The sequence below is a fragment of the Corynebacterium urinipleomorphum genome, assembly GCF_900155535.1.
GTDB classification, from domain to species: Bacteria; Actinomycetota; Actinomycetes; order Mycobacteriales; family Mycobacteriaceae; genus Corynebacterium; species Corynebacterium urinipleomorphum.
The window spans coordinates 170,012-275,668 of the sequence record NZ_LT706964.1 but is presented as its reverse complement, the minus strand read 5'-3'; the positions used below and the strand labels follow the sequence as shown (position 1 = coordinate 275,668).

Below are 105,657 nucleotides of genomic sequence, written 5' to 3'. Positions count from 1 at the left end.
GCCGACCCCGCCGAACTTATCCACAACCCCCGGTTCCATCAAAAACGAAAACCGCCCCTTGACGTGCGAAAAGGGGCGGTTCCGTGGAACCCCAAGAAAGTTTGGGGTTAGCTGACTCCGGCTAGATCGGGTTGGATCCGGCCAGACCAGCCAAACCGCGTAGGCCGGGCAGGCCGGGCAGGCCGAGCCCCGGGTGCTCCGATAAACCCGGTTAGAGGAGGTCGCGGAGGACGGGGTCGGCGATCCGGAGGGCGGAGTCGCGGGCTTCTTTGGCGCTCCAGGCGTCGACGGCGTAGTTGGCCATCTGCTTGCAGGTCTCAAAGTCGTGAAGCCGGAGGGCTGCGCGGACAGCGGCGACCTTGGACGGCGCCATGGACAGGGAGGACACGCCGAGGCCGACGAGGACGAGGGCCATGAGCGGGTCGCCGCCGGCCTCGCCGCAGACACCGATGTGCTTGCCGGTGGCGTCGCCGCCGCGGCAGGTCTCGCGGATCATGGACAGAACGGCGGGCTGCCACGGGGACAGCAGCGGCGCGAGCTCGCCCTGGAGGCGGTCGGCGGCCATGGTGTACTGCGACAGGTCGTTGGTGCCGATGGACGCGAAGTCCGCGATGGACAGCACGTTCGCGGAGCGGATCGCGGCGGCGGGGGTTTCCACCATGATGCCGGCCTTGGGCAGACCGACGGCGCGGCACTTATCGACGAACCAGCGCGCCTCTTCCGTCGTCGCCACCATCGGGGCCATGACCCACAGGTCGGACGACGGGACGGCCTCGCGTGCGGCGGCGAGGGCGGCGAGCTGGTTGTCCATGAGTTCTTCGCGCACTTGGGTCAGGCGCACGCCGCGCTGACCGAGTGCGGGGTTCTCCTCGGGGCCCAGGTCGGCGAAGGCGAGCGGCTTGTCGGCACCGGCGTCGAGAGTGCGCACCACAACGCGGCGCTCGCCGAAGGACTTCAGCACGGAGGTGTAGGTCTCGGTCTGCTCCTCCACCGTCGGGGCCTGCTCGCGGTCGAGGAAGAGGAACTCGGTGCGGAACAGGCCGGAGCCCTCCAGGTCCATGGCGGCGGCGCTGGCGGCGTCGGCGGCGGTGCCGATGTTGGCCAGCAGCTTCACCTTGCGGCCGTCCTTCGTGGCGCCTTCACCGGAGGAGCCTGCGAGAGCACGCGCGCGGCGGCGGGAGCGCTCTTCCAGCTCGTCCACGTCGGAGGCGGACGGGTTCACGATGACTTCGCCGACGCCGCCGTCGAGGGCGATTGGGGTGGCGTCGATAAGCGTCTCGGTGATTCCGGTGACCTTGACGGCGGCTGGAATGCCGAGCTGCGCGGCGAGGATCGCGGTGTGGGACGTCGCACCGCCTGCTTCGGTGACGATGCCGAGGACGAGCTCGCGGTCCAGCGTCGCCGTCTCTGCGGGGGCGAGATCGTGCGCGACCAGCACCGACGGTTCCGTCAGGTCGGGAACACCCGGCTCCGGCAGCCCGCGGAGGCGCGCGGTGGCGCGGTCGCGGATGTCGTAAAGGTCCGTGACGCGCTCGGCCATGTAGCCGCCGATCTTGCGCAGTTTCTTCGCGTAGACCTCCACCGCANATCGGTCGGTGAAGTCGAGATCGCCACCCTTCGCTGGGTGCACTGGTGGAACAACCAGCGACTTCATCAATCCCTGGGATATATCACTCCACAGGAGATGGAGGACGCCTACTATCAACGATCAGACGCTCAAACGTTGGGCGTTAAATAAGCGGAACAAAAACCAGGACGCTTCAAGTCCCGTGTAGTGGTGTAGCCGTTCGTGCTTTCGGCTCGGTATGAAGTTCGGGGTTTGGTTAGGCGGTTAGCTGGTGCTGCTCACCATGATCGTCTCCTGTGCGGTGCATGAGGTGTTTGGTCTGTTCGAGTGCGGATAGTGACATGTAGCGTTTCTGCTGGATCCAATCGTCGTGTTGCTCTGCAAGTACCGCACCAACAAGCCGGATGATGGATTCACGATTCGGGAAGATACCCACAACATCGGTGCGCCGGCGGATCTCCCGGTTTAACCGTTCTGTGGGATTGTTCGACCACACCTTCGTCCAAACTGGTTTCGGGGCGGCGGTAAACGCCAACACCTCATCGAGTGATTCCTCTAAGTACGTTGCTACCTGGGGGAACTTCGGTTCCAACAGATCAACGACCTCATGGGCTTGCCCCCAGGTGGATGCCGCGTCAGGTTGCTGGAAGATCGTCTGGAACATCGCTGAGACCATCGGCCACTGTGTTTTCGGGACCTGCTCGTAGAGGTTCTTAGCGAAATGGGTGCGGCACCGCTGCCACGACGCATCAGGCAGCACCTCAGCAATGGCGTGCTGGATGCCTTCGTGAGCGTCACTGGTGATCAGGAAGACACCGCGAAGTCCGCGGGCTTTTAAGTCTTGGAAGAAGCCTTTCCACGATGCGTTGGATTCCGCGGTGGCGACGTGCATGCCGAGCATTTCGCGGTAGCCGTCGGCGTTGACCCCGGTGGCCAACAGCACGCAGCATTTGACCACCCGGCCGCCTTCACGCACCTTGATCGTCAGCGCATCGCACGACAGGTAGGCGTACCCACCGGGATCGAGTGGACGGTTTTTGAAATCGGCGACCATCTCGTCGAGTTCTTCCGACATCCGTGAGACTTGCGATTTCGACATGTTGGAAATGCCAAGTGTTGCCACCAGATCGTTCATTCTGCGGGTGGAGACCCCTTTGAGATAGCACGTCGCGATCACGGTCGATAAGGCCCGTTCGGCCCGTGAGCGTCGCTCGAGCAGCCAGTCTGGGAAGAAAGCGCCGTGGCGTAGCTTCGGCACTGCCACATCGATCGTGCCGACGCGGGTGTCCAGATCGCGGTGGCGGTACCCGTTGCGGTGGTTGACCCGCTCGGTGGAAGCAACACCGTACTCGGCGCCGCAGACGGTGTCGGCCTGGGCGGAGAGGATCTGGTTGATAAACCCTTGCAGCATCTGCCGCATTAGATCTGGCGACGCTTGGGCGAGCAGATCGTCCAGATAGGTTGTCGGGTCGATAGAATGCGGAGCAGCGGTCATCGTCATGTGCCTTTCGGTGAGATGTGGTAGTTGAGTCGAAAGGTTACTGACGGTGGCCGCCCCACTATTTTCAAGGGCCCACCATCAGCAAGCGTTACACCACACTAAGGGACGCAACCGTCAAAACCAGCCAGGACATCCAAAGGGCTCGCAACAGAAGCGAGAAAAGCGTCAAACGTGTTCATGCCCCACACGCTAAAACCACAAAGCGAAACGCAAAAGGGCACGGCCCGGAACCTGTGGATAACTGCCGACCCCGCCGAACTTATCCACAACCCCCGGTTCCATCAAAAACGAAAACCGCCCCTTGACGTGCGAAAAGGGGCGGTTCCGTGGAACCCCAAGAAAGTTTGGGGTTAGCTGACTCCGGCTAGATCGGGTTGGATCCGGCCAGACCAGCCAAACCGCGTAGGCCGGGCAGGCCGGGCAGGCCGAGCCCCGGGTGCTCCGATAAACCCGGTTAGAGGAGGTCGCGGAGGACGGGGTCGGCGATCCGGAGGGCGGAGTCGCGGGCTTCTTTGGCGCTCCAGGCGTCGACGGCGTAGTTGGCCATCTGCTTGCAGGTCTCAAAGTCGTGAAGCCGGAGGGCTGCGCGGACAGCGGCGACCTTGGACGGCGCCATGGACAGGGAGGACACGCCGAGGCCGACGAGGACGAGGGCCATGAGCGGGTCGCCGCCGGCCTCGCCGCAGACACCGATGTGCTTGCCGGTGGCGTCGCCGCCGCGGCAGGTCTCGCGGATCATGGACAGAACGGCGGGCTGCCACGGGGACAGCAGCGGCGCGAGCTCGCCCTGGAGGCGGTCGGCGGCCATGGTGTACTGCGACAGGTCGTTGGTGCCGATGGACGCGAAGTCCGCGATGGACAGCACGTTCGCGGAGCGGATCGCGGCGGCGGGGGTTTCCACCATGATGCCGGCCTTGGGCAGACCGACGGCGCGGCACTTATCGACGAACCAGCGCGCCTCTTCCGTCGTCGCCACCATCGGGGCCATGACCCACAGGTCGGACGACGGGACGGCCTCGCGTGCGGCGGCGAGGGCGGCGAGCTGGTTGTCCATGAGTTCTTCGCGCACTTGGGTCAGGCGCACGCCGCGCTGACCGAGTGCGGGGTTCTCCTCGGGGCCCAGGTCGGCGAAGGCGAGCGGCTTGTCGGCACCGGCGTCGAGAGTGCGCACCACAACGCGGCGCTCGCCGAAGGACTTCAGCACGGAGGTGTAGGTCTCGGTCTGCTCCTCCACCGTCGGGGCCTGCTCGCGGTCGAGGAAGAGGAACTCGGTGCGGAACAGGCCGGAGCCCTCCAGGTCCATGGCGGCGGCGCTGGCGGCGTCGGCGGCGGTGCCGATGTTGGCCAGCAGCTTCACCTTGCGGCCGTCCTTCGTGGCGCCTTCACCGGAGGAGCCTGCGAGAGCACGCGCGCGGCGGCGGGAGCGCTCTTCCAGCTCGTCCACGTCGGAGGCGGACGGGTTCACGATGACTTCGCCGACGCCGCCGTCGAGGGCGATTGGGGTGGCGTCGATAAGCGTCTCGGTGATTCCGGTGACCTTGACGGCGGCTGGAATGCCGAGCTGCGCGGCGAGGATCGCGGTGTGGGACGTCGCACCGCCTGCTTCGGTGACGATGCCGAGGACGAGCTCGCGGTCCAGCGTCGCCGTCTCTGCGGGGGCGAGATCGTGCGCGACCAGCACCGACGGTTCCGTCAGGTCGGGAACACCCGGCTCCGGCAGCCCGCGGAGGCGCGCGGTGGCGCGGTCGCGGATGTCGTAAAGGTCCGTGACGCGCTCGGCCATGTAGCCGCCGATCTTGCGCAGTTTCTTCGCGTAGACCTCCACCGCATCGTGCACGGCGGCCGTGACACCCTTGCCGTTCTTGAGCTCCTTGTCGATGCCCTTGATCAGCCCGCGGTCCTTCGCCAGCGCGGCGGTGGCCTCGAGGATCTGCTTCGAGGAGTCCGTCGCGTGCGCCGCGCGCTCCGTCAAGCCGGCCGCGACCTGGTCGAGCGCGTCGCGCACCCGCTGGCCGTCGACCTCCACGTCGGCGGAAGCGGGCTCATCGTGGTCGATGCCCACCGCCGGCGTGACAAACGCCGCTGGGCCGGACGCGGTTCCCGCCGAAACGCCGATGCCGTAAAGAACTTTCCTGTCAGTCATGCTCATTCCTTTCCGTGTCCGCCAACCTGGCGATGTGCAAGGTCAGGTAAGCGATCTCATCTTCAGTCAAAGTCTGGTCGAACCGCAGCTCGGCAACACGCGCCACCTTACGTGCGAGTCTGTCGTGCTGTGGGAACGCCTGGGCGATCTGGGCGCTCACAGCGTCGCTGGCGTGGTCGAGTTGCTCGCCGCGCGCCATGCGCACGAACAGGTAGCGGACATGAGTGATGAAGCGCGCCACGCTTATCGACGCCTGCCTCAACCCCACCTTCCACTCCGCCCCGATGACGTCCAGCATCTGCTGAATCACGCCCGTCATCTGGTACGTGTAGCTCAGGTCGCCGGTGGCGAACCCCGCGTTCACGAGGTGCAGGGCGAGCGCCGTGGCTTCTTCCGCGGGCAGTCGCTTATCGACGCCGTCGCGCTCCCCTCCCTGCTCACCGCCCCTATCGCCGGTGCTTTGGCCCCCAGCTGCGAGCCGGTTGTTGATCTCGCGGAGCAGCTCGCGGCCGAGAGCGTGCTCGTCGGGGTAGAGGCTGGCTACCTCCGCTTCGAGCGGGTACTGGATGGTCTCCCGCCGCTCCGCGCGAACCTGTGCTTGGGTGACGTGGTCCGCGAGCGCCGTGACGAGCGTGAGCTTTTCCGGCAGCTTCGCCGTCGCCCCTGTGGTTGTGACTGCCGCGGTGAGAGCGTCCGTGACCAACCGCATAGTGTCATAGGGCACAAACGCCATCATTTCGCCGGCGTGGTCCGGATCGCGTCCGTCCGCGGGAACGAAAATCTGGGCGATCTTGGACTCGTCGACCTCGTCACCCTGGTGTGCCCCGAAGCCGACCCCGCGTCCAGTGACCACGACCTGCTCGACAGCGGGATTCACCGTCCCCGCAGAGCCCGAGTCATCAGACTTCCCCGCCAGCCCCGCCACGGCGGCTGCTCCTGCAGTGTTTCCCGGCGTGTAGCTCGCCCTAACCGGGCGCACGCGGCTCGCAAGAACCACGTTGTTATTGAACACGCGCAGGATCTTCATGCTTTCCGTTCTACCGCTTAACCTAGTTTTGTGTCTGCGGCGGCCTACCGAAGCAGCGCTCGGCCGCAGAGTGTTCGGCCGCGTCGCAGAGCATTCGGCGGCAGAGTATTCAGCCGCAGAGCATTCGGCAGTCGGACAACAAGGAAGCGGACCGGAACGCACGGTGCCCCCGCCAGCCGGTTGGGGAACCGGCTGGCGGGGGCACGCGGTACTGGAGTGGGTGTTACTTAGTCACCCGGAGCAGGGACTGGCCGGGGGTGACGTGGCCGGGCGCGATGTCGTCGATACGCGCCATCTTCTTGGAGTTGACCACGCTGGTGATCACGGTCGGGTCGAAACCAGCCGCGCCCACTGCCGCGAAGTCGACGTCCGCGAGAGGCTGACCGACCTCGACGCGCTGCTTCTTCTCCACACGCGGGGTGAAGCCGTTTCCGTCCATCTGCACGGTGTCAATGCCGATGTGGACGAGGATCTCCACACCATCATCGGTCTTGATGCCGTACGCGTGACCGGTCTTGGCCACCGAGATCACCTTGCCGGCAACCGGCGCGACAATCGTGCCGTCAGACGGGATCACACCGACTGCCTGACCGAGAGCACCGGCGGCGAAAGCCGGGTCCTTGATCGCTTCCTGCGCGACGACCTCACCGGCGACAGGCGCAGCGACATCCACAATCACCGCCTCAGCACCGGCCGTATCAGCGGAATCGGCAGCGGCGGCCGGAGCTGCGGTGGCCGGAGCCGCGGTGGCCACACCTGCAGCGGCGGCACCAGCGGCGGCGGGAGCTGCAACGGGTTCCGGAGCGGAGTCAGCGGTTTCGGGGGAGGTGGAGGGGGCCAAGGTGGCGTCGATAAGCTCTTCCTCTTTCCCTTCGCGGGCGAGACGTGCGCGCTCAAGCGCTTCTTCCTTCTCCTCCGGCGTGCGGTAATCGGTGAGGAAGATGATGAAGAAAGAGGTGAGGAACGCGACGGTGATGGCGATCAGGTACACCCACATCGGGTCGAAGACGAAGACGGTGGGGATGGAGGTGAACACGAAGGCGTTCGTCTTCACGCCGCCAAACGGGGTGCCCAGGATGGCGATGGTCAGGCCACCGGCGAAGCAACCGACCAGCATGCGCGGGTAGATCTTCTTGTAGCGCAGGTGAATGCCGTAGAGGGACGGCTCGGAGATGCCGCCAAGGAGGCCGGCGGCAAGCGCAGAGCCGGAGGTCTGGCGCATGATCGGGTCACGGTCGCGCAGCGAGATGGCCAGGACGGCGGCGGTGGCACCGAAGCAGGCGAAGTTCCACGCGCCCATGGGGCCCTGGATGAAGTCGTAGCCGAGGGTGTTGATGTTCACCAGCATCAGTGCGTTCAGCGGCCAGTGCAGGCCGAGCGGCACGAGGAACGGGTAGAGCATCGGGATCAGGATGGCGAAGAGGAACGGTGCGTTGCCGTTGAGCCATGCCAGGCCGGAGCCGATCCATGCGCCGAGGAGGTAGCCAAACGGGCCAATGATCAGGGCGGTGACCGGGATCATGATCAGCAGCGTCAGGAACGGCACGAAGACCATGTGCACGGACGACGGGATGATCTTCTGCAGACCCTTGTACACAAGCGCGGCGATGGCGGCCATGATGAGCGGGACGAAGACGTTCCCGCCGTAGTCGTTGAGCACGAGCGGAAGGCCGAAGATGTCGATCATGTTCGTCTGGGTGCCTAGCACGGCGTTGTCGATGACGCGCACATCCGGGTGGTCGGCCAGACCGATGAATTCAGGGGTGAACAGCGCCAGCATGATGGCGGCTGGCACCCACGGGTCGATCCGGAGCTTCTTGCCCGCGTTGTATGCCACGGCGACGGGCAGGAAGTAGAACACGGAACGCCACATGGCGTCGACAAACTGCCAGCCCGGGCTCTTCACGTCGGCACGGAAGTCGACGATGTTGAACGCGTCGAGGACCGCGGTGAACGCGATGATCAGCGACGCACCCAGCAGCACGCCGAGGATCGGGCGGAAGGAGTCCGACAGGTACTCGAAGAACGTGTCCAGCCACGGGAAGCGGCCCTGCGCCTTCGCGCGCTGCTCTGCCTTGACATCGTCATTGGACTTCGCCGTACGGTTCTTCATGGCGGGCAGCGACTTGATGTCGTTGTACACATCCGCGACGTCGCCGCCGATGATCACCTGGTAGCGGTTACCCGCCTGCGGGACAGCGCCCATCACCTTCGGGATCGCCTCAAGCTTTTGCTTATCGACGACTCCCCCGTCCCCCAATTCAAACCTCAACCGCGTCGCGCAGTGTGTCAGGGAGACGACGTTGTCCGCGCCGCCGATCCCGTCAAGGATCTCCTGCGCCACCGACGTGGTCGGTGCAGCTCCGCCCGCGGCGGCCCCCGCACCGTTGCCGTGTGCCGTGGTCATGTTCAGCTCCTTTCGCTGTGTCCCGGTTGCTACCCGCCGCTGCGCGACGCTTTCGTGCCGTGCAGCTCAGCGCACCTGCGGTTTTCCGTTGCTCTGACACCGGCTCACACGGTGCTGACGGCACGAAAAAAGACCCGGGCGCGTTAAACGCCCAGGTCTTGCCCCGCATCAGCGTGCGGGTAACAACCCTGTAGGTATGTTCCGTTCTCAGTCTACCCCCGTGGGGCGCGAACCCCGGAAAAACGGGGCCGGCGCGCTTCCACTTTCGGGGGTAACCCGGATGGAGGATTCAGGACTTAAGCGGCCGCGCGGCTAGGCCGCGGCCAGGCGGGTTACTCAGGTGGGTTACTGCAGCGGCACACCGTTAGAGTCACGGTCGTAACCGCCGGCACCGGTGAGGACCATGACCATCTCAACCAGCGACCAGAGCCACAGCGCACCGAGGATGAAAAAGCCGAGGAAAATAATCATCGTCAACATACCGATGAAGAACAGAACCAGCTTCGCGATACCGAGGTTGGTCTGACCCATGTAGAAGTTACCGATACCCAGCTCACCGAGGAAGAAGAACAGCAACGCCGCGACGATCTTGTTCTTCGGGGCACCCATCGGCTGCTGCTGGAACTGGTTGTAGGGCTGAACCTGGCCGTACTGGGGCTGCGGCTGGCCGTAGTTCGGCTGTGCCTGCGGCTGCTGATGCGGCTGAGCGTACTGCTGGTTCTGCGGCTGGGCGAATGCAGCATAGTAGTTGTTGGAGCCTGCACCGGGATTGTTCACGGGCAGACCGTCTTTGTCGTATTGCTGGCCGTGGGAGTTGCCCTGCCAAGAGGTGCTCATGGGGTGGGTCCTTTCAATGGATCAGCGGTCAAGTAGAGACTGTATCGTGCAGTTCAGTTTGGCGCGAGATGTTCAAATCCCAGCGCGGTTTAGCAGGGGTCGAGGGCCATACGGGCGTCGTCGACGTCTTGGGAGGAGGCGTCGTCGAAGGAGCCGTTGATAAGCGGGCGCACGTTGCCGCCGTACGTTGATTTGGCGCGGCACGCTGCTGCTTTGTCGGAGCCGAAGTCAACGTAGATCGGGTAGATGTCGTTGCCGTGGACGCTCTTGCGCAGTGAGTCGCACTGGCCGGGGACCGTGAATTCCTTACCGGACGGGCTTCCGGTGAGCACGCCTTGGGCGAGTCTGTTGAAGGTGTCTTGGTCGCCGCCGGTTGCGATGATCGAATCCACGATCAGGATGTACCGACCGTCGCAGGCCGGGTACGATGCCTCTTGCCCTGCTTCTCCGAGGCCCACGTTGGTGATGTAGCCGTCGTCGTCCTTCACCCGGTCGTAGGAGTACCCGCCATCATCGGAGGACTCTTTCTTCTTGGAACCCGAACCGTCACCGAAATGCTTGTGCGTCTCGCAGCTGTACAGCTGTGACTTGATCTTCGGGCCAACGCCGAGTCGGTTGACCGTCGACTCATTGAAGCATCCAAAGGCCTTGCCGTCCTTCGGCTCCACCACTTCGTCGGATTTGATCTTATTCCACTTCGAGCCATCCCACTGAGCGAGCCAGTACACGTCAGAGCTACCTGGCCCGACCACAACGAAGTCCCCTTCACACCCTTCGTGGTACCACCCAAATGCGGATTCATCGAAGCTCTTGTCGAATGCCTCATCAGAGCAATCAGCTTTCGCCTTCTTGGGCTCGGATTTCTCGTCGGAATCATCTTTGTCTTTGTCGTCTGCGTTAGCATCGGCATCCGCGGTGGCAGAAACGGACGACATGTTGGGCTCATCGAGATTGCCGCGGGAGCAGGCAGTGGCACCTCCGGCGAGAGTGAGCACGGCGAGAATGCTGGCAACGGTTCGGGAAAATGCGCGCATGCATTGACCATATCGTGCAGCACCCGCGGCGGGGCTGTTACGGACGCGCCGCGAGGAAAAGGCAGCCCGAAGTGGGGCGAACACCCCACTGACCGCCGGCTGAGGGAGGTAGGACCGGACCTGAGAAGCTACGCTTCGGGGCGCACCATCGGGAAGAGGACGGTCTCGCGGATGCCCAGGCCCGTCAGGGCCATGAGCAGGCGGTCGATGCCCATGCCGGTACCGGCGGTGGGGGGCATGCCCTGTTCCATGGCGGCGAGGAAGTCCTCGTCGAGGACCATGGCTTCGTCGTCGCCGTTGGCGGCGAGACGGGCTTGGTCTTCGAAGCGCTCACGCTGAATGACGGGGTCGACGAGCTCGGAGTAGCCGGTGGCGAGCTCGAAGCCGCGGACGTAGAGGTCCCACTTCTCGGTGACGCGGGGCTTGGAGCGGTGGTCGCGGGTGAGCGGGGAGGTCTCGACCGGGAAGTTGATCACAAAGGTCGGCTCATAGAGCTGGTCGGAGCAGAGTTCTTCCCAAATCTCCTCGACGAGCTTACCGTGGCCCCAGCCGGCGTTCTCCGGAACCTTGAGGCCGATGACAGCGGCGATGTCCTTGAGCTCCTCGACCGTGGAGTCGATGGTCACCTCGGGCTGGCCGGGGAATTTGCGCGCCAGCGCTTCATTGAGGGACGGGTACATTTCCAGGACTTGCCATTCGCCGCCGAGGTCGTAGGAGGTGCCGTCGGCAAGCGTGACGGTGGTGGACCCGAAGACTTCCTGCGCGCAGAATTGCACGGCTCCCTTGATGGTTTCGGCGCCTTCCTTGTAGGTGCCCCACGCCTGGTAGGTCTCCATCATGGTGAATTCCGGGCTGTGGGAGCTGTCCACGCCCTCGTTGCGGAAGTTGCGGTTGATCTCAAAGACGCGCTCGATGCCGCCGACGACGCAGCGCTTGAGGTAGAGCTCCGGCGCGATGCGCAGGTACAGGTCGATGTCGAGGGCGTTGGAGTGGGTCTCGAAGGGGCGCGCGGCGGCACCGCCGTGGAGGGTCTGCAGCATCGGCGTCTCCACCTCGACGAAGTCCAGGCCCGTGAGGTACTTGCGCAGAGCGGCAATGACTTTGATGCGGGTGAGGGCGTTCTTCCGCGCGTCCTCGCGCATGATCAGGTCGGTGTAGCGGTAGCGGACGCGCTGCTCCTCGTTCATGTCGGCGAAGGCGACGGGCAGCGGACGCAGGGCCTTGGACGCCATGTGCCAGGACTTCGCCATGACGGACAGCTCGCCGCGTTTGGAGGCGATGACACGGCCGCGCACGGAGACGATGTCGCCTAAGTCGGTGTCGGCCTTCCAGTCCGCGAGGGCCTCTTCCCCGACCTCAGCGAGGGACAGCATGACCTGCAGCTGGGTGCCGTCGCCCTCCTGCAGGGTGGCAAAGCAGAGCTTGCCGGTATTGCGCTGGAACATGATGCGGCCGGCGACCGCGACCTCATCCTGCGTCTCCTGGCCAGCTTCGAGGGTGGTCACCCCGTCAGCGCCCGATTCCACAACGGAGTACTTTTTGCGCAGATCGCTTAACGACGTCGTCCGGTCCACCTCAACCGGATACGCCTCCTTGCCCTGTTCGAGGAGTTTTTCGCGCTTTGCGCGGCGAATCTGTTGCTGCTCTGAAAGGTCCTGGGTAGTCACGGTGTTCTACCGTAGTCGCTTCCGGTCACCAATAGTCCGGAAGGGTCCACACAGGCGGGTCGTCGACACGGCCGTGCGGGGTGATGGTGCCGTCGCGCCCCGAGATGGTGTAGCTCATGGAATCTCCGGAGGAGCACCGCAGCGTCTCATCATCCGGGTAGGAGCAGAAATTCTCGTTCACACGGATCGATTGTCCGGGCTTCAGGTCACCCTGGCTCGGGCCGACACCCTCGAACACGGTGAAGTGCATGCCGTCGGTCCCCGCGTAGATGGCGTCAGCCTTGCGCGGGGGAAGGGGGACGGCGGTGACCATCGGGGCGTCGCTAGGCGTGGCGCCCTGGCATGTCACCCCGTGCGGGCTGATCGCGCAGGTGCCGGTGTGCGAGCCGATGTCGTAGGTGAAAATGCTCATCCCGGCGCGCTCGTAATCAGCCGGATTCACGGGGCGGTCCGCCGCACGCGTTGTTGAGGTCACAGATGTCACGGTCTCCGTTGCTTGCGAGCTTTCGCTTACCCGCGACAACGTCTCCAGCACCGGCTCCTGGGTCTCCTCCAGGTTGCCGGAGCACCCGGTGAGTGTCAGGGCCGCCACCGCCGCGGTGGCGGAGACAGCGGCAACCCTAGAAGCGCGCCTGGTCCGCAGCCACCCTTTAATCACGGGACTTCTCGCAGAGATTCAAGTACATGCGCTTGCTCTCCGCCTCTCCGCCGTTGACGACAAGGAGGTACTGGGCATCCGATCCTTTCGGCGCGATGCGGTACGCCGGCGGAGTCACGCCCTCCATCTTGTAGGAGTCCGCGGAGCAGACGTTGTTGCCGATGACTTCCGCATCCCCCTCCGGCAGCTGTGCGTCGCGATTGGCTACGGAGCCGTAGTCGATGATGCTCACTCCGAGCTCCTTGTCGGAGCAACGGATGCGGGCCTCTTCGCTGTCGTGGATCGGCATGGAGGTGCACTTCATGCCCAGCCAGCCGCGCTGGCCGTCCTTCTCAGAGATGATTTGCGGGAACGTGTCCGCCATCTCCTGCTCCGCCGCGTCCCACTCGGTGCCGCGGTTGTCCCACAGCCACCAGCCGCCGATGCCGATGCCTGCCAGCACCAGTGCGATCGCCGCGATGAGCCACGGTGAAGCTCCCTTTTTCTCCGCCGCTGCGTCAGTGCTGGTCTCCGTTGGCTGCGGTGCTTCAGCTGGTGTCTGCTGGGGTGCCGGGGCAGCCTGCTGCGCCGGGTAGCTGTAGTGCGGCTGGCCGGGATTGTGGCTCTGGAAACCGTACTGGCTCGGGTTCTGCCCCTGCCCGATTCCCGGGCCCTGGCTGGTGTAAGCGCCGCTCGGAGGTCCCTGATAGACGGGGATATTCGTTGTGGTGGGGAAGCTACCCGGCGCCCACCCCGGCGCGGCACCCTGAGTAGGGCTCACTGCTTCCGCATTCGGGTCGGTGTCCGGGAAGTACTGCTTCGGCTTCTTGCGCTTCGGCGCCGCCGAGGGGGCAGAGGACGGCGCCGCAGAGTTTCCCGGAGCGGACACGGGCGTCGATGCAGGGCCAGGCTCAGCAGACGCCATCTGACGCAGCGCGCGGACATCGATAGTGGGCGCCGACGGATCATCCAGACGCGTGTCGTAGACCTTCCGGCGGCCGGGATCGCCCAGGATACGGCGGGCGACTTGGAGTTCGTCGCGAGCGGCGTCGCTAAGCTCCTGCGATTGGAGACGCTGATCGATCTCCCTGCCCAGCGCCTCCGCGTCCTTGCCGCGGTCCAGTCCGAGCGAGTCGTAGAAATTGTGGTGTGCCAAAGCGGTGGTCCTTATTGGTCCTTCTGCGTCGGCCGGGGCGCGGCCGGGCGTGACGAACAATCTGCTGCATTAAACATAGCGTGCAGACAATTTTAAGGCTCGGGCTGTTCACCCATGTTCTTGAAGCCGATGCCGACGGGGACCCCCACGTTGTCGGTGAGCCGCACGGTGCCGAACGTCGCGGCGGCCAGCAGACGCGCGTCACCGACGGCGGGTGCCTCGCCGAAGCCGAGTGACCGCAGGGCCAGGTAGTCCGGCTCAATGCCCGCGGCGCGAAGGACCCCGCGCGCGGTGTCCAGGACTATCTCGGGGCCGTGCTCCGCGGCGTGCGCGCCGGCGGTCAGCGCAGCGGACAAAGCGAGCGCGGCATCGCGGTGCTCCTCGGGCACATCGGCGTTGCGCAGCGACATGGCCACTCCGTTGCCCGCGCGGACAGTGGGCAGGCTGTGCAGCTGCACCTCCATGCGCAGCCCCGTCACCGCCTGCTGGAGGGCGACCAGCTCCTCGAAGTCCTTCTCCCCCACCACGACATCGGTCGCGTGCGTGGCGTTGATCGCGGCGATCGTGCGCGTGACGGCTTCAGCAATCGCGGCGGGATCCTCCAAGTGGTCGAGCTCCGGCACGACGCGGACGGGTGTGTGCAGGTCGCCGTGGAAGACGACATCGACACCCTCGCGCGCGAAGTCCTCCGGGACCTCGTCGCCGCTGAACGTCACCATGACCACACCGCCGAGCAGCGATTTCGCCGCTCGGATCAGCGAGATGTGCCCCGCATGCAGCCCGCGCCCCAGCGGCACGAGCACAACACGCTTGCCGGTCTTGCGGAACGCGCGGCCGTACGTGGCCAGCTGCGCGGCGTCCGTGACCACCACTGCCTTCCCAGGTTCGAAACTCATGGGCTCCAGCGTACGGCGCACGGGCACTGCGCTTATCGACGCCTCCCCGCTCGCCTCTCCAACCCCTCATACAGCTCCCGCGCTTCGGGGTCTGCGATTGCGGAGCGCATTGTTTCAATCGCTTCCGGGCTTTGCGGGTAGAGGTAGGGCCGCTCTGCCCCGTAGAGGAATTCGTCGGCCTTCACCTCGATGCCGGGAATCTCGCCGCGGAGCAGCTTGTAGGCGTCGAGCCGCACTTCGTACTCCAGTGCCCGGAGGCGCTGCGCCGCCATGAGCACCGGGCGCTGAGCGTCGTGCACGGGGATGGGACTACCGCCGATCTCGCTGATGAGCAGGCTCACCGTCGCGTCCCCCAGCTCGTCCGCGGCCGCCGTCACCCAGATGTCGTCGAAGATGTGGTGCGCGGCCATCACCACCGCACCGTGAACCTCCAGCGGGTCGAGGAGCTGCACACCCTCGCCGAGCAGCGTGTGCAGCACCATCTGGCCGTGCCGGACGTGCGGTTCCAACGCTGTGATGAGGGCGGGGGTGTGGGAGGGGTCGTTGCCGTCGATAAGCAACAGATCATTATTCGCCGCCTCTGCGACGGGCGCGTCGACGGTGACCGCATGCCCCACGCGCGCGAGCTCGTCGGCGAGTGTGCTGCCGTGAGAGGCCCACACCTGCAGGCGCGGTGCGTGCACTACTGGCCCTTCTTGCTGCGTGCCAGCAACTCAGCGACGCTCAATGCACCGTCGCGGTTCTCGTCCGCGCGGCGGCGGCCGCGGCTCTCTTGCTCCTGTGCTTCCTCCGCGCGGCGGGCCTCTTCCTCGCGTGCGCGCTGAGCCTGCTCCTCACGCTGGCGGCGTTCATGCTCCGCACGCTCGCGCTCCTCACGCTGGCGGCGTTCTTGAGCCTCCCGCTGCTGGCGCTCANGGCGCTGCTCAAGCGGGTTCTTCTGCGCGGCCGGCTCGGGGCGAGGGTGCGCGACGGGCTGCGGCGGCTGGGGCTTCGGTGCCTGCTGCTGCGGGGCGCGGGCCGGCTGGGCCTGAGGTTGCCGCACAGAAGGTGCGGCAGGCTGCGGCGCTTCGGATTCAGCGGCCGGGGCGACACGGCTTGCGCGGGCCTCGATCTCCTTCACGCGGCGGGCTTCAGCCTGGAGTGCGGCGGGCTCGTAGCCGAACTCGCGGCCGGAGAGATCCTCGAGCTGCGCACGGAGGGTGGCCAGCTCGGCGCGAATCTCGCGGAGCACCTCCACATCCACGGCCGGGGGCAGGCCTTCGCCGGCGCGGGCGGCTTCAAGGGCGTACCGGTCTGCGTCGCTACGCGCGCGGAGTGCTTCAAGCTCAGCCTGGTACTCGCGCTCGCGGGACTCGGCCTCGGCGCGCAGACGGTCACGGTCGTTACGGGTACGGCTGACCAGCAAGAACCCGCAGATCGCGGCCCACAGGGCGGCGAGGAGGGCGACTTGCAGCCACACTGCGGAGTCGCTGAACAGCATGATCACCGTGGCAATGAGAGCCAATGCGATCAGGACGATCATCCACACGTTGCCGCCGTCGCGCGACCGATTTTCCGCAGTCATGCCCAATACTCTAACCCGCAGATTCACCTTCAGCTGGTGGCGACACCTCGCAGGAGCGTTCAAGCACCACTCCAGCCACGGCCAAGGCGGCCCCGCCGAGCGCCCCGGCTATGACCCCGGGCACGTCCGCTTCGGCCGCGGCGAGCATGCTGATCCGCGGCAGCACCCACACCGCCAGGCCGAGGAACCAGCCGCCCAGGATCGCGCCCGACCAGGCGCTGGCTTTGCCGATGACCATGAAATTAGCCATCATCATCGGGTTGATCTGCGAGCGGTCCAGCCCCACGCGCCCTTCCTCGCGCCGGCGCCGCACCATCACTGCCAGAAACACACACAGCGCCGCGACGGCCCACAGCGGCAACGACCACAGCGGGGAGATCGTCTGCCACGCGCCATAGAACCGGCGCACCAGAATAAGAGCAGCCGCGGCAAAGAATCCGGCCGCCCCCACCAGGGCAGTCACGTTCGTGCGGTTCATGCGGGCGTCACCTCATCATCAAGAGCGGAAGCCAGCTTATCGACGCCCCCTCCCCCCAACCGTGCCGCCCCATCCACCTCGAGCCACGGCACGAGCACAAAGGCCCGCTCGTGCGCCCGGGGATGCGGGACGGTGAGATCCGGAGTGTCCACGGTGATCTCCTCCCCGTTGTCGGAGTAAAGCGCCACAATGTCCACGTCCAGCGTCCGCGGCCCCCACCGAATGTCCCGAACGCGGTGTGCCTCCTGCTCCAACCGCTGGCACCGCGCGAGCAGTTCGTGCGGGGACTCGGTCACGTCCACAATGAGGATCTGGTTGAAAAAGTCGTCCTGGTCCACCCCGCCCCACGGGGCGGTGCGGTACACCGTGGACGTTGCGATGAGCTCGTCCGCGAACTCCTCCTCCACCGCTGCGAGGTGCGCGCGGGAGTCCTCCATATTCGACCCGGTGGACAGTACAGCACGCATGAGTTGCTCCTAGTTAGTCGGGTTAGCAGCCACTCGTGCCGGGCCGGCAGCTGTCTTGTGGGAGCGGCGGGCGGTGACCGCGACATCGTCGAGCACGAGCCCCACTGGCGCGTGCGGCTTGTGGACGGTGACCTCCACGGCATGGAGCTGCCCGAACGTGGCCATGGCCTGTTCAGCGATGTCGGTGGCCACGGTCTCCACCAGCTGTCGGCGCGTGCCCGCGACGGTGTCGGCGGCGAGCTGGGCCAGCTCGGCGTAGTTGACGGTCTTAGTCAGGTCGTCGTCGCGCGCGGCATCGGCGAAGTCCAGCCACGCGGTGATGTCCACGATGAACGGCTGACCGTACTCCGCCTCGTGCGGCAGGACGCCGTGGCCCGCGTGGACGCGGATGCCGGTGAGCTGGATGCGGTCGGCCATTTACGCCTCCCCGTACTCGGCGCCGAGACGCCATGCCGCGGCGACATCGACAGCGTCGCGCGAGACATCCACCTCGTGCACGCGCACACCCCACGCACCGAGGTGCGCGCTGACAGCAGTGACGGCGGCGGTGGCGGGGTCCGCCAGCGACGGGTTCGCCTCTAGTCCCCGGTTCGCGCGGATCTCGGTGAGGAAGCGCTTGCGGGAAGCTCCGACGAGAACCGGCAGATCACCAGCAATGAATTCCGGAAGCGCCTGAAGCAGCGCCCAGTTATCGGCGGCGGTCTTGGCAAAACCGAGGCCCGGGTCCAGCACGATCTGCGAGTGCTCCACCCCAGCTTTCACAGCGTTGTCCGTCAATCTGGCGAGGGTCTCACGCACATCGCGCACGACATCGCCGCCGTGGTCCGCGGAACCGGCTGCGTCGCCGAACTCCGCGTTCTGCACGGTGCGCCAGTGCATGAGGCACACCGGCAGGCCGGTCTCCGCCATCACGGCGTACATGTCCGGGTCGGCGAGACCACCGGAGACATCATTGATCATGTCCACACCGGCCTCGGCCGCAACGCGCGCCGTCGACGCGCGCATCGTGTCCACCGATGTGCGGATTCCTTCCGCGTGCAGCGCCTCGATCACGGGGCGCACGCGCTCGGCCTCCACAGCGGTGTCCACACGCGTTGCGCCCGGCCGCGTGGATTCCGCCCCGACGTCGATCATGTCCGCGCCCTGCGCCACGAGCTCTTTCGCGTGCGCAATGGCAGTATCGCGGTCGAGCCACTTCCCGCCGTCGGAGAAACTGTCCTCCGTGACGTTGAGAATGCCCATGACCATCGTGCGCCCGGGCGGCGTCAAATCTGCGACGGTGACCATTTTTACCCCCTGATCAGGCTCAATACCTCCGCGCGGGAGGCAGCGTTGCGTTTGAATCCGCCGCGCACAGCCGACGTCGTTGTCGTCGCGCCTGGCTTCCGGATGCCCCGCATGGCCATGCACAGGTGCTCGCATTCGATCACCACGATCACCGATTGGGCATGCAGCTTATCGACGAGCGCGTCCGCAATCTGACTGGTCAACCTCTCCTGCACCTGCGGCCGTTTGGCGTACATGTCCGCCAGGCGCGCCAGCTTGGACAGGCCGGTGACGTGGCCGTCCTCGCCCGGGATGTACCCGATGTGTGCCACTCCGTAGAACGGCACGAGGTGGTGCTCGCACGTGGAGTAGATGGGCACATCGCGCACGAGCACGAGCTCCTCGTGGTTCTCCGCGAAGGTCTTCTCCAGCACCGTCGTCGGGTCCGTGTGCAGGCCCGCGAAGACCTCCTCGTACGCCCGCGCCACGCGTGCCGGGGTCTCGCGCAGACCTTCCCGGTCCGGGTCCTCCCCCACAGCGAGCAGCAGCTCACGCACGGCGGCCTCGGCGCGCTCACGGTCAAACGAGGGGCGCACTGTCTCCAGCTTGTCCAGCTTCTCCAGATCACTCATTGTCGGGCCTCCTGTGGCGCGGTTCGGACGGGTTCTGCTGGGTCTCCGGGCGGGGCAACTGCTCGGTCAGTGCGTCGCCCTCACGCGGGCTCGGCTCCGCGACACCCGAAGCATCAGCGCTCGGCGCTTGCTCCGCGTCCTTATCGCCGGCGCGGTCGTCCCACACGTGGTCCGGCTGCTCATTCTCCGGCAGGCGGAAGCCGATGATCTCAGTCTCCGGAGTCGGAGCCGGTGCCACCGGCTGATTCGGCTGTCCCGGCTGCACCGGATACTGTGCCTGGCCCGGGTGCTGCCATTGATTCTGGTTCGGCTGGCCTGTGGAGGGTTGGACTGGCTGCTGCGGTGCGGGCTGGTGCTGTGCCCGGCCGTCGCCGGAGAAGGACCAGTCGACGGGCGGCTGCGGGCCGTCGTACCGCGGCTGGGACTGCTGCGATGGCTTGGCGGGACCCGGCTGACCTTGCGGCACCCATTGCTGGTTCATCGTGGCTTCGCGCTGGGCTTGGCGGCGGGCGCGTGCCTGCTGGGAGGCTTCCAGCAGGGAGAACTTCTTCGGCGGTTCTTCACCGCGCTCCTCGGCCAGCTCCACCGGGGTCTTCACTGGCTCGCGGCCGGGCTGGCGGGGGAAGCGGGCGTCCACGAGGTCCAGACCCGAACCCTGCGGGTCAATGCCGCCGAAGATGGCCTCGAGGTCGCCGCGGCGCAGCGTCTCCTTCTCCAGCAGCTTGGAGGCGAGAGTATCCAGGTAGTCGCGGTTCTCGGCGAGGATGGAGTAGGCGCGCTGATGGGCGGCGTCGATAAGCTCGTGCACCTCGCGGTCGATGGTCTCGGCGACGGCCGGCGAGTAATCGAGGCTGCCGCCGCCCATGGCGCGGGCGAAGGGGTCGCCGTCCTCGTCGCCGTACTTGACGGTGCCGAGCGCCGAGCTCATGCCGTACTCCATGACCATGCCGCGCGCGATCTTGGTGGCTTGCTCGATGTCCGCGGAGGCACCCGTAGTCGGCTCGCCAAAGACGAGCTCCTCCGCCGCGCGACCGCCCATGGCGAAGACGAGGCGGGCGAAGAGCTCGTCGCGGTTGTACATGCCCTTGTCGTCCTCGGCCGCCGTCATGGCGTGGCCGCCGGTGCGCCCGCGGGCGAGGATAGTGACCTTGTACACGCGCTCAATATCCTTGAGCGCCCACGCCGCGAGTGTGTGGCCACCCTCGTGGTACGCGGTGACCTTCTTTTCCTTCTCGGAGATGACTTTCGACGAGCGGCGCGGACCACCGATCACGCGATCCGACGCTTCCTCGAGCGCGTCCGCGGTGATCACGTTGCCGCCGATACGGGCGGTGAGCAGAGCAGCCTCATTGAGCACATTGGCCAGGTCCGCGCCGGACATGCCTGCGGTGCGCTTGGCCAGGGACTTCAAATCCACGTCTGGCCCCAACGGCTTGCCTTTCGCGTGCACGGCGAGGATCTTCTCACGGCCGGCCAGGTCCGGGTTGGTCACCGGGATCTGGCGGTCGAAGCGGCCCGGGCGCAGCAACGCAGGGTCAAGAATGTCCGGGCGGTTCGTGGCCGCGATGAGGATGACGCCCTCGCGGTCACCGAAGCCGTCCATCTCCACCAGCAGCTGGTTCAAGGTCTGCTCGCGCTCGTCGTGGCCGCCGCCGGTGCCGGAGCCGCGCTGGCGGCCCACAGCATCGATCTCGTCGACGAAGATGATGCACGGGCTGTTCTCGCGCGCCTGCTTGAACAGGTCGCGGACACGAGAGGCACCGACACCCACGAACATCTCCACAAAGTCCGAACCGGAGATGGAGTAGAACGGCACGCCCGCTTCACCGGCGACAGCGCGGGCGAGCAGCGTCTTACCGGTGCCGGGCGGACCGTACAGCAGCACGCCACGCGGGATCTTCGCGCCCAGCTGCTCGTAGATCTCCGGGTCCTGCAGGAAGTCCTTGATCTCCTGCAGCTCATCCACCGCTTCATCCGCGCCGGCCACGTCCGCGAACGTGTTCGTGGGCATGTCTTTGGTCAGCTTCTTCGCGCGGGATCCGCCGATGCCGAACATGCCCCCGCCGGACTGCATGCGGTACATGAAGAAGGAGATGAGGCCGAAGATCAGCAGCATCGGCAGCATGAACCCGAGCATGGACATCAGGAAGGACTCCTGCGTCACGTTCGTGGTGTAGGAATCCGCTTCCGCACCCTTCACCGCGTTGAAGATGTCCGGGGTGGTGCGTGCCGGGTACTGCGCTTGGATCTCCTCGATCCCCTCGCGTTCCTCAACGGTGATCGGCTCGCGCAGCGTCAGGCGGACGCGCTGTTCACGGTCGTCGATCTGTGCTTCCTCGACGTTCTTGTCGGCCAGCTGTTGCAGGGCCACCGAGGTATCCACCTCGGCGTAATTGCGCGAATCGTCCCCGATCAAAGTGACCAGGTACAGCAGAATCAAAAGGACGGCACCGATGATGCCGTAGCGCGCGACAGTCTTGTTATTCATCTAGTCCTGTTATGGGTGATTAGCCGGAAGTTGTAGTCCCTACAGCCTACCCACTGTGGCAAATTGGCCCCGCGGCAGTGGATACGAGTACGCGCGGGATACGAGTACGCGCGAGGACCAGCTGCCCGCCGTGCTAGATTTCGACGCTCTCCGGTCCCTCATTCCGCGACGGCACCGGCTTCTCGCCAGCTTCGGAGTACACGCGCGGGTGCAGGGTGCCCACGTACGGCAGGTCGCGGTAACGCTCGGCGTAATCGAGCCCGTAGCCGATGACGAACTCGTTGGGGATGTCGAAGCCGACGTCCAGCAGGTCGATCTTCGCCGTCTGCACCTCAGGTTTGCGCAGCAGCGTGATCACGTTGAGGCTCTTCGGCTGGCGCCCGGACAGGTTCTTCATCAGCCAAGACAGCGTCAGGCCAGAGTCGATGATGTCCTCCACCACGAGCACGTCGCGGCCGGAAATCTCCTTGTCCAGGTCCTTCATGATGCGAACGACACCCGAGCTCGTCGTCGAGTTGCCGTAGCTGGACACGGCCATGAACTCCACCTGGGATGGGATGGACAGTGCACGCGCGAAGTCGGTGAGGAAGTACACCGCGCCCTTGAGCACGCACACCAGAATGAGGTCATTTTCCGCGTCGCGGTACAGCTCGGAGACCTTGTCCGCCATCTCCTGGATGCGCTCTTTCAGCTCATCTTCCGAGATGAGAATCGCTTCCACGTCGTCGCCGTAGCGGTGCGCGGGGACATCGAAATCTTTACTTTCGCTCAGCCTCGTTCCTTCAGCCATACGGCCATCTTGCCAGAAGTTCGCTCATGCGCGGCTCCCCTGCCCCCTCTTGTCTCACTCCAACGCGAAGTGCAGCTCACCACGCCTCGTCCCCAGAGATCCCGTCAGCGCTAAACTGATCCCAGAATTTCTGGTCATCGCTGCCGTCCCCCTCGATGAAGGCCTGCTCATATTGTCGGGCCAACTGGCCACGAAGCATCCCTGAATCAGCGGAGCCACTAGATGCGTATGAATTCACTCTGCAAACCCCCATTTCAAATGTTTTCGGTGTGGCCAGAGTAACTCGGAACTCGAATGGATCTACTCAGGTCTCGGGGTAACCGTCTGAACTAGCCCAAAAAACGCCCGTCTCCTGACAGCCGCATCAGCCGGCCATCGACTCGGGCCACGCTGCACCCACCGCCAATAGCCACCGGCCCCTGACCGTGCCAGTCGGTACAGAGGCGCTCGACATCGGCGAGTTGACTACCACTAACCGACAGCGGCGAACCGAATGAGCGCTTCCCCTCTTCGCGCAACCAAACAAGTATGCGACGCTGGCGGACCGGCGCCGGGTCAGCGGCCAATGAAGCGCAATCATTGCTGGGGCTCAGGTCGACAAGGTTGGCCAGGAGCTCGTGATCTGCGGCAATACGGTCCGCTGCACGAGCGAGCGCAGGGACAGCATCGCCGCCGATGAGGTCGCTCAGCTGGGGTATGACACCCTTACGGACTGCGACGCGACGGTAAGCGGGGTCATCGTTCATCGGGTCGTGCCAGGGATCGAGGCCCAGCTCAGCGCATGCACCGACGGTGTCCGAGCGACGGACGGACAGGAAAGGACGGACTAGACGCGGCCCCGCCTCCAAAGGGGAAACCGGGGCCATGCCGGCAGGATTTCCGCGCAAGGCACCAAGGATGAGAGTCTCCGCCTGGTCGTCGAGGGTGTGGGCGACCCAGATGTCCCGCGGTGCGCCGCACGAGTCAGCGAAAGCGGCACGACCAAGAGCAGCGTAACGGGCAGTCCGGGCGGCGGCTTCGAGGCTCTCACCCGGCGCGGCGTCAACATCCACGCGGACAACGTCAGCGGGAACACCGAAGGCGCGCGCCTGCACAGCGGCCCGCTTTGCGACGTCCCCTGAGCCACTCTGCAGCCCATGATCCACAACCAGAGCCCGCACGTCTTTGCCTTCAGCGGCCGCAGCAGCGACGAGTGCGAGAGAGTCGGGGCCCCCGGAGAGCCCGATGAGGGCAGGGGCGATGAGGGGGCGAAGGGGGTGCCGACAAGCGAGAAAATGCGGTGAGTGGCGCGGCCAGAACGGTGTCTGCGGCATGGCGGCTAGTACTGGCGGAGCGTGGACGTGAATTCGTCCATGAGGCGGCGTGCGGTGAGAATGTCGCTGCCGTTGCTGATCATGGCGAATGTGTACACATTGCCCACCTCGGACGTGACCGTGCCGACGAGCGCCGAGGTGCCCGTCAACGTGCCCGTTTTCGCGCGGACCCAGCCCTTGCCGGGGAGGTCGGTGTAGCGCTCGTACAGCGTGCCGTCGCCGCCCGCGATAGCCAGTGCGGGGAGGAGTTCACGGATTTCGTCGGTGGAGGTGGCGCGGAGCATGACATCGTCAAGCAGCCTGGGCGGGATGAGGTCGAAGCGCGACAACCCGCTGCTGTCAGCCAAGGTCACTCCCGTGATGTCAAAGCCGTGCTCCGTGAGCGTATCCAGCGTGGCCTGGGNCGCCCACCCGGTCCGCGAGCGCCCGCGCCACGTCCAGCGCCGGCGTATGCGTGCGCGGCACGTCGCCGCTGGTTTCCCCTCCGAGACGGCCGCCGTGAATCATTGCGGGCTCCATCGGCGCGACGAATCCCCCGTCAATATCCATCGGGTCCCACCCCGGCATCTGGGTTTCCTCAGGCCACGCCGACGTGTCGATGTACACAGCGGACGCGGTACCGACTTTCTCTGCGAGCTCGTCGATCTTCTCCGGTGTGAGCCACACATCCCCCGCCGCCTTAATGGTGACGGCGTCGCCCGCGCGCACCACATCTGTCGCGATCGTCGCGTCGGGCTCGAGCGTGTACAGCGCCGCGGCTGCAGTGAGCACCTTCGTGGAACTCGCCGGCTGCAGCGGGTCGTTCGACGCCTGCTCGAACACCGTCGCTCCCGTCGCTCCGTTGCTCACCCGCACGTGGAGCTTGCCGAACTGCGGGTTCGACGCCTGCGCCCGCAACGCCTCACGCAATGCCCCCTCGTCGACCGGCTCCGCCGACGCCGGCTCAATCGGCAACGGTTCGGGCTCCGCCATCGAATACGCCGGCGCATGGTTGAGGCCACTCAGTTCCTGCTGCACCCACACCCCGGTACCCGCTGCCCCACCGACAGCCAGCACCGCCACGGCGCCCACGGCCCACGGCCACACTCGTCTAGTCATCGGGGTCAAGGGTAGCGCGGATAGTCGGTGCCACCCGCATGGACCACGAGTCCACTATCAACACGGACCGAACAGAAGATCATCCAGGAGCTAGCCGTTGAAGGAGTCAGCGGTGATCATAGAGGCACCGAAAGGAGGGCTGCCGATGACTACGAAGATGACTAAGGAAGAGCGGCGACGCGAGTGGGCAAAGCTCGCTGTCAAAGCGAGTGAGCAAACCGGTGAGCCACTTCCACAAGACTTTTACGGATTCACGGGGATGCGACCCCCAAAAAGTCACCGTTTTCGCACACACGTCAATCGGCAGACCTCTAGAACCCGTAGGGATAACAGCAGGTAAGCCTCGAACGCGCTGTTCCAAGGAACGTAGCGCAGCCTAACCAGGCGGGCAAGGCGAACCGAATTGGAACCGCCTCGGTTAGTCGCGAAGCCGCCCCGGTTAGTCGCGTTTGAAACCGTTCCCAAAACCGCAGGTGAAATGTTACTCATGTTGCTAATGGGATCTGAAACTTGAAGTGTCCTGGGTTTAGTTCCGATCATTTCTAGAGAAGGATTGGAATCATGCCAAGGAAGTACAGTGACGAGTTCAAGGCCAAGGCAGTGCGTTTGGCTGAGGATCTCGTTGAGCTCGAAGGGTGTTCGAAATGGGGTGCAGCCGTAGAGATCGGTGAAAAGCTCGGCATTCCAGCGCACACGCTCAACGATTGGTTGAAGCCGAATATGGCCTCGTCCGATGTTGAGATTGGCGCCGGCGAGTCAGCGGCTGACGAGCTGAAGCGGCTCCGGAAAGAGATTAAGGAGCTACGCAGGGCTAACGAGATCTTGAAAACCGCGTCAGCTTTTTTCGCGGCGGAACTCGACCGTCCCACCAGAAGATGATCGAATACATCGATGCGTATCGCGATCGCTTCGGGGTCGAGGCTATCTGTCGCACCTTGAAAGAGACAGAATGTGGGTTCATCACCTCTCGCGGTTACCGAGCAGCGAAAGCACGAGCGCCGTCGGCGAGGAGTTTGTCAGATGCGCTGCTTATTCCTGAATTGGTGAGGGTCTACGAGGACAACTTCAGCGTCTACGGGGTCCGCAAGATGTGGAAGGCTATGCAGCGCGCCGGCTGGAACATCGGTCGTGATCAGACCGCGCGTTTGATGAAGCAAGCTGGTATTCAAGGCCGCAGGCGTGGCCGCACACCGATGACAACGCTTCGGGCCAACGTGCCGGATTGCCGCCCTGACCTGGTCAACCGTGACTTCACTGCACCCGCGCCGCACCGGTTGTGGGTCGCTGACATCACCTATGTGCGCACCTTGTCTGGTTTTGCCTACACCGCGTTTATCACTGATGTGTACTCCAGGAAGATCGTCGGTGTGGCGACTCGGGCGAGCATGCGTACCGATGAACTGCCGTTGGAGGCCTTTGAGCACGCCCTGTATCACGCTGGTGATCTTCGCTCAGAAGGGCTTGTCCACCACAGTGACCGCGGCTCGCAGTATGTCTCGATCCGTTACGGTGAAGCGCTCACCCAGGCAGGTATCGATCCGTCTGTCGGCACCGTCGGCGACTCCTATGACAACGCGTTGGCTGAAACGGTCAACGGGCTCTACAAAACAGAGCTGATTTATCCCCACCGGCCGTGGGCATCGGTCGGTGAAGTCGAGATCGCCACCCTTCGCTGGGTGCACTGGTGGAACAACCAGCGACTTCATCAATCCCTGGGATATATCACTCCACAGGAGATGGAGGACGCCTACTATCAACGATCAGACGCTCAAACGTTGGGCGTTAAATAAGCGGAACAAAAACCAGGACGCTTCACTCATGTTGCTAATGGGATCTGAAACTCAAACGGGACTAACCTGAGCCAGCGCCGCGCCCAAAAGCGCCCAAAAGCACCCAAAAGCACCCGAAACCACAACAAAACGACCGCACAACCACCCCGAAACCCCGCAGAAACCCCGGCCCGCGCCAGCCCACACCCCCACGACTCCGCGCACCCCACCCAGGCCGCAGGCTACGATGGTCCCCAGACAGACACCGCCAAAGACTTAAGGAGCGTTCAATGGCTATTGAGGTCATCATTGAGATCCCGAAGGGTTCCCGCAACAAGTACGAGGTCGACCACGAGACCGGCCGCGTCTTCCTGGACCGTTACCTGTTCACCCCGATGGCGTACCCGGCGGATTACGGCTACATCGACAACACGCTCGCGGACGACGGCGACCCGCTGGACGCGCTGGTGATCACCCCGGAGCCGGTGTTCCCGGGCGTGACGGTCATTGCCCGCCCGATCGGCGTGTTCAAGATGACGGATGAGGCCGGCGGCGACGACAAGCTCCTCTGCGTCATCGACGATGTGCGTTATGAGTCCTACCAGGACATCGACGACGTCTCCGACTTTGTCAAGGACGAGATCGAGCACTTCTTCGTCCACTACAAGGACCTCGAGCCCAATAAGGAGGTCTCCGGTTCCGGCTGGGGCGACAAGGCCGAGGCCGAGAAGATCCTCGAGGAGTCCCTGCAGAACTTCAAGGCCCAGGGCGAGTAGAACTCCCGCGAGAACCTCGAAGAGACCAAGGACGCCAAGACTAAGAACTAAAGCATTCCCGCTTATCGACGAACGCCCCGCCGCACCCCGCACTGAACTGGCCCCCGAAAGTTGGACTGGTTTAAGTCTAGGCGGTTAGGGGTTCAAGGGCCTGATTCCGATATTGCATCGGGGGCAGGCCCTTGAGTCGTTGTTGGATACGTTCAGTGTTGTACCACCCGATGTACTGATCGATCGCCTGGTTGAACTCTGCGACAGTGTCGAAGACTTCGCCGTAGTACATCTCGGTTTTCAAGTGCCCGAAAAAGTTCTCCATGACCGCGTTGTCGTAGCAGTTGGCTTTACGCGACATTGACTGCATACCACCGTTGTCACTAATCAGGTCGCGCCAGGACGAGTGCTGATACTGGAATCCTTGGTCGGTGTGCATCATCCACCCGGGTTCAGGCGCACAAACCGCGATCGCCTTGGTCAAGGAATCAGCGGTAAACGCTGTCGACGGCGATGTATCCACAGTGTGGGAAACAATTGAACGATCGAACAGATCCATCACTGGTGACAGGTAGACCTTGCGGCCTGCGACCCTGAACTCGGTGACGTCGCTGACGAAAACGGTATTCGGCTTATCAGGGGTGAACTTGCGGTCAAGTTTGTTGTCGGCAATGTGGCTGATCGTCCCAGCGTAGGAAACATAAGGCCTGCGTTGGCGGACCTTGGCTCGAAGACCCATCTCGCACATGAGTTTGTAGACGAGCTTGTGGTTGACCACCCAGCCCTGGCTACGCAGGTCGAGTAGTACTCGCCGGTAGCCGTAGCGATGCTTGTTACGTTCGAAGCTTTCCCGGATCGCATCTTTGAGCGCGGCGTGCTTATCCGGTTGGCTGAGTCGTTTCTGGTGGTAGAAGAACGTCGACCGCGGGATACCAGCTGCTTCTAGGAGGTATTCCAAGCGGTGGTGCGACTTGAGGATGACAATCGCCTGCACTTTCAAGCGCGTCCCTGATTCCTCAAGTCCCGCAATTTTTTTAGATAAGCGTTTTCCGCTTCCAACCGCGCGATCTGGCGCCGCAGCTGCTCTTCTTCGCTAAGCCGCTTCGGGGCAGCCGAACCTTTGGACCTGCCCTTCGGCTTCGGTTTTAGTGCCTCATCGCCACCTTTGCGCCATTTCCGCGCCCAATCTCTGACGAGAATGTCTGACGACAGGGTTGCGTCCCTTAGTGTGGTGTAACGCTTGCTGATGGTGGGCCCTTGAAAATAGTGGGGCGGCCACCGTCAGTAACCTTTCGACTCAACTACCACATCTCACCGAAAGGCACATGACGATGACCGCTGCTCCGCATTCTATCGACCCGACAACCTATCTGGACGATCTGCTCGCCCAAGCGTCGCCAGATCTAATGCGGCAGATGCTGCAAGGGTTTATCAACCAGATCCTCTCCGCCCAGGCCGACACCGTCTGCGGCGCCGAGTACGGTGTTGCTTCCACCGAGCGGGTCAACCACCGCAACGGGTACCGCCACCGCGATCTGGACACCCGCGTCGGCACGATCGATGTGGCAGTGCCGAAGCTACGCCACGGCGCTTTCTTCCCAGACTGGCTGCTCGAGCGACGCTCACGGGCCGAACGGGCCTTATCGACCGTGATCGCGACGTGCTATCTCAAAGGGGTCTCCACCCGCAGAATGAACGATCTGGTGGCAACACTTGGCATTTCCAACATGTCGAAATCGCAAGTCTCACGGATGTCGGAAGAACTCGACGAGATGGTCGCCGATTTCAAAAACCGTCCACTCGATCCCGGTGGGTACGCCTACCTGTCGTGCGATGCGCTGACGATCAAGGTGCGTGAAGGCGGCCGGGTGGTCAAATGCTGCGTGCTGTTGGCCACCGGGGTCAACGCCGACGGCTACCGCGAAATGCTCGGCATGCACGTCGCCACCGCGGAATCCAACGCATCGTGGAAAGGCTTCTTCCAAGACTTAAAAGCCCGCGGACTTCGCGGTGTCTTCCTGATCACCAGTGACGCTCACGAAGGCATCCAGCACGCCATTGCTGAGGTGCTGCCTGATGCGTCGTGGCAGCGGTGCCGCACCCATTTCGCTAAGAACCTCTACGAGCAGGTCCCGAAAACACAGTGGCCGATGGTCTCAGCGATGTTCCAGACGATCTTCCAGCAACCTGACGCGGCATCCACCTGGGGGCAAGCCCATGAGGTCGTTGATCTGTTGGAACCGAAGTTCCCCCAGGTAGCAACGTACTTAGAGGAATCACTCGATGAGGTGTTGGCGTTTACCGCCGCCCCGAAACCAGTTTGGACGAAGGTGTGGTCGAACAATCCCACAGAACGGTTAAACCGGGAGATCCGCCGGCGCACCGATGTTGTGGGTATCTTCCCGAATCGTGAATCCATCATCCGGCTTGTTGGTGCGGTACTTGCAGAGCAACACGACGATTGGATCCAGCAGAAACGCTACATGTCACTATCCGCACTCGAACAGACCAAACACCTCATGCACCGCACAGGAGACGATCATGGTGAGCAGCACCAGCTAACCGCCTAACCAAACCCCGAACTTCATACCGAGCCGAAAGCACGAACGGCTACACCACTACACGGGACTTGACCGACGACAGGCCAAACTCACGGGCAAGATCCATTCTTGTCTCGCCAGCAAGGTGACGCTCGACAACTTCCTTCTTGATTTCGAACGAGTACTGCTGCTTTGTCGGTTTCTCCACAAGACATAGCCTGCCATGCAGTTGAAACCGACGACGGAGCGTACGGACGGCGTATTTAGAGACACCAAGAGCATTGGCAGCGGCTATAGAGCCCATGCCTTGCTCGAAACACTCCACCAACTGCTCGCGCTGCCGCTCACTTAGCGAACTTCGTGCTCTCAATGAAAACTACTCCCCACTAGTCGGTAACTGATTTCTCAGTCCAACTAATGGGGAGCAGTTCACACAACGGTGCCGCGGGGCGCGTTGCGTTGTGCGAGGCCAGAAGATCAGTCCAGATTCCCTACTCCGTCTCCGAAGCAGAAGCGGCTGCAGCCTCCGCTTCCTTGCGCTTCTTTCTCTGGCGCCGCAACCACCAGATGAGGAGCAGAATCACCAGCACCGCTACGGCGAGGATTGCTCCCATCCACCACTGGATCGGCGGCCCGGCGTCGTCGAGTGCGGAGTCGTCTGGGTCCATCGGCACACGGTGCGCATGCACGAGAAGACGGTGAGTATTGATTCCGTAGGGCGTGCAGGTGATCAATGTGAGAAGGTCCTCGCCTTCTTTCACCCTGAGACTGTCTGTCTCCTCAGGCAGAACCACCTCGATGTCGTGGACTTCGTACTTGAGCTTTTCGCCGAATACAGCGAGATAGATCGCGTCGCCCTCTTTGACTTCGGTGAGATTGTCAAAGAGCGTCGCATTTGTCAGGCCCGTGTGTCCTGTCAACACCGCGTGCGTATCGGGACCACCGACAGGCAACGAAGTCCCGAACAAGTGTCCCACAGCTTTGGTCAGCGTTTCATCGCTTGTGCCGTGTTGAACTGGCAGATTCACATTGATCGATGGAATGACCAGCTGTGCCATGGCTGGCAAACCCGACAGCTGCTTCAGATACGCCTGGTACTCCTGATTGCTCTCGGCATCACGGGAAGACCACGCATCCAGGATCGGACCCCCACGTCCCTCTCGGTTGTACTCGCGGGCGGATTCAAGAGCCCGTGCCATGGCATCCGGATCCTTTTGGACGGCATCCTCCATGATGGACCGGTAGTCCTCAGCGACCTTTGTCTGCTGATAGTTGTTCCATTGGGTGGCCACTACCGGGTAGAGCAAGACTGCAAGACCGAGCAAAATCAACAGCACTGGAAGCAGCATGCCTCGGGGCGAAGCTTGCTTGCGGTGCTGCGCTGTCCTAGTAGAGGCCATTTTTCAACTTTCCAAGTGGGGCAATCGAATGCGTAGGTCCAAAGAGCAATCTCACGTGAGAGCCAGCTTCGCTGTTGGCTCCCACCTAGCGTCTTAGGCTCGTTGTCGGCGAAGCATCGCGAAACCAGCGCCGAGAATAAGAATCGCGATTCCTGCAGGTAGGCCGATGCCGTGGCCACCTGTTCGCGGAAGCGTGCCCGGAGTCTTAGTACTGGGGTAGTTGATGAAGGCATCACTCAGTACAACCCCGTTCATGGAATTATCTGCGGTCAAGACGAATTCCGCGCTCTTGCGCTTGTCATTCACCCCGTATCCCTCCGGAGCCCGCACCTCTTCAATGAAGTAGGTCCCGAGTGGAAGCTGATCCACCTTGAACGAGCCGGGAGCCGGATCGATATCCTTCTTTTCCTGAAGCCCGGAGTTGGGGTAGGTGCAGGTGGCTCCTTGAGCGTTGTCATTCACTACCCACTTCTCGGGAGTGACAGCTTTGCCTTGGGCGTCCTTTGTCCGGGTCAGCTGCCACTGCGAACACGCAAGAGGGTTCTTCTCGTTGTCGATTTTCTTCCAGGAAATAGAAGAAGCCGCAACTGGTGTATTGGTGAAGGTGCAGTTGATGTTTGCGCTCATATTTGACGCAGTCTGAACTTGCCAGACTCGTCCCGTTCCGCCTCGCATCGTCTCAGGCACAGGTTGGGCATTCGCACCCGTGCACTTCAACGTTGTGTCGTAATCGCTCAACTTCGCGTTGTTGGAGCCGTTTTCGCGCAAGAGGTAGGTGGTGTTCGGCTCCAATTTGAATGGGCCCGCCTGAACCGGCTTTCCATCCCTTGTTTTCTGAAGTCCTTTTTCCATTCCCTGAGTCACGGCCGGATTTCCCAAAGGCGATTCCACGAATGCTCCGTTCTGTGCACCCGTCACCTTAGAAATTTCAAGGCTGAACTGATCCGAATCGATCTTTCGTCCATTGGGAAGATCCTTTTGGAGCGTGATCTCGGGGATGAAGCGATTCGCCATGTGAACGATCACTTTTCTTCCCTGGGGCTGGTCACCAATATCGACTTTCGGGTCGGTCAAGGCCCCTGTTTTCAGAGTGTTACCCGATACAATGTCTTTCACTTCATACCAAGAGCCCCGGTAATTGCCCGCCGATCCTTGGCCAGCGACAAACTCGTAGCCTTGCTTGCTGGCTGTGTTCTCAGAGATCGAGACACTTGCCGAGTTCGGAATTCTCTTGCCGGAGGAGTCAACACCGTTGTCACCGTAGAAAGTGACCATCCAGCTAGAGTCGGGTGTTCCCCTAGTGTCATCTATACGGCCGTTGACAGGCACCTTCACACCGTTCTGCCCCGAAAGTTTAGCTGGGTACACCGGGTCGCTAGATTCCAGCCCACCAGCGAGCGTTCCGTCCAAATTGGATTTGATATTTGAGACATTGATACTCATGTCCCAGCCATTCGCTGCGCTTTGATCGGCAACTCGATTGCCTTGTGAGTCGACGATGGTCTTATCCACGGTGACCTCAAGTTGGCAGAGAACTTGGCTGGCTGCCGCTCGAAGTGTGGCTGCGAGATGGTTCCAGTCAGTACCGAAGTAGTCTTCACCGTAAGTCGGTCCGGATACTGCTTTCAGCTGTCCGGCGCCTTTCCAATGCGCAGCGGTTTCTGCTTGGCCGACACCGATCGAGACGATTCGGGTGCCCATCTCTTTAATTTCATTAGCGCGGAAGATTGCAGCTTCGACACCGCGAACTGAGCCATCGACATTCACACCGGTGTTGCCTGAACCCCAGTGGTTAGCGTCACCATCGGTGACGAAAATGACTTCGTCGTATTTGACTCCGGCATTTTTAGCCGCATTGAGTCCGCGTTCCCAGTTGGTCACACCCCCCATCCCCCTCAGGGCGCTCTTGGCCGCCGCCTTAGCCCCCTGCAGGTCAGCATCTACCGAGATCGGCTGGGGATAGTTGGGGGAATTTGACGGAGAATCTGCAGCGAAACTGAAGAAGGCAACGCTAGCACCAGTTCCTTGGAGGCTGTCGAGAAAGCTGCCTGCCTTCTCATAAACCGCATCCCGATAAAGCTGGGTCCCGTTGGCCGCACTAATTGAAGCGGTCGTATCCATAACGAGCGCGATCCTGGGGCCGGTGGAGGCTTGACACCGGCGAGCTTTCTCGATCGGCGGATTATTAAGAGATTGAACGCTGGAACCAAACGAGTTGAGTGGCGCACCGGATGTGTTATCGGGCGTAGTGTTCGCGTAGCTCATCGGAATCACGGATCCGAAGAGATCGCTCCTCTGCCGCAAATTCACAAAACCGGGCAGCTGCGCACCAGTTCGGTTGTTGAAGTTGCCATACTCACCCCAGTTGATTTCCGGGACGTGGTAAGAACCGGGATATTCGGTCTCTTGGACAATGATGAAGTAACCCGTGTCTAGCACTGAAGCCGGTGGATAAATGGTGCAGGTGCCTTTGTCATTGGTCACACAGGTCGCCCATGGTTCATTGATTGGGGTCGAAGGCCCCATATCTGATGCCTCGAATGGAGTTTTTCCAGCAGACCGGTATAGACGGAACCGGAGACCCTTGCTGTAACGGGTGTCATTGCCACGCGGAGAAATCTGCGACTGAATGTTGGACGGTGCCCCCTCCCAGGGTTGATCAAAGGCTCGCGCGTGAATCTGGATTCCGATCCAATTCCCGCCCGGCTTCGTCGCGTCAGCAGGGCGTTCGCCTGTACCCGCGTTTGGGTCCACCGTCGGGGAAGCGGGTGTCGTGCTCGTCGGTTGCGCGGTGCTGGTCGATGGGTCAGAACCAGGCGTCGTAGGTTTCGTGGTTGTGCTTGTCGGAGTCGTGCTGGTCGGCTGCGCGCCAGAGGTAGAAGGGGCGGCTGAAGTCGGAGTCGATGGGGCAGTCGTCGGCTTTGTTGTAGGCGTTGGTGTGGCGGACGGTTCCTTCGAAGTCGTCGGCGGTGGAGGAGTCGTGCACTCTTGGCGCGTGACTGTTGCCTTTACCGTGAAATTGGACGCCGTGTTGTCGCTAATAGGAACTACAACGTCGAATCCACCGTCGGAAGTACCGACCGGGCTCTCCGAAAAAACATAAGTGATGGTTTTCGTGCCGAGACCAGAGCTTTGCGGAGTTTTAGCACCGTTGTAGCTTTCGTGCGTCAGTTGACCACTACTATCTTGAAAAATCGCGACGTAGCTTGTAGATTTGCCGAAACTCTTACTCGAGTTCGAGATTTCGAGTCTTGAAACTCGGTCACCAGTTTTCAATCCTGACAGTTTGAGCAGACGCGCCGCGGGGCTGGCATACTGCGTCGAGGAATCGACCTTGAGGGTTTCAACGGTAGCAACGTCCTTGCACGTCTGCGCCTCCGCCTTCGGCGCGGTGCCAGCCGAGAATGCGAGTCCGGCGACAAGTGCGATAGCGGCGCCCAGCGCAAAGAGGACTGTAGCGAAGCGCGTGAAACCGGAACGCAAGGAAACGACGTCGGCACCGGACTGAGCAGCACCTGCGGCCTCTGCGGGGCGGCGATCTGTGTTGTTCAACATGATTGTGACCTTCGAATTCGTTTCTCGGCTATGCGGATTATTCGTCTTTGCGATTACGTACGAGCAAGGTTCCCCCAGCGATTAGGGCGCCGGCAGCGACTAAAGCCCAGAGGACGTTCGCACCGGTGTAAGCCAGGGGATTTGTCGGTTCGCTGGGCGGTTCACCTGGCTCGTCAACCGGCGGGACAGAAGTGTCCTCGGTCGGCGGCTCAGACTCCGGCGGAGTGTCCGGCGGGAAGCCGGGTGTATCCGGCGCGTCCGGAGTCGTCGGTGGCGTCAGCGTGGTTGGAGGTACTGGGGGCTCTACGCGGGACTTGACCACTGTGACTGTGTCGCCGTTGCGGGTCTGGCAGTCAGCGTCGATAGTCGGCAGGAGCACCAGGAACGGATCCGAAGTGCGGTAGTCATGCGTCGTGTCAATTGGGGCGATTTCTTCAACGAGGTACATGGCTGGCTTGAGGCCGGTGAACGTCGTCACGCCTTCAGCGTCGGTGCGCTGGGCCGCAACCAAGTCGGTGCCGTTCCTCCGCGCTTGCTCAAGGGTAAGCTTTTGCGCTGCGGCGAGGCCCGCATCACTGGTCAAATCGAGCCCGCGGACGGTGTAAAGCTTGAACTCGATCCCCTCGATCGATCCAAGGGGCAGCTGGCCGTCTTTAACGTCGCTGAATTGGTTGCCCTGGGTCTTCTTCACCGTCAGGTTGAGCGGCTCACCGCTGTCCTGCATGAGCGACGTCGACGTGATGTCACGGCACGCGCCGATCACCGGACGGGAATCGGCAAGTGCAACCGGGCCCGACAGCACAGGACCAGCGGACAACCCCGCAACAGCAGCCGCGGCCAATGCCGCCTTAATCATCCGAGTAGTCACTGTGCTCCTTCCAGAGCCTTTTCCTTGCGAGCCCGGTCAATCAGCCACCAGGCCAGCAGAATAAGAATGATCAACACTGCAAGGAGGATGGCCCACATCCACCACTGCACGGGAGTCGCACTTTTGTCGAATACGCTCTCATCGGGGTCCATGGGGACGCGGTGCGAGTGCACGAGCAGGCGGTGGGAGTTGATTCCGTACGGCGTGCAGGTGATCAGGGTGATCCGGTCCTCGCCCTCGCGTGCGCGAAGGCTGTCTGTTTCGTCGGGAAGCACGACCTCGGTGCTGTCCACTTCGTACTTGAGTTTCTCGCCGGCAACCTGGACGTAGATGGCATCGCCCTCTTTGACCTCGTTGAGGTGGTCGAAGAGCGTCGCGCTGGTCAGTCCTGTGTGGCCAGTAAGCACAGCATGTGTGCCTTCGCCACCGACGGGAAGATCAGTTCCGAATAGGTGACCAACGCCTTTTTTCAGTACCTCGTCAGAGGTGCCGTGGTAGATGGGGAGGTCGATCTTGCCGGTCGGCACGATCAGGCGTGCCATGACTGGGTAGTCGTCGAGCTCCTGCGCGTAGCGCTGGTATTCAGGATTGTCGGTGCCGATGCGCGCCAGCCAGGGATCGAGGATCGGCCCCTTTGTGTGAGTCTGGTTGTACACCAGCGCGGATTCGAACTGCTTGCGCAGCAGATCCTCCGGCTCACTCTGTTGCAGTTGCGCGTAGTCGTTGGCTACGTGGTGTTGGCGCACATTGTTCCAGTGAGTTGCCACAACCGGGTACAGCAGAACCAGAACACCAACAAGAATGATGACAACGGGCAGCAGCACGGACTTCTTCTTGGCGTCATTCGTCTTGTCCGGCATCGCGGTATCGACTGCCTGAGTCATTGCCACCACCCGTCATCCTTTAGAAACTTGGGGGAGATACCGCCGTATCAGGCGGCGTTCACAGCGAGAGGTTCTCCCCGATCCGTCTCGCCGCATGTGGCCCGGTTGCCCGGGCCGCGAGGCGTCGACGCGCGCTGCGCAACAACAGCTTTTTCCCGCTTATCGACGCCCCAGCCGCACCCTTCGGTGCTCCCCGACCCCGACCGAGGACCTAGTCACCTAGGCCACGGTGCGGGAAGTCGTTGCGTGGGGTTGTGTACCGCTTAGGCGCTACGACGCTTTGCGGCGAATGCACCAGCTGCGATGATCAGGCCACCGAGCAGCGCGAGCAGACCGATACCCATACCACCGGTGAGCGGGAGCTTCGGGGTGGTGTCCTTAAGGTTGACGACCTCGCCAGCGTTGTTACCAACCTTGATCTCGGAAGCAGTAACGGTGTTGGTGTCGGTGCTTGCGGTCAGAGTGAACTCAAGCGGCTCGGCGAGCAGCTCGAACCCGCTCGGGGACTTGGTCTCGAAGAGGCAGTACTTGGTGTACTTATTCGGCGTGGTATTGCCCTTGCTGTCCATGTTGGCGATGTTGTTCGCGTGCAGGCCTTCGATGGTGACCGTGCCGTCCTGACCAGAAGTCCAAGTGTCCTTTCCGTTAGCCGTTTGGCGAGCATCCTTGTTCGCGTCGGCGTTGGAGCAGGTGGCCTCGTTGGTTCCGTAGACCTGGAACTCTGCACCCTGCAGTGCCTTACGGTCCCCATCAACCTTCTTGAAGTTGATCTTGCCGTAGTAGGTCTTGACCTCAGGAGTATCGTTCGGAGTCTCGTTCTCCTTGGTCTTTTGGTTGGAGTTCGGGTTGTTCTGGATCTGACGTGCCTTGTTCTTGAGCGCACCGTCGGTGAGAACGTTTTCCTTGACCTTGGCCTCAATCGTTGCGGAGATCTGCTGACCGTTCTGGATCTTCGCGACACCAGCGTCCGTGAACTCGACAACGATATTCTGGCCGTTCTTGGTCACGGTGTAGTCGGTGCCCTGGGTGAAGGTGTTCGGGGTGACCGTGACTTTTGCGTTCTCGGCATCGAGGGCTTTGTCGAGGGTATCCTCGATGCGGTAAATCGTGCGGTACTGGCCCTCACGGACCGTCTGCGCCCACGTATCGATGGTGTACTTGACGGTGTCGCCGACGTTCTTGCCGGAGTCCTCGACCTTCTTCTCAGGCTGCTGCTGAGAAGTGTTCTTCGGGTATGCGGTGATGTCGTACAGCCACTGGGTACCACCATTGGTGGCGTTCTCGCGAGTCATCGGGATGAAGACCAGAGAATCAGCTGCCGGGGAGTAGCCGGCCGGAGTGGTGGTCTCCTTCAGGAGGTAGACACCGACGGGGAGGTTATCCCAGTTCGCCTTGCCCTGTGCATCAGTGATCTTCTCGCCAGCGACAGGGGTGCCCTGCTTCGCAGTGGTGACGGTGAGGTTGGACGCAGCAGCGATACCCGCGTTCGTGCTCAGGTCGGCGTTGGTCACCTTGTACAGGGTGAAGCCGGCACCGGCGAGGGCATCGCCCGGCGCCTGGGCCACAACTTCGCCAGTAGGAGCCTGGGTGCTTGCCGGGTTGGCGCGCTTGAAAATGGTCAGCGTACCGGTAGCGGAGGTGTCAATGGTGGAGTCGGAAACGTGAACGCCGCCATCCTCACGGACCACACCGACCTGAGCATCGGCCGGCGCAAAAGGCGCAATACCCAAGGTCAAAGCTGCAGCAGCGGCGACCGTCACGGAACGCACTGCGAGAGAGTGATTCTTCACGTGGAAACCCTTCAGTTTAGTGGCGGGCTTATTACCCGCTGGAGATAGAAACGGGAGCCGCGCGCCACTTTCCGCGGAAAATGCGTCACAGTGAAACACGGCGCAAACCAGGGGAACCCCTGATCACCGCCCAGACCCTCAGGAAACTCGACCGAAAAGCTCCCGGCGGATGACCTTATATTAGGCGATAAACAACCTGTGTGGGAGTTGGCAAACGCCCAGAATCCCCTGCCTGAGAAATACTCGGCCAACCATCCCGGAATTAGCCGACGCGACAGATTAGAAAGTTTTTATAAGAGCTGTTCCCACCGTTTACGTAAACATCAACTTAACTCAACCTTAAATTTTATGATTTACGTCACGTCAGATACTCAATGCCCCTACTCCAGCTGATCCACAACCCCCTGCAGCTGCCACCCCACGACGGCAAAGCTCACATCGCCCCCGGAACTGCCAGTGCCCCCGGTGCGCGCAATAGTGAGCAACCGCCCCGGCATGGGCACGTTGCCCCAGATATCGGCGGTGTCGGGGAGAGCACCCTCGTAGGGGTCGTGCAGATCGGTGACCTGGTACTTGAGCCAGCGGTCGCCTGATTCGCGGGTTTTCAGGTACATAGAGGTGCCGGGAGTCAGCGAACGCTCGTCGCTGAGCGAACGGAATGCCCCGGCGCCACCGCCGTCACCGGCCAGCACCACAATGTCGCTGGAGGATGTGCCGGGCAATACGTACGGCCGGTCGTCAACAGTGAACGCACAGGCGCGATCGGCGCTGGAAGGTACGACGGCGCCACCTTCCACGCGGCAGTCGGCGTCGTCGAATTCCGCCGTCATATCCAGGCTGGGCACACGCATCTCCACGGGGCGCGACGGGGCGATCTCCTCTCCCACGTCCAGGGGTTGCTCGAGCGCCTGGTTTGCTTGTTCCTTCCACGCTCTCATTTCACGGTCGTGTTCGCTGGGCACGCATGCGCGGATGAAGAGAAGGACGAACAGCACCAATAGCAGCACAGCGACCCGGCGGCGTCTCTTGTACACATGCGGGGGCTGCGGCGCGAATCGTCGCGGAGGCGGGGTGGGTCGCACGCCAGCTGGCGGGGTTCTCCGCGGAGGGTATCCGCGCACGTCGTCGCCAGCCATACCCATGACATTAGTTCATCTACACTGGCGCCATGCAGTCAGTACAGGTCACCGAAGTTCCCGAAAACGCCCAGCTTATCGACGTCCGCGAGCCCGACGAATTCTCCGACATCCACGCCGAAGGCGCCGTCAACCTTCCCCTGTCCAATTTCGTGGCACTGGCGGGCCAGATTGATCTGGACCAGCCGGTCTACGTCATCTGCAAGTCCGGCGGCCGTTCAGTGGAAGCGTCGCAGTACATCGAGGAAGTCCTCGGAACTGAGGCGATCAATGTCCTTGGCGGCACCCAGGCGTGGGTCAACGCGGGGCTGCCAACCGCGGAGTAACAACTCACAAACGGCAGTTAGACTGAGCAGCTACGAGCACGGCACCGGTGCCAGGAAGCTCCGTTGGGGCTAGCCGTTCAGCTGCGCTTCCTCACCGCTCACCACACCCTGAAGCTGCCAGCCGATTACCGCGTTCTTCACCGACGGCGCGAACGGGTTGGCGGGCTGGATGCACGTGAGCGTCAGCAACCTGCCCGGCATGGGACCGCTCCCCCAGATCTCCTGCGACTGGGCCAAAGCGGTTTTCTCCGGCTCGTGAAGGTCCGTTGCCTCGTACTTCAACCAGCGGTCACCGGATTGCTCAGTGCGGATGTACAACTCATCGCCGACGGCGACGGTGTGGTGTTCGTTAGACGGGTCGTACAACTTGTCAAAGATCGCGGGTACGCCCGCTGCCGCGTGACCAGCCACAACGACAATGTCGGAGGCATCCGTCCCGGGGAGCGAGTACGGGCGATCGTCCGCCGTGTACACACACGCCTCGGACAACGTGGACGGGTCGATTGAACCGTCTTTGAACAGGCAGTTGTTCTTCTCAAACTTGGCGTGCAGCCCCACCTTCGGGATGGTCATTTCGATCGGACGGGACACCGCGACCTGATCCGCCGCCTGCGAACTCGAGGGGGGCGAAGCGACCTCTTGCTCTTCTCCCTTGCCACCGATGATGCCGCAGGCGCGCAGACCTGCGAAGCCAATGAGCAGCACAACGAGAACAGCGGCAGCACGGCGCAATGGGTACATCCACGACTTCGCGGGCTGTTTCCGGCGTTTCCCGCTCTGGGTACGACGCGTTTCCTGTTGCAATCCCTCCGCGTGCTCATGCGAACGTCGCGGTTCGGCGGTGGCGGGCACTGCCTCCTGCACAAGAGTCTGGTCGGCGCGTGGCGAAGTCTGGCTCTCGCCGTGTAGCTCTCGCGGCTGTCCCTGCGGCACGCGCACCGCAGGCCACTGTTCACGCGCCATCCCCGGGACATGCCCTGCACGGGCACTCTGGCGATCCGGCTGGGGTCGCGGGGTGGGTGAGGGGGAACGGCGATAAGCCGTTGTGCTGCCTGCTGGATCCTCGGCGCCCGGCGCGTACCTGCGGCCTTGTGATCCCTCCGAGCGGCGGCGCCGCGGCGTGGTAGCGGAACGACGCTGCTCGAACCAATGATCCGGCCACTCCTGGGGAGTATCGGTCGCGTGGCGGCCGCGTGTCCGCTGCTCCGGCTCTCTGCGAGCCCCTCCGTGCGCGCCACTCACCGGTCGGCCTTCACGCCGCCGCTGCCCGCTTTCGCCACCGTCATGCATAGCGGCAAGAATAGTCGATAAAGCACGAATTCCCACTATTCATTCCACTGTTTACCCGGCACAATGTCCTTTCAAATTCAGATCGCGGAGTGTTGCGAATGCCGGACTGAACAATGAAGCCATACCAACCATAGGTAGATCCAACGGATGCTAGATTGAGCCCATGGCTGAATCTCTCGCGCACCCGGAATTGTTGATCCAATCCCCCTCATTTCAGATCGAACGGATCCGTCGCGCCACGCGCGAAGAGGTGGAGAGAGCCCTGTCGGAGTTCAACACGACTATGCGCGAGTTCTGGGTACTCACCTGCACGCTGGAGCACGCTGCCAGCCAAACTCAGCTCTCGGAGCTTCTCGCCGTGGATGCCTCCGACATGGTCCGCCTCATTGATTCCCTGGAGACCCACGGGTGGGTCGCCCGTGAGCGCGACGCCAAGGACCGCCGTCGCCAGATCGTCGTGCCAACCAAGAAGGGCGCAAAGGCACACACTCAGCTCGCCCAGGTGGTCTCCGCCGCGGAGGACCGCGCCCTCGACGCGACCACCACCAAGCAGCTGAAGCAACTGCGCAAGCTGTCCAAAGCAATCATGGCACCACCCGCACCCCAGGAGTAGCCGCCCAGGCACGCGAGAAGGGCCCGCCGTAAGCATGATGCTTATCGACGAGCCCTTGTTTCATCCCCACCCCGCCCTAAAACGGGGCTACGTAGGGATGTGTCGTGGTTAAACCAGCTGTGGTTTAGACCAGACGACGACGGCCGAATGCGAAGGCAGCTGCACCCATGATGGAGGCGATCAGCAGACCAACGAGGCCCTTAGCGATGGAGTTGTTACCGGTTGCAGCGCCGACACCACGGTCAGCGTTGTCTGGGGTGCGTGCGTCAGCGCCACCGTTCTGAGCAGCAGCCTGAGCGGCGAGCTCCTCTGCGTTGTTCTCGACGAGCTCCTTGGTCTTAGCCTCGTCCTCGGCGGTCGGGGTCTGGTCAGCGCGCTCAGCCGGAACCAGAACCGGCTCACCCTTGGAGTTCTTCACAACGTTGTAAAGAACCCCACCGAGAGTCACAGCCGCGAGGGTACCCAGGACGCCAGCAGCGATACGACCGGCCGGGACGACCTTGTCGCCGTCCTGCAGCACGGCGTTCTCACCGTTAGCCTTAGCGGACCAGACGATACGGCCGTCCCTGTCCACGATGACGTCGCCCCACTTGAGGGTCACCGGGCGAGGAGCGTTATCGTCCTTGGAACCGAGAACCTCGTTCGTAACCTCTTTACCGTTGCGGATGACGCGGTCACCCGGCTCGAGGGTTGCATACTCGCCGTCGGCCTGTGCGGTGTGCTGCACATTGCCAGCAAAGTCCACAATCTGGTCACCCTTGTTGAGAGTGACCGGGATGGGCTGGAAGGCATCCTGGCTTTCTTCGATCGGCTCATCGTCGCCAAGCTTCACCGGGCGCGGCGGCAGGGTCGGGTCTGCCACAGGCGTGCCATTCACGATGGTATCAGCCTCGTCGCCCGCACTCGCCTCGTCGATAGACGGGTTACCGGGGTTCTCGAAACCGCCCGGGCCGAAAGACGGAGCTCCCGGGACCGGAGCCTGATTGGTGTCGGTAACCACTCCGTCCTCCGCAACTGCGTTCGGAACGATAGCCAGGGTCATTGCACCAGCGGTCGCGAGAGCGACGGCGGTCTTGTTGAAGCGCTTCATGAATCAATCTCTCCTATTGAAGTTGGGAAAAGAAGCAGATCCCAAAGCAGGGTGCCGGACCGACGGTCAGACGACAGGCCTAGACCCGTACTTACTGGGTTAAGGCACAGCGTATACCACGAACTTTACGATCACAACAATCACACCGGTAACATCCGCGAATTCGGAGCTAAGAACGCCCTGGGGACTGTCAATGGGTGAATGCGCCATCTCGATCGAGAGGTGGTTGCGTTGTGACTGGTTGGGTGCCGGAGGAAATTCGTCAGGCGGCGGTTGCCCGTGTTGCTGCTGGCGAGTCCCCTTATTTGGTTGCTGAGGATTTTGGGGTGGTGCCAAAAACTGTCTACAGCTGGATGCACAAAGCGGGTGTAGCCGGTCCATCGACAGTCAGAAGACAGAGCCGACAGGACCGATTTGAGCAAGCATCTGGCTTGGTGCGACAAGGCGCGTCGGTGTCACACGCTGCTCGTAGGGTGGGCTTGCCCGTATCGTCTGTGCGGTCTTGGCTCATCGAACAAGGCGTGGTCGTGCCTGGAAAAGCACCCGCGCGCACAGTCATTTCTGATGAGGATAAACAAGCTGCCGTTGCCTGCGTGCTAGATGGTCAGTCCGCATACCGGATTGCGGAAAGTCTCGGTGTAGCACCTAAGACTGTGTACAGCTGGATGCGTAAAGCAGGGATAACGAGTGACCGCGGTACTGCAAAGCAGTGGAAACACAACCGCCGAGTCGCCGAGGAGATGTTCGCTGACGGTGTGCCGGTGGCTGCGGTTGCCGACTGGTTGGGGGTCAGCAGATCGACGGTGTACCAGTGGCGCAAAGATAGTGTCATGCCAGCACCTTTATCCACCGCCGCGGTGTCTACGGCGGCTACACCAACTGACATCGACGGTATGCGTGTGGGGGTGGGCAAACGGTTGACCGTCTCTGACCGGGCCCAGATCCATGCCGGGTGCGCCCAAGGCTTATCGGCTAGGGCGATCGCTTCATCTATCGGCCGGCACCATAGCGTGGTTGCCAGAGAAATCCGCCGTAACGGGTGGGAGGTCATCAACCCGGCCGGGACGGTGGTGCACACCTATAACGCCGAAGTCGCCGGTGAACGCACAACACGACGGATGGCCAGGCCGAAACCACGCCGCATCGACACGAACTACCGGTTGCGGAAAGTCGTTGTCGCAGGTGTTGCACGCAAATGGTCACCAAAGCGCATCAGCTGCCATCTGGAGCGGGTTTTCGCCGATGATGAAACCATGCAGCTATCCCACGAAGCGATCTACTCCGCGCTCTACATCCAAGGCAAAGGCAGCCTTCGCGCGGAGCTGGAATCGATCATGAAGACCCAGCAAGTACTGATCAAAGGCGGCACGAAACGCACCCCACGGTCGCGTACAGCAGGTCTTGCCACCAACAGCCGGTCGTGGATCACAGGTGCAGAAATCACCACCCGGCCACCAGAAGTCGACGACCGGGCTATCCCCGGGCACTGGGAGGGAGACCTCGTCATCGGCAAAGGAGGTAAAAGTGCGTTGATCACCCTGATTGAACGCTCCAGCCGGTATACCCTGCTGGGGCATTTGCCTGACGAGCACTCATCGGCCACCGTGGTCGGAACGCTGCAACGCATGGTCAAAGACCTCAACGCCGAACAGTTAAAGACCATCACGTGGGACCAAGGATCAGAAATGGCGCTGACTGCCACGGTGTCGATCGCTGATGGGTGCAAGGTCTATTTCTGCGACCCGCACTCACCGTGGCAGCGGCCCACCAACGAGAACACCAACGGGGAAATCCGGCGCCGGTTCTTCCCGAAAGGAACCGACTTCGCCCTTGTCAGCGCCGAGGAAGTCGCCTGGGTCCAAAACGAACTCAACGACACCCCCATCGTCAAGTTTCACGGAGCCACACCCCGTGAAAAACTAGAAGAACTATTCAACGGTGGCGCAATCACCGCATGATCCCGCCCTGCGAAAATGTTACGTTTAAATTCGAATGCGGAACTCAAGCTGCTTCTTCGCTGTTCAGCGCCTGTCAGATCGGTCATTTAAACGATGATTCTCGAATCTTCATTGGCATGAAGAAATTCTGGAAATTTTTTCATCAGTGGAGTTTTCACGGGGTTTTCACCCCACATCGGGCGCAGCACGGCTCTCAGACAGAGCGGCTTTGCGCTTCGCGTTCACGCTGACGGCGTAGCTTGCGATCGCGGTAACGCTTCCACAAAATCAGCAGGAGAACGAGAAGGACGATCAGCACGACGGCGATCATCCACCACGACCAACCGATGCCGGCATCCGGGATCTCCTCATTCGGGTCCAAAGGGACGCGGACAGCATGGACGAGCAACCGATCGGTGTTCAGGCCGTACGACGTGCACGTGATCAACGTGACCTGGTCTAGTTCGGGCTCATACGTCACCGCGTCGTAGCGGTCGGGTTTGACCACCTCGCGGGACGTCATCTTGTACCGGGGCACCTCACCCATGACCTCTATATAGATGTCATCGCCCTCTTTGAGCATGGGCAGTTGGTCGAACATCGCGGCGTTGACCATTCCGGTATGGGAAGAAATAACGGAATTAGTGCCCAGCCCGCCAACGGGCAGGGTGGAGCCGTACATGTGGCCGGCGCCGTCGTAAAGCACCTTCGGCTGTGTGGTGTGATAAACGGGCAAGTCGACGTTGATCGCCGGCACACGGATGCGCGCCATGATGCGGTACTGCTCCGGGAGCGTGAGCTGACTCATGTAATCGTCAAAGCCCGGATCCCCCTCCACAGGAGGGCGTGCGTGTGGGCCTTTCGCCAACAACCTGTCGTTGTACTCGTGGGCGCGGCGGAGTTGCTCAGCTTTGGCCTCACTATCCAGCGCGGCCACTGCGTCTGCCCTGTGATGCCATCTCACGCTACCCACACTGGTTCTATTCGTCCTACCCGTTGTCGTCCTCATCATCCCGCCGACGCCTTAACAGGAACCCGAGAAGAATGAACAGGGCTCCAAGGATTGTCACGCCGATCACGGCCGCACCCGTCGAAGCGAGGTCACGGCTACGTTTGCCGCCGCCGGTGTCCGGTGCACCGTTGTCAGAGCCCCCACCCGGTGTCCTTCCGTTGGTGCTACCACCCGCATCTGGTGCACCCCGTCCATCACGGTCTTTCCGCTCGCATCTTTGCGGGGAGCAAGTCGCAGTTGCTTCTCCACGTCGAATTGCGTCGGTTGCGTCCCTTAGTGTGGTGTAACGCTTGCTGATGGTGGGCCCTTGAAAATAGTGGGGCGGCCACCGTCAGTAACCTTTCGACTCAACTACCACATCTCACCGAAAGGCACATGACGATGACCGCTGCTCCGCATTCTATCGACCCGACAACCTATCTGGACGATCTGCTCGCCCAAGCGTCGCCAGATCTAATGCGGCAGATGCTGCAAGGGTTTATCAACCAGATCCTCTCCGCCCAGGCCGACACCGTCTGCGGCGCCGAGTACGGTGTTGCTTCCACCGAGCGGGTCAACCACCGCAACGGGTACCGCCACCGCGATCTGGACACCCGCGTCGGCACGATCGATGTGGCAGTGCCGAAGCTACGCCACGGCGCTTTCTTCCCAGACTGGCTGCTCGAGCGACGCTCACGGGCCGAACGGGCCTTATCGACCGTGATCGCGACGTGCTATCTCAAAGGGGTCTCCACCCGCAGAATGAACGATCTGGTGGCAACACTTGGCATTTCCAACATGTCGAAATCGCAAGTCTCACGGATGTCGGAAGAACTCGACGAGATGGTCGCCGATTTCAAAAACCGTCCACTCGATCCCGGTGGGTACGCCTACCTGTCGTGCGATGCGCTGACGATCAAGGTGCGTGAAGGCGGCCGGGTGGTCAAATGCTGCGTGCTGTTGGCCACCGGGGTCAACGCCGACGGCTACCGCGAAATGCTCGGCATGCACGTCGCCACCGCGGAATCCAACGCATCGTGGAAAGGCTTCTTCCAAGACTTAAAAGCCCGCGGACTTCGCGGTGTCTTCCTGATCACCAGTGACGCTCACGAAGGCATCCAGCACGCCATTGCTGAGGTGCTGCCTGATGCGTCGTGGCAGCGGTGCCGCACCCATTTCGCTAAGAACCTCTACGAGCAGGTCCCGAAAACACAGTGGCCGATGGTCTCAGCGATGTTCCAGACGATCTTCCAGCAACCTGACGCGGCATCCACCTGGGGGCAAGCCCATGAGGTCGTTGATCTGTTGGAACCGAAGTTCCCCCAGGTAGCAACGTACTTAGAGGAATCACTCGATGAGGTGTTGGCGTTTACCGCCGCCCCGAAACCAGTTTGGACGAAGGTGTGGTCGAACAATCCCACAGAACGGTTAAACCGGGAGATCCGCCGGCGCACCGATGTTGTGGGTATCTTCCCGAATCGTGAATCCATCATCCGGCTTGTTGGTGCGGTACTTGCAGAGCAACACGACGATTGGATCCAGCAGAAACGCTACATGTCACTATCCGCACTCGAACAGACCAAACACCTCATGCACCGCACAGGAGACGATCATGGTGAGCAGCACCAGCTAACCGCCTAACCAAACCCCGAACTTCATACCGAGCCGAAAGCACGAACGGCTACACCACTACACGGGACTTGACCATTGCGTCGTGTCGTACTTGACCCTGAACCGGTACGTCGGGTTGAGCAACGTGCTTGTCCCCCGCCGTTTGCTCCCTGCGTATACGCCGTTGCTGTGGCAGCACCATTGCTCCCCCACCCCAGCATCAGTGTCTTGCCGGGCAGGACGGGCTTATCGCCATCCTGGAATGACTCCCACACAGTGCAGTTCGCTCCCACCGGCAAACCCGTGATCGACGCGGACTGGCCGCGGGTGAACGTGCGGGATCCGCTCAAGTGCCCCGGGTACGCCTTGTTGCACCCCTGATAGTCCTCGCACCTGTGGTTGATGATGAATTTGTGGTCGTTCATCTCGGAAAGGTTCTGTGCCGTGCCGTCAAGCTGCTTACTCAGCTCTAACGTGGCCGGCTGATACTTCGACTCCCAGCTGACGGTGCAGTTCAACTCGCGGTTCTCCGCGTTCGCTGTAGCGATCTCAGTCGTACCCGCCGCGACGTTATTCGTCACCGTGAAACCACCAGCGGATCCGCTGCGCAGCTTCGTCACAACCGGTGCGCCGTCCGTTTTTGCTGTGCAGGGCGCGGATTCAGGTTCATTTATTCACTGAAATAAGCACCCTTGATCGACGCGATTGTCGCCGGGTCTCCCGCCACACAAAGCCTGGCTACTTCGACAGCATCGTCGTACGTGCCGCGGAGCGCGGCGAAACCGCACTCGACCGACGTGACTGCATTGATGGGCAAACCAGTCATGAGCATCGTCCGGGCTCGCGCCCCACCCACCAAATCCGCAAGCTCAACGGCGAGACTAGGTGGCACGGTCACCCCCATCTTGGCCACCGGAATAGCGAACCGCGCAGACGGTGCCACCACGCGGATATCGCACGCCCCCGCCAGCATCGCGCCGGCGCCGATCGCGGGGCCGTTCACGTACGCCACCACGGCTTTCTCCGCGCCGCGGATCACGTCCACCACGCGCTTGAGCGACGGGTAGATCCCGGTGGGATCGCCAGCCGTCAGGTCGGCCCCAGCGGAGAAGGCTGTGCCGGCGCCGGTGAGGAGGACAGCGGAGCCGTCGATAAGCGCGCGCTCCAGCTCCTGCTCAAGCGCAACGAGCAGTTCTTCGCTCAGCGCGTTGCGTTTTTCATCGCGGTTGAGGGTCAGCTCGACGATGCCGTCGGCAGGGCGGGTGACGTTGATAAGCACAGTGTTGACACTAGGCCCCCGGGGTAGGGCGCACAACGGCAACGCGAGATTTCGCATGGCGGGTCCGGGACTTAAACCGTTAGTTACTCACTGCTAGATGCTTGGGTATGTGCAGCAGAGTGAAAACGCCTAGGAACAAATAAGTGCTCCTAGGCGCATTCTCAGACTGCGGCGACTAGTCCCCGATCTGGTCGCGGCCGCGTTTGACGATCAACGGGTCCGGCTCGCCCACCACGTCGTGATCCTTATTCGTGTACTCAAACTTGGACAGGATGTAGCGCATGGCGTTGATGCGGGCGCGCTTCTTGTCGTTGGACTTGATGGTGACCCACGGGGACTCATCCGTGTCCGTGTAACGGAACTGCTCTTCCTTGGCGCGGGTGTAGTCATCCCACTTATCCAAGGACGCGAGGTCCATCGGCGACAGCTTCCACTGGCGCACCGGGTCGACCTGGCGGATGGCAAAGCGCGTGCGCTGCTCCTTCCGCGTCACGGAGAACCAGAATTTGGTCAGCGAGATGCCGGAGCCGAGGATCATGTTCTCCAGCATCGGCACCTCACGAAGGAACTCCGCGTGCTGCGATTCGGTGCAGAATCCCATCACGCGCTCCACGCCGGAGCGGTTGTACCAAGAGCGGTCGAAGAAGACGATCTCGCCGCCCGCTGGGAAGTGCTCGATGTAGCGCTGGAAGTACCACGACGTGGACTCGCGCGGCGACGGCTTTTCCAGTGCCACCGTGCGCGCACCACGCGGGTTCAGGTGCTCATTGAAGCGCTTGATTGTGCCGCCTTTACCGGCTGCGTCGCGCCCCTCAAAGATGATGATGTGGCGCTGCCCCGTGTCCTTAGTCCAGTTCTGCCACTTCAGCAGCTCGATCTGCAGCGCACGCTTCACCTTCTCGTACTCGTCGCGCGTCATGCGCTCGTCATACGGGTAATTCTCGCGCCACGTCTGGATCGGCGTGCCGTCCGGCATCAGAAGCGTCGGGTCGTCTTCATCCGAATCGTCGACGTAGTAACCCTCAGTCTGAGTGAGGTCGATCATGGGCATGTCATCATCGTTTGCCATGCCCGCCAGTTTAGCGGCGCTCGCGCCCCACCGCTTGAGCTACGCGGTCTTCTCGCCAGGGTCTCGTTCCCCCTTCTGTACCCCCTCTTGAGACACGCCTCTGAAACGCAAAAATCCCGCCGTATGAGCGGCGGGATCAGCATACTCGCTAGAAGTTTCCTAGCGGCGCGTCATTTAGCGCGGGAGAAGCTCGAGGAGCTTCTGCAGGCCAGCAGCTGCGTCAACGAGCGGCTGCATGAACTCGAAGACCGGAGCGAGCAGATCGTTGTAGAACTGATATGCACCGTGGCCGAGAGCGGAAGAGCCGTTGATGAAAGAGTTGAATTTCTCCATGATGTGTTCTCCTTAGGAACGAAGTGAAAGGTGGTTCTTACTTGGAGGAAGCTGCCGCGACAGCGCGAACTGCCTCGCCGAACTGGACCGGAGCCTTCTGGAAGAAGTCGAACAGGCCACCGAGGAACTCGTTCCAGCCGTTCCAGGTGTTCTGGAAGTTCTCGAGGTGCCAGATGATTTCGTTCACGTTCATGTGAATGATCTCCTTGTAGATATCACCGGCGAGCGCCGGATGAGGGTTTCTGGATCTTCAGACACCCCGATCGGGCGTCACAGTCAGATATGTTGCCATAGACAGATTTTCAGTCAACAACCCGTCGCAAATAGACGTAGGGATAAGACAACCTTAATTTCTCATTAATCCCTGAATTTATCGTCAGTAAGGCCTGAACCGCGCCAGCATACTGGAACTTCCTCGCCAGCGAACTGACCCTTCAAATTTCTTTCGCCCACTCCGTAACGGCCCCCTTAAAGACACCGATAACGGCACCGCCGAATGAACCCTTGCAGCTTAAAGGCCTCGCCGTACCCCCTTTTTGGGGTGGGCGAGAGCTCTCCGACTCCCGCACTGCCTGTTAGAGCATCCCCCAGAAACGCGAAACCCCGCCGTGAATGCGACGGGGTTCGATCCTGGGTGTCTGATCAATCAGATGGTTACTTGATCACAACGTCCATGATGCCGCCGATACCGCCAGCGATGCCGGTCACCGGAACCATGAATCCGAAGATCGGGTAGAGAATCTCATTCCAGAAGTTGATAAAGAAGTTAATCACGTTGCCGAGCGTCCCGGTGGAGGACAGCTCGCTCATCGCGTCGACGTTGTCGAGGGCCTTGGTGATTCCGTTTTCCATGACTGTTCTCCTTGAATTTCAGGAAGTCTTAGAGCTTCTTGACCGGCTGAGCCGCAGAGCTGAGGGCGTTGGCGCTGTTCTTGTCGAACAAAGCCTTGAGGTTGTCGATCTTGACCGTCTCGGTGAAGAAGCGCTTCAACTCGTCGAAAACCACGAGGACGCCGTTTTCCTTGTCGAACAGGTCCTTGAAGCCGGAGACGATGTCCTTGCCGGAAGAAAGAAGATCCTTGATATCGCTTGCGTTCATGTTTTTCTCCTTATGCGATCCCTTGAAGGCCCGTCAGAGCCGCGATGGGGTGAGATATGGGTGCCCTTGACGAGCACCACAGAGGATGTGGATTACTTGACCAGACCCACGAGGGTCTTAACACCAGAGCCCAGGTTGAAGATCGGTTTGAGAACTTCCCAGAACGGAGCGAAAAGGGTGTTCCAGATCGTAGCCAGGTGAGCGATGAGGTCGAAAGATTCCATGGTTTTCTCCTTAGAAGAATGAAGGGATTATTACGGCGCGGGAGTAGCTACTACTTCTTAGAGGAGCCCTTGACGCTGGAAAGGCCGTCGAATTCGTACTTTCCTTCGGCGTTGGGCGTAGCCGGAGTCTTCAGGGCTTCCTTCAGCTCGTCCTTGTTCGCCGGGTTCAGGAGGCCGGTCTCAGGGTCGAACTGCTCGATCAGGGCCTTGAGCGCATCGCGCCATGCCTGGGAGAAGAGCTCAGCGAGGCTCTGGAAAACCTTGCCCCAGCCGCTCCACGTGTCACCGAGGTTCTGCAGGTGCCATGCAATGTCAGTGGGATTCATACTCAAAGATCTCCTTGAATATTTCCGGCCCGAGCCGGAGGGTGCTTGTTTCAAGACGCCCCGATCGGGCATCACGATCTTGAAATATAGCCAGTACTTCCTGTTTGCGCGCTGCGAAGAGAACAATTCGGTAGGTACCCAAACGTTCAACCAGGTGAACAGGAGTTAACGGGCTTTTGAAGCTTTAGGTTTAGGCATTCTGAACTGCATTTTTACCGCGTCGCGAGAGTTGCAGCGGCGGAAAACGAAACCGCATTTCGTTTGAGTTTGATTAGCTGACGGCAAAATAGTTCAGAACGCTTTTCGGCTCTTTGGGCGCATCCGCCCCCGTATGGGGTAGGTCCTCACGTTTGGTGGAGCGTGCGCATGGTGCCTGAAACACGAAAAACACCTCTGCCGGTCCGGTGGGATCGGGAGAGGTGTGATTCGTCGATAAGCAGAATGCTTACATCATGCCGCCCATGGCCTCCGGGTCCATGGCGGGAGCTGCGGGCTCCGGCTTCTGGGCGACGACTGCCTCAGTGGTGAGGAACAGTGCCGCAATTGAGGCGGCGTTCTGCAGAGCAGAACGGGTGACCTTAGCCGGGTCAGCGATGCCGTTGGCGAGCATCTCAACGTACTCGCCGGTGGCGGCGTTGAGGCCCTGGCCAGCCGGAAGGTTAGCAACCTTGTCGGCGACAACGCCCGGCTCCAGTCCAGCGTTGAGGGCGATCTGCTTCAACGGTGCGGAGAGAGCCTCGCGGACGATCTTCACGCCCGTGGCCTCGTCGCCCTCGAGGCCGAGGTCGCCCTCGAGCTCCTTGGCTGCCTGCAGGAGAGCGACGCCACCGCCGGCGACGATGCCCTCTTCGACTGCTGCCTTCGCGTTGCGGACAGCATCCTCGATGCGCAGCTTGCGCTCCTTGAGCTCAACCTCGGTAGCTGCGCCGACCTTGAGCACAGCGACGCCGCCGGCGAGCTTGGCCAGGCGCTCCTGGAGCTTCTCGCGGTCGTAGTCAGAATCGGAGTTCTCGATCTCGGCGCGGATCTGCTTCACACGGCCCTCGATCTGAGCCTGGTCGCCTGCACCCTGGACGATGGTGGTGTCATCCTTGGTGATCACGGCCTTGCGTGCCTGGCCGAGCAGGGAGACATCAGCGCCGTCGAGGGTGAGGCCGACCTCCTCGGAGATGACCTGGCCGCCGGTCAGGATCGCGATGTCCTGCAGCATTGCTTTACGACGGTCGCCGAAGCCCGGCGCCTTCACAGCCACCGACTTGAACGTGCCGCGGATCTTGTTCACCACGAGGGTGGACAGGGCCTCGCCCTCAACGTCCTCGGCAATGATCAGCAGCGGCTTGCCGGACTGCATGACCTGCTCCAGAACCGGGACGAGCTCCTTGACGTTGGAGATCTTGCCGGAGACCAGCAGGATGTAGGGGTCCTCCAGCACAGCCTCGCCGCGCTCCATGTCGGTGGCGAAGTATGCGGAGATGTAGCCCTTGTCAAAACGCATACCTTCGGTGACCTCGAGGTCCACGCCGAAGGTGTTGGACTCCTCGACCGTGATAACGGACTCCTTGTTCACGGAGCCGTTGCCGACGGCGTACATTGCCTCGGCGATCTTCTTGCCGATCTCGGGGTCGGAAGCGGAGATGCCGGCGGTGGAAGCGATCTCTTCCTCGGTCTCGACCTCCTTAGCCGAGTCGAGCAGCGCCTGGGACACCTTGTCGGTGGCAGTCTGGATGCCGCGCTTGATGCCCATCGGGTTGGAGCCTGCAGCCACGTTGCGCAGACCCTCGCGCACGAGTGCCTGCGCCAGGACGGTAGCGGTGGTGGTGCCGTCACCGGCGACGTCGTCAGTCTTCTTGGCTACTTCCTTGACCAGCTCGGCGCCGATCTTCTCGTACGGGTCCTCGAGCTCGATGTCCTTAGCAATGGTCACGCCGTCATTCGTAATCGCCGGCGCGCCCCAGGACTTCTCCAGCACCACGTTGCGGCCCTTTGGGCCGAGGGTGACCTTCACAGCGTCGGCCAGGGTGTTCAGACCCTGCTCGAGGCTGCGGCGTGCTTCCTCGTCGAATGCGATCATCTTTGCCATGTGAGTTTGTTGCTCCTCTATATAGGGAAAGGCGACGCCACTCTCACGTCTACAAGGTCCAAGCGGGCGCCCGCGACGGCACGGCTGGTGAGCGCAATTCAGCCTCACCCGCTCGAAATTGACTTTTAGCACTCACTTGGCGGGAGTGCTAGAGCCATTTTTAGCAGTGTGCTGCCGCGAGTGCAAGGTCGGAATGAAGAGCTGAGAGCGCACCGCCGCAGCCCTGCAAGGCCGTACCTGGCACGCCGTGCGGATTCTCCATCAACAGCCATCTGGTACAGCAGGAATTCCCAGACCGCCAGCAGCCTCCGCCAAGCGGAGGGGCACAATTGGCTACAAAGGAACAAGAAGCACTCGTACCACTAATGGGAGTTCACTCATGACCCTCAGATCCAAAAATCCGGTAACCGCCTGCGCGGCAGCCGTTGTCACGCTTGGAATGGCCGGCGCAGTAACCGCCGCTCCAGCCCACGCGCAGTCATCTCAGTCTTCATCGCATTCTTCATCGCAGCTGGCGCAGCGCTTCGTCGACAACGGAGACCCCATGCGCCCTGTTGCCCCGTACAACGGCACGCTCTACCGGAGTGACCTGCCCCGAGTTGAACCGTCGGGCAAGCCCGGCACCGTTCTGGCCGAAGTACCCCTGGACCCGAACGTCGGGCTCCCCACTGCCGCCGAGCAGTACCGCATCGCGTACACGACCACCGATAAACTGGGAAAGCCAGCAGTCGCCACCGCCGCCGTTTTCCTGCCCCGTGGCGAGCGCCCGGACAGCGGCTGGCCAGTCGTCGCCTGGACCCACGGAACAGTCGGACTGGGCGATGAGTGCGCCCCGTCCATCAACCCGCGCATTCCACGGGACGTGGAGTACCTGGGCAGGTGGCTCGATCTCGGATACGCGATCGTCGCGCCGGACTACGTCGGCCTGGACACCCCCGGGCTCCACAGCTACCTCAACGGCAAGCAGTCTGCGGTTGAATCCGTCGACTCCGTGGCCGCACTGCACAACATGAAGGCCAGCAAAGACAAGAACGGACCGGTCCTGGACAAGAAATGGGCGGTCATCGGTCAATCTCAGGGCGGAGGCGTCGCCCTACACGTCGCCCACCGCGCAACCGAGCTCAGCCAGAAACTCGGCCTGGACTACCGCGGTGCGGTGGTGACAGGAGCACCCGCCTACATCGAAGAGTTCATCACCAAGCTCGGCCCGTCCTTCCCGCCAGCTCCGCTGCCCGCCGGAATGCAGGTGTACGGCCTGTACATCCTGGGCGCGGTGCGCGAAGCCTACCCAGACGTCGACTTCGATTCAGCTCTCACCGACGAAGGCCGGCGCATGATCGCCGCGGCGCAGCACAGCTGTTACTACGAAGTCGAAGACGCAGTTCGGAATGTCAATCTCACCCGCGCTTTCACAAAACCGCTTAGCGACGTCCCCGGTGCAGACCGCGCCATCCGAGAATTCATGGCGACCCCTGTCTCGGGTTACGACAAACCGGTGTTCATCGCCCACGGGCTCAAGGATGTCGACATGCCGGCCCCGATCGGCATGGCCCTGAACTCGGACATGTGGATGCGCCAATTCATCGGCGCAGAGAAGAACAGCAAGGTGGAGGTTCGTTGGTACCCGACCGACCATGACGGAACGGTCAATGCCTCGACCCGGCACTCCGTTCCGTTCCTGCAGCAAATCATGCGTTAGCACCGACCCAGATCGTATACCGCGCCAGATCTGGTACCGGCCCGGCACCGCCGGGAACGAGACGAGGCACGGCGATGATGCCGTGCCTCGTTCATTTCATGCCCCGGTACAGCGCCTCAGGCCCGTACCGGGACTCAGGTCACATGGACCGATCGACCGTGGTCATTTTCTCCGCGGCAACCGCATCGGCTGGCGCAGTGATGGGCAGGTCCTTCGCAGCCTTGGCAGTGCGGCTGTAGATGAATGCGACAGCGGCGGCGAAGAGAACCACGCCGATAACACTGGTCCAGGTGTTCTCCTCGAAGATCTCCAGCGGGCTGTCGCCCTGGGCGGCAGCGATGATGCCGGCGTTGACCACACCGAAGAGGGACTCGCCGACAATGAGGCCGGTGGCTCCGAGGGTGCCCATGCGGATCGCGGACTCCGGGTTGCGCTGCTGGGATGCCCAGCGGTTGTAGAAGTGCCCGATAATCGCGCCGAGCGGCACCATCACGGTGACACTGACCGGCAGGTACATACCCATGCCCACTGCAAGCGGCGGCAGGGAATACTTCTTGTCGGTGGTGGCGGTGAGGATCTCGTCCACGATGATGATCGCGGTGCCGATGGCGGCACCCAGGAAGATGAGGTTCCAGTCCAGGGAGTCGTCGAAAATGCCGGTGGCCACGGACGACATGAGAGCGGCCTGCGGCGCGGCCAGCGCATCCGGGCCAGCGCCCTCCATGCCCTGGAAACCGAAGCCGGTGAGCATGAGGTGCAGCACCGGCGGGATGACCACGGACCCGAACAGAACACCGATGACCAGGGCGACCTGCTGCTTCCACGGGGTCGCGCCGACAAGCTGACCCGTCTTCAAGTCCTGCAGGTTGTCGTTGGAAATGGTGGCAATGCCGAAGACGATCGCGGCGGTGAACAGCGTGTACGCCACCAGGGAGGTCGCGTTCGCGTCTGTGCCGGCCATGAACGCGGCGATGACCAGTGCAGAAGAGATCACCGCGATGATGCCCACGGAGGAAATCGGCGAGTTCGACGCACCGATCAAACCGGCCATGTACCCGCAGACGGAGGCGATGACTAGGCCGACGACCAGAATGAAGATCACGGAGATGGCAGTCAGGCCGAAAGCGTGCTCATGGATGTCGGTGCCGCGCTGGAAATCCCACAGCAGGAAGCCGATCGGGAGCATGGACGCCAGAATCACGCCAAGGACGATCGGAAATGGGATATCCCTTTCCGTCACGTCCACTTCCCTGCCGGCGGCACGCTTCCGGGAGCTGGACAGGGAGGCGCTGACACCCTTGACCACGGGGCCAGCGATCTTCACCAGAGTCCACAGTGCTGCGACTGCCATGGTGCCCACGCCGATGAAGCGGATCTCGGAGGCAAAGGTGGTGGAGACGATGTCGGAGAGGTCGGTGACGGAGCCGTCGATAAGCGGTGCCGTGCGCCACGGAAGAAGAATGAAGAAGGAGATGACCACGCCGACGAGCATGGCGATGCCGACGGTCATGCCCACGAGGTGGCCCACGCCGATGAGCGCGAGGGAGAGCGAGCCGCCCAGCATGGTTGCGCCTTTGGCGAATTTGAAGGTGCCCGCGATCTCGCTAGCGGCGGCTTTCATGGCGGCGAGCAGGCCGTAGAACGCGGAAACGATGCCGCCGATGACGATGATGCGCAGACCCTTGACGTTCTCCTCGTTATTAGGATCACCGTCGCCGACGCGCAGCACCTCAGCCGCGGCCACGCCCTCCGGGTACGGCAAGTCCGAGCCCGTGACCAGCGCGCGGCGCAGCGGCACCGAGAACATCACGCCCAGGATGCCGCCGAGCGCGCACACCAGCGCCGTAGTCCAGAAGGGGAAGCCCTGCCAGTAGCCGATCATGACCAGACCCGGCAGGACGAAGATGATCGCGGACAGCGTGCCCGCCGCCGACGCAATCGTCTGCACAATGTTGTTCTCCTTCACATTGTGCCCGGCGAATTTGCGCAGAACAGCCATAGAAATGACCGCCGCGGGGATGGACGTAGCAAACGTCAGGCCCACCTTGAGCCCCAGGTAGACGTTCGCCGCGGTGAACACAAGCGTGATCAGACCGCCGATGATGATGCCGCGGAGAGTGAGCTCGCGCAGCTCCGTCCGGTTATCCATTTTCAACCTTTCTCATGGGGTATCGGCAAAAATGTTACTTCCTGCGGTAACCCAGCCCCAACCAAGGATTCGCCGCCTGTCCGCACGCTGGTACGTTCGAGCTCATGAGCACTTTTGAACCGAACCGCGAACGGATCTTCAACGACCTTTCCGCACTCGTGTCCTTCAACTCGCCCCATTCTGTGCCGGAGCTCGCCGACCAGCACGCGGGTGCCGCCGACTGGGTGGCTAGCGCGCTCGCCGAGCGCGGCCTCGAGGTGGAGCGCCACGCCACGGTGGACAACGCCGACGCGATCATTGCGCGCAAGCACGTCAGCGACGACGCCCCGACGGTCCTCCTTTACTCCCACTACGACGTCGTTCCCGCCGGCGACCCGGCCGCCTGGACCGCCGACCCGTTCACCCTCACCGAGCGCGACGGCCGCTGGTACGGCCGCGGCGCCGCCGATTGCAAGGGCAACGTAGCCATGCACCTTGAAGCACTCAGGCTTATCGACGCCGCCGGCGGCACCGACGCTAACCTCGTCGTCCTCGTCNCGTGGGGGGGGGGGCACGGGTGCTCCTGCCCCTTATACACATCTAGATGGGTATAAGAGACGGGTCCCCCTTTACCCCCACTACGACGTCGTTCCCGCCGGCGACCCGGCCGCCTGGACCGCCGACCCGTTCACCCTCACCGAGCGCGACGGCCGCTGGTACGGCCGCGGCGCCGCCGATTGCAAGGGCAACGTAGCCATGCACCTTGAAGCACTCAGGCTTATCGACGCCGCCGGCGGCACCGACGCTAACCTCGTCGTCCTCGTCGAAGGCTCCGAAGAACTCGGCGGCGGTGGCCTGGAAAAGCTGATCGAGGAGAAGCCGGAACTGTTCAAGGCCGACATCATTCTCATCGCCGACTCCGGCAATGTGGCCGTGGGCACCCCGACCCTGACCACCGCGCTGCGCGGCGGCGCCCAGCTCAAGGTGACGGTGGAGACCCTCCGCGGCGCCATCCACTCCGGCACCTTCGGCGGCCCGGCCCCAGACCCGGTCGCCGCTCTGATCCGCACGCTCGATTCGCTTCGGGACGCCTCCGGCCGCACCACCATCGACGGCCTCGACGACGCCCTGACCGCCACCTGGCCCGGCGAGCCCTACACCGCCGACGCGTTCCGTCAGGACGCCGGTGTTCTCGACGGCGTCTCGCTCATGGGCGATATCGATAACGGCGGCGAGAACGCCTCAGACATGGTCTGGGCCCGCCCCGCCGTGACTGTCATCGGTTTCACCTCAACCCCGGTCACCGAGGCCGTCAACGCCATCATCCCGCGCGCCGAGGCCCAGCTGAACCTCCGCGTCCCCGCCGGCATGGACCCCGCCGCGGCTGCCGAGGCCCTGAAACAGCACATCATCGACCACACCCCGTGGGGCGCCAAGGTGGAGGTGGAGATCTTCGACATCAACCACGGTTTTGCTACCGACCCCTCCCGTCCCGCCATCGCTCTACTCGGCGAGTGTCTCGAGGAGTCCTACAAGGAAGCCCCCGCGTCCGCTGCCCCCTCCGGCGTGCCCAATGACCTGGTCACCGTCGGCTCCGGCGGTTCCATCCCGCTGACCGCGACGCTGCAGAAGCACTTCCCTGACGCGGCCATCGCCATGTACGGCGTGGAAGACAACAACGCCGGCATCCACTCCGTCGACGAGTCGGTGCACCCGTTCGAGATCGAACGCGTCGCCGTCGCCGAGGCCAAGTTCCTGCAGCGCGTCACCTCGCTGTAAAAGTCTCCGCCTTCCCCTTTAGCCCCTCCCCTAGCACCTCGTTTCTCTTTCGGGTGTCGGTGGAGGGGCTTAAGTGTTTGAGGGCCCGTGGATCTAGATGACACTTTCGCCCGGGCCCGGCCCGAAAACGCCTGCTCGGTGTTGCCGCCATGTCATCGAGATCCACGCCGTCGTGGTGGGTGCATCTTCGCGCTAGGCGGTTCCGCGTTGCACGCGCCCCTTTGAATTTTTGGGGATTGATCCTGCACTCTGAACAGTGCCAATGCCCATGCCCCGGGAGACCGGGCGAACTATTTTTCCGGAGTGTGTTGCGCGTCACCTGACGGCAGGTTAATGTGTGTGGCATGCGTAAGCCGATTCTTCTACGAGCCCTAGTACTCAAGGTGGTACTACAGGCCACCGACCCCAACGCGGAGTAACCGACTCCCCGCGGCGTGGGGCAGTGGTCGTTAGCCACCCAGTACAGCGAGTCAGTACTCACCCCACACACTCCGCGAAACGTAGAAGGACACCGACGTGTTTTCCACCTCGACTCAGACCACGGCTCACTCCACCTCCACCACCGGTTCGACTGAATTCACCGATTCCGCCGAATTCACCCGCACCAACACGCCACAGCAGGCTCAGGCATTCGGGACTCAGCAGAACCAGATCACTGAGCGCGACCCCTTCCAGATCCGCTTCGATTCTGAGCGCCGCCTGCCACGCGAGCTGCGCGAGGAGGCAATGGGCATGAGCTGGTCGCTGTTCAGCGCCACCTACGCACCGACGCCGACGGTCAAGTTCTCCGGCATCGAGTCCCGCCGTGAGCACTGGTGCTACACCACCTACTCTGCTGACTTGATCCGCACCTCGAAGACGTCTGCGCCGCAGACCACCCACCACGAGGTCACCGCCTCCGGCCCGGCGCACGCCTTCAGCGCGATGCTGGCTGAGGAAGGCCGCCACGTCGAGATCCTCGAGTTCCACCAGTTTCAGCTGCACGAGGCCACTTTCACCGCCATCAAGGTCGCGCACCAGATCAACGAGCGCCGCACCGCTTGGGCTGTCGGATTCGGTGCGGCGAGCGAGTCCTCCATCGCCGCTGCGATGGCTTCCGGCGCGCAGCGCATCTACGGCTAATCGGCTCCGGTCGCCTCTGCCCGCCGGCTGCCAAGCCACATGCCCAGCCGAATGCAATTAGCAGCTCGACTCCGCACGAATAGAGCTAAATATGTAGACTGCAAACGTTGGCCGCGCCAGCGATGACGCGCCTTTTTGATTTGGTTATACGTAGTTTTCCCAAGTCGGCAGGGTGTTTTCTCGCCTGCGCGCTGCTGGCCCGTGTTCCTTGCGGCCGGGCCGGCGCAATCATTGACTCTGCTGGCTGCACGTCGGACGCACCGTCGGAAGCGTGGCCGGACACGAACTTGGGAGGGCCGTGACACCGTGATCACCTTGCTCTTGGCGCTCATTGCCGCCACCGCAGCGGCACCTGTACTGCTCCGCACAATGGGCAGGCCCGGGTTCGGCGTACTGGCGCTCGTGCCGGGGGCGGGCTTCGCGTGGCTGGTCTACCACTTCGCCAACGGAACATTCAGGGGCGGCGGCGAGATTCTCGCGGCGTATCCGTGGATGCCCGGGGCGCACCTGAACATCGAGTTCCGGCTCGACGCGTATTCGGGACTGTTCAGCCTGATCATCCTGGGTGTCGGGGCACTGGTGCTGCTGTACTGCTGGGGGTATTTCGATTCCAACCCGCGGCGCCTGAGCATTTTCGGGGCGGAGCTGACCATGTTCGCCATGGCCATGTACGGGCTGGTCATCTCCGACAACTTCCTGATGATGTACATCTTCTGGGAGATCACCTCGGTGCTTTCGTTCCTGCTGGTCTCCTACTACGGGGAAAGGGCGTCCTCACGCCGCGCGGCGAACCAAGCGCTGTTGGTCACCACATTCGGCGGGTTGGCCATGCTGGTGGGCATCATCCTCTTCGGCACCCAGACGGGCGTGTGGAAGTTCTCGGAACTCTCCGGGGTGCAGGAACTGGACCAGGTCACGGGAATCACCGCGGCCGTGGTGCTCATCCTGCTCGGTGCGCTGACCAAGTCGGCGCAGGCGCCCTTCCACTTCTGGCTGCCCGGCGCGATGGCGGCCCCGACACCCGTGTCGGCGTACCTGCACTCCGCCGCCATGGTGAAGGCAGGGGTGTATTTGGTGGGGCGGTTGGCGCCGGATTTTGCGTCGATAAGCGCGTGGCACGTCGTTGTTCTGCCGGTGGGCGTGTTCACGATGCTGCTGGGCGGCTGGATGGCGCTGAAGCAGCGCGACCTGAAGCTGATCCTCGCGTACGGCACGGTCTCGCAGCTGGGGTTCATGACTGCGGTGGTGGGCATCGGCTCGCGCGAGGCGGCGATGGCCGGTCTGGCGCTGGTGTTCGCGCACTCGCTGTTCAAGGCGGCGCTGTTCATGATCGTCGGTGCGATCGACCACACGTTGGGCACGCGCGATATCCGCGAGCTGTCCGGGCTGGGGCGCAAGGAGCCGCTGGTGGCTGTGCTGGCCACGATAGCGGCGGCATCGATGGCGGGCATCCCTCCGCTGTGGGGCTTCGTGGCCAAGGAAGCGGTGCTTGAGGCGACGCTGCACGAGGAGATGCTGGTGGGCATGCCGCGCCACATGCTGCTCGTCGGCTTCGTGCTCGGCTCGATCCTCACCATGGCGTACTCCCTGTACTTCCTGTGGGGTGCGTTCGCGCGCAAGTCAGAGGACGATGTGCGCAAAGAGCTTGTCGACGGCACATCTCCCGCCGTCCGCGACATGGAGCCCATCGAATTTTTGCAGTGGGCCCCCGCTGCACTCCTGGTGCTGCTCACTGTGATCTTCGGCTTCGTCCCGGCGCCATTGTCGCACCTGTTCAACCAGTACCTGAACGTCCGCTTCCCCGACGCGGAGCGCCAGGACTTGGAGCTGTGGCACGGCATCACCATCCCGCTGGGTTTGAGCGTGGTGATCATCGCCACCGGTGCCATCATGTTCTGGCAGCGCGAGCTGGTGAAGAAGGCGCAGTTCGAGCGACCCGCCCTGGGCGATGCGAATGCGCTGTGGGACAACATTTTGAAGGTGCTGCGGAAGGCGTCGCTACGCCTGACGGCATCCACGCAGCGCGGTTCGTTGACTATCAACCTCGCGGTGATCTTCAGCGTGCTCATGGTTGTGCCGCTCGGCGCCCTGATTTTCGGCGACGGCGCGATGACCAACATGATCCTGTGGGACAACCCGTGGCAGGGCATGACGGTGCTGGTGATGGTCGGCTGCGCTGTCGCCGCGACCGTAATCCGCAACCGTCTCTCCCTGGTGATCCTGGCCGGCCTGACGGGCTATGCTTCGGCCCTCATCTTCGCGCTGCACGGCGCGCCCGACCTGGCGCTGACGCAGGTGCTGGTGGAGACGCTGGTCATGGTCGTGTTCATGCTGGTCCTGCGCAAGCTGCCCACGGAAGTGGACAAGAAGGACGCGGACGTGCGCATGCGCGCGTGGCTGTCGGTGGGCACGGGCCTGTCAGTCGTGGTTGTCGCCATGGCCGCGATGTCCGCGCGGATCCACGAGCCGATCTCCACCCTCATGCCGCAGCTGGCCTACGAGATCGGGCACGGCCGCAACACGGTCAACGTCCTGCTCGTGGACCTGCGCGCGGGCGACACGCTCGGCGAGATCTCCGTGCTGGTCATTGCCGCGACCGGCGTGGCCAGCCTGATCTACCGCACCGAGTCCTTCTCCCGCGAATCGCGCCGCCCGACGCTGTCCACGCGCCGCCCGCGCTGGCTCGCAGCGGGTGTGGAGGGCGAGAAGGCCCAGAACCGCTCGATCATGGTCGACGTGGTCACCCGCCTGCTCTTCCCCGCGATGGTCCTGCTGTCGGCGTACTTCTTCTTCTCCGGCCACAACGCCCCTGGCGGCGGTTTCGCCGGCGGCCTGGTCATGGGGTTGGCTCTCACACTGCGTTACCTCGCCGGCGGCCGCGAGGAGCTCGAGGAAGCGCTGCCGGTCGATCCGTCGAAGCTGCTCGGCACGGGTCTGCTGCTCTCCGGCGCGGCCGCGGTCATCCCGATGTTCCTGGGCTACCCGCCGCTGACAAGCGGCTACATTGAGCCGGAGCTGCCACTCATCGGCCCCGTCACAGTTCCCTCGGCACTGCTTTTCGACGCCGGCGTATACACCATCGTCGTCGGCCTGGTCATGCACATTCTCACCTCCCTCGGCGGCCAGATCGACCGCGAGGAGGACGAACGTAAGGAGCGCGCACGCGACCGCGCCCGCGCTCTGCAGCGCAAGAACGAGGAGCGCAAGCGTGCCCGGGAGGAGCACGCGCAGCGAAGGGAGCAACGGCGCGTGGATAAGCTCGCGCAGGCTGAACGTGGAATTTCAACAACTCGGACTGGGGAGGTGCAGTAATGGAAGCGAATCTGTTCCTGCTCATTGCGTCCGGCGTGCTCATCGCCGCAGGTGTGTACCTGATGCTGGACCGCGCGATGACGCGGATGCTGCTTGGCGTGATGCTCATCGGTAACGGTGCCAACCTGCTGCTGCTCCAGTCGGGCGGGCAAGCTGGCGCACCGCCGATTCTGGACCGCAATTCCGTGGCCACCGAGCAGACCGCGGATCCGTTGGCACAGGCGATGATTCTCACCGCGATTGTCATCTCGATGGCGATGGTGTCCTTCATCCTCGCGCTGTTGTACAGGCAGTACCGCTACCGCACCGACGACGTGATCGAGCACGACGCGGAGGACCAGGCCATTGCCGCGCGTCCGGCCACCCCGTCCGCGGCGCCGGATGCGGACGCGTCCGACGACCCGGAGACCGGCCGTCTGCGCAGCGGCGGCGACGCATTCGGCCCGCGTTCCTTCGAAGAGCCGGTGAAGGAGGTCGACGATGACTAACCCCACGTTCACCGACCCGACGTTCTACGAGGCATACGTCGATCTGCTGTTGCCGGCGATGCCGTACCTGATCCCGCTGCCGGTCTTGCTGCCTGCGTTGGCCGCCGCGCTGATCCTGCTGGCGGGCAAGCACCGCACCCTGCAGCGCAGCATCGCGTTCTTCACATTCTTGGCCTTGGCGGTGATCGCGGCGTCCATGATTCTGGCGGCGGACATTTCCGGTATCCAGACACTGCAGCTGGGTGGATGGGACGCGCCGATTGGCATCACGTTCGTGGCTGACCGCCTTTCCAGCATCATGCTGTTTGTCTCGGCGATCGTGCTGTTCTGTGTCATGTGGTTCGCCATCAGCCAGGGTATCCGCGACGGCAACGAGAACGACCCGGTGGAGGTCTTCCTGCCCATCTACATGTTGTTGTCCATGGGCGTGAACCTGTCCTTCCTGGCTGGCGACCTGTTCAACCTGTACGTGGGGTTTGAGATCTTCCTCGTCGCTTCGTACATCTTGCTTACCATGGGTGCGTCCCCGCAGCGCGTGCGCGCGGGCATCGGTTACGTGATGGTGTCCATGGCGTCCTCGATGATCTTCCTGTTCGCCTTGGGGTTGGTCTACGCGTCTGTGGGCACCGTGAACATGGCACAGGCCGGCATGCGTTTGGAGGAGATCCCCGAGGGCACGCGCACCGCGATCTTTGCCACGCTGCTCGTGGCCTTCGGCATCAAGGCGGCGATCTTCCCGCTCGACGCGTGGCTGCCGGACTCCTACCCCACCGCTGCGTCCCTGGTCACCGCCGTGTTCGCAGGTCTTTTGACCAAGGTCGGCGTCTACTCCATCATCCGCGTGCGGGTCACGCTCTTCCCCGACGGCCCCTTAAGCCACCTGCTCATGTGGGTCGCGCTGGCCACCATGATCGTGGGTGTGATGGGAGCCTTGGCGCAAAACGACATCAAGCGACTGCTCTCCTTCACCCTGGTCAGCCACATCGGCTACATGATCTTCGGTATCGCGCTGGGCACCGCCCACGGCCTGTCCGGCGCGATCTTCTACGCCGTCCACCACATTCTGGTGCAGACATCCCTGTTCCTGGTGGTCAGCCTCATCGAGCGCCAAATGGGATCCCCGCAACTGCGCCGCCTGGGCTCGCTGCTGTACACCGCACCCGTGATCGCCCTGCTGTACTTCATCCCGGCGATCAACCTGGGCGGCATCCCGCCGTTCTCCGGCTTCATCGGCAAAGTCCTGCTCATCCAGGCGGGTGCGGAGGAAGGCTCCTGGCTGTCCTGGGTCCTCATCGTCGGCGCCGTGGTCACCTCGCTGCTCACCCTGTACGCGATGATGATCGTCTGGTCCAAGGCATTCCTCCGCGACCGCTCCGACGCCCCCGAAGGCAACGTTGTCTCCGTCCGCGTCAGCCCGCTCGGCGATGTCTCCGACACTGTCGCACTCGAGGACAGCGACGACGCCGGCCGCGTCCCCGCTGGCATGGTTGCCTCCACCGCCACTCTCGTCGCCGCGTCCGTGGCCATCACGTTCCTCGCTGGCCCCATCTCCGCGATCACCGGCCGCGCCGCCGACTCCGCGCTGGACACAGACCTCTACCGCACCGCCGTCCTGGGTACCGACTGGTCGAACCCGTCGCGCACGCTCGACGGGCACACGCTTGACGACGACTCCGATGCCCTTCCCAACCGCATCCGCGAAATCGAGGAGCCCAGCGCCGGCGTGACCACCGTGCCCGTGCCCGACCCCGCCGTCGACGCCGGCGACGAGCCCGCCGGAGCGGATCCTGCTGGATCTGATCCTGCTGATCCCGCTGCCCCAGTTGACTCCGAGGAGGCGAACCAATGAGCCCCACACCCCGCCGCACATTCGGCCATCACATCTCCGACCGCTTCCGCCCCTGGTTCATCTTCTGGCTGACGGTGATGTGGATCCTGCTCATGGGCGAACTCACCTGGGCCAACGTGTTCGGGGGCCTCGCTTTGGGTGTGGCCATCACCCTCCTGCTCCCGCTACCGAAACTCCCTACCGGCGGCGTGAGTGTCGACCTGCCCAAACTGTTCGTGTTCCTCATCCGGTGGGTCGGCGAGTTGATGGTCGCGGCGGTCCAAGTGTCGTGGCTGGCAATCCGTCCGGCGGACCCGCCGAAGAGCGCCATCTTCACAGTCCCGATGCGACTCAACTCCGAGCTGGCACTGTACTTTGCCACCTGCGCGTACAACCTTCAGCCCGGCGGCTGTGTCACCGATATCGACCTGGCTAACCGCACGTGGACCATCCACGTTCTGTCCGCCGGGACGCAGAAGGATGTGGAGAAGGCGCTGGCGGACGTCGATAAGCTTGAGCGCTCGATGATCGCTATTTTTGAAAAGAGAAAGGCCCACAAGAATGGATGACGCGATCTACAACTCCGTGCTTGCGGTGGCGGCGGCGCTGCTGGTCATCGGCTTTTTCATCACGACGTGGCGGCTGGTGATCGGCCCGAACTCGCTCGACCGCGTCGTGGCCATGGACGGCATTGTCGCTTCCATCCAGTGCGCGCTGGCCACCTACATCTGCTGGACGCTGGACACCACCGTGGTCAACGCGATGTTCGTGGTGGCCATGCTGGGCTTCATCGGCTCCCTGTCCGTCGCCCGCTTCCGCAAGAGGGACGGTGCACTCTAATGGCCTTCACCTGGGAATACATTTCCGACGTCCTGTCGCTCATCTTCATCGTCATCGGCGCGCTGCAGGTCTTCTTCGCGTCCGTGGGCATCGCGCGCTTCACCACCACGCTGTCCCGCATCCACGCCGTGACCAAACCTCAGACCGTCGGCCTGATCATGGTCATCCTCGGCGTGATCTTCCGCCTCACCAGCTCCGAGCACTTCGATGTCGGCCAGCGCGGCGACGTGGGCATGCTCTTCCTGCTCGTCCTCTTCGCGCTGATGACCAACCCCGTCACCGCGCAGCGACTCGGCCGCGTCTCCCGCCGCGAGGGCCTCTACGGCGACGAGGACGACATCGCCATCAACGAGCACCCCGGCGACCTACACCGGAGCACGCAGATTTAGGCGCTCGGGTTAGGCGCTCGGGCTTAGGTGCCCGGGCTTAGGCGCTCGGATGCCCGGCGCGGAGCTCCGCCACCGCCTGATCCACCGCTCCGTGCCAGTCGCCCGTCCGCTCGTACACGGCGCGTTGACGCTGGTAGGCGGCACCATTTTCCACGATCTTGTTCACCAAGTTCAGCTCCTCAACACAGCCGAGACGCTTAGCGACGCCCCCCAGCTCCCCCACCATGTCCCTCAACTCATCCGTGACCAAGCGCTCGTCTGTGTCCCGGCTGGTGATCACCTCGGCCTCGAGACCGTAGCGGGCACCGCGCCACTTATTTTCCGCCACGTGCCACGGCTGGAGGGTGGGGAGTTCCTCGCCGCGGTCGATCATTTCGTCGTAATGCACGACGAGGCAGTGTGTCAGCGCAACCACAGCCGCGAGCTCCTCGAGGTTCGTAGCGGCATCCGAAATCCGCACCTCGATGGTGCCCCATTTGGCGGCGGGGCGGACGTCGAAATGCATGCTGCCCGTGTGCGACGTGACGCCGGACGTGGTCTGGTCGCGCATGAACTGTACCCACTCCTGCCAGCTGCCGAACTGGTACGGCATACCCGCGGTGGGTAGCTGCTGGTAGAGCATGGTGCGGTTCGACGCGTAGCCGGTGTCCAGGCCTTCCCACGCCGGACTCGAGGCCGAGATAGCCAGAAGGTGCGGGTACTTGGTCATCACCGCGTTGATGATCGGCCACACACGGTCCTCGTGACGGATGCCAACGTGCACGTGCGTGCCCCACAGAAGCATCTGCTGCCCCCAGTACTGGGTGCGGTTGATGATCTCCTTGTACGTCGGCTTATCCCCCACCGGCTGTGTGCGGAAGTCCGCGAACGGGTGACCGCCGCCCGCCCACAGCTGCAGGTTCTTCTCGTCGGCGACCTGCTGGATCTTGTCCTTCGTCTCCTTCAGGTACGACATCGCCTCTGCGGTGTTCGCGCACACCGGCGTGACCAGCTCGATGGTGTTTTTCAGAAACTCCTTTTCCAGGTGCGTCTCCGGCCACCGCTGCTCCACCGCCTCGATGACCTCCGCCGCGTACGGCACCAAGTCCCGGGTCTCCGGGTCGACGAGAGCGATCTCCCACTCCACACCCAGGCTCGGGCCCTCCGAACGGGCGAAATCCCGGAACGGATCCATCACTGCCTGGACTGCCTGGTTTGCTGGCTGAGTCATTACTTCTGAATACGGCATGGACCGCCCCCGCGCAAATTACTGCGGGAACGGTCCATGGTTTAGTTTCAGCGTCTTTTCCAACGCCTCGCAACTTCGCGCCGAAGCTAGAGGGTGACCTCCCGGTTCTCCGCCAGCACCAGCGTCAAGGAACCGGGCTTCTTGGCTTCGTCGGGGATGCGGTCGTCGATAGGCACGGCGACGCCGCCGACCTTGTCCGCCAGCTCGCGCGCACGGTCCTCCGCGCCCGGGGTGTTCTTATCGAAGAGCACGGTGTTCTCCCCGAACGTGACCACCTCGCCCGGGATGTTGCCGACCTCGCCGACATTCATCCCCTTGCCCTTCGCCTGCGTGGCCACCTGGTCCGCGAAGCCAGTGATCGCCGAGTTGTTGTACACGTTCACGGTCATGTTCTCGCGCGTCATCGGCGCATTGGCACCCGCCGGGGCCGCACCGTTGCCCTGGTTCTGCGCGTTCGGATCGTTCGGGTTCTGGCCCTGCCCCTGCTGACCCGCTGCGTTCGGGTCGTTGGCGTTCTGGCCCTGCTGGCCTGCCGCGTTCGGGTCGTTCGGGTTCTGGCTCTGGGCCTGCCCCTGGCCGCTCTGCTCGTTTTGGCCTTGCGCGTTCGGGTCATTCGGGTTCTGCGCGTTCGGGTTGTTCGGATCCTGCGCCGACTGGTTGGCGGGATCGTTCGCGGCCTGATCGTCGGCACCACCCCTGGTCATCGCGTACACGCCCCACAGTGCGAGCAACAGCGCAACGGCAATGAGGATCATGGCCAGACCGCGCTTGGGTACGCCGCCCGCGGCGGCAGCGGTGCTGGAGCTGCCGGCCCCTGCCGCAGCGCCCGCCGCCGGGGCTGCGGACGTGGTTGCGGCAGCAGCGGGGACACCGGCTGCGACGGCGCGGTCGTCCTCATCCTCGTAGTACGGCTCGTAGTCCCGTTCATAGTCGGCGTCCACCTCGGCGTCGACGTAATCGGGCTCGACGCCCTCGGCATAGTTGCCGGCATAGTTGGCGTTCGCGTAACCGGCACCGGCAGTGCCTGCCGCAGTTACGGCATGGCCTGTCTCGTTGTAGTCGGAGTAATCGTCGTAATCGTCATAATCCGCGTACTCGACCTCTTCCGGTTCGAGGACCTCCTCAACCCGGTGGTGCTTGCCGCGCGAAGCTGGCTCGGTCCGAGCGTAATCGGCGTCGGCGTGGGTGTCGTAGTACTCCTCGAGAGCCTCGTCGAAAGAGCCGTCGCCAGCAGTTTCGTAGTGCTCGGGCGCATGATCCTGCACCAGGTCGTCCGCGAGGTCGTCGCGGTCCTGCAGCAGGTCGTCGCTCCGGTCGCGGCTGAAGAACTTGCGGGAGCCGCCGAAGCGGCCGTTGCGCGGGTCACGGTCACCAGGGTTCACATTAGTCACGGCCGTCACTCTAATGCTCTCAGTTAACTATATTCTTTGCGACGCGCCGAGAAACCCCGACCGCACCCTAACTATGCGCTGCATAGTTCCTGCGGTTTCTGCAGCTGGCACTGCAGACGGGGTGGCAGTAGTCGATCCATCAACCAAGCACCTCGGGCCGCCCGGTCAACACGGCAGCCGCTGTTTGGGCATCAAAACCAGACGGCGGGCAGCTGGGACCAAAATTGCGAACGGTAACAAATGAACGGTAACCCCCGCCTGTTACGTATGCTGTTCCGCACATACCAGCCCCCGAAAGAGCATTGTTGCCGTTCGATAGTTACCGATCGCCTTTTTGGGGTGGCGCACCGCCTTCATCGGGGCACGAACACAAGGCCGGCTCGGGGCGACGGGTCCCAAAGTTGGGTCAAACCGAGGATGTTAACCCTAAAAGTTAGTTTCCCCAGGAACCCGCAATAGGCCCCCGAAAGCCCACCTGGGGAAACTAACGTTTGGGGTTGACATCCTGGGCGAATTCCTGGGCGAATCCCGGCGAATTGAGCCAGCTAGCCCCCGATCACCCGCTGCTCCCGGATGCGCTGCAGACGGCGGACGAGTTGGGGGCGGGCGGCGAGGGCGGAGGGGTCGTCGATAAGCGAATTGAGCTTTTGGTAGTAGCGGAAGGGCGATATGCCCAGCTCAGCACGGATGGCGTCTTCGCGGGCACCGAGGCTGCGGGGGGCGCGGCCAGCGAAGTCGAGAATAGCCAAGTCAGACGGGTCCACACGCGAAACTATACTGAACCGCATGATCCGACCGATTGTGATTTACGGCGACCCAGTCCTGCACACCCCGACGGAACCGGTGACGGAGCCGGTGGAGGAGCTGCAGGAGCTCATCGCCGATATGCACGAGACGATGGATGCCGCGAACGGGGTGGGCCTGGCGGCGAATCAGATCGGTGTGAACAAACGGCTGTTCGTCTACCACTGCCCGGACGGGGACACGATGCGCCGGGGCACGGTGATCAACCCGGTGCTGGAGACGTCCGAGATCCCGAAGACGATGCCGAAGGATGACGGCGACGACGAGGAAGGCTGCCTTTCCGCACCCGGCGAGTCCTTCCCCACCGGCCGCGCGGACTGGGCGAAGGTGACGGGCCTGGACGAGAACGGCGACGAGATCGAGGTCGAGGGCACCGGTTTCTTCGCGCGCTGCCTGCAGCACGAGGTCGGGCACCTGGACGGCTATGTTTACCTGGACGTTCTCACGGGCCGCTACAAGCGCGAGGCGAAGCGCGCGATCAAGCGCAACGGATGGGACCACGCGGGCAACACGTGGATGCCCGGTGAAGATCCGGACCCGTTCGGCCACTAGTGTCGTCCCCATTCCGCTCCGAGCCAGTCCAACCCGGTGACCGCGTGGTGGTGCGCCGCCGGTACGGCAACCACGCGACGGACGTCATCGGCCACGTGGTCACGCTTGAGCCGCTGGTGGTCCGCCCGCAGAAGGTCGGCGGCATGCCGTCGGACGCGGAGGCGATCCGCATCGACGAGCCGCTCATCGTCCGCCGCCTCAGCCCGCGCCGCATCCGCAACAGCGACATCCGCGCTGTCGAGACCGCCACGGCCCGCGCGTTCCCCGGCCAGGAGCACGAGCTTATCGACGCCTGGCTTGCCCGCTCCGGCTCCTCCATCACCGAACGCTCCAACAGCGCCACCCCCATCGGCCACTCCGCGAGCCTGCAGCCGGTCCCGATCGACCGCATCGCCGAGTTCTACCGCTCCCGCGGGATGCCGGTGCAGTTGTTGATTCCAGAGCGCATCGGCAAACCAGCCCTCCACCTAGTGGAACGCAACCCCGATAAGTGGGAGCTGGGCCCGGAGATCATCACCATGACCCGCTCGCTCGGGGATCTCGGCGATCTCTGTGACCTTGGCGACCTCCCGGACCGCCCCGCGCCCGAAAACCCCTTCACCTTCCGCGTCGATGCCGCACCCGACGACGACTGGCTGGCCATGTACCACTTCCGTGGCCAGCCGCTACCTCCGGAAGCGCTCGCGGAGCTGGCGGAGGAGATCGACGGGGAGCTGGGCTTCGGCCGGCTGCTCGCAGAAACGGGCGAGCAGACCGGCGAGAACCCGGGCCGCACCGTGGCCATCACCCGCGGCACCATCACCTCCTCCGACGACGGCCGTGTGTGGCTGGGCTACTCGGCGGTGGAGGTGGCGCCGGACTACCGCAGGCAGGGCCTGGGTACGGAGCTGGGCTGGCAGATGCTGCACTGGGGGGCATCGCGTGGCGCGACGGACGCGTACCTGCAGGTACTGGCCAGCAATGACGCGGGGATCGGGCTGTACGACAAGCTCGGGTTTGTCGAGCACCACCGCCACCGGTATGCCACTCTCGCAGATTTCGAAGAGGACTCAAAAGAAGACTCCGAAGACTGAAGCGCCAAGGGTGATCTAGGGTAGAGCGCATGCGGATTGCCTCGTGGAACATCAACTCGGTGCGCACGCGCGTCGACCGTGCCGTCGCGTTTTTGGAGCGCAACGACGTGGACGTTCTGGCCATGCAGGAAACGAAGTGTTCGGACGATAAATTCCCGTACTCGGCGTTCGAGGCGGCAGGCTACGAGGTCGCCCACGTCGGGTACCACCAGTGGAACGGTGTCGCGCTGATCTCGCGCGTGGGCCTGGACAACGTCAGGGACCACTTCCCCAACCAGCCCGGCTTCCACAAAGACCCGGACGAGCCCCAGAAGCGCGAGGCCCGCGCAGTGGGAGCGACGTGTGGCGGCGTGGACATCTGGAGCCTGTACATCCCCAACGGCCGCGAGATCGGCGACCGGCACTACGACTACAAGCTGGAGTTCCTGTGGCGTCTCGCCGAAGCTGTGGAGCCGGGGACCCCGCAGGTCTTCTGCGGCGACTACAACATCGCGCCCACCGACAAAGACGTGTGGAACCGCGCGTTCTTCGAAGGCAAGACTCACGTGACGGAGCCGGAGCGCGCGGCCTTTGACAACCTCCTCGAATCCGGGCTCGCCCCCGTGAAACACGAGGACCCGTACTCATACTGGGACTACAAGGCCATGCGCTTTCAAAAGAATGAAGGCATGCTCATCGATTTCCAGTTGACGGGGCTTGAGGGGAAGGGGTTCGTCGATAAGCATGAGCGCGAAGGCAAGGGCGCTTCCGACCACGCACCCGTCGTCGCGGACTACGACGTGACGCGCGTGCTTATCGACGACGTCCGATGATCCCCGACATTTCCACCTGGCAACTGATCCTGATGATCGTGGATTACACGATCAAATTCGCCGTGATCGGTGTCATCCCCGAAAACCGCAAGCCATCCAGCGCGAACGCGTGGCTGCTGGTCATCCTCCTGATCCCGTTTCTGGGCTTGCCGCTGTACTTCTTCTTCGGCTCCACGTACCTCTCGCGGCGCCGCCACCGCATCCAAAAAGAAGCGGTCGACGAGATCAACGACGTCCACGCTGGCTTCCCCGACGTGCCCGACGGCGCGCCTTTGAGCCGCGACATCACATCCATGGCGCATCTGAACCGCACGCTCACCGGCTTCCCGGCACTCGAAGGGCACGCGAAAGCGCTGTGGAGCGACTACCAGAAGACGATGCTGCGCATCGCCGAGCTTATCGACGCCGCCACCTCCTACGTCCACATCGAAATCTACGCCCAAGCCTGGGACACCACGACAGCCCCCGTGTTTGAGGCAATGGAGCGCGCCGTCGCCCGCGGCGTGGATGTCCGCGTGCTTTTCGACCACATCGGCTCCCAGAAATACCCCGGCTTCCGCAAATTCAAACGCAAGCTCACCGCCGCCGGAATACAGTGGCACCTCATGCTGCCACTGCTCCCCTTGCAGTGGCGCTTCCGCCGGCCCGACCTGCGCAACCACCGCAAACTCATCGTCATCGACGACCGCGTGGCCATGATGGGCTCATTCAACCTCATCGACCGCTCCTACCTGATGCGCAGCCACGTGAAGAAGGGCCGCCAGTGGGTCGACTCCTTCGTCGAACTCACCGGCCCCATCGTCGCATCGCTGGAGTCCGTGTTCGCCGTGGACTGGTACACCGAATCCGACGAAGTCATCGACATCACCCCGCCCCACGACAGCGACCCGGAAGCCGACGACCAGAACGTCCTCCAGCTCATCCCCTCCGGCCCCGGCTACACCACCGAGCCGAACCTGCGGATGTTCAACACCCTCATCCACCACGCGCGCGAACGTTTGATCCTGTGTTCGCCCTACTTCGTGCCCGACGATTCCATGCTCGAGGCCATCACCACCGCCTGCTACCGCGGTGTCCGCGTCGACCTGCTGGTCGGCGAGAAAGCCGACCAGTTCATGGTCCAGCACGCCCAATCCGCCTACTACCAGCAGCTTCTCGAGGCCGGCGTGCACATCTGGCAGTTCCCCGCCCCCTACGTCCTGCACTCCAAGTTCGCCATCGCCGACCCCGCCGCGTGGTCCGCTTTTTCTTCCCCTGAGGGCTCCCCTGTTTCCGAGTCCTCCCCTGTTTCCAGGTCTTCCCCGGCTGCTGCAGCTTCTGCCGCTGAGATGCACGAGATCGCCATGATGGGCAGCTCGAACATGGACATGCGCTCGTTTTCACTCAACTACGAGAACAGTCTGTTCGTCCTAGACGGCCCCCTCATCAACGAGCTGTGCGACCTCGCCGCTGCTTACCTCTCTGTCTCCCATGAGCTCACCCTCGAGCAATGGAGCCAGCGTTCCTGGGTCCGCCGCTACATCGACAACGTGCTGAAGCTGACCTCCGCTCTGCAGTAATCGCCGACTCTGGTTACCAGAAAACAGTTGGGGCCGGACCAACCGGTGAACGATTCACACCGCATCACATGCATATTTTCTCATAAAAGCAGGTCATCACGTTTTGCCCGTTAGACGTCACTCCAAGAACAGTCGAATCGTTCACCAGCCAATGTCAGCCTTGAGAAAATCGACATCGCTTATCTGCGGCTGATTCCATTTCCCCAGTTCAGAAGTCTCCTTTTCACTGGAGAGAGGGAGCACGAAGGGTCAGGGAGGTTTAGGCGTCGCGGCGCTCCAAGAGCAGCAGGCCGATGCCGTAGAGCACGACCGCCCACACAGCAAAAAGGCCGAAGGAGGCCCAAAGGGAGAGGGGCTCGCTGACACCGGGCTCAACACCCGGGTTCTTGAAGTTCTGCATGAAGAACGTCAGGTTGGTGAACGGCGCGTAGGTCTGGATCTCGCGGCCGATGCGCGGGATCAGCGCGAGGGAGGGCTCGAGAACCAGCTGCCAACCAAGGTACAGAGCAATAGCACCAGCAGTTGCGCGGACAATCCAGCCAATGCCCTGGGCGAACATCACAGCGACGAAGGTCGCGAGGGGGATGGCCCACAGCGAACGGGAGACGAACGGATTGTCCGTCCACTCGATCGGGTTCGCAGCCACGAGGTCACCGATGGCGAAACACAGGAGGATGGTGACAAACGAGAACACCGCCGCGTACAGGCCGTAAACCAGGAGCTTCGCCAGAGCCACTTGCCAGCGCTTTGGAGTCAACGAGAAGTTCGTGGAATTCACTTTGAAGCGGTATTCGGTGGTGACCACCATGATGGCCTGGATGATCAGTGTCATCAGACCGAAGGAGCTGAAACCGGCCACGGCCATGGCGCCTCCGTACGTGGGAAAGTCCGGGTTATCCAGGGCCGCGATGAGGATCGTGGAGCCGAGGGAGAACACCAGGGCGAGAGCAGACGTCCACCAGAAGGAGCTGGTGGTGCGGAGTTTCGTCCATTCAGAAAGCATTGTATTAAGCACGGTGATCTCCCGTCATGGAATCGAAGGAACCGGAAGCGGGGGCAGCGCCGGGAACCGGGGCGGGACCTGCGGGGGCAGAGCCAGCAGCAGGCGCGGCACCAGGTGCGGGTGCAGGAACGGAGCCAGCAGGTGCGGCACCGGACGGCAGGCCGGTCTGGTACTCGACGGCGCCTTCGGTACGGCGGATGTAGGCGTCTTCGAGGGAGGCGCGGCGCTCCGAAAGCTCGGTGAGCATGACGCCGGTGGAAAACGCGAGGGCGCCGACGTCTTCGGAGGAGCGGTTGGGAATCTCCAGGACGGGGCGGCCGTCGGGGTCGCTGGTACGGGTGAACTCGACGCCTTCAGAACCCAGGGCGGACGCGAACTGGTCCAGGTGCGGGGTACGCACGATGGTGGTGACGGCGGAGTTCTGCTTGATGAAGTCGTGGACGGAACCGGAGGCGACGAGGCGGCCTTTGCCGATGACCACGAGGCGGTCGGCGGTTTGCGCCATCTCGGCGAGCAGGTGCGAGGACACCAGCACGGTGCGGCCTTCGGAGGCGAAGCGGCGCAGCAGCTCACGGACCCAGCGGATGCCTTCGGGGTCGAGGCCATTGACGGGCTCGTCAAGAATCAGGTACTCGGGGTCGCCGAGCATTGCGGCGGCGATGCCGAGGCGCTGGCCCATACCGAGCGAGAACCCGCCAGCTTTCTTGTTGGCCACGGAGGTGAGACCGACGAGGTCGAGAACCTCGTCCACGCGCGAGGCTTCGATACCGGAGGCCTGTGCCTGCCACAGCAGCGCGTTGCGGGCGGAACGGTTCGGGTGGATCGCCTTGGCGTCCAGCAGCGCGCCGACCTTGCGCAGGGGGTTGTGGAGGGAGCGGTAGGGTGAGCCGTCGATAAGCGCGGTGCCCGCGGTGGGCGTGTCCAGGCCGAGGATCATGCGCATCGTCGTTGATTTGCCCGCGCCGTTTGGCCCGAGGAAGCCGGTGACCACGCCAGGCTCGACCTGGAACGAGAGGTCGTCGACCGCCCGGACCTGGCCATATTGTTTGGTCAGGTGTGAAACGTCAATCATGCGCTTCAGCGTGCCACAAAAGCACGCTTAACGACGACTCAAACCCCCGGTGCAGCTCATACTCCCTGATTCTGTCCAGGGGAACCCACAGAAGCTCCATAGATTCCTCGTTGGGCTCGAGCGCGATGGGCTGGCCTGTGGTGGTGTGCGCCATGACAGTGGTGTAGGTCCAACCAGGTGCTTCACCGGCCGTGACCAGCTCTTTTTCCACCTCGACGAGCGAGGTGTCGATACCGCACTCCTCCACCGTCTCCCGCAGCGCCGCCTCCACCGCTGTCTCGTGCGAATCGCGCGCGCCGCCGGGCAGTGCCCACGTCCCACCGTCCGCAACCCAGTGCGCACGGTGCTGGAGCAGCACCGTGTCCCCGGCACGCAGGAACAGCCCTGCCGCACCGTACTTTCCCCACACGCGCTTGCCGCCGGGGCCGTCGACCCACCCGTTGCCGTCACCTTCCATGCGCACCAGTCTAACGGCCGCGTGAACCACCGCGGTCGGGCGGACGAAAACACCGCGGAACAGGAACAGCGCGAGCCCGGTGCACATGCGAACTCGCCCAGGAGTGTTCAGGTGGTGCGCTATTCTGGGGCAATGACGCGGGCACAGGGGCAGGACAAGGCGGCAGCAGCCACCGACCCTGTGCGCGCCGCCCACGAGGGCCCTAGCACCGGCAGCACCGGAGCGACCACCGCGGAAGTAGGCATCCCGCCCGCGCAAAGCGGCAGCACCCGCGTGAAACTGCCGCGCTTCACGCCGCGGAAGTCGAAGGCCCGGCCAGAGGTAGTGGAGAGCGAAGACGCGTGGCTCGACCTGCTGGAGGAAACACCTCCGCAGAAGGGCCTCCGGGGAATCAGGAATTGGTTCGCTGATTCTCTGGGCGGCACGGGCCGTTGGGTGGGGGATGCGTGGGGGTTTGTGAGGACGACCGTCGGCAAGCTTCTGCTTATGTTGCTGGCGCTGTCGATCGTGCTGTTCGCTGGCGCGTGGGCGGCGTCGCAGGCGGGTGCGAACCGTCAGGCGGGGCTGCAGACCCTGTTGAATGCCACGGAGCCGATGAGCAATTCGGCGCACACGCTGTACACGAGCATGAGTCAGGCGGACACGTTGGCTACGACGTCGTTTGTGCAGCCTGGACTGCAGACGGCGGAGTCCCACCGCGAGTACCTGGACGCAGTCGATGCGGCTGTGGTCGCGGCAGATGAGGTCTTGCGCGGCAGTGTGGAAACGCGCGCGGACGACACGGAGAAAGTCCAGGACCTCGTGCGCGAAATTCAGCGGCTGATCCCGCAGTACACCGGGCTGATGGAGCGCGCGCAGGCGAATCAACGCGTGGGCAACCCGCTGGGAGTCGCGTACATGTCTCAGGCGAGTTCGCTGATGCACGAGACGATGCTGATCAAAGCGGAGGTGATCCTGGACATCACGCGCGGCCAGGTGGAGGACGAGATGAATCGTCTTTCCCGCCCGCAGCTCATGCCGCTGTCGGGGCTGTTGGCGGCGCTACTCGCGCTCGGCGCCGCTCAGTGGGCGTTGTGGCGCATGTTCCGCCGGCGCCTGAACAAGGGTTTCCTCGCGGCGACAGCACTCACCCTTGCGGCGATCGTGTGGCTCGGCGCATCCAATATCGCGGCGTGGAACGCGGGACGCGACGATTTCGCCAGCGTGGCGGGCCCATATGAGCAGCTCACCACCGCCCGCACGGCTGCGCAGGAAATGCGCACGGCGGAGACGATCACGCTGCTCAACCGCAACACGCAACGCACGAACAGATCCATGAACGACACGTCTGCGCAGGTCGCGCACGCACTCGATGCGATCCAGAACGACGCGAACACGGACGAGGTCGACACCGCGCGTGAGGCGCTCGCCGCCTGGCGCAGCGCTCACACGAGCATGATGAACGCGCTCCAGACCGGCCAGTACGACCGCGCCGTGACGCTTGCCGCTGACAGCGAAGACAGATCGGAGGAGTCAACTGCGACGACATTCGCGGTTCTGGACGATTCCCTCGCCCACCTCATCTCCTCCTCCCGCCTCGAGCAACGCGGCCACATCCATGAGACCCTGGGCACCACCCGCGGCGTGTCCACTGGCATCATGACCCTGATGCTGCTGGCCATCGTGATGGTGTTCGTCGGCGCCCGCCCCCGAATCCAGGAGTATGTGTAATGGCACGCCCCGCTTATCGACGTCTCGTTGCCACCACCGCCTCCGCCCTGTTCTTGGCCGCCTGCGCACCCACCCCTCCCCCGCCGCAGGAGCCGGAGAGCGACCATGTCACCCACGACGAGCTGCTCCCGCCCGGCGCGCAGGTGGATTCTCCGGGCGAGGACCCCGGCGAGACCGCAGAGGACCCTGACTGGCCCGGTTCCCTGCGCCCGGTGAATGAGCCTGCGGAGGAGCTCGTCCCGGACATCCACAAACGCGGCCGGATCATCGTGGGTGTGGACCAGTCCCAGTACCTGCTGAGTTTCCGCGACAACGCCACCGGCGAGCTCAAAGGCTTCGAGGTGGACTTAGCCCGGGAGATCGCCCGCGACATCTTCGGCGACCCGGAAAAAGTGGACTTCCGTTTCATCGACTCCACGATGCGCACTGAGGCGATCGTTTCCGGGCAGGTGGACATTGTGGTGCGCACTATGTCCATCACCAAGAAGCGCCTCGACGCGATCGACTTCTCCGCCCCTTACCTGGATTCCAGTGTGCGCATGCTCGTGCCCACTGCGTCGGGCATCCAGTCCACAGGCGACATCACCGACGAGCGCATTTGCGTTGCCGACGGCTCCAACGTCGTGGACATGGCGCGCCGCACCTTCCCCAACCAGGAGATTCTGCGCACCCGCACCTGGACCGACTGTCTGATGGCCATGCAGCAGTTCCAGACCGGCGCCATCTTGGGCGACGAGACCATTCTCGCCGGCGCCGCCGCCCAAGACCCACTGACCACCGTCACCGGTGAAGCTGTTGCGAACCAGCAGTATTCCGTGGGCATACCCAAGGGGTACGACGGCCTGACCCGCCAAGTGAACTCCACCCTGGAGCGCATCCGCCGCGACGGCACCTGGGACGCTATGTTCAACCGCTGGCTCAACCCGCACATCGCCGCCCGCACAGCCCCCTCGCCCGTCTACCGTCCCGACGAACCCGAAACGCGCGCTGTGGAAGGAGATCAGCCGTGACCGATCCCAAGCGCACAGACCTCCCGGACCAGCCGGACCACTCGGACCACCCCGGCACCGACGACGCCCCTGAGGCCCCCGAAGCCACCGAGGCCGTCCTGTTCGACCCATTCGCGGACGACGATGGCGATGAAGAGAGCGCCGCCGACAACGCCGCCACCCCCGGCACCTCTGATCGCAGCGACGATGACGACTGGCTCTCCTGGTACGACCACGGCGACATCGACCAGGTGACGGAGCACGCTCGGCCGAAAACAGGGGAAGAGCAGGAATCAGCCCCGGCCGAGGAGGCCCAGGCGACGCAGGCGGTCGCGTTCGACCCGTTCGCGGACGAGGACGACGAGGACGACGGGAACGACGACTACAGCAGGCACACCGCCAGATACGGCGGGGGCACCGACACCAGCCCCGAAGCCGCCGCGCCGGAGGGACACCAGGCGACGGAAGCAGTCGCATTCGACCCGTTCGCGGACGACGATGACGAGGACGCCACCGACAGCACCCACGTACCGTCGCTCGATGAGGCAGACCTGTACGGCAGCGCGGGCGAGTACGCGGGGCTGCTGAAGGACCTGGGGGAACTGCGCGCGGGCCAAGTGCAGCGGGCGCAGGCGGCGCACGCGGAGCAGGAGGCCAACGAGCGCGCGCAAAAGGAAGCGCTGGCGCGGGCCCAGGCGAGCACGAGTGAACGGGCGCGCAGGCAGGCGCTGGACACGTTCCGGGAATTGCGCGGGGTGAAGCGCGCGACGCGCAGTGTGGCCGACGGCATGGTGGAGCTGCCGTGGGTGGACCCGGTGGAGCCGAAGGAGGCCATCAAGGACCCGACGAACGCGGTCGTGCACAAGAAGATCCCGGCGCCGCAACTGCACAAGGGCGACATCGTTGCCGGCCAGTACGAGATCCAGGGCGTGATCGCGCACGGCGGCATGGGCTGGATCTACCTGGCGCAGGACCACTACGTGGCGGGCCGCGTGGTGGTGCTCAAAGGCATGCAGTCAGAGAAGAGCGAGGAAGAGGCAGCGGCTGCGGCGGCGGAGCGGGAATTCCTGGCAGACATCACGCACCCCGGCATTGTGAAGATCTTCAACTTCATCGACGACCCCAGGGTTGACGGGGGATTCATTGTGATGGAGTACGTGGGTGGGCCGTCGTTACGCGAGCGCAAAAATGCGCAAGAAACGCACCTGCTGCCCATCGACCAGGCGATCGCGTACATCCTTGAGGTGCTTCCCGCGCTGGGGTACCTACACAGCCGCGGCGTGGTGTACAACGACCTCAAGCCGGACAACATCATTGTCACGGAAGACCAGGTCAAGCTCATCGACCTCGGCGCGGTCAGCGGCATCGGCGCGTACGGGTTCATTTACGGAACGAAGGGCTACCAGGCGCCGGAGGTGGCGCGCGAGGGGCCGAGCATCGCCAGCGACATCTACACGGTAGGACGCACGCTCGCCGCACTCATCCTCGAGCTGCCAAAGGAAGGCGGCGCGTACTCGCACACGCTGCCCACGCCGAGCGAATCGCCGACGCTGCGCCGCTACATCTCCCTCTACCGCCTCATCGCGCGCTGCTGCCACCCGGACCCGCGCCAACGTTTCCGCAGCGTGGAAGAGCTGGAGGTCCAGCTGCTCGGCGTCCTGCGCGAAGTGATCGCCTTGCGCGACGGCATCACGCACCCCGCGCAACATTCGCTATTCTCGCCGCAGCGCACCACGTTCGGCACAAAACACCTGGTCTTCCGCACGGACCAGCTTATCGACGGCATCGATCGCACCGTCGAAATCACCCCCTCCGAAGTCGTTTCCGCCCTGCCGACTCCACTCATCGACCGCTCTGATGTCGGCGCCGGTCTTCTCTCCGGCACCTCCTACGCCGAGCCGCAGGAAACCCTGGAGACGCTCCGCCAAGCCTTCGCCGCCACCGAGTACGCCGAATCCGCCGAGATCCCCTTCGCGGTGGCGCGCGCGATGCTCGACCTGGGCCTGACCTCCCAGGCGCAGCACTGGCTCAGCCAGCTCGACGGGCCGCTGCGCGAGGACTGGCGCTACCACTGGTACCGCGGGCTGACCGAGCTGATCCGCGGCGACTTCACCAACGCCCAGCGGGACTTCGCAGCCGTGCTGGACATCGTGCCGGGCGAGGCCGCGCCGAAGCTCGCGCTCGCCGCCGTCGACGAGCTGCTCCTCCAGCAAAAAGGCGTCCAACAGCAGAAACTTATCGACGACACCCTCCCCCGCCACCTCGCCTCCATCCGCACCGATCTGGGCGAGCTACCCAACTCCTATTTCTCCTCCCAGGAGGAAGCCGGGGTCATCGCACCGAGTTGGTCGCACGTGACGGACCACCCGGCGACACTGCGGCTCAACGCAATGCGCCTCTACGCCCTAGTGTGGGCCGCGAACCCCACCACCGTCTCCTCCGCTTTCGGCCTAGCCCGCCAACTCATGTACGAAGGCGAGGTGGAGATGGCCGTCGCCGCACTGGATAAAGTGCCGCAGCAGTCCCGCCACCAGCGCATGGCCAAACTGACCACCATCTTGTACCTGGTCAGCGACGAGCTCACCGAGTCCCGCATCCGCCGTGCCGCCCGACGCTTGGAGGAGATCCCCACCAACGAGCCACGCCTGCTGCAGATCAAAGTGGCGGTGCTGCGCGCCGGTCTGACCCTTCTGCTCGACTCGGGTGCTAGCGCCGCCACGGCGAAGACGTTCCTGTTCGAGTACCCGTTCACCATCAAAGACCTGCGCCGCGGCCTAGCTATCACCCTGCGTGAACAGGCGCGCCGGGCGCCGTTCGCCCGCCACCGCTACGCGCTGGTGGACACGGCGAACAAGGTGCGCCCGGCGACGTGGTTCTAGCTCCTTAGAGTGCCTCGGCGATCGCGGCAGCCTTCTGCGCGATGGCCAGCTCCTCGTTCGTGGGCACGACGAGCACCTTCACAGCGGAGTCATCCGCGGAAATGATGCGCGGGCCGGATCCGTTGACGTTCTTATCCTCGTCCAGCTTGATGCCAAAGCCCTCGAGGTCCGCCAGGGCGTTGGTGCGCACGGTGGGGTCGTTCTCGCCCACGCCAGCGGTGAACGTGATGGTGTCCACGTGGCCCAGGGTGATCATGTAGGCGCCGATGTAGCGGCGGAGACGGTGGATGTACACGTCGTAGGCCAGCTTGGCCTTCTCGTCGCCTTCGTCGATCCGCTCGTGCAGGACACGGAAGTCGTTCACACCGGACAGGCCCTTCACACCGGAACGGCGGTTGAGCAGGTCGTCGATCTGGTCGATGTCCATGCCGGCTGTGCGGTTCAGGTGGAAGATCACACCCGGGTCGATGTCGCCGGAGCGGGTGCCCATGACCAGGCCCTCCAGCGGGGTGAGGCCCATGGTGGTGTCCTGCGCGTGACCACCGCGGATGGCGGAGACGGAGGCACCGTTGCCCAGGTGGAGGACAATCTGGTTGAGGTCCTCGACGGACTGGCCCAGGTGGTCAGCCACCTCGCGGGCGATGAACTCGTGGGAGGTGCCGTGGAAGCCGTAGCGGCGGATCTGGTGCTCGCGGGCGGTGTCCAGGTCGATGGCGTAGTTCGCGGCAGCTGCCGGCAGGTCGTTGAAGAAGCCGGTGTCGAAGACGGCGACGTGCGGGACGTCCGGAAGCAGGTCGCGGGCGACCTCGATGCCGTCGACGTTAGCCGCGTTGTGCAGCGGTGCCAGGGGCACGAGGGCGCGGATCTGCTCAACCACCTCGTCGGTGACAAGCACGGGTGCACTGAAGGTGTTGCCACCGTGCACGACGCGGTGGCCGCAGGCGATGATGTCCACTGCGGTCGGGCCGGCGCCGTTGGCGTCCAGCATGGCGATAGCCAGCATCAGGCCGCCGCGGTGGTCGCGGATGGGCATGTTGGACTCGACCTGGCGGCCCTCGATCTTGATGGAGATGCGGCCGTTCGGCTCGCCAATGCGCTCCACCAGGCCGGTGACGAACGGCTGGTCGGAGGCGGATGCGGTGGGGTCGACGATCTGGAATTTGATCGACGAAGAACCGGAGTTGAGCACGAGTGCGTAGGCCATTAGTTAGCTCCTTGCGCCTGGATAGCAGTGATAGCAACGGTGTTGACAATGTCGGGGACGGTCGCGCCGCGGGAAAGGTCGTTGACCGGCTTGTTCAGACCCTGCAGGACAGGGCCGATGGCGAGCGCGCCGCCGGTCCGCTGCGCGATCTTGTAACCGGCGTTGCCGGCCTCGAGGTCGGGGAAGACGAAGACGTTCGCCTGGCCCGCGACCGGGGAGTCCGGGGCCTTCTTCTTGCCCACACCCGGGTCACAAGCCGCGTCGAACTGCAGCGGGCCGTCGATAGCCACGTCGGGTGCGAGCTCCTTCGCCTTCGCGGTCGCCTCGACAGCGCGCTCCACGTCCGGGCCGGAGCCGGAGCTGCCCGTGGAGTAGGACAGGATGGCCACCTTCGGGTCGATGCCGAACTGGGAAGCCGTCTTGGCGGACACGGCGGCGATCTCACCGATCTGCTCCGCCGTCGGGTTCGGGTTGACTGCGCAGTCGCCGAACGCCCAGAGGCGGTCACGCATGACCATCAGGAAGATGGAGGACACCACGGAGGCACCGGGCGCGGTCTTGATGATCTGGAAGGACGGCTTGATGGTGTGCGCGGTGGTGTGCGCGGCACCGGAGACCATGCCGTCAGCCAGTCCCTTGTGCACCATCATGGTGGCAAAGTAGGAGATGTCCTTCATGGTCTCGCGCGCTTCCTCGACGGTCACGCCCTTCTTCTTGCGCAGCTCGGCGAATTCTTCCGCGAACTCGTCCAGCAGCTCAGAGTTCTCGTGATCGATGATGTTCGCGCCGGAAAGGTTCCAGCCCTTGGCGTCCGCGCGGCGCACAATGTCGTCCTGCACGCCGAGGATGGTCAGGTCCGCCACATCCTGCTTGAGCAGGTGGTGCGCGGCCTCCAAGATCCGGTCGTCCTCGCCCTCCGGCAGAACAATGTGCGCGCGCTTCTCCTTCGCGCGGGTGATCAGCCAATTCTCAAACACAGCCGGGGACATGACCTGACGCGCGTCCGTGCCCAACGCAGCTTCAACAGCAGAGGCATCGAGCTTTTCGACGCCACGTGCTTCCACCCCCAGCTCCTTCACCCGAGCCAGAGCTAGCTCGGCTGCCGGGCTCTCAGCAGCACCCTCTGCTGTGAGCAGGAGAACCGGAACACCTAGAGCTGCGGCGACCTCTGCGTCGAAGGTGTACTCGCCGGTGCCGACGATCAGGCTGTCGCCCTCTGCAAGGAGGTCAGCGCCCACGATCGCGGAGAGGTCCCGCTCCTGGTCTGCCAGGCGCACGACGTTGAGGTTTGTCTCGGCAGCCAGCGCCTGGATGTCCACGTCACCGTTACCGCCAGCACCCCCTTCGAGCGCGCGACCTAGCGCGGTGATTAGAACGGACCTGTTCTCAGCCATATGGAGCAACCTTTCTGGGCTTTCACCCTGGTTTTTCGCGGGTATTCGCGCATGTCGCGCGATGTGTGAACGCTTCTCGCGCAGCGGATTGACGCGCTCACCTGCGCGCTCTATCCAGCCTTTTTCAAGTGTAGCCACCACCTGAACCACACGCAGGTGGTGTTGGGCACACCCCTGTGGACACTCATCCCCCAAGCCTGAAGCGACCCCTCCCAGTATCAGCCACAAACCAAGCAGTCCGAATGAAAAAGACCGCTTGGTCTAGATTTGTTTGGACGATGTCCTATACTGGCGCTACAAATAACAGCCAGCCCTAACTGAACACCAGTGATCGCTGGCTAAAGAAGCCCACGAAACACGTAAAAGAACAAAGGACACGTTCGAGCTTTATGACTACTCCTGCATCTGACAACACCCTCCGTGTCGCCGTCGTCGGCTCTGGCCCCGCCGGCATCTACGCCTCCGACCTTCTGGTCAAGTCCGACGTGGATGTCCACGTGGACCTCTTCGAGCGCATGCCGGCCCCCTTCGGCCTGATCCGCTACGGCGTGGCACCGGACCACCCGCGCATCAAGGGCATTGTGAAGTCCCTGCACAACGTGCTGGACAAGCCCGAGATCCGCCTGCTAGCCAACGTCGATGTGGGCAACGACATCACGGTCGAGGAGCTGCAGGAGTACTACGACGCCGTCATCTTCGCCACCGGCGCGACCGCCGACCGCGACCTCAACGTCCCGGGTGCGGAGCTGGACGGCCACTACGGCGCCGGCCAGTTCGTCGGCTTCTACGACGGCAACCCGGACTTCAAGCGCGACTGGGACCTCACCGCGGAGAAGGTCGCCATCGTCGGCGTGGGCAACGTCGCCCTCGATATCGCCCGCGTGCTGGCCAAGACGGCCGACGAGCTCAAGGTCACCGAGATCCCCGACAACGTCTACGCCAACCTCAACGCCTCCGCGGCCAAGGAGATCCACGTCTTCGGCCGCCGCGGCCCGGCCCAGGCCAAGTTCAGCCCCCTGGAGCTCAAGGAGCTGGATCACTCCGACACCATCGAGGTCATCGTGGACCCGGAGGATATTGATTACGACGAGGCGTCGGAAAGCGCGCGCCGTGAAGCGAAATCCGTCGACCTCGTGTGCCAAACCCTGGAGGGCTACGCCATGCGCGACCCGAAGGGCGCCCCGCACAAGCTGTTCATCCACTTCTTCGAGTCCCCCGTGGAGATCATCGGCGAGGACGGCAAGGTCAGCGGTTTTGTCACTGAGCGCACCGAGCTCGACGGCAACGGCGGCGTGACCGCCACCGGCGAGACCACCACCTGGGACGTCCAGGCTGTCTACCGCGCCGTCGGCTACCGCTCCGACGCCGTCAACGGCGTGCCTTTCGACGACCACCGCGCCGTCATCCCCAACGACGAAGGCCACGTCCTCACCGAATTCGGCGGCGACATCGTGCCGGGCCTGTACACCACCGGCTGGATCAAGCGCGGCCCCGTCGGCCTGATCGGCAACACCAAGTCCGACGCCAAGGACACCACCACCATGCTTCTCGACGACTACCGCAACGGCACCCTCACCCCCACCGAACACCGCGACGACCAGGCCATCCTCGACCACCTGGCAGACAAGGGCATCAAAGTGACCACCTGGGAAGGCTGGCACAACCTCGACGCCGCCGAGCGCGCCCTCGGTGAAGCCGAAGGCCGCGAGCGCAAAAAGATCGTCGAGTGGGATGACATGGTCAACGCCTCCCACCCCGAGTACTCGATCTAACGTTCAGCTACAAACTTTCCGCAATGGGGCCACGGTATCGTGGCCCCACTTTTGCGTTTGATCACCAGCCACCACGAGCAGGAGCGAACAATGACCACCCTTGATCAGCGCCGAACCAAGCGCCCCGGCAACCGCGAGACCATCGAGCGGATCAAAGCCGAAATGCACCGGGACACCCAGCTCTACCGCCTCCGCAAAGAAGTCGGGGTGACCCACGTTTTCCTCGCCGGAAAAGTTGGCGTGGCCAAAACCGGAGCTCCCTATAGCGGCTAGATAAACGAAATCACCGCCGATCCTCTACCCGTTCAGGTAGGGATCGGCGGTGATTTACTTCAACTCACTAACCATTACCGGTGGCTAGCGGGTGCCGCTCAGTCTTTACTGAGTTGCGTTCCCCTCTTCGCTGGAACCTTCGCCGGAGCCCTCAGCCAGTGCTTCAGCACCATCGGTGGCACCGGAGCCCTTCGAGGAACCATTCTTGCCCTCGGAGTCGGAGGAACCGTTGTTCTCATCCTTGCCCTTCGAAGAACCCTCAGAAGAGGAACCTTTGTCACCATCAGCCTTGGAGGAAGACCCCTTGGAAGAGCGATTGACCAGTAATTTCGCCCTTCCGCGACGACCTAGTTGGAGGACGGGTCCTTCGGCGCCAGGTCGTCATTATTCGGCGCACACTTCACAGCCACGAGGGTGATCGCGTCGATGTCGGCGGCGAGCAGCGCCAGGCCGGCGGCGGCCTGGACGACACTGCTGCCAGCGGCACGCAGTTGGCCGTTGATACGCTCAGCCTGCCCGGCCATCTCCGGGCCCATGATGCCCAGCAGCTTCTGCAGCTCAGAGTTGGCATTCTGGATCTGGCCGCCGATCTGCTTCTGGATGTCCTCCAGACCCGGGATCGACGTCTGAGCAACGATGCCCAGCGGGATCGGCGCCAGCAGCGGCAGACCCGCACCCAGCAGGGCCGGGACGCACTTGTTGCGGTCGACCTTACTGGACAGGCTAGGCTTCGAGGCCTCAGCGATCTCGAAGGTGACGATGCGCTCGGTCAGCTGGCCGTTCTTCGTCGCCGTGACGGTCACCGCGAAGGTGCCCCTAGTCGGTGTACCTGCGCTCTTATCGTCCGGGAAAACCACGTCTCACTACTGGTCCGCACACCGGTGCGACGACGGAAAACCAGGCGAAGCTTTCGTGGCTACCAGGTAGCGGTAAAGAGGCGTTGCAAAGCAGAAGGTCCCCCTCCTCTAGCGGAAAGAACGTTCTTAACCGTGAAACATGGCGTGCGGCACGCGGTTGGGAAGCCACTGAGTTTATCTGCATTCATATGCACACTCGGTCCGGTGCACGCATAGTGCGTTTACACTCCCAGAGTCGCCGGTCGCTTGACCAAATCAGGTAGATTTCACATAAATATTAGATCTCACAAAAAGTAACGGCCTGGCAGTGTATAAACTTTCATTAAGAGTTGTTCCGGACGAGACAGGAGTCGGCGTTGAGCTGCAAGGTGATTGCCCTCTTTAACAACAAAGGCGGAGTGAGCAAAACTACAACCTGCTTCAATCTAGGCTGGAAACTAGCTGAACTGGGCAAAAAGGTTATTTTGGTGGATGCCGATCCCCAATGCAACCTGTCCGGTCTGACTCTGGAATCTGAAAGCGAAGATCTCATATCAGAGACCTACCAAAGCTTCGAATCAGTCAATCTTTACTCGAGCTTGCTCCCAGCGATGAAGAGTACCGGGACTAAGATCGAAGCACCGGACCTGCCCTCTGTTGCTGGTAACGATGATCTCCTCCTGCTCCCGGGAAACGTAAAGTTAGCCGAAGTAGAAACACAATTAGCTACGGCGATGAGCGTCGGCGGCATGCTTCCCGCGATGCAGAACGTGCCCGGATCCTTCAAGACGCTTTATGGGCTACTCGCCGATAAATACGACACTGACTACATCCTGATCGACATGAGTCCAAGCTTGGGAGCCCTAAACCAGGTGAACTTCCTGAACGCGGACTACTTCATCGTCCCTGTAATTCCGGACATCTTTTCCGTAATGGCGATTAAGAGCCTATCGACCGCAATTCCCAGCTGGTTGGATTGGGCACGCAAAGTCAATCAACTGGGAATGTTCAATGACCCAGATCTCCTTTACAAGTTCGAGCCGACCAATCCCAAGTTCCTCGGGACTGTTATTCAGCGGTACCGTCTGCGCAACGGAATGCCTTCGCGTTCTTTTGAGCAGTATTTTCACTACTTGGATGAAGCTGTCGATTCGATATTCATTCCGGAAATGCGCAAAAACAAGTTGATCCCGGATAGAATAGCCGACAAACCGTCCGCAAGTATGAGGCTAGCCGAAATCCCAGACTTCAACTCTCTGATCGCCAGTTCGCAGGCCGCGCGTAAACCCGTCTACACGCTCTCTGATAACGAGCTGAAAATTGGTGGGGCTGCACTCCACACTCAGAAGCAGAAGATCGAGCAATTTCGATCAATCTTTACCGATTTCGCGCATAATGTCATTGACCTCACCAGTTAAATTGATCGGTCTTCGATGTTCTATGACCCAGAAAAAGCTCTTTCGAAGCACAACTCGACTTTTGCTAACGGTATAGCACGCAGCTTGGATTTATCCCGTTTAGCAGGCGAACTTTCCGAAGAACGCAGTACACTGGCCATTGATATTTCAAATTCATCGGTGGTAATGGCCGTCGGAAGTCTAGATCTACTCTGCAAAAATATCCAGCGTGAATCGCTGCTGTCCTATCTCTACGGATTTCTCGAGCCTCCCGAGAAAGTACGCAAAGTCGTTCCGCTGACGGTAGCTCGGCTCGTGACCGACGCAGCTAGACACCCTAACAAGGAACCTGCGTTTGGGTCGCATCACTTACTGGCAGCATCTTTTCTGGACCGCGAACTCTCGAGGGACAATTTCCAGGGCATCAACAACGTTGCGACTCTCTTCACCTCGCTCGGGCTAGGAAAACTGAAGAATTTCATGAACAAGGGCGAGTACGCTGATTTCAGCGCTGCGGTCACAGAGTTAACTGAGTTTCGGCACGAAATCGTACACCGCACAGCGGTCCAGTTTAATCCCTACCAATTCCCCACCGTCGATGATATTTCTCGCAGGTCCGTCACCCCTGAGGCTGCTAACGCACTCAAGGCCGGTGGGGAGGCACTAGTCAACCGAGTGAAAGCTTTCATTGCTTAACTGCTGATATATTATTTCGGCTTCTCTCGTGGCTAAAAGACCACGGGAAGCCGAAGTGTGCGCGAGTCTTCGCACACTCAGGCCTGACCATCAAGAATCGCTTGAACCCGTAGTTCAACCAGCCGCTCCACCCTGTCCCCTATCACGTAAGAACTGTTAGTTCCACCCGCTGTATAGCCAGTTCACACTCGCAAACTATCCCTACTCGCAAGCAAGCACCGTCGGTAAACGGAGAAGCCCCTAACGCTTCATCACGTTGTGACGCGTGATTGTCTGGTCGCGGCCCGGGCCGACACCGATGTAGGAAATGGGGGCGCCGGAGAGCTCCTCGAGGCGCAGGACATAATCCTTGGCGCGCTGCGGAAGTTCTTCAAAGGTGGTGCAGCCGGTGATGTCTTCGTCCCAAGCCGGCATGGTCTCGAAGATGGGCTCGGCATGGTGGAACTGGGACTGAGTAAGCGGCATTTCGTCGAAACGCTCACCGTCAACGTCGTAGGCGACGCAGATAGGGATCTCACCGATGCCGGTGAGCACGTCGAGTTTGGTCAAGAAATAATCCGTGAAACCGTTGACCCGTGCGGCGTAACGAGCAATCACAGAGTCGTACCAGCCGCAGCGGCGCTTACGACCGGTGTTCACGCCGACTTCACCGCCAGTCTCCTGGAGGTAGTCGCCCCACTTGTCAAAGAGCTCCGTCGGGAACGGGCCAGCACCCACGCGGGTTGTGTAAGCCTTGACAATGCCCAAGCTCGCCGTGATCTTCGTCGGACCGACACCGGAGCCAACGCAGGCACCGCCAGCGGTCGGGTTGGAGGAGGTCACGAACGGGTAGGTGCCGTGGTCCACGTCCAGCATGGTGGCCTGGCCGCCTTCCATGAGGACGTGCTCACCACGGTCGAGAGCTGCGTTGAGCTCCTGTTCAACGTCGATCACCATCGGCTTCACCCTGTCCGCATAGCCGAGGAAGTAGTCCATGATTTCCTCGACCTCGATGGCCTTGCGGTTGTACATCTTCACCAGCATCTGGTTCTTCACGTCCAGGGCGGATTCGATCTTCTGGCGCAGGATGGATTCGTCGAAGAGATCTTGGACGCGGATACCTACGCGGGCGACCTTGTCAGCGTAGGTCGGGCCGATGCCGCGGCCAGTGGTGCCGATCGCACGTTTACCCAGGAAACGCTCCTGCACGCGGTCCAGCGTCTGGTGGTACGGCGTGACCAGGTGGGCGTTGGAGGAAATGCGCAAACGCGATGCGTTGGCGCCGCGGGCCTCAAGCCCGTCGATCTCCTCGAAAAGCGCCTCAAGGTTGATCACCACGCCGTTGCCCAGCACTGGGGTGGCGTTCTCCGACAGCACGCCAGCCGGGAGGAGCTTCAGCTCGTACTTCTCGCCGCCCACGACGACGGTGTGGCCGGCGTTGTTGCCTCCGTTCGGCTTGACCACGTAGTCGACCTTGCCGCCGAGAATGTCCGTGGCCTTGCCCTTGCCCTCGTCGCCCCACTGGGCACCGACAATGATGATGGCCGCCATAAAAACGCTCCCTTAATCACGCTGTGTTTCAAGCTGCTTCGTGCGTGTTCTTCGCGGGTTTCACGTCTGGGCCCACATCGCGGTCCCGCACCCGCAAAAGTCCAGCGTTATTGTACCGCCCCTGCCCACGCGTCGCGGATGCGCGTCGTGTTTTATGCCTTTCAGTCCTCTAGGTTCCGGCGGGCACCGCTTTCACCTCGACAGCACCATGTCCTCTTATATAGAAGAAAGGGGTTGAGGTCAGCCCTGACCCCATTAACGGTGTCACATCCCTTGACCTGTGCGAATAAGTTTCAGGAATGAGGGCAACCGCTGCACACGACAAATAGGCCAGTCCGCCTGCACTGGGTGACCGCGTTAATTCCGGACGAAGCACCTGGCCAAAGCTATCAAAGAGCTATTTACGGACACACCTGACCTAAACGCCGATCAGCAATATGTGTGCGCGCTCTTCACAGGAAACACGAGCAAGAAACACGACCGCGCTACCCTCACGGGAAATATGTGCGTGCCTCCCACAGGCTTCAGCACCAAACGCGGCAACACGAAACTCCCACGCAGTCACCCGCTACCCCAGAGCAGGAAATACCTTCCGCGACAGCAACGGGGCCAATTCAACGCCGGCCGCAGCAGGCACATGAGGATCGACCCACAGCACGTCCTCTATTTCCGCTGCCGGCTGCGCATCGACGGGTGCGGAGCACGTGAAGATCGTGCCCTCCACCTCACGGCCCTCCTCGTTCGCGGCGGGGGCGAGGAAGGTGGCTAAGGGGGTGAGGGAGGAGACGTCGATAAGCGCGCCAATCTCCTCGCGCACCTCGCGCACGGCCGTTTCGCGCGCGGTCTCCCCTGGGTCCGGCTTGCCGCCGGGCAGCATGAAACGGCTGGTGCCCCTCTTGCGCACAGCGAGCACGCGGCCACGGTCATCGCGAAAAACTACGGCGCACACGCGGATAGGTTCGGACATAGGCCTCAATATACAAAGCGGGCGTGCCCCCTTGTAGCGTGAGCGCCATGCGGCTTGTTCATTGCGCGTGCGGCACAGACACCACCATTCCGGGTGCGGAGGAGCACCAGCTCCCAACGGTTCCCACGCGGCGCGACCTGAAGTTCTTGGACGCGATCGCGCGCGAAGTCCTCCCGGTCGACCCGACACCGTCGCTGCGAGACATCGCCGCGTCGCCGTCCGTCTCGCACCTCGGCGAGCCCACGTTCGCACCGCAGCACCCCGATGAGCGGCTGCGCATCGTCGTCTCGGGCACCGACGCCGCACTCAGCGCGATCCTCACCCGCATGATGCGCGCCGACTACCTGTGGGCTGAGGTCGCCTACATCCCCGCAGACCCCGCATCTCCCGCCGCTGTCCTGTGGGGCATCCCCTCGGCCGCGCTCGAACTCGCCGTCAACGGCCCCGTGCGCCCCATACCGTGCATCCGCAACGACGCCGGCCTCACCGTCGCCGGCTCCGCCACGCTCACGCACATGGACGGCACCCCTTATATAGGAGAGATCGTCGTCGACAACGAGGTCCTCCTCCGCAGCAACGGCCGCGGCCGCCAGCTCGGCGCGCGCCTCGTCCCCACCACACACGCACCAGGACTCGCCGCAGCAGTCATCCGCAAGGCACCATTTCGCAAACGCCCGCTTATCGACGCCACCTCCACCCCCTCCGGCCGCGCCCTCCAATCCGGCGGCGAATCCATCCTGGTCACCGTCGACGGCATCCCCGCAAAGCGTCCCGTCGAACGCGTGACGTTCTACCGGCACCTGCGCGATATCCAGGCAGTCCGCGGCGCATAGCCGGCCCCCATGCCCGCACCGCCCATTGTCACCCCTGAGACTTGGATGAGCCCCACCCCTAGAGGTAGCCAAGAGACTCAAAAGCGACGGACAATTAGGAAGGGTTCCACCGTTCCGTAAAACGTGATTTATCTCACATTCCCATTTTTGGATACACCCCGTAGCCATTTCGTTACCACCCCGAGACTAAAACCCATTTTCCATGCCCACGGTAATCCCAGCTGGTTCACGTTTGTGCAGGACAGCGTTGTGGACGCGACACTATAACTAATCTTTCCGGCACTTCCCTCCAACTTTCGGTTGATACGCATTGCGTCAGGGCGGGCCGATGCAGCCCCGCTCATCCGTGGTTACGTTGGGTGTTGTTCGATTCCAACAAAGCATTTAAGGAGAACACAATGGCTGACTACAACCGCATTGAGGATCTTGCAAACGCAACCGCTTACGACGTGAACGGCGACAAGGTCGGTGGCGTCCAGGACGTTTACGTTAACGACACCACCGGCCAGCCGGACTTCATCTCCGTCTCCCACGGTCTTTTCGGTGGCGGCGACTCCATCGTCCCGCTGCGCGGCCACACCCTGGAGAACGGCGACCTGCACCTGGCTTTCGCTAAGGACCGCATCGAGGACGCTCCGGATCTGGACGAGAACGGCCACCTGACCAACGCTGACCAGGAGGCTTTCTACCGCCACTACGGTCTTGAGGGTGTCGAGGACCGCACCCAGTACCAGACCGGCGCTGCTGCTGGTGCAGGCGCTGGCGCTGGCTACGCTGCCGGTGAGCGCACCGAGAACACCGAGGTTGCTGACCGCGACCGCGCTGAGTTCGCTGACCGCCGCGACGAGAACGGCGAGATCATCCGTTCCGAGGAGCAGCTCAACGTCGACAAGGAGCGCGTCGAGTCCGGCCAGGTCCGTCTGCGCAAGTACGTCGTCCACGAGACCGAGACCGTCGAGGTTCCGGTTGAGCGTGAAGAGGTTCGCGTTACCCGCGAGCCGATCACCGAGGCTGACCGCGCTAACTACGACGGCAACATCGGCGAGCAGGAAGCTTCCGTCACCCTGCACGAGGACCGCGTGAACGTCTCCAAGGAGTCCGTCCCGGTGGAGAAGGTCTCCCTGGACAAGGACACCGTTCGCGAGACCCAGCAGGTCACCGAGGATATCGCTAAGGAGCGCATCGAGACCGACGGCAACGTTGTCGACGAGACCCGTCGCGACGTCACCGACAACCGCTAGTCTCCCCCGCTAGCCGCCTTTGGCTAGCTGCTCCTAGCAGTACAGAGCAAAAACCCGGCACCCAGTTCCCGTTCGGAACATGGGTGCCGGGTTTTCATGTCTCCGCTGGCATCCTCCAGCCAAACCTGAACTCATAGGTCGCATCTCGTGTTTAATGTCGAATAAACCGCACATTTCGGGTGACTGGTGTGCAAGTTTTTCAGGTTTCAGCGGGAAACCTGAACTCCGACGCTGCAAACGGCGGCTACTGGCGGAGGTCAGTAATGCCGATAATCCAATGACCAGCAGTTTCACGAGATAGAGCGGCGGTGTCGTTGCGGGCGAGTTCAGGTTTCAAGCAAGGATCCTAGGGGCCGGTCGCCGAGCCGATTGGATCCTTCTGCATTCGACCGACGAGCGGCCCCAACAAGCAACTCAACGGGCAGCGCAACGAGTGCTGCTTACGGCTCCCCGCGGCGGGCGCTTGATTCTTCGCTGTCGCCGAACGAGCTCTTACGCACCTCGGGCGGGTACGCAGGCGTCTCGGAGGTCGGTTTGAGCACGGCTACGGCAGACTCGCGGGACCACCCGCAGATCTGCAACAAGTCCACAATCAAAGAGCGCGACTGCGCCAAGATCGACGCTGCCGACAGCGCAGGCTTGTGCTCGCCCGTCTGTCCCGCAAGTTCTGCCCGTTCCGTCTGGTCCGTATGCTCCGCCTGGTTCAGAGCATCGGCTGCACCGGCGACATCCGTATCCGACATCACCTTCGCGGCGACAGCGTTATTGGCGTCTTTCGCCGGCCCCTCGAACGGTGAGTAAGGGCCAAACGGGGGCTGGGCGTTCAAGTCAAGCACATCCAAGCCTGTCTCCGCGGCTAGGGCCCGGAGCCGGTTTGTCAGGGCAGGCATGCCCTGGGCTTGGCTGATCTTCGCGTTGACTTCAAAGATGGCGGACATGTCCAAGGCGATGGAGGACAACTGGTCGAGGATCCAGAGCTGCTTCGGCGAGACGGTGTCATGGTCCTCCACAAGAACCAGCGCACGACGGGCAAGCACTCGCGAGGTACGGATCGCGTTGTCGGTGGGCGGCACCATCCGCGACAGGGACATCACGTAGCGGCGGGAGCGCCACAAAAACGGCGACAGCTGCGTGGATTCGCGGCCGGATTTGGTGGCGGACCGGATTGCGTCGATATCCGTTTGCGTCCCGCGGATCGCTTCCAACGCCACGGCCATCTCGGAGGGGTGTTGGTGGGCGATGCCGTGGGAGACGTCGTCAAGCACGGAGCTCAAGATGCCGAGTACCTTAGCTATCTCTTGGCGTGCTGTTGCAAGCGGCGCTGAAGGCAGAAGCGCGACGACCATGAGGCCGAGGGCTGAACCGATGAATGCGTCGATCGCTCTATCCACACCCGTGACGGCGGCGGTGGGCGGCATGATCGTGGAAATCAGGATTGAGCCGATGGCGACCTGGTTGGCCACGAGCACCGATTTAGAGAAGAACGATGCGAACAGCAGCGAGCCGCCCACTGCGAGCGCGATCTGCCACCCGCCAGCGCCGAGCGGCGCGAACGCGAGATCACCGATGAGCACGCCCAGGATGCAGCCGAGCGACATGTCCAGCGCACGCGTGATGCGGTCCCCGCCGGACATACCAACGATGATGACTACGGTGATCGGCGCGAAGAACGGCTGCGGGTGCCCGACCCATTCGTGCGCGATCCAGTACGCGAGCCCGGCGGCGATGCCCATCTGGATTGAGGGCAGGATGCGTTGCCGGACGCGCCGCAATCGCGCCTCGATGGAGTTCTCCACGACGGCCATGCGTTCGCGGGTGGTCATTCTTTCCATGGGCATCACTAGCAAAAGGTAGACAGCAAAAAGGCCGGGCCCTTTTCGGACCCGACCTTCACTGTAGACGCGATTTACTTGGACACGGACTTGCCCACAGAGTTGAGGTTCTCACATGCCTGGACCACGCGGTCAGCCATGCCCTGCTCTGCCTTCTTCATGTAGGAACGCGGGTCGTAGACCTTCTTGTTACCCACTTCGCCGTCGACCTTGAGCACGCCGTCGTAGTTCTGGAACATGTGCTGCGCGACCGGGCGAGTGAACGCGTACTGGGTGTCGGTGTCCACGTTCATCTTCACCACACCGTAGGACAGGGCCTGCGCGATCTTCTCCGGCTCGGAACCGGAACCACCGTGGAACACGAAGTCGAACGGCTTCGCGCCAGCCTCGAGGCCAAGCTTTTCGACGGCCGCTTCCTGACCCATCTCCAACACCTCCGGCTTCAGCTTCACGTTGCCGGGCTTGTACACGCCGTGAACGTTGCCGAAGGTGGCAGCCAGCAGGTAGCGGCCCTTCTCGCCGGTGCCGATGGCGTCGATGGTCTTCTCGAAGTCCTCGCGGCTGGTGTAGAGGTTCGCGCCTGCCTTGGCCTGCACGCCGTCCTCTTCACCGCCGACAACACCGATCTCAACCTCGAGGATGATGTTTGCGTTGTGAGCCTTCTCCAGCAGTTCCTGCGCGATGACGAGGTTCTCGTCGATCGGGATGGCGGAGCCGTCCCACATGTGGGACTGGAACAGCGGCAGCTCGCCGCGGTCGACGCGCTCCTGGGAAATGGCGATCAGCGGACGAACGTACTCGTCCAACACTTCCTTCTGGCAGTGGTCGGTGTGGAGCGCGACGTTGATGTCGTACTTCTCAGCCACCTTGTGCGCGAAGGCAGCGAGCGCCTCAGCGCCAGCCACCTTGTTCTTCACGGACAGGCCCGAGCCGAACTCGGCACCGCCGGTGGAGAACTGGATGATGCCGTCCGAGCCTGCCTCGGCGAAGCCGCGCAGCGCTGCGTTGATGGTCTCCGAGGAGGTGCAGTTGATGGCCGGGTACGCGAAGCCGCCCTGCTTCGCGCGGTCGAGCATCTCGTTGTAAACCTCAGGGGTTGCAATAGGCATGGAGGGTATTCCCTTTCACTCGGTGGTCAGTGTCGCCCGCGAGCCCTCTTGAGAGCCTGCGGACTCTACACACCCCAGTATGCCCGTGTCCGGTTTTTCCTGCACGAACTTTTCGGCCCCCGCCTGCGCACCCGGTTCGCGCTGGCCCCGTGCTACTCGCTCTCTCGCCGCTATTTTCCTGAGCTACTCCCCGCAGCTACTCCCCGCAGCTACTCCCCGCGTTCCTTGCGCGCGGCCGACACCCGTGCGGCCGCCTCGAGCAGCATCCACCCGGACAGTTGCACAGACAGGTCACGCTCCGAGATCCGTGTCGTGCCCAGGGCATCGGTGATCGAGGTTGGTCCCAACGAATAGTTGTGCGGCAGCTTCGCGTCCCGGGTCCAGCGGGCGGGGAAGATCGGCAACCCGTCGACCTCGAGGCGGTGGTTCCACATCGCCTCGGCGCTGGACATGACGAGGCGCTCCGCCGCGCGCTTCGCACTCACACTCGCGGGGCTGTCCTCCGGCAGACGCACAGCTACTTCGGCGAGGTAGCGCACGAGGATGCCCTTGAACAACCCGCCGTCGCCATCGCCGTCAACCGGATTGTCGATCACCCCGCCCGGCGTCGCCACATGCATCGAGATGGCCTGCACCAGCGACCGGATATGCGTGATGTAGTAGACCTGCTCCTCCGGCTTGTCTTCTAGGGCGAGCGCGATCTCCAGTGCCGCGCCGAGCACAGTTCCCTGGTTGTAGGTGTAGATGGTGGGGGTGGCACGTGGGCCGTCGACAAGCAGGCGCAGACCGTCTTGAATGAGGCCGTCATCCGTCATGAGATTCTCGAAGATCCAGTCGACCACTTCACGCGCCTTGTCCACACGGCCCGTGCGCGCGAGCATGATCGCCGCGGGCCCGTTCGCAGGGACGTTGAAGAAATTCTCGTCCGTGCGCCACGGCAGCACACCCGTCACGGAATCAAGCCCCGCGAGGATATTGAACTCCAAGTCGTCGAGCTGCTTCGGCCGCGACACCTTGTCCGAATGTGCCACACGGTCCAGCGCCAACGCGAGCCACGCCTTGTCGTCGTAGTAGCGGTTCTTGATCAGCTTGCCCAGGTTGCGCAGGCGGATCCCGCGAATCGTGCGCACAATCGCTGCGCGCCGCGCCTTCGTCGAACGCCGCGATTCCGCGTCCACCAGGCAATCCAAGTAGTGCGCCTGCCACCAGTAATGCCAGTGGAAGAACACCTTCTCCTTCGTCGTCGGCGGCCAGCTGACCACCGCAAGGTTGGTGCGGGGCAAGCCCCACAGCCGCGTCGCATGTCGTTCCGCAATCGCCATCTCAGCGAGGTCCGCGCGGTGCGCCCAAGTTTCCGGCACTATCCCTCCTTTACATCGCTTCTAGCTTATCCGCGTCGTTGCGCAGCCGTTACACTTTCCATTTCCTGGGGATCCAGCTCCGTCGAGCCGCGGAATCGACTGATTCGCGGACCGCAGCCCCGTGAAAAACGCGAACGGTAACTATCAAACGGTAACAATGCTCCCGAAGCGCCAGTAATGTGCGGCGGGATCATGCGGTGATTGCGCCACCGTTGAATAGTTCTTCTAGTTTTTCACGGGGTGTGGCTCCGTGAAACTTGACGATGGGGGTGTCGTTGAGTTCGTTTTGGACCCAGGCGACTTCCTCGGCGCTGACAAGGGCGAAGTCGGTTCCTTTCGGGAAGAACCGGCGCCGGATTTCCCCGTTGGTGTTCTCGTTGGTGGGCCGCTGCCACGGTGAGTGCGGGTCGCAGAAATAGACCTTGCACCCATCAGCGATCGACACCGTGGCAGTCAGCGCCATTTCTGATCCTTGGTCCCACGTGATGGTCTTTAACTGTTCGGCGTTGAGGTCTTTGACCATGCGTTGCAGCGTTCCGACCACGGTGGCCGATGAGTGCTCGTCAGGCAAATGCCCCAGCAGGGTATACCGGCTGGAGCGTTCAATCAGGGTGATCAACGCACTTTTACCTCCTTTGCCGATGACGAGGTCTCCCTCCCAGTGCCCGGGGATAGCCCGGTCGTCGACTTCTGGTGGCCGGGTGGTGATTTCTGCACCTGTGATCCACGACCGGCTGTTGGTGGCAAGACCTGCTGTACGCGACCGTGGGGTGCGTTTCGTGCCGCCTTTGATCAGTACTTGCTGGGTCTTCATGATCGATTCCAGCTCCGCGCGAAGGCTGCCTTTGCCTTGGATGTAGAGCGCGGAGTAGATCGCTTCGTGGGATAGCTGCATGGTTTCATCATCGGCGAAAACCCGCTCCAGATGGCAGCTGATGCGCTTTGGTGACCATTTGCGTGCAACACCTGCGACAACGACTTTCCGCAACCGGTAGTTCGTGTCGATGCGGCGTGGTTTCGGCCTGGCCATCCGTCGTGTTGTGCGTTCACCGGCGACTTCGGCGTTATAGGTGTGCACCACCGTCCCGGCCGGGTTGATGACCTCCCACCCGTTACGGCGGATTTCTCTGGCAACCACGCTATGGTGCCGGCCGATAGATGAAGCGATCGCCCTAGCCGATAAGCCTTGGGCGCACCCGGCATGGATCTGGGCCCGGTCAGAGACGGTCAACCGTTTGCCCACCCCCACACGCATACCGTCGATGTCAGTTGGTGTAGCCGCCGTAGACACCGCGGCGGTGGATAAAGGTGCTGGCATGACACTATCTTTGCGCCACTGGTACACCGTCGATCTGCTGACCCCCAACCAGTCGGCAACCGCAGCCACCGGCACACCGTCAGCGAACATCTCCTCGGCGACTCGGCGGTTGTGTTTCCACTGCTTTGCAGTACCGCGGTCACTCGTTATCCCTGCTTTACGCATCCAGCTGTACACAGTCTTAGGTGCTACACCGAGACTTTCCGCAATCCGGTATGCGGACTGACCATCTAGCACGCAGGCAACGGCAGCTTGTTTATCCTCATCAGAAATGACTGTGCGCGCGGGTGCTTTTCCAGGCACGACCACGCCTTGTTCGATGAGCCAAGACCGCACAGACGATACGGGCAAGCCCACCCTACGAGCAGCGTGTGACACCGACGCGCCTTGTCGCACCAAGCCAGATGCTTGCTCAAATCGGTCCTGTCGGCTCTGTCTTCTGACTGTCGATGGACCGGCTACACCCGCTTTGTGCATCCAGCTGTAGACAGTTTTTGGCACCACCCCAAAATCCTCAGCAACCAAATAAGGGGACTCGCCAGCAGCAACACGGGCAACCGCCGCCTGACGAATTTCCTCCGGCACCCAACCAGTCACAACGCAACCACCTCTCGATCGAGATGGCGCATTCACCCATTGACAGTCCCTGCGCGATACCGGACCTAATAGCCCGGGGTTACCGTTGAATTGTTACCGTTCGCGATTTCGAGCCGTCGCGCACGAACGGGCCAGCGCTCACCACGCCGCGTTCAAGTCCGCGTGCTGCCGGATCCAGGCGTGCATGGCTATCCCGGCGGCGACACCCGCGTTGATGGACCGCGTCGACCCGAACTGCGCGATTGAGCATGTCATCACTGCCGCGTCCTGCGCCTGCGCCGTCACTCCGGGGCCCTCCTGGCCGAAAAGCAAGAGACAGCGCTCGGGCAGGTCAGCGGTTTCCAGCGGCACAGAGCCCGGCGTGTTGTCGATGGCCACCATGGTCAATCCGTGTTCCGCCGCATATTCAGCCAGGTCAGTCACCGTTTCGTGGTGGACTATGTGCTGGTAGCGGTCCGTCACCATCGCACCGCGCCGGTTCCACCGCTTGCGGCCCACGATGTGCACTGCCTCCGCTAGAAACGCATTCGCCGTGCGCACGACGGTGCCGATGTTCATGTCGTTCTCGAAGTTCTCGATCGCCACATGGAACGGATGCCGCCGGGTGTCCAGGTCCTCCTTGATCGCCTCAAGCGACCAGTACCTGTACGCATCGACGACGTTGCGGCGGTCGCCGTTTCGCAGAAACTCCGGGTCGTACCGCTTATCGACGGGCCACTCCCCCTCCCACGGCCCCACCCCATGCCGGCCTTCTTGCCATTCGGTGGGGCCTTTTTCGGCGGGGTCTTTTTCGGGGTCGGCGGGCGCAGGCGCTGCGGGCGCTGCGGGCTCAGCAGGCTCGACTAGCTCAGCGGGTTCGGGGCTACGCGAGTCCAAGGTCGTCCAAGCCCAGCAGGAACCGGTAGTCCAGGCCAGCGTCCTTGAGTACGTCGGCGGCGCCGGTGGCGCGGTCCACGACGGTGGCTACGGCGACGACCTCGGCACCCGCTTCCTGGCACGCCTTCACAGCGGTGAGCGGGGAGTTACCGGTCGTGGTGGTGTCCTCGACCACGAGAACGCGCTTGCCGGTGATGTCCGGGCCCTCGATGCGCCGCTGCATGCCGTGCTTTTTGGCTTCTTTGCGGACCACGAAGGCGTCGATAGGCCGGCCCTCGGCGTGCATGACTGCGGTGGCGACGGGGTCGGCGCCGAGTGTGAGGCCGCCGACGGCGTCGAAGTCGAGGTCGCTGGTCAGCTCGCGCAGCAGAGCACCGATCAGGGGGCTCGCCTCGTGGTGCAGCGTCGCGCGACGCAGGTCGACGTAGTAGTCCGCTTCCTTGCCTGACGAAAGCGTCACCTTGCCGTGGACGACAGCCAACTCGCGGACGAGCTCGGCGAGGCGCTCCTTCGCGCCAGCGTTACCAGTGTGTGCAGTGGTTTCCGTGTTCTCGCTCATGGTCACCCAGGGTAGTCCGCGTTGCCGTCGCCGAAGATTGACGGGGGTTGGGGGCGGCGGGTGAGGCGGGTGCCGTCGTTAAGCTGCTCGGGCGGTGCACCCGTGGCGATGGCGTCGACCTCGTCCCCGCCGACCGTGCGGTATTCCATGGTGCCGCGGACGGCTCCGGTGGTGCGGGTGGGCAGCTCGAGGGGCTCCTCCGGCCGCGCGACTACGGGCCGTGTGTGCTCGTTACCTTCCCCTTTCGCGCTGGCCGGCGCTTCAACCGGGTCGCCCATCTCACGCGTCTTCACGTCGAAGTGGAGGTGCGGCCAGGTCCGGGGAGGAAGAGTACGAGCGGCGTCCGCGAGCAGGGCGAGCGGCGCGAACACCGGCTCCCATTCCTGCGCGCCCGGGGTGCCGTCGAGCTGCGCGAGTACCCACTCCGTCTCAAACCACACGGCACTGACCTGCGGCGGGAGCATCTCCAGCGCGGTGCTGACGCGGATGTCCAGCATGCGCTCCGCTGGCCCCGCCTCCGACGCGAACACGCGGAAACCCTCCAGTTCAGCGACCGCAACGAGGTCCTCGGTGGCGTCATCCGCATTCGCTTTTCGACGCACGTCCACCACCACCCCACTGTCCATCCCCGTTCCCATCGCCACGACGGTCGTCTCACCGATGTCCGCGATCCGCGTCTCGTGCCCGAAACGCGTCCCGGTGAGCACGTCCCTCACCGGCGCACCTATCGACGCCGCACCCCGCCCCCACTCGTCCTGCAGAAACTCATCTTCCCTCGAGTACTCGAAGCCGTTCGCCTCCGCCCACTCGCGCCGCTCCTTCCGGCCGCGCTGCTTCGCCCCCGGCAACGCACCGCTGATTGCCCCCGACAGTGCGCCCCACCGCGAATGCGTTTTCTCCTTAGGCTGCTGGTCGCGCTGCCCGTCGTTGTGCGGATCGCGCTTCTCCAGTTCTTCGGCTTCTTCCGTCTCTACCGTCTCCGCGGTCGTTTCAGTCCGCGCGGGTTCGTCCGTCTCCGCAGCTTCTTCCGTCTGCGCAGCTTCCTTCGTCTGCTCGGGCTCATCCAACTTCGTGGCCCCCGCGGTCGTCGCAGGCTCCTCAGCTGCTTCGACTGCTTCCCTCGGCACCGCCTCAGCCGCCGGTCCCGGCTGCTCTTCCGGTTCGGTCTCCGGCAACGGCACTCTCTCCGGCTGCGGTTCGCGCGCCGGCAACGGCTCGATATCCGCAGCCACGGCTTCCTCAGACTCCCGGGACTCGCCACTCCCATCGCCGCCGGTGACGCTGGCGTCACTCACGGCCGCGGCACCGCGTGAACTGCCAGCCCCAGTGGCGGCACCGCTCTCGCCTGCGCCGCTCTTTTCCTGCGCATCGGCGCGCCACAAGTAGCCCGCCGCAGCAAGAGCGAGCGCAGACAGTGCCAGAAGTATGTAACCCATCAGTAGAGAACTGTATCCTCCGATGCCCCCTGAACAGGGCAGGCATGGCTGGTTGCCTTAGGGTTCCGCTCCTAGATGTCGCGCTCGACCGGGTTCTCCGGGTCAGCGGACCACTGGGACCAGCCGCCGATGTAGTGGGTGAGCAGCGGCAGGCCAGCATGCTCAAAAGCGGCGAGCAGCTTAGAGGAGTGGTTACCTGAGCCGGAGTAGACAATGGCCTCAGCGGGGTCGGTGTTGTGGGTGATGCCGAACTTCGCCATGATTTCCAGGATTTCTTCCGAAGGCTTGATCAGGCCGTCTTCAGTGAACAGGGTATCCACCGGGACCGTGCGGGCACCGGGGATGTGGCCGGACTTCAGGTCCAGGCGTTCGCGTTGGCCAACGTAGCGGGAGGTATCGCGGGCGTCGATAAGCATGCCCTTGAATTGCTTGACGTCCTCGATGCTGGCGGTGGGCAGCTGGCCCGGCGCGACCTCGAGCTCCGTGTGCACGGAGACAGGGCCCGGACCCGCGATGGTCTCGAAATCGAGGCGGTCCCATGCCGCGAAACCACCGTCGAGAATGCGCACGTCGCGCACACCCGCCCAACGCAGGGTCCACCACGTGCGGGCCGCGTATTCGCCGGCACCCGTGTCATAAATGACCACCGGGCGGTTCGCCTCGATGCCCCACGCACGGAATGACTCCTGCATGCGCTCCGGTGACGGCAGCGGATTACGGCCGACCTGGGAACCGGGCGTGCCCACGAGGTGCTCCGCCGGGTCGCAGAACTGTGCAGTGGGAATGTGCTCGGATTGGAATTTCGACCACGCGTTGCCCTCCCGGGCATCCCACAGCGAGGCCAAAACAGTGAGCTTCTTGCCGGTACGGATCTGTTCACGCAGGTCTTCAGGGGACACGAATACGCTCATGGCCCCCAAGTGTAGCTACGCCAAAGAGATGATGCCCTGCGCCTGAAGGCCCTCAAGCCACTCACGGATTCCTTCGCTCGGAGCATCCGCGCCTATCGACGCCCCCAACATGCCCCCCGGCCCCACCTCCACCCGGCACCCGAACGCCAGCAGCGTCTCCGGGATGTCCGTGGGCTCCGGCGACTGGATCAGGATCCGCACTGTCTCCGCCCCGCCACTGACCACCTTGCGGTTCACGTGGAACTGGCCCCCGACCTTCACGCATTCCACAATGTCCCCGACATTGATGCTCGTGTCCAGGAACGGGACGCTCGCCACCACAAAATGCCCGCCACCGATATCGTGGGCCGCCAGCTCCTCGTTCTCCACACCCGGCAGCGGGGTCCGGGTGACGATCTTCGTGGTCAGTGGCTCCATGCCGGAGATTGTAACGCTGGTGTCCGGCCGGCTTGCCTC

93 protein-coding genes, 5 pseudogenes and 1 other annotated feature are annotated in these 105,657 nt (G+C 62.9%); of the genes and pseudogenes, 31 read left to right on the top strand and 67 right to left on the bottom strand.

Features of this window, described 5'->3' with window-relative positions; translation table 11 throughout:
- Positions 1-211 precede the first annotated feature (211 nt).
- A pseudogene (gene ptsP, locus CZ338_RS06700) lies at positions 212-1,588 on the bottom strand (phosphoenolpyruvate--protein phosphotransferase); the annotation flags it as partial.
- Between ptsP (CZ338_RS06700) and CZ338_RS11385 the strand changes: the two are divergent.
- Positions 1,589-1,738 (top strand): annotated as a pseudogene (locus CZ338_RS11385) (integrase core domain-containing protein); the annotation flags it as partial.
- An 85-nt stretch (positions 1,739-1,823) separates the two neighbouring features.
- On the opposite strand, the gene CZ338_RS06695 reads toward CZ338_RS11385, so the two are convergent.
- The 22 genes from CZ338_RS06695 to CZ338_RS06595 form a co-directional block, all read right to left on the bottom strand.
- The gene (locus CZ338_RS06695) at positions 1,824-3,062 is read right to left on the bottom strand and encodes an IS256 family transposase (RefSeq protein WP_204211789.1); all 1,239 of its coding nucleotides are present in this window, start codon (positions 3,060-3,062) and stop codon (positions 1,824-1,826) included.
- A 460-nt stretch (positions 3,063-3,522) separates the two neighbouring features.
- Positions 3,523-5,211, bottom strand: coding sequence for a phosphoenolpyruvate--protein phosphotransferase (ptsP, locus tag CZ338_RS06690; RefSeq protein ID WP_087117498.1), 1,689 nt, complete (start codon positions 5,209-5,211; stop codon positions 3,523-3,525).
- Positions 5,204-6,238, bottom strand: a complete 1,035-nt coding sequence (locus tag CZ338_RS06685) for a PRD domain-containing protein (protein WP_087117497.1) — start codon at positions 6,236-6,238, stop codon at positions 5,204-5,206. The genes ptsP (CZ338_RS06690) and CZ338_RS06685 overlap by 8 nt, the downstream gene beginning before the upstream one ends.
- 223 nt (positions 6,239-6,461) lie before the next feature.
- Complete coding sequence (locus tag CZ338_RS06680) at positions 6,462-8,645, bottom strand: glucose PTS transporter subunit IIA (protein WP_087117496.1); 2,184 nt, start codon at positions 8,643-8,645, stop codon at positions 6,462-6,464.
- A 345-nt stretch (positions 8,646-8,990) separates the two neighbouring features.
- Positions 8,991-9,482 carry a TM2 domain-containing protein gene (locus CZ338_RS06675; RefSeq protein ID WP_087117495.1) on the bottom strand — a complete coding sequence of 164 codons (492 nt, stop codon included), beginning with the start codon at positions 9,480-9,482 and terminating at the stop codon, positions 8,991-8,993.
- 89 nt (positions 9,483-9,571) lie between these two features.
- Complete coding sequence (locus tag CZ338_RS06670; RefSeq protein WP_087117494.1) at positions 9,572-10,516, bottom strand: hypothetical protein; 945 nt, start codon at positions 10,514-10,516, stop codon at positions 9,572-9,574.
- A 128-nt stretch (positions 10,517-10,644) separates the two neighbouring features.
- Positions 10,645-12,183, bottom strand: a complete 1,539-nt coding sequence (lysS, locus tag CZ338_RS06665; protein WP_087117493.1) for a lysine--tRNA ligase — start codon at positions 12,181-12,183, stop codon at positions 10,645-10,647.
- 25 nt (positions 12,184-12,208) lie between these two features.
- Entirely contained in the window at positions 12,209-12,841 is a 633-nt protein-coding gene (locus CZ338_RS06660; RefSeq protein ID WP_087117492.1) for a hypothetical protein, read from the bottom strand.
- On the bottom strand, positions 12,834-13,976 hold the full coding sequence (locus CZ338_RS06655; RefSeq protein ID WP_087117491.1) for a hypothetical protein: 1,143 nt from the start codon (positions 13,974-13,976) through the stop codon (positions 12,834-12,836). Before CZ338_RS06655 ends, CZ338_RS06660 begins: the two co-directional genes overlap by 8 nt.
- A gap of 92 nt (positions 13,977-14,068) precedes the next feature.
- A complete protein-coding gene (locus CZ338_RS06650; RefSeq protein WP_087117490.1) occupies positions 14,069-14,872 on the bottom strand; it encodes a pantoate--beta-alanine ligase in 804 nt (267 codons plus the stop codon).
- A gap of 32 nt (positions 14,873-14,904) precedes the next feature.
- A complete protein-coding gene (locus CZ338_RS06645; RefSeq protein ID WP_087117489.1) occupies positions 14,905-15,555 on the bottom strand; it encodes a hypothetical protein in 651 nt (216 codons plus the stop codon).
- Positions 15,555-16,352 (bottom strand): DUF6779 domain-containing protein, encoded by a 798-nt coding sequence (locus CZ338_RS11130; RefSeq protein ID WP_456236330.1) that lies wholly within the window; start codon positions 16,350-16,352, stop codon positions 15,555-15,557. The genes CZ338_RS06645 and CZ338_RS11130 overlap by 1 nt, the downstream gene beginning before the upstream one ends.
- Positions 16,353-16,446: 94 nt before the next feature.
- On the bottom strand, positions 16,447-16,914 hold the full coding sequence (locus CZ338_RS06635; RefSeq protein ID WP_087117487.1) for a DUF3180 domain-containing protein: 468 nt from the start codon (positions 16,912-16,914) through the stop codon (positions 16,447-16,449).
- Positions 16,911-17,381 carry a 2-amino-4-hydroxy-6-hydroxymethyldihydropteridine diphosphokinase gene (gene folK / locus CZ338_RS06630; protein WP_087117486.1) on the bottom strand — a complete coding sequence of 157 codons (471 nt, stop codon included), beginning with the start codon at positions 17,379-17,381 and terminating at the stop codon, positions 16,911-16,913. Before folK ends, CZ338_RS06635 begins: the two co-directional genes overlap by 4 nt.
- A 9-nt stretch (positions 17,382-17,390) precedes the next feature.
- Positions 17,391-17,798 (bottom strand): dihydroneopterin aldolase, encoded by a 408-nt coding sequence (gene folB, locus CZ338_RS06625; RefSeq protein WP_087117485.1) that lies wholly within the window; start codon positions 17,796-17,798, stop codon positions 17,391-17,393.
- On the bottom strand, positions 17,799-18,668 hold the full coding sequence (gene folP / locus CZ338_RS06620; RefSeq protein ID WP_087117484.1) for a dihydropteroate synthase: 870 nt from the start codon (positions 18,666-18,668) through the stop codon (positions 17,799-17,801).
- A gap of 2 nt (positions 18,669-18,670) precedes the next feature.
- Positions 18,671-19,279, bottom strand: a complete 609-nt coding sequence (folE, locus tag CZ338_RS06615) for a GTP cyclohydrolase I FolE (RefSeq protein WP_087117483.1) — start codon at positions 19,277-19,279, stop codon at positions 18,671-18,673.
- Complete coding sequence (ftsH, locus tag CZ338_RS06610) at positions 19,272-21,767, bottom strand: ATP-dependent zinc metalloprotease FtsH (RefSeq protein ID WP_087117482.1); 2,496 nt, start codon at positions 21,765-21,767, stop codon at positions 19,272-19,274. The genes folE and ftsH overlap by 8 nt, the downstream gene beginning before the upstream one ends.
- Positions 21,768-21,900: 133 nt before the next feature.
- Positions 21,901-22,557, bottom strand: a complete 657-nt coding sequence (hpt, locus tag CZ338_RS06605; protein WP_087117481.1) for a hypoxanthine phosphoribosyltransferase — start codon at positions 22,555-22,557, stop codon at positions 21,901-21,903.
- 329 nt (positions 22,558-22,886) lie between these two features.
- The gene (tilS, locus tag CZ338_RS06600; protein WP_087117480.1) at positions 22,887-23,870 is read right to left on the bottom strand and encodes a tRNA lysidine(34) synthetase TilS; all 984 of its coding nucleotides are present in this window, start codon (positions 23,868-23,870) and stop codon (positions 22,887-22,889) included.
- 5 nt (positions 23,871-23,875) lie between these two features.
- Positions 23,876-24,217: a D-alanyl-D-alanine carboxypeptidase gene (locus CZ338_RS11380; protein ID WP_407919365.1), complete on the bottom strand. Its 342-nt coding sequence runs from the start codon at positions 24,215-24,217 to the stop codon at positions 23,876-23,878.
- 16 nt (positions 24,218-24,233) lie between these two features.
- Positions 24,234-24,842, bottom strand: a complete 609-nt coding sequence (locus tag CZ338_RS06595; protein ID WP_456236329.1) for a D-alanyl-D-alanine carboxypeptidase — start codon at positions 24,840-24,842, stop codon at positions 24,234-24,236.
- Positions 24,843-25,529: 687 nt separating this feature from the next.
- On the opposite strand from CZ338_RS06595, the gene CZ338_RS06590 reads away from it, so the two are divergent.
- Both CZ338_RS06590 and CZ338_RS06585 read left to right on the top strand, forming a co-directional pair.
- Positions 25,530-26,758 (top strand): IS3 family transposase gene (locus CZ338_RS06590; RefSeq protein WP_143341226.1). Its coding sequence is split into 2 segments (ribosomal slippage): positions 25,530-25,806 and positions 25,806-26,758, totalling 1,230 coding nucleotides; the frame shifts between segments, so codons are not numbered across the junction.
- Positions 25,805-25,904, top strand: a sequence feature (AL1L pseudoknot). Its footprint overlaps the gene before it by 100 nt.
- A gap of 269 nt (positions 26,759-27,027) precedes the next feature.
- Complete coding sequence (locus CZ338_RS06585) at positions 27,028-27,513, top strand: inorganic diphosphatase (protein WP_087117479.1); 486 nt, start codon at positions 27,028-27,030, stop codon at positions 27,511-27,513.
- Positions 27,514-27,640: 127 nt separating this feature from the next.
- On the opposite strand, the pseudogene CZ338_RS06580 reads toward CZ338_RS06585, so the two are convergent.
- A pseudogene (locus tag CZ338_RS06580) lies at positions 27,641-28,728 on the bottom strand (IS3 family transposase); the annotation flags it as partial.
- A 107-nt stretch (positions 28,729-28,835) separates the two neighbouring features.
- On the opposite strand from CZ338_RS06580, the gene CZ338_RS06570 reads away from it, so the two are divergent.
- Positions 28,836-30,074, top strand: coding sequence for an IS256 family transposase (locus CZ338_RS06570; RefSeq protein ID WP_204211789.1), 1,239 nt, complete (start codon positions 28,836-28,838; stop codon positions 30,072-30,074).
- Between the two features lie 64 nt (positions 30,075-30,138).
- On the opposite strand, the pseudogene CZ338_RS06565 reads toward CZ338_RS06570, so the two are convergent.
- From CZ338_RS06565 to CZ338_RS06530, 8 genes and pseudogenes are all read right to left on the bottom strand, one after another.
- A pseudogene (locus tag CZ338_RS06565) lies at positions 30,139-30,414 on the bottom strand (IS3 family transposase); the annotation flags it as partial.
- 121 nt (positions 30,415-30,535) lie between these two features.
- Positions 30,536-31,393, bottom strand: a complete 858-nt coding sequence (locus CZ338_RS06560; RefSeq protein ID WP_235839481.1) for a class C sortase — start codon at positions 31,391-31,393, stop codon at positions 30,536-30,538.
- Positions 31,394-31,537: 144 nt separating this feature from the next.
- Entirely contained in the window at positions 31,538-33,928 is a 2,391-nt protein-coding gene (locus tag CZ338_RS06555) for a SpaA isopeptide-forming pilin-related protein (RefSeq protein ID WP_143341274.1), read from the bottom strand.
- Positions 33,929-34,250: 322 nt separating this feature from the next.
- Entirely contained in the window at positions 34,251-34,430 is a 180-nt protein-coding gene (locus CZ338_RS06550; RefSeq protein WP_087117474.1) for a hypothetical protein, read from the bottom strand.
- 606 nt (positions 34,431-35,036) lie between these two features.
- Positions 35,037-35,867 carry a pilin N-terminal domain-containing protein gene (locus CZ338_RS06545; RefSeq protein WP_143341273.1) on the bottom strand — a complete coding sequence of 277 codons (831 nt, stop codon included), beginning with the start codon at positions 35,865-35,867 and terminating at the stop codon, positions 35,037-35,039.
- Positions 35,864-36,751 (bottom strand): class C sortase, encoded by an 888-nt coding sequence (locus CZ338_RS06540; protein ID WP_087117472.1) that lies wholly within the window; start codon positions 36,749-36,751, stop codon positions 35,864-35,866. The genes CZ338_RS06545 and CZ338_RS06540 overlap by 4 nt, the downstream gene beginning before the upstream one ends.
- A 263-nt stretch (positions 36,752-37,014) precedes the next feature.
- Positions 37,015-38,541: a SpaH/EbpB family LPXTG-anchored major pilin gene (locus CZ338_RS06535; protein WP_087117471.1), complete on the bottom strand. Its 1,527-nt coding sequence runs from the start codon at positions 38,539-38,541 to the stop codon at positions 37,015-37,017.
- A 380-nt stretch (positions 38,542-38,921) separates the two neighbouring features.
- A complete protein-coding gene (locus CZ338_RS06530; RefSeq protein WP_143341272.1) occupies positions 38,922-39,536 on the bottom strand; it encodes a hypothetical protein in 615 nt (204 codons plus the stop codon).
- A gap of 173 nt (positions 39,537-39,709) precedes the next feature.
- On the opposite strand from CZ338_RS06530, the gene CZ338_RS06525 reads away from it, so the two are divergent.
- Positions 39,710-40,003 (top strand): rhodanese-like domain-containing protein, encoded by a 294-nt coding sequence (locus CZ338_RS06525; RefSeq protein ID WP_087117469.1) that lies wholly within the window; start codon positions 39,710-39,712, stop codon positions 40,001-40,003.
- A 69-nt stretch (positions 40,004-40,072) separates the two neighbouring features.
- On the opposite strand, the gene CZ338_RS06520 is transcribed toward CZ338_RS06525, so the two are convergent.
- The gene (locus tag CZ338_RS06520) at positions 40,073-40,744 is read right to left on the bottom strand and encodes a sortase family protein (RefSeq protein WP_087117468.1); all 672 of its coding nucleotides are present in this window, start codon (positions 40,742-40,744) and stop codon (positions 40,073-40,075) included.
- A gap of 712 nt (positions 40,745-41,456) precedes the next feature.
- On the opposite strand from CZ338_RS06520, the gene CZ338_RS06515 reads away from it, so the two are divergent.
- Entirely contained in the window at positions 41,457-41,906 is a 450-nt protein-coding gene (locus CZ338_RS06515; protein WP_087117467.1) for a MarR family winged helix-turn-helix transcriptional regulator, read from the top strand.
- A gap of 124 nt (positions 41,907-42,030) precedes the next feature.
- On the opposite strand, the gene CZ338_RS06510 is transcribed toward CZ338_RS06515, so the two are convergent.
- On the bottom strand, positions 42,031-42,996 hold the full coding sequence (locus CZ338_RS06510) for a hypothetical protein (RefSeq protein WP_087117466.1): 966 nt from the start codon (positions 42,994-42,996) through the stop codon (positions 42,031-42,033).
- A gap of 527 nt (positions 42,997-43,523) precedes the next feature.
- On the opposite strand from CZ338_RS06510, the gene CZ338_RS06505 reads away from it, so the two are divergent.
- Complete coding sequence (locus CZ338_RS06505; RefSeq protein ID WP_143341209.1) at positions 43,524-44,954, top strand: IS30 family transposase; 1,431 nt, start codon at positions 43,524-43,526, stop codon at positions 44,952-44,954.
- 193 nt (positions 44,955-45,147) lie between these two features.
- On the opposite strand, the gene CZ338_RS06500 is transcribed toward CZ338_RS06505, so the two are convergent.
- Together CZ338_RS06500 and CZ338_RS11375 are read right to left on the bottom strand one after the other, a co-directional pair.
- A complete protein-coding gene (locus CZ338_RS06500) occupies positions 45,148-45,870 on the bottom strand; it encodes a class C sortase (RefSeq protein WP_235839480.1) in 723 nt (240 codons plus the stop codon).
- Positions 45,871-45,922: 52 nt separating this feature from the next.
- Positions 45,923-46,201: an LPXTG cell wall anchor domain-containing protein gene (locus tag CZ338_RS11375; protein ID WP_407919368.1), complete on the bottom strand. Its 279-nt coding sequence runs from the start codon at positions 46,199-46,201 to the stop codon at positions 45,923-45,925.
- Positions 46,202-46,326: 125 nt separating this feature from the next.
- Between CZ338_RS11375 and CZ338_RS06495 the strand changes: the two genes are divergently transcribed.
- Positions 46,327-47,565, top strand: a complete 1,239-nt coding sequence (locus CZ338_RS06495) for an IS256 family transposase (RefSeq protein WP_204211789.1) — start codon at positions 46,327-46,329, stop codon at positions 47,563-47,565.
- A 14-nt stretch (positions 47,566-47,579) separates the two neighbouring features.
- Here the strand turns inward: CZ338_RS06495 and CZ338_RS11370 are convergent, their stop codons facing one another.
- The 10 genes from CZ338_RS11370 to groL form a co-directional block, all read right to left on the bottom strand.
- Positions 47,580-48,116: a DUF5979 domain-containing protein gene (locus CZ338_RS11370; RefSeq protein ID WP_407919367.1), complete on the bottom strand. Its 537-nt coding sequence runs from the start codon at positions 48,114-48,116 to the stop codon at positions 47,580-47,582.
- Between the two features lie 89 nt (positions 48,117-48,205).
- Positions 48,206-48,814 carry an enoyl-CoA hydratase-related protein gene (locus CZ338_RS06485; protein WP_162287323.1) on the bottom strand — a complete coding sequence of 203 codons (609 nt, stop codon included), beginning with the start codon at positions 48,812-48,814 and terminating at the stop codon, positions 48,206-48,208.
- A 175-nt stretch (positions 48,815-48,989) separates the two neighbouring features.
- Positions 48,990-49,883, bottom strand: coding sequence for a polyphosphate kinase 2 (gene ppk2, locus CZ338_RS06480; protein ID WP_087117462.1), 894 nt, complete (start codon positions 49,881-49,883; stop codon positions 48,990-48,992).
- A gap of 174 nt (positions 49,884-50,057) precedes the next feature.
- Positions 50,058-50,216: a hypothetical protein gene (locus CZ338_RS10880; protein ID WP_154669281.1), complete on the bottom strand. Its 159-nt coding sequence runs from the start codon at positions 50,214-50,216 to the stop codon at positions 50,058-50,060.
- A gap of 37 nt (positions 50,217-50,253) precedes the next feature.
- Positions 50,254-50,409: a hypothetical protein gene (locus CZ338_RS10875; protein WP_154669280.1), complete on the bottom strand. Its 156-nt coding sequence runs from the start codon at positions 50,407-50,409 to the stop codon at positions 50,254-50,256.
- Positions 50,410-50,870: 461 nt separating this feature from the next.
- Complete coding sequence (locus tag CZ338_RS06475) at positions 50,871-51,068, bottom strand: hypothetical protein (RefSeq protein WP_087117461.1); 198 nt, start codon at positions 51,066-51,068, stop codon at positions 50,871-50,873.
- A gap of 28 nt (positions 51,069-51,096) precedes the next feature.
- On the bottom strand, positions 51,097-51,315 hold the full coding sequence (locus tag CZ338_RS06470; protein WP_087117460.1) for a hypothetical protein: 219 nt from the start codon (positions 51,313-51,315) through the stop codon (positions 51,097-51,099).
- A 92-nt stretch (positions 51,316-51,407) separates the two neighbouring features.
- On the bottom strand, positions 51,408-51,539 hold the full coding sequence (locus tag CZ338_RS11255; RefSeq protein WP_268875424.1) for a hypothetical protein: 132 nt from the start codon (positions 51,537-51,539) through the stop codon (positions 51,408-51,410).
- 50 nt (positions 51,540-51,589) lie between these two features.
- On the bottom strand, positions 51,590-51,865 hold the full coding sequence (locus CZ338_RS06465; RefSeq protein ID WP_087117459.1) for a hypothetical protein: 276 nt from the start codon (positions 51,863-51,865) through the stop codon (positions 51,590-51,592).
- Positions 51,866-52,310: 445 nt separating this feature from the next.
- Positions 52,311-53,945: a chaperonin GroEL gene (gene groL / locus CZ338_RS06460; protein WP_087117458.1), complete on the bottom strand. Its 1,635-nt coding sequence runs from the start codon at positions 53,943-53,945 to the stop codon at positions 52,311-52,313.
- A 379-nt stretch (positions 53,946-54,324) separates the two neighbouring features.
- On the opposite strand from groL, the gene CZ338_RS06455 reads away from it, so the two are divergent.
- Positions 54,325-55,644, top strand: coding sequence for a lipase family protein (locus tag CZ338_RS06455; protein ID WP_235839479.1), 1,320 nt, complete (start codon positions 54,325-54,327; stop codon positions 55,642-55,644).
- A gap of 139 nt (positions 55,645-55,783) precedes the next feature.
- On the opposite strand, the gene CZ338_RS06450 is transcribed toward CZ338_RS06455, so the two are convergent.
- The gene (locus CZ338_RS06450; protein WP_087117457.1) at positions 55,784-57,793 is read right to left on the bottom strand and encodes an OPT family oligopeptide transporter; all 2,010 of its coding nucleotides are present in this window, start codon (positions 57,791-57,793) and stop codon (positions 55,784-55,786) included.
- Positions 57,794-57,897: 104 nt separating this feature from the next.
- On the opposite strand from CZ338_RS06450, the gene CZ338_RS06445 reads away from it, so the two are divergent.
- The 9 genes and pseudogenes from CZ338_RS06445 to mnhG all read left to right on the top strand — a co-directional run bounded on the left by CZ338_RS06445 (position 57,898) and on the right by mnhG (position 67,530).
- Positions 57,898-58,386 (top strand): M20/M25/M40 family metallo-hydrolase, encoded by a 489-nt coding sequence (locus CZ338_RS06445; RefSeq protein WP_087117456.1) that lies wholly within the window; start codon positions 57,898-57,900, stop codon positions 58,384-58,386.
- A gap of 7 nt (positions 58,387-58,393) precedes the next feature.
- Positions 58,394-59,551, top strand: a pseudogene (locus CZ338_RS06440) (M20/M25/M40 family metallo-hydrolase); the annotation flags it as partial.
- A gap of 516 nt (positions 59,552-60,067) precedes the next feature.
- Positions 60,068-60,673, top strand: coding sequence for an acetyl-CoA acetyltransferase (locus tag CZ338_RS06435; RefSeq protein WP_235839478.1), 606 nt, complete (start codon positions 60,068-60,070; stop codon positions 60,671-60,673).
- 306 nt (positions 60,674-60,979) lie between these two features.
- Complete coding sequence (locus CZ338_RS06430) at positions 60,980-63,985, top strand: Na+/H+ antiporter subunit A (protein ID WP_087117454.1); 3,006 nt, start codon at positions 60,980-60,982, stop codon at positions 63,983-63,985.
- Entirely contained in the window at positions 63,985-64,473 is a 489-nt protein-coding gene (locus CZ338_RS06425) for a Na(+)/H(+) antiporter subunit C (protein ID WP_087117453.1), read from the top strand. The genes CZ338_RS06430 and CZ338_RS06425 overlap by 1 nt, the downstream gene beginning before the upstream one ends.
- Positions 64,466-66,322 (top strand): Na+/H+ antiporter subunit D, encoded by a 1,857-nt coding sequence (locus tag CZ338_RS06420; RefSeq protein ID WP_087117452.1) that lies wholly within the window; start codon positions 64,466-64,468, stop codon positions 66,320-66,322. Before CZ338_RS06425 ends, CZ338_RS06420 begins: the two co-directional genes overlap by 8 nt.
- Positions 66,319-66,870 (top strand): Na+/H+ antiporter subunit E, encoded by a 552-nt coding sequence (locus CZ338_RS06415; RefSeq protein ID WP_087117451.1) that lies wholly within the window; start codon positions 66,319-66,321, stop codon positions 66,868-66,870. The genes CZ338_RS06420 and CZ338_RS06415 overlap by 4 nt, the downstream gene beginning before the upstream one ends.
- Positions 66,863-67,141, top strand: coding sequence for a monovalent cation/H+ antiporter complex subunit F (locus CZ338_RS06410; RefSeq protein ID WP_087117450.1), 279 nt, complete (start codon positions 66,863-66,865; stop codon positions 67,139-67,141). The genes CZ338_RS06415 and CZ338_RS06410 overlap by 8 nt, the downstream gene beginning before the upstream one ends.
- Positions 67,141-67,530, top strand: a complete 390-nt coding sequence (gene mnhG, locus CZ338_RS06405) for a monovalent cation/H(+) antiporter subunit G (protein ID WP_087117449.1) — start codon at positions 67,141-67,143, stop codon at positions 67,528-67,530. Before CZ338_RS06410 ends, mnhG begins: the two co-directional genes overlap by 1 nt.
- A gap of 37 nt (positions 67,531-67,567) precedes the next feature.
- On the opposite strand, the gene CZ338_RS06400 is transcribed toward mnhG, so the two are convergent.
- From CZ338_RS06400 to CZ338_RS06390, 3 genes are all read right to left on the bottom strand, one after another.
- Positions 67,568-68,704, bottom strand: coding sequence for a glutamate--cysteine ligase (locus CZ338_RS06400; RefSeq protein ID WP_087117574.1), 1,137 nt, complete (start codon positions 68,702-68,704; stop codon positions 67,568-67,570).
- A gap of 140 nt (positions 68,705-68,844) precedes the next feature.
- Entirely contained in the window at positions 68,845-70,149 is a 1,305-nt protein-coding gene (locus tag CZ338_RS06395; protein WP_087117448.1) for a LytR C-terminal domain-containing protein, read from the bottom strand.
- A 545-nt stretch (positions 70,150-70,694) separates the two neighbouring features.
- A complete protein-coding gene (locus tag CZ338_RS06390) occupies positions 70,695-70,913 on the bottom strand; it encodes a DUF3263 domain-containing protein (RefSeq protein ID WP_407919363.1) in 219 nt (72 codons plus the stop codon).
- Between the two features lie 22 nt (positions 70,914-70,935).
- Here CZ338_RS06390 and CZ338_RS06385 point away from each other — a divergent pair, with 22 nt between their 5' ends.
- The 4 genes from CZ338_RS06385 to CZ338_RS06370 are packed head-to-tail and all read left to right on the top strand — an operon-like array spanning position 70,936 to position 74,949.
- A complete protein-coding gene (locus CZ338_RS06385) occupies positions 70,936-71,505 on the top strand; it encodes a peptide deformylase (protein ID WP_087117446.1) in 570 nt (189 codons plus the stop codon).
- Positions 71,505-72,578 carry an N-acetylglutamate synthase, CG3035 family gene (locus tag CZ338_RS06380; RefSeq protein ID WP_087117445.1) on the top strand — a complete coding sequence of 358 codons (1,074 nt, stop codon included), beginning with the start codon at positions 71,505-71,507 and terminating at the stop codon, positions 72,576-72,578. Before CZ338_RS06385 ends, CZ338_RS06380 begins: the two co-directional genes overlap by 1 nt.
- Before the next feature lie 29 nt (positions 72,579-72,607).
- Positions 72,608-73,390 carry an exodeoxyribonuclease III gene (locus tag CZ338_RS06375; RefSeq protein WP_087117444.1) on the top strand — a complete coding sequence of 261 codons (783 nt, stop codon included), beginning with the start codon at positions 72,608-72,610 and terminating at the stop codon, positions 73,388-73,390.
- Positions 73,387-74,949, top strand: a complete 1,563-nt coding sequence (locus tag CZ338_RS06370) for a phospholipase D-like domain-containing protein (RefSeq protein ID WP_087117443.1) — start codon at positions 73,387-73,389, stop codon at positions 74,947-74,949. Before CZ338_RS06375 ends, CZ338_RS06370 begins: the two co-directional genes overlap by 4 nt.
- A gap of 259 nt (positions 74,950-75,208) precedes the next feature.
- On the opposite strand, the gene CZ338_RS06365 is transcribed toward CZ338_RS06370, so the two are convergent.
- From CZ338_RS06365 to CZ338_RS06355, 3 genes are read right to left on the bottom strand one after another with little or no spacing between them, the layout of a single operon-like run.
- Positions 75,209-75,964 (bottom strand): ABC transporter permease, encoded by a 756-nt coding sequence (locus CZ338_RS06365; protein WP_087117442.1) that lies wholly within the window; start codon positions 75,962-75,964, stop codon positions 75,209-75,211.
- On the bottom strand, positions 75,957-77,024 hold the full coding sequence (locus CZ338_RS06360) for an ABC transporter ATP-binding protein (protein ID WP_087117441.1): 1,068 nt from the start codon (positions 77,022-77,024) through the stop codon (positions 75,957-75,959). Before CZ338_RS06360 ends, CZ338_RS06365 begins: the two co-directional genes overlap by 8 nt.
- A complete protein-coding gene (locus tag CZ338_RS06355; protein WP_087117573.1) occupies positions 77,017-77,481 on the bottom strand; it encodes an NUDIX domain-containing protein in 465 nt (154 codons plus the stop codon). Before CZ338_RS06355 ends, CZ338_RS06360 begins: the two co-directional genes overlap by 8 nt.
- A gap of 132 nt (positions 77,482-77,613) precedes the next feature.
- On the opposite strand from CZ338_RS06355, the gene CZ338_RS06350 reads away from it, so the two are divergent.
- The 3 genes from CZ338_RS06350 to CZ338_RS06340 all read left to right on the top strand — a co-directional run bounded on the left by CZ338_RS06350 (position 77,614) and on the right by CZ338_RS06340 (position 83,059).
- Positions 77,614-79,191 carry an MCP four helix bundle domain-containing protein gene (locus CZ338_RS06350; protein WP_087117440.1) on the top strand — a complete coding sequence of 526 codons (1,578 nt, stop codon included), beginning with the start codon at positions 77,614-77,616 and terminating at the stop codon, positions 79,189-79,191.
- Positions 79,191-80,201, top strand: a complete 1,011-nt coding sequence (locus tag CZ338_RS06345; protein ID WP_087117439.1) for a glutamate ABC transporter substrate-binding protein — start codon at positions 79,191-79,193, stop codon at positions 80,199-80,201. Before CZ338_RS06350 ends, CZ338_RS06345 begins: the two co-directional genes overlap by 1 nt.
- Positions 80,202-80,431: 230 nt before the next feature.
- On the top strand, positions 80,432-83,059 hold the full coding sequence (locus CZ338_RS06340; RefSeq protein WP_204211899.1) for a serine/threonine protein kinase: 2,628 nt from the start codon (positions 80,432-80,434) through the stop codon (positions 83,057-83,059).
- A 4-nt stretch (positions 83,060-83,063) separates the two neighbouring features.
- Here the strand turns inward: CZ338_RS06340 and CZ338_RS06335 are convergent, their stop codons facing one another.
- Positions 83,064-84,263 (bottom strand): acetate kinase, encoded by a 1,200-nt coding sequence (locus CZ338_RS06335; protein WP_087117438.1) that lies wholly within the window; start codon positions 84,261-84,263, stop codon positions 83,064-83,066.
- The gene (gene pta / locus CZ338_RS06330; protein WP_087117437.1) at positions 84,263-85,657 is read right to left on the bottom strand and encodes a phosphate acetyltransferase; all 1,395 of its coding nucleotides are present in this window, start codon (positions 85,655-85,657) and stop codon (positions 84,263-84,265) included. The genes CZ338_RS06335 and pta overlap by 1 nt, the downstream gene beginning before the upstream one ends.
- 389 nt (positions 85,658-86,046) lie before the next feature.
- On the opposite strand from pta, the gene CZ338_RS06325 reads away from it, so the two are divergent.
- On the top strand, positions 86,047-87,429 hold the full coding sequence (locus tag CZ338_RS06325) for an FAD-dependent oxidoreductase (protein ID WP_087117436.1): 1,383 nt from the start codon (positions 86,047-86,049) through the stop codon (positions 87,427-87,429).
- Positions 87,430-87,519: 90 nt separating this feature from the next.
- Positions 87,520-87,702 (top strand): hypothetical protein, encoded by a 183-nt coding sequence (locus tag CZ338_RS06320; protein WP_087117435.1) that lies wholly within the window; start codon positions 87,520-87,522, stop codon positions 87,700-87,702.
- Positions 87,703-88,049: 347 nt separating this feature from the next.
- On the opposite strand, the gene CZ338_RS06315 is transcribed toward CZ338_RS06320, so the two are convergent.
- The gene (locus tag CZ338_RS06315; RefSeq protein ID WP_143341270.1) at positions 88,050-88,559 is read right to left on the bottom strand and encodes a hypothetical protein; all 510 of its coding nucleotides are present in this window, start codon (positions 88,557-88,559) and stop codon (positions 88,050-88,052) included.
- A gap of 356 nt (positions 88,560-88,915) precedes the next feature.
- Here CZ338_RS06315 and CZ338_RS06310 point away from each other — a divergent pair, with 356 nt between their 5' ends.
- A complete protein-coding gene (locus CZ338_RS06310) occupies positions 88,916-89,956 on the top strand; it encodes a ParA family protein (RefSeq protein WP_162287322.1) in 1,041 nt (346 codons plus the stop codon).
- Positions 89,957-89,971: 15 nt separating this feature from the next.
- Positions 89,972-90,631: a hypothetical protein gene (locus tag CZ338_RS06305; protein ID WP_143341269.1), complete on the top strand. Its 660-nt coding sequence runs from the start codon at positions 89,972-89,974 to the stop codon at positions 90,629-90,631.
- A 240-nt stretch (positions 90,632-90,871) separates the two neighbouring features.
- Here the strand turns inward: CZ338_RS06305 and CZ338_RS06300 are convergent, their stop codons facing one another.
- Together CZ338_RS06300 and CZ338_RS06295 are read right to left on the bottom strand one after the other, a co-directional pair.
- Positions 90,872-92,161: an adenylosuccinate synthase gene (locus tag CZ338_RS06300; protein ID WP_087117431.1), complete on the bottom strand. Its 1,290-nt coding sequence runs from the start codon at positions 92,159-92,161 to the stop codon at positions 90,872-90,874.
- A gap of 568 nt (positions 92,162-92,729) precedes the next feature.
- On the bottom strand, positions 92,730-93,128 hold the full coding sequence (locus CZ338_RS06295) for an NUDIX hydrolase (RefSeq protein ID WP_087117430.1): 399 nt from the start codon (positions 93,126-93,128) through the stop codon (positions 92,730-92,732).
- 47 nt (positions 93,129-93,175) lie between these two features.
- On the opposite strand from CZ338_RS06295, the gene CZ338_RS06290 reads away from it, so the two are divergent.
- Together CZ338_RS06290 and CZ338_RS06285 are read left to right on the top strand one after the other, a co-directional pair.
- Positions 93,176-93,961, top strand: coding sequence for a hypothetical protein (locus tag CZ338_RS06290; RefSeq protein WP_087117429.1), 786 nt, complete (start codon positions 93,176-93,178; stop codon positions 93,959-93,961).
- A 398-nt stretch (positions 93,962-94,359) separates the two neighbouring features.
- Entirely contained in the window at positions 94,360-95,202 is an 843-nt protein-coding gene (locus tag CZ338_RS06285; protein ID WP_087117428.1) for a PRC and DUF2382 domain-containing protein, read from the top strand.
- Between the two features lie 440 nt (positions 95,203-95,642).
- Here CZ338_RS06285 and CZ338_RS06280 read toward each other — a convergent pair whose 3' ends face one another.
- From CZ338_RS06280 to CZ338_RS06240, 9 genes are all read right to left on the bottom strand, one after another.
- Positions 95,643-97,034 carry an FUSC family protein gene (locus tag CZ338_RS06280; protein ID WP_087117571.1) on the bottom strand — a complete coding sequence of 464 codons (1,392 nt, stop codon included), beginning with the start codon at positions 97,032-97,034 and terminating at the stop codon, positions 95,643-95,645.
- 74 nt (positions 97,035-97,108) lie between these two features.
- The gene (fbaA, locus tag CZ338_RS06275; protein WP_087117427.1) at positions 97,109-98,143 is read right to left on the bottom strand and encodes a class II fructose-bisphosphate aldolase; all 1,035 of its coding nucleotides are present in this window, start codon (positions 98,141-98,143) and stop codon (positions 97,109-97,111) included.
- Between the two features lie 209 nt (positions 98,144-98,352).
- The gene (locus CZ338_RS06270; protein WP_204211893.1) at positions 98,353-99,504 is read right to left on the bottom strand and encodes a glycoside hydrolase family 76 protein; all 1,152 of its coding nucleotides are present in this window, start codon (positions 99,502-99,504) and stop codon (positions 98,353-98,355) included.
- Between the two features lie 190 nt (positions 99,505-99,694).
- Positions 99,695-101,125: an IS30 family transposase gene (locus CZ338_RS06265; RefSeq protein WP_143341209.1), complete on the bottom strand. Its 1,431-nt coding sequence runs from the start codon at positions 101,123-101,125 to the stop codon at positions 99,695-99,697.
- 432 nt (positions 101,126-101,557) lie between these two features.
- Positions 101,558-102,157: a TrmH family RNA methyltransferase gene (locus tag CZ338_RS06260; RefSeq protein ID WP_235839493.1), complete on the bottom strand. Its 600-nt coding sequence runs from the start codon at positions 102,155-102,157 to the stop codon at positions 101,558-101,560.
- A gap of 124 nt (positions 102,158-102,281) precedes the next feature.
- Positions 102,282-102,854 carry an orotate phosphoribosyltransferase gene (gene pyrE, locus CZ338_RS06255; RefSeq protein ID WP_087117425.1) on the bottom strand — a complete coding sequence of 191 codons (573 nt, stop codon included), beginning with the start codon at positions 102,852-102,854 and terminating at the stop codon, positions 102,282-102,284.
- A 2-nt stretch (positions 102,855-102,856) separates the two neighbouring features.
- A complete protein-coding gene (locus CZ338_RS06250; RefSeq protein ID WP_087117424.1) occupies positions 102,857-104,290 on the bottom strand; it encodes a hypothetical protein in 1,434 nt (477 codons plus the stop codon).
- A gap of 71 nt (positions 104,291-104,361) precedes the next feature.
- Positions 104,362-105,201 carry a sulfurtransferase gene (locus CZ338_RS06245; protein ID WP_087117423.1) on the bottom strand — a complete coding sequence of 280 codons (840 nt, stop codon included), beginning with the start codon at positions 105,199-105,201 and terminating at the stop codon, positions 104,362-104,364.
- Positions 105,202-105,216: 15 nt separating this feature from the next.
- A partial coding sequence (locus tag CZ338_RS06240) for a DUF4265 domain-containing protein (protein ID WP_235839475.1) occupies positions 105,217-105,657 on the bottom strand: 441 nt, incomplete at its 5' end.

Bases quoted from the DNA above. Each gene is read 5' to 3' on its own strand.
- CZ338_RS06695 (WP_204211789.1), bottom strand. From the start codon at position 3,062: ATGACCGCTGCTCCGCATTCTATCGACCCGACAACCTATCTGGACGAT.
- ptsP (WP_087117498.1), bottom strand. From the start codon at position 5,211: ATGACTGACAGGAAAGTTCTTTACGGCATCGGCGTTTCGGCGGGAACC.
- CZ338_RS06685 (WP_087117497.1), bottom strand. From the start codon at position 6,238: ATGAAGATCCTGCGCGTGTTCAATAACAACGTGGTTCTTGCGAGCCGC.
- CZ338_RS06680 (WP_087117496.1), bottom strand. From the start codon at position 8,645: ATGACCACGGCACACGGCAACGGTGCGGGGGCCGCCGCGGGCGGAGCT.
- CZ338_RS06675 (WP_087117495.1), bottom strand. From the start codon at position 9,482: ATGAGCACCTCTTGGCAGGGCAACTCCCACGGCCAGCAATACGACAAA.
- CZ338_RS06670 (WP_087117494.1), bottom strand. From the start codon at position 10,516: ATGCGCGCATTTTCCCGAACCGTTGCCAGCATTCTCGCCGTGCTCACT.
- CZ338_RS06650 (WP_087117490.1), bottom strand. From the start codon at position 14,872: ATGAGTTTCGAACCTGGGAAGGCAGTGGTGGTCACGGACGCCGCGCAG.
- CZ338_RS06635 (WP_087117487.1), bottom strand. From the start codon at position 16,914: ATGAACCGCACGAACGTGACTGCCCTGGTGGGGGCGGCCGGATTCTTT.
- folK (WP_087117486.1), bottom strand. From the start codon at position 17,381: ATGCGTGCTGTACTGTCCACCGGGTCGAATATGGAGGACTCCCGCGCG.
- folB (WP_087117485.1), bottom strand. From the start codon at position 17,798: ATGGCCGACCGCATCCAGCTCACCGGCATCCGCGTCCACGCGGGCCAC.
- folP (WP_087117484.1), bottom strand. From the start codon at position 18,668: ATGGTCACCGTCGCAGATTTGACGCCGCCCGGGCGCACGATGGTCATG.
- folE (WP_087117483.1), bottom strand. From the start codon at position 19,279: ATGAGTGATCTGGAGAAGCTGGACAAGCTGGAGACAGTGCGCCCCTCG.
- ftsH (WP_087117482.1), bottom strand. From the start codon at position 21,767: ATGAATAACAAGACTGTCGCGCGCTACGGCATCATCGGTGCCGTCCTT.
- hpt (WP_087117481.1), bottom strand. From the start codon at position 22,557: ATGGCTGAAGGAACGAGGCTGAGCGAAAGTAAAGATTTCGATGTCCCC.
- tilS (WP_087117480.1), bottom strand. From the start codon at position 23,870: ATGCCGCAGACACCGTTCTGGCCGCGCCACTCACCGCATTTTCTCGCT.
- CZ338_RS06585 (WP_087117479.1), top strand. From the start codon at position 27,028: ATGGCTATTGAGGTCATCATTGAGATCCCGAAGGGTTCCCGCAACAAG.
- CZ338_RS06570 (WP_204211789.1), top strand. From the start codon at position 28,836: ATGACCGCTGCTCCGCATTCTATCGACCCGACAACCTATCTGGACGAT.
- CZ338_RS06560 (WP_235839481.1), bottom strand. From the start codon at position 31,393: ATGCTGCTTCCAGTGCTGTTGATTTTGCTCGGTCTTGCAGTCTTGCTC.
- CZ338_RS06540 (WP_087117472.1), bottom strand. From the start codon at position 36,751: ATGACTCAGGCAGTCGATACCGCGATGCCGGACAAGACGAATGACGCC.
- CZ338_RS06525 (WP_087117469.1), top strand. From the start codon at position 39,710: ATGCAGTCAGTACAGGTCACCGAAGTTCCCGAAAACGCCCAGCTTATC.
- CZ338_RS06520 (WP_087117468.1), bottom strand. From the start codon at position 40,744: ATGTACCCATTGCGCCGTGCTGCCGCTGTTCTCGTTGTGCTGCTCATT.
- CZ338_RS06515 (WP_087117467.1), top strand. From the start codon at position 41,457: ATGGCTGAATCTCTCGCGCACCCGGAATTGTTGATCCAATCCCCCTCA.
- CZ338_RS06510 (WP_087117466.1), bottom strand. From the start codon at position 42,996: ATGAAGCGCTTCAACAAGACCGCCGTCGCTCTCGCGACCGCTGGTGCA.
- CZ338_RS06495 (WP_204211789.1), top strand. From the start codon at position 46,327: ATGACCGCTGCTCCGCATTCTATCGACCCGACAACCTATCTGGACGAT.
- ppk2 (WP_087117462.1), bottom strand. From the start codon at position 49,883: ATGGCAAACGATGATGACATGCCCATGATCGACCTCACTCAGACTGAG.
- CZ338_RS10880 (WP_154669281.1), bottom strand. From the start codon at position 50,216: ATGGAGAAATTCAACTCTTTCATCAACGGCTCTTCCGCTCTCGGCCAC.
- CZ338_RS10875 (WP_154669280.1), bottom strand. From the start codon at position 50,409: ATGAACGTGAACGAAATCATCTGGCACCTCGAGAACTTCCAGAACACC.
- CZ338_RS06475 (WP_087117461.1), bottom strand. From the start codon at position 51,068: ATGGAAAACGGAATCACCAAGGCCCTCGACAACGTCGACGCGATGAGC.
- CZ338_RS06470 (WP_087117460.1), bottom strand. From the start codon at position 51,315: ATGAACGCAAGCGATATCAAGGATCTTCTTTCTTCCGGCAAGGACATC.
- CZ338_RS11255 (WP_268875424.1), bottom strand. From the start codon at position 51,539: ATGGAATCTTTCGACCTCATCGCTCACCTGGCTACGATCTGGAACACC.
- CZ338_RS06465 (WP_087117459.1), bottom strand. From the start codon at position 51,865: ATGAATCCCACTGACATTGCATGGCACCTGCAGAACCTCGGTGACACG.
- groL (WP_087117458.1), bottom strand. From the start codon at position 53,945: ATGGCAAAGATGATCGCATTCGACGAGGAAGCACGCCGCAGCCTCGAG.
- CZ338_RS06455 (WP_235839479.1), top strand. From the start codon at position 54,325: ATGACCCTCAGATCCAAAAATCCGGTAACCGCCTGCGCGGCAGCCGTT.
- CZ338_RS06450 (WP_087117457.1), bottom strand. From the start codon at position 57,793: ATGGATAACCGGACGGAGCTGCGCGAGCTCACTCTCCGCGGCATCATC.
- CZ338_RS06425 (WP_087117453.1), top strand. From the start codon at position 63,985: ATGGAAGCGAATCTGTTCCTGCTCATTGCGTCCGGCGTGCTCATCGCC.
- CZ338_RS06420 (WP_087117452.1), top strand. From the start codon at position 64,466: ATGACTAACCCCACGTTCACCGACCCGACGTTCTACGAGGCATACGTC.
- CZ338_RS06415 (WP_087117451.1), top strand. From the start codon at position 66,319: ATGAGCCCCACACCCCGCCGCACATTCGGCCATCACATCTCCGACCGC.
- CZ338_RS06410 (WP_087117450.1), top strand. From the start codon at position 66,863: ATGGATGACGCGATCTACAACTCCGTGCTTGCGGTGGCGGCGGCGCTG.
- mnhG (WP_087117449.1), top strand. From the start codon at position 67,141: ATGGCCTTCACCTGGGAATACATTTCCGACGTCCTGTCGCTCATCTTC.
- CZ338_RS06400 (WP_087117574.1), bottom strand. From the start codon at position 68,704: ATGGATCCGTTCCGGGATTTCGCCCGTTCGGAGGGCCCGAGCCTGGGT.
- CZ338_RS06385 (WP_087117446.1), top strand. From the start codon at position 70,936: ATGATCCGACCGATTGTGATTTACGGCGACCCAGTCCTGCACACCCCG.
- CZ338_RS06375 (WP_087117444.1), top strand. From the start codon at position 72,608: ATGCGGATTGCCTCGTGGAACATCAACTCGGTGCGCACGCGCGTCGAC.
- CZ338_RS06370 (WP_087117443.1), top strand. From the start codon at position 73,387: ATGATCCCCGACATTTCCACCTGGCAACTGATCCTGATGATCGTGGAT.
- CZ338_RS06360 (WP_087117441.1), bottom strand. From the start codon at position 77,024: ATGATTGACGTTTCACACCTGACCAAACAATATGGCCAGGTCCGGGCG.
- CZ338_RS06355 (WP_087117573.1), bottom strand. From the start codon at position 77,481: ATGGAAGGTGACGGCAACGGGTGGGTCGACGGCCCCGGCGGCAAGCGC.
- CZ338_RS06350 (WP_087117440.1), top strand. From the start codon at position 77,614: ATGACGCGGGCACAGGGGCAGGACAAGGCGGCAGCAGCCACCGACCCT.
- CZ338_RS06345 (WP_087117439.1), top strand. From the start codon at position 79,191: ATGGCACGCCCCGCTTATCGACGTCTCGTTGCCACCACCGCCTCCGCC.
- CZ338_RS06335 (WP_087117438.1), bottom strand. From the start codon at position 84,263: ATGGCCTACGCACTCGTGCTCAACTCCGGTTCTTCGTCGATCAAATTC.
- pta (WP_087117437.1), bottom strand. From the start codon at position 85,657: ATGGCTGAGAACAGGTCCGTTCTAATCACCGCGCTAGGTCGCGCGCTC.
- CZ338_RS06325 (WP_087117436.1), top strand. From the start codon at position 86,047: ATGACTACTCCTGCATCTGACAACACCCTCCGTGTCGCCGTCGTCGGC.
- CZ338_RS06320 (WP_087117435.1), top strand. From the start codon at position 87,520: ATGACCACCCTTGATCAGCGCCGAACCAAGCGCCCCGGCAACCGCGAG.
- CZ338_RS06305 (WP_143341269.1), top strand. From the start codon at position 89,972: ATGTTCTATGACCCAGAAAAAGCTCTTTCGAAGCACAACTCGACTTTT.
- CZ338_RS06300 (WP_087117431.1), bottom strand. From the start codon at position 92,161: ATGGCGGCCATCATCATTGTCGGTGCCCAGTGGGGCGACGAGGGCAAG.
- CZ338_RS06295 (WP_087117430.1), bottom strand. From the start codon at position 93,128: ATGTCCGAACCTATCCGCGTGTGCGCCGTAGTTTTTCGCGATGACCGT.
- CZ338_RS06290 (WP_087117429.1), top strand. From the start codon at position 93,176: ATGCGGCTTGTTCATTGCGCGTGCGGCACAGACACCACCATTCCGGGT.
- CZ338_RS06285 (WP_087117428.1), top strand. From the start codon at position 94,360: ATGGCTGACTACAACCGCATTGAGGATCTTGCAAACGCAACCGCTTAC.
- CZ338_RS06280 (WP_087117571.1), bottom strand. From the start codon at position 97,034: ATGGAAAGAATGACCACCCGCGAACGCATGGCCGTCGTGGAGAACTCC.
- fbaA (WP_087117427.1), bottom strand. From the start codon at position 98,143: ATGCCTATTGCAACCCCTGAGGTTTACAACGAGATGCTCGACCGCGCG.
- pyrE (WP_087117425.1), bottom strand. From the start codon at position 102,854: ATGAGCGAGAACACGGAAACCACTGCACACACTGGTAACGCTGGCGCG.
- CZ338_RS06250 (WP_087117424.1), bottom strand. From the start codon at position 104,290: ATGGGTTACATACTTCTGGCACTGTCTGCGCTCGCTCTTGCTGCGGCG.
- CZ338_RS06245 (WP_087117423.1), bottom strand. From the start codon at position 105,201: ATGAGCGTATTCGTGTCCCCTGAAGACCTGCGTGAACAGATCCGTACC.